Source organism: Amycolatopsis marina (genome assembly GCF_900111885.1).
GTDB classification, from domain to species: Bacteria; Actinomycetota; Actinomycetes; order Mycobacteriales; family Pseudonocardiaceae; genus Amycolatopsis; species Amycolatopsis marina.
The window spans coordinates 227,957-343,299 of the sequence record NZ_FOKG01000006.1; the positions used below are offsets into that span (position 1 = coordinate 227,957).

Annotated in this window: 106 protein-coding genes, 4 tRNA genes and 1 pseudogene (2 of these 111 running past the window's edge); 30 read left to right on the forward strand and 81 right to left on the reverse strand. The window is 69.0% G+C overall.

The genetic code is table 11. The features are described 5' to 3' along the window. Positions 1-118 carry the 3' portion of a QcrA and Rieske domain-containing protein gene (locus BM199_RS12435; RefSeq protein ID WP_091673032.1) on the forward strand. 341 nt of this gene lie to the left of the window's left edge, so only the last 118 of its 459 coding nucleotides appear in the window; the start codon falls outside the window, past its left edge; it ends in the stop codon at positions 116-118. Positions 119-125: 7 nt separating this feature from the next. Here BM199_RS12435 and BM199_RS12440 read toward each other — a convergent pair whose 3' ends face one another. Further along, positions 126-536 carry a PTS sugar transporter subunit IIA gene (locus BM199_RS12440; protein WP_091673256.1) on the reverse strand — a complete coding sequence of 137 codons (411 nt, stop codon included), beginning with the start codon at positions 534-536 and terminating at the stop codon, positions 126-128. 68 nt (positions 537-604) lie between these two features. Further along, positions 605-862 (reverse strand): annotated as a pseudogene (locus BM199_RS12445) (PTS sugar transporter subunit IIB); the annotation flags it as partial. A gap of 207 nt (positions 863-1,069) precedes the next feature. Between BM199_RS12445 and BM199_RS12450 the strand changes: the two are divergent. The 7 genes from BM199_RS12450 to BM199_RS12475 all read left to right on the forward strand — a co-directional run bounded on the left by BM199_RS12450 (position 1,070) and on the right by BM199_RS12475 (position 9,657). Further along, the gene (locus BM199_RS12450; RefSeq protein WP_091673035.1) at positions 1,070-1,849 is read left to right on the forward strand and encodes a GntR family transcriptional regulator; all 780 of its coding nucleotides are present in this window, start codon (positions 1,070-1,072) and stop codon (positions 1,847-1,849) included. Continuing rightward, on the forward strand, positions 1,846-3,144 hold the full coding sequence (locus tag BM199_RS12455) for a PTS transporter subunit EIIC (protein ID WP_177242590.1): 1,299 nt from the start codon (positions 1,846-1,848) through the stop codon (positions 3,142-3,144). The genes BM199_RS12450 and BM199_RS12455 overlap by 4 nt, the downstream gene beginning before the upstream one ends. 36 nt (positions 3,145-3,180) lie before the next feature. Further along, entirely contained in the window at positions 3,181-3,447 is a 267-nt protein-coding gene (locus BM199_RS12460) for an HPr family phosphocarrier protein (RefSeq protein WP_091673038.1), read from the forward strand. Between the two features lie 1,037 nt (positions 3,448-4,484). Continuing rightward, positions 4,485-4,898, forward strand: a complete 414-nt coding sequence (locus BM199_RS33285) for a hypothetical protein (RefSeq protein ID WP_143101823.1) — start codon at positions 4,485-4,487, stop codon at positions 4,896-4,898. A gap of 96 nt (positions 4,899-4,994) precedes the next feature. Then, positions 4,995-6,143 (forward strand): glycosyltransferase, encoded by a 1,149-nt coding sequence (locus BM199_RS12465; RefSeq protein ID WP_091673040.1) that lies wholly within the window; start codon positions 4,995-4,997, stop codon positions 6,141-6,143. Positions 6,144-6,539: 396 nt separating this feature from the next. Continuing rightward, positions 6,540-8,669, forward strand: coding sequence for an AfsR/SARP family transcriptional regulator (locus BM199_RS12470; RefSeq protein WP_281245693.1), 2,130 nt, complete (start codon positions 6,540-6,542; stop codon positions 8,667-8,669). 157 nt (positions 8,670-8,826) lie between these two features. Then, positions 8,827-9,657 carry a serine hydrolase domain-containing protein gene (locus BM199_RS12475; protein ID WP_091673043.1) on the forward strand — a complete coding sequence of 277 codons (831 nt, stop codon included), beginning with the start codon at positions 8,827-8,829 and terminating at the stop codon, positions 9,655-9,657. On the opposite strand, the gene BM199_RS12480 is transcribed toward BM199_RS12475, so the two are convergent. From BM199_RS12480 to BM199_RS12560, 17 genes are all read right to left on the reverse strand, one after another. Further along, the gene (locus tag BM199_RS12480) at positions 9,654-10,598 is read right to left on the reverse strand and encodes a D-2-hydroxyacid dehydrogenase family protein (protein WP_091673045.1); all 945 of its coding nucleotides are present in this window, start codon (positions 10,596-10,598) and stop codon (positions 9,654-9,656) included. The two genes, BM199_RS12475 and BM199_RS12480, sit on opposite strands and share 4 nt — an antisense overlap. 37 nt (positions 10,599-10,635) lie before the next feature. Continuing rightward, positions 10,636-11,226, reverse strand: coding sequence for a GrpB family protein (locus tag BM199_RS12485; RefSeq protein WP_091673046.1), 591 nt, complete (start codon positions 11,224-11,226; stop codon positions 10,636-10,638). A gap of 48 nt (positions 11,227-11,274) precedes the next feature. Further along, positions 11,275-12,150 (reverse strand): shikimate dehydrogenase, encoded by an 876-nt coding sequence (locus BM199_RS12490; RefSeq protein WP_091673048.1) that lies wholly within the window; start codon positions 12,148-12,150, stop codon positions 11,275-11,277. Then, positions 12,140-13,864 (reverse strand): endolytic transglycosylase MltG, encoded by a 1,725-nt coding sequence (mltG, locus tag BM199_RS12495; protein ID WP_091673049.1) that lies wholly within the window; start codon positions 13,862-13,864, stop codon positions 12,140-12,142. Before mltG ends, BM199_RS12490 begins: the two co-directional genes overlap by 11 nt. After that, complete coding sequence (ruvX, locus tag BM199_RS12500; RefSeq protein ID WP_091673051.1) at positions 13,861-14,358, reverse strand: Holliday junction resolvase RuvX; 498 nt, start codon at positions 14,356-14,358, stop codon at positions 13,861-13,863. The genes mltG and ruvX overlap by 4 nt, the downstream gene beginning before the upstream one ends. Next, positions 14,355-17,015, reverse strand: coding sequence for an alanine--tRNA ligase (gene alaS, locus BM199_RS12505; RefSeq protein WP_091673053.1), 2,661 nt, complete (start codon positions 17,013-17,015; stop codon positions 14,355-14,357). The genes ruvX and alaS overlap by 4 nt, the downstream gene beginning before the upstream one ends. A gap of 117 nt (positions 17,016-17,132) precedes the next feature. Beyond that, a complete protein-coding gene (locus BM199_RS12510; RefSeq protein WP_091673054.1) occupies positions 17,133-17,462 on the reverse strand; it encodes a hypothetical protein in 330 nt (109 codons plus the stop codon). Continuing rightward, positions 17,459-17,863 carry a DUF948 domain-containing protein gene (locus tag BM199_RS12515; RefSeq protein WP_091673056.1) on the reverse strand — a complete coding sequence of 135 codons (405 nt, stop codon included), beginning with the start codon at positions 17,861-17,863 and terminating at the stop codon, positions 17,459-17,461. Before BM199_RS12515 ends, BM199_RS12510 begins: the two co-directional genes overlap by 4 nt. Positions 17,864-17,987: 124 nt before the next feature. Further along, entirely contained in the window at positions 17,988-19,385 is a 1,398-nt protein-coding gene (locus BM199_RS12520; RefSeq protein WP_091673057.1) for a replication-associated recombination protein A, read from the reverse strand. A gap of 223 nt (positions 19,386-19,608) precedes the next feature. Further along, positions 19,609-20,466: an SGNH/GDSL hydrolase family protein gene (locus BM199_RS12525; protein ID WP_091673059.1), complete on the reverse strand. Its 858-nt coding sequence runs from the start codon at positions 20,464-20,466 to the stop codon at positions 19,609-19,611. Between the two features lie 93 nt (positions 20,467-20,559). Beyond that, a complete protein-coding gene (locus BM199_RS12530) occupies positions 20,560-21,747 on the reverse strand; it encodes a phosphotransferase (protein ID WP_091673061.1) in 1,188 nt (395 codons plus the stop codon). A gap of 116 nt (positions 21,748-21,863) precedes the next feature. Further along, the gene (gene aspS, locus BM199_RS12535; protein WP_091673062.1) at positions 21,864-23,630 is read right to left on the reverse strand and encodes an aspartate--tRNA ligase; all 1,767 of its coding nucleotides are present in this window, start codon (positions 23,628-23,630) and stop codon (positions 21,864-21,866) included. A gap of 155 nt (positions 23,631-23,785) precedes the next feature. Further along, a complete protein-coding gene (locus BM199_RS12540) occupies positions 23,786-24,847 on the reverse strand; it encodes an Rv2578c family radical SAM protein (protein ID WP_091673257.1) in 1,062 nt (353 codons plus the stop codon). A 49-nt stretch (positions 24,848-24,896) separates the two neighbouring features. Then, positions 24,897-25,361, reverse strand: a complete 465-nt coding sequence (soxR, locus tag BM199_RS12545) for a redox-sensitive transcriptional activator SoxR (RefSeq protein ID WP_091673064.1) — start codon at positions 25,359-25,361, stop codon at positions 24,897-24,899. A gap of 38 nt (positions 25,362-25,399) precedes the next feature. Beyond that, entirely contained in the window at positions 25,400-26,833 is a 1,434-nt protein-coding gene (locus tag BM199_RS12550; RefSeq protein ID WP_245788314.1) for an MFS transporter, read from the reverse strand. Between the two features lie 464 nt (positions 26,834-27,297). Then, positions 27,298-27,690, reverse strand: coding sequence for a VOC family protein (locus BM199_RS12555; protein WP_091673065.1), 393 nt, complete (start codon positions 27,688-27,690; stop codon positions 27,298-27,300). Between the two features lie 62 nt (positions 27,691-27,752). Further along, positions 27,753-28,475 carry an NIPSNAP family protein gene (locus BM199_RS12560; protein ID WP_091673067.1) on the reverse strand — a complete coding sequence of 241 codons (723 nt, stop codon included), beginning with the start codon at positions 28,473-28,475 and terminating at the stop codon, positions 27,753-27,755. A gap of 172 nt (positions 28,476-28,647) precedes the next feature. On the opposite strand from BM199_RS12560, the gene BM199_RS12565 reads away from it, so the two are divergent. Next, positions 28,648-29,046 (forward strand): pyridoxamine 5'-phosphate oxidase family protein, encoded by a 399-nt coding sequence (locus BM199_RS12565; RefSeq protein WP_425425518.1) that lies wholly within the window; start codon positions 28,648-28,650, stop codon positions 29,044-29,046. An 80-nt stretch (positions 29,047-29,126) separates the two neighbouring features. Continuing rightward, complete coding sequence (locus tag BM199_RS12570) at positions 29,127-30,677, forward strand: YibE/F family protein (protein ID WP_425425519.1); 1,551 nt, start codon at positions 29,127-29,129, stop codon at positions 30,675-30,677. Between the two features lie 6 nt (positions 30,678-30,683). Here BM199_RS12570 and BM199_RS12575 read toward each other — a convergent pair whose 3' ends face one another. After that, a complete protein-coding gene (locus BM199_RS12575) occupies positions 30,684-31,355 on the reverse strand; it encodes a hypothetical protein (protein WP_091673068.1) in 672 nt (223 codons plus the stop codon). Between the two features lie 87 nt (positions 31,356-31,442). Then, on the reverse strand, positions 31,443-32,111 hold the full coding sequence (locus BM199_RS12580) for an MBL fold metallo-hydrolase (protein ID WP_091673264.1): 669 nt from the start codon (positions 32,109-32,111) through the stop codon (positions 31,443-31,445). A 307-nt stretch (positions 32,112-32,418) separates the two neighbouring features. On the opposite strand from BM199_RS12580, the gene BM199_RS12585 reads away from it, so the two are divergent. Continuing rightward, a complete protein-coding gene (locus tag BM199_RS12585; protein ID WP_091673265.1) occupies positions 32,419-33,279 on the forward strand; it encodes a peptidylprolyl isomerase in 861 nt (286 codons plus the stop codon). Between the two features lie 30 nt (positions 33,280-33,309). Beyond that, the gene (locus BM199_RS12590) at positions 33,310-34,113 is read left to right on the forward strand and encodes an aminotransferase class IV family protein (RefSeq protein ID WP_091673070.1); all 804 of its coding nucleotides are present in this window, start codon (positions 33,310-33,312) and stop codon (positions 34,111-34,113) included. Positions 34,114-34,304: 191 nt separating this feature from the next. Here BM199_RS12590 and BM199_RS12595 read toward each other — a convergent pair whose 3' ends face one another. From BM199_RS12595 to BM199_RS12655, 13 genes are all read right to left on the reverse strand, one after another. Beyond that, a complete protein-coding gene (locus BM199_RS12595) occupies positions 34,305-35,084 on the reverse strand; it encodes an enoyl-CoA hydratase/isomerase family protein (RefSeq protein ID WP_091673072.1) in 780 nt (259 codons plus the stop codon). A 138-nt stretch (positions 35,085-35,222) separates the two neighbouring features. Next, positions 35,223-37,580, reverse strand: coding sequence for a RelA/SpoT family protein (locus BM199_RS12600; RefSeq protein ID WP_091673267.1), 2,358 nt, complete (start codon positions 37,578-37,580; stop codon positions 35,223-35,225). 114 nt (positions 37,581-37,694) lie between these two features. Next, positions 37,695-38,213, reverse strand: a complete 519-nt coding sequence (locus BM199_RS12605) for an adenine phosphoribosyltransferase (protein WP_091673073.1) — start codon at positions 38,211-38,213, stop codon at positions 37,695-37,697. A 5-nt stretch (positions 38,214-38,218) separates the two neighbouring features. Beyond that, a complete protein-coding gene (gene secF / locus BM199_RS12610; RefSeq protein WP_091673075.1) occupies positions 38,219-39,472 on the reverse strand; it encodes a protein translocase subunit SecF in 1,254 nt (417 codons plus the stop codon). Position 39,473: 1 nt separating this feature from the next. Next, complete coding sequence (secD, locus tag BM199_RS12615) at positions 39,474-41,189, reverse strand: protein translocase subunit SecD (protein ID WP_091673076.1); 1,716 nt, start codon at positions 41,187-41,189, stop codon at positions 39,474-39,476. A 199-nt stretch (positions 41,190-41,388) separates the two neighbouring features. After that, entirely contained in the window at positions 41,389-41,802 is a 414-nt protein-coding gene (gene yajC, locus BM199_RS12620; RefSeq protein WP_091673078.1) for a preprotein translocase subunit YajC, read from the reverse strand. 165 nt (positions 41,803-41,967) lie between these two features. Then, on the reverse strand, positions 41,968-43,062 hold the full coding sequence (ruvB, locus tag BM199_RS12625; RefSeq protein ID WP_091673268.1) for a Holliday junction branch migration DNA helicase RuvB: 1,095 nt from the start codon (positions 43,060-43,062) through the stop codon (positions 41,968-41,970). 24 nt (positions 43,063-43,086) lie between these two features. Then, entirely contained in the window at positions 43,087-43,698 is a 612-nt protein-coding gene (gene ruvA / locus BM199_RS12630; protein ID WP_091673080.1) for a Holliday junction branch migration protein RuvA, read from the reverse strand. Then, positions 43,695-44,297: a crossover junction endodeoxyribonuclease RuvC gene (gene ruvC, locus BM199_RS12635; protein ID WP_091673082.1), complete on the reverse strand. Its 603-nt coding sequence runs from the start codon at positions 44,295-44,297 to the stop codon at positions 43,695-43,697. Before ruvC ends, ruvA begins: the two co-directional genes overlap by 4 nt. A gap of 236 nt (positions 44,298-44,533) precedes the next feature. Beyond that, the gene (locus tag BM199_RS12640; RefSeq protein WP_091673083.1) at positions 44,534-45,058 is read right to left on the reverse strand and encodes a DUF4262 domain-containing protein; all 525 of its coding nucleotides are present in this window, start codon (positions 45,056-45,058) and stop codon (positions 44,534-44,536) included. Between the two features lie 120 nt (positions 45,059-45,178). Then, positions 45,179-45,928: a YebC/PmpR family DNA-binding transcriptional regulator gene (locus BM199_RS12645; protein ID WP_091673085.1), complete on the reverse strand. Its 750-nt coding sequence runs from the start codon at positions 45,926-45,928 to the stop codon at positions 45,179-45,181. A gap of 60 nt (positions 45,929-45,988) precedes the next feature. Next, positions 45,989-46,609 carry a pyridoxal 5'-phosphate synthase glutaminase subunit PdxT gene (gene pdxT, locus BM199_RS12650; RefSeq protein ID WP_091673087.1) on the reverse strand — a complete coding sequence of 207 codons (621 nt, stop codon included), beginning with the start codon at positions 46,607-46,609 and terminating at the stop codon, positions 45,989-45,991. 81 nt (positions 46,610-46,690) lie between these two features. Continuing rightward, positions 46,691-47,845, reverse strand: coding sequence for a trans-sulfuration enzyme family protein (locus BM199_RS12655; protein WP_091673270.1), 1,155 nt, complete (start codon positions 47,843-47,845; stop codon positions 46,691-46,693). A 115-nt stretch (positions 47,846-47,960) separates the two neighbouring features. Here BM199_RS12655 and BM199_RS12660 point away from each other — a divergent pair, with 115 nt between their 5' ends. Beyond that, entirely contained in the window at positions 47,961-48,437 is a 477-nt protein-coding gene (locus tag BM199_RS12660) for an Lrp/AsnC family transcriptional regulator (RefSeq protein ID WP_091673088.1), read from the forward strand. Positions 48,438-48,458: 21 nt separating this feature from the next. On the opposite strand, the gene BM199_RS12665 is transcribed toward BM199_RS12660, so the two are convergent. Further along, a complete protein-coding gene (locus BM199_RS12665; RefSeq protein WP_091673089.1) occupies positions 48,459-48,785 on the reverse strand; it encodes an AzlD domain-containing protein in 327 nt (108 codons plus the stop codon). Further along, on the reverse strand, positions 48,782-49,486 hold the full coding sequence (locus tag BM199_RS12670; RefSeq protein WP_091673091.1) for an AzlC family ABC transporter permease: 705 nt from the start codon (positions 49,484-49,486) through the stop codon (positions 48,782-48,784). The genes BM199_RS12665 and BM199_RS12670 overlap by 4 nt, the downstream gene beginning before the upstream one ends. Positions 49,487-49,553: 67 nt before the next feature. Between BM199_RS12670 and BM199_RS12675 the strand changes: the two genes are divergently transcribed. After that, positions 49,554-50,120 (forward strand): helix-turn-helix domain-containing protein, encoded by a 567-nt coding sequence (locus BM199_RS12675; RefSeq protein WP_091673092.1) that lies wholly within the window; start codon positions 49,554-49,556, stop codon positions 50,118-50,120. Positions 50,121-50,163: 43 nt separating this feature from the next. Here BM199_RS12675 and pdxS read toward each other — a convergent pair whose 3' ends face one another. Beyond that, a complete protein-coding gene (gene pdxS / locus BM199_RS12680) occupies positions 50,164-51,078 on the reverse strand; it encodes a pyridoxal 5'-phosphate synthase lyase subunit PdxS (protein WP_091673093.1) in 915 nt (304 codons plus the stop codon). 123 nt (positions 51,079-51,201) lie between these two features. Next, positions 51,202-52,194: an ArsR/SmtB family transcription factor gene (locus BM199_RS12685; protein WP_091673094.1), complete on the reverse strand. Its 993-nt coding sequence runs from the start codon at positions 52,192-52,194 to the stop codon at positions 51,202-51,204. A 153-nt stretch (positions 52,195-52,347) separates the two neighbouring features. Between BM199_RS12685 and BM199_RS12690 the strand changes: the two genes are divergently transcribed. Continuing rightward, positions 52,348-54,471: an elongation factor G-like protein EF-G2 gene (locus tag BM199_RS12690; protein WP_091673096.1), complete on the forward strand. Its 2,124-nt coding sequence runs from the start codon at positions 52,348-52,350 to the stop codon at positions 54,469-54,471. A gap of 112 nt (positions 54,472-54,583) precedes the next feature. Here BM199_RS12690 and BM199_RS12695 read toward each other — a convergent pair whose 3' ends face one another. The 5 genes from BM199_RS12695 to BM199_RS12715 form a co-directional block, all read right to left on the reverse strand. After that, the gene (locus BM199_RS12695; RefSeq protein ID WP_091673097.1) at positions 54,584-55,099 is read right to left on the reverse strand and encodes a LemA family protein; all 516 of its coding nucleotides are present in this window, start codon (positions 55,097-55,099) and stop codon (positions 54,584-54,586) included. After that, entirely contained in the window at positions 55,096-56,250 is a 1,155-nt protein-coding gene (locus tag BM199_RS12700) for a glycosyltransferase family 4 protein (protein ID WP_091673272.1), read from the reverse strand. Before BM199_RS12700 ends, BM199_RS12695 begins: the two co-directional genes overlap by 4 nt. A gap of 77 nt (positions 56,251-56,327) precedes the next feature. Next, positions 56,328-57,245, reverse strand: coding sequence for a phosphatidylinositol mannoside acyltransferase (locus BM199_RS12705; protein WP_091673099.1), 918 nt, complete (start codon positions 57,243-57,245; stop codon positions 56,328-56,330). Beyond that, a complete protein-coding gene (gene pgsA / locus BM199_RS12710; RefSeq protein WP_091673101.1) occupies positions 57,242-57,853 on the reverse strand; it encodes a phosphatidylinositol phosphate synthase in 612 nt (203 codons plus the stop codon). Before pgsA ends, BM199_RS12705 begins: the two co-directional genes overlap by 4 nt. A 116-nt stretch (positions 57,854-57,969) precedes the next feature. After that, entirely contained in the window at positions 57,970-58,470 is a 501-nt protein-coding gene (locus tag BM199_RS12715) for a MarR family winged helix-turn-helix transcriptional regulator (protein WP_091673103.1), read from the reverse strand. 113 nt (positions 58,471-58,583) lie between these two features. Here BM199_RS12715 and BM199_RS12720 point away from each other — a divergent pair, with 113 nt between their 5' ends. Beyond that, positions 58,584-59,132 carry a YceI family protein gene (locus BM199_RS12720; RefSeq protein ID WP_091673104.1) on the forward strand — a complete coding sequence of 183 codons (549 nt, stop codon included), beginning with the start codon at positions 58,584-58,586 and terminating at the stop codon, positions 59,130-59,132. Positions 59,133-59,241: 109 nt separating this feature from the next. Here BM199_RS12720 and BM199_RS12725 read toward each other — a convergent pair whose 3' ends face one another. From BM199_RS12725 to BM199_RS12740, 4 genes are all read right to left on the reverse strand, one after another. After that, entirely contained in the window at positions 59,242-59,790 is a 549-nt protein-coding gene (locus tag BM199_RS12725) for an HIT family protein (protein WP_091673106.1), read from the reverse strand. Continuing rightward, complete coding sequence (gene thrS, locus BM199_RS12730; protein WP_091673107.1) at positions 59,777-61,810, reverse strand: threonine--tRNA ligase; 2,034 nt, start codon at positions 61,808-61,810, stop codon at positions 59,777-59,779. The genes BM199_RS12725 and thrS overlap by 14 nt, the downstream gene beginning before the upstream one ends. A gap of 107 nt (positions 61,811-61,917) precedes the next feature. After that, positions 61,918-63,489 (reverse strand): sugar transferase, encoded by a 1,572-nt coding sequence (locus BM199_RS12735; protein ID WP_091673109.1) that lies wholly within the window; start codon positions 63,487-63,489, stop codon positions 61,918-61,920. A gap of 491 nt (positions 63,490-63,980) precedes the next feature. Next, positions 63,981-64,055 (reverse strand) — tRNA-Val (locus BM199_RS12740). Between the two features lie 415 nt (positions 64,056-64,470). On the opposite strand from BM199_RS12740, the gene BM199_RS12745 reads away from it, so the two are divergent. The 4 genes from BM199_RS12745 (at position 64,471) to BM199_RS12760 (ending at position 65,301) form a co-directional block, all read left to right on the forward strand. Then, complete coding sequence (locus BM199_RS12745) at positions 64,471-64,896, forward strand: SsgA family sporulation/cell division regulator (protein WP_091673111.1); 426 nt, start codon at positions 64,471-64,473, stop codon at positions 64,894-64,896. 113 nt (positions 64,897-65,009) lie between these two features. Beyond that, positions 65,010-65,082, forward strand: a tRNA-Gly gene (locus BM199_RS12750). 71 nt (positions 65,083-65,153) lie between these two features. Further along, positions 65,154-65,225: transfer RNA gene (locus tag BM199_RS12755), tRNA-Cys, on the forward strand. 1 nt (position 65,226) lies between these two features. Beyond that, positions 65,227-65,301 (forward strand) — tRNA-Val (locus tag BM199_RS12760). Positions 65,302-65,391: 90 nt separating this feature from the next. Here the strand turns inward: BM199_RS12760 and BM199_RS12765 are convergent. The 7 genes from BM199_RS12765 to BM199_RS12795 form a co-directional block, all read right to left on the reverse strand. Next, positions 65,392-66,267 carry a nucleotidyltransferase domain-containing protein gene (locus BM199_RS12765; RefSeq protein ID WP_091673112.1) on the reverse strand — a complete coding sequence of 292 codons (876 nt, stop codon included), beginning with the start codon at positions 66,265-66,267 and terminating at the stop codon, positions 65,392-65,394. Beyond that, positions 66,264-66,899: a hypothetical protein gene (locus tag BM199_RS12770; RefSeq protein WP_091673114.1), complete on the reverse strand. Its 636-nt coding sequence runs from the start codon at positions 66,897-66,899 to the stop codon at positions 66,264-66,266. Before BM199_RS12770 ends, BM199_RS12765 begins: the two co-directional genes overlap by 4 nt. A 2-nt stretch (positions 66,900-66,901) precedes the next feature. Next, complete coding sequence (locus BM199_RS12775) at positions 66,902-67,891, reverse strand: hypothetical protein (protein WP_245788329.1); 990 nt, start codon at positions 67,889-67,891, stop codon at positions 66,902-66,904. Between the two features lie 399 nt (positions 67,892-68,290). Beyond that, positions 68,291-68,845, reverse strand: coding sequence for a GTP-binding protein (locus tag BM199_RS12780; RefSeq protein ID WP_091673115.1), 555 nt, complete (start codon positions 68,843-68,845; stop codon positions 68,291-68,293). A 16-nt stretch (positions 68,846-68,861) separates the two neighbouring features. Continuing rightward, positions 68,862-69,233, reverse strand: a complete 372-nt coding sequence (locus BM199_RS12785) for a DUF742 domain-containing protein (RefSeq protein ID WP_091673117.1) — start codon at positions 69,231-69,233, stop codon at positions 68,862-68,864. Continuing rightward, positions 69,230-69,655, reverse strand: coding sequence for a roadblock/LC7 domain-containing protein (locus tag BM199_RS12790; protein WP_091673118.1), 426 nt, complete (start codon positions 69,653-69,655; stop codon positions 69,230-69,232). The genes BM199_RS12785 and BM199_RS12790 overlap by 4 nt, the downstream gene beginning before the upstream one ends. Before the next feature lie 63 nt (positions 69,656-69,718). Next, positions 69,719-72,112: a sensor histidine kinase gene (locus BM199_RS12795; protein WP_091673120.1), complete on the reverse strand. Its 2,394-nt coding sequence runs from the start codon at positions 72,110-72,112 to the stop codon at positions 69,719-69,721. Positions 72,113-72,678: 566 nt separating this feature from the next. On the opposite strand from BM199_RS12795, the gene BM199_RS12800 reads away from it, so the two are divergent. The 6 genes from BM199_RS12800 to BM199_RS12825 all read left to right on the forward strand — a co-directional run bounded on the left by BM199_RS12800 (position 72,679) and on the right by BM199_RS12825 (position 82,121). Next, complete coding sequence (locus BM199_RS12800) at positions 72,679-76,422, forward strand: S8 family serine peptidase (RefSeq protein WP_091673122.1); 3,744 nt, start codon at positions 72,679-72,681, stop codon at positions 76,420-76,422. 143 nt (positions 76,423-76,565) lie between these two features. Then, positions 76,566-78,062 carry a flavin-containing monooxygenase gene (locus tag BM199_RS12805; RefSeq protein ID WP_091673123.1) on the forward strand — a complete coding sequence of 499 codons (1,497 nt, stop codon included), beginning with the start codon at positions 76,566-76,568 and terminating at the stop codon, positions 78,060-78,062. Beyond that, positions 78,059-78,934: a metal-dependent hydrolase gene (locus BM199_RS34240; protein WP_091673125.1), complete on the forward strand. Its 876-nt coding sequence runs from the start codon at positions 78,059-78,061 to the stop codon at positions 78,932-78,934. Before BM199_RS12805 ends, BM199_RS34240 begins: the two co-directional genes overlap by 4 nt. After that, positions 78,931-80,013 (forward strand): PDR/VanB family oxidoreductase, encoded by a 1,083-nt coding sequence (locus tag BM199_RS12815; protein ID WP_245788315.1) that lies wholly within the window; start codon positions 78,931-78,933, stop codon positions 80,011-80,013. Before BM199_RS34240 ends, BM199_RS12815 begins: the two co-directional genes overlap by 4 nt. A 73-nt stretch (positions 80,014-80,086) precedes the next feature. After that, complete coding sequence (locus tag BM199_RS12820) at positions 80,087-81,424, forward strand: ROK family protein (RefSeq protein WP_091673127.1); 1,338 nt, start codon at positions 80,087-80,089, stop codon at positions 81,422-81,424. 58 nt (positions 81,425-81,482) lie between these two features. Further along, positions 81,483-82,121, forward strand: a complete 639-nt coding sequence (locus BM199_RS12825) for a TetR/AcrR family transcriptional regulator (protein WP_091673129.1) — start codon at positions 81,483-81,485, stop codon at positions 82,119-82,121. A gap of 35 nt (positions 82,122-82,156) precedes the next feature. Here the strand turns inward: BM199_RS12825 and BM199_RS12830 are convergent, their stop codons facing one another. From BM199_RS12830 to mbhE, 12 genes are all read right to left on the reverse strand, one after another. Then, positions 82,157-83,494 (reverse strand): M1 family metallopeptidase, encoded by a 1,338-nt coding sequence (locus BM199_RS12830; protein ID WP_245788316.1) that lies wholly within the window; start codon positions 83,492-83,494, stop codon positions 82,157-82,159. Next, positions 83,491-87,405: a Pls/PosA family non-ribosomal peptide synthetase gene (locus tag BM199_RS12835; protein ID WP_091673276.1), complete on the reverse strand. Its 3,915-nt coding sequence runs from the start codon at positions 87,403-87,405 to the stop codon at positions 83,491-83,493. Before BM199_RS12835 ends, BM199_RS12830 begins: the two co-directional genes overlap by 4 nt. 375 nt (positions 87,406-87,780) lie before the next feature. Further along, the gene (der, locus tag BM199_RS12840) at positions 87,781-89,196 is read right to left on the reverse strand and encodes a ribosome biogenesis GTPase Der (protein WP_091673133.1); all 1,416 of its coding nucleotides are present in this window, start codon (positions 89,194-89,196) and stop codon (positions 87,781-87,783) included. Further along, positions 89,183-89,893, reverse strand: a complete 711-nt coding sequence (locus BM199_RS12845; protein WP_177242593.1) for a lysophospholipid acyltransferase family protein — start codon at positions 89,891-89,893, stop codon at positions 89,183-89,185. The genes der and BM199_RS12845 overlap by 14 nt, the downstream gene beginning before the upstream one ends. Beyond that, positions 89,890-90,591 (reverse strand): (d)CMP kinase, encoded by a 702-nt coding sequence (cmk, locus tag BM199_RS12850; RefSeq protein ID WP_091673135.1) that lies wholly within the window; start codon positions 90,589-90,591, stop codon positions 89,890-89,892. The genes BM199_RS12845 and cmk overlap by 4 nt, the downstream gene beginning before the upstream one ends. A gap of 137 nt (positions 90,592-90,728) precedes the next feature. Then, complete coding sequence (mnhG, locus tag BM199_RS12855) at positions 90,729-91,085, reverse strand: monovalent cation/H(+) antiporter subunit G (protein ID WP_177242594.1); 357 nt, start codon at positions 91,083-91,085, stop codon at positions 90,729-90,731. Further along, positions 91,082-91,348, reverse strand: a complete 267-nt coding sequence (locus BM199_RS12860) for an MrpF/PhaF family protein (RefSeq protein WP_091673137.1) — start codon at positions 91,346-91,348, stop codon at positions 91,082-91,084. The genes mnhG and BM199_RS12860 overlap by 4 nt, the downstream gene beginning before the upstream one ends. Next, positions 91,345-91,956 (reverse strand): Na+/H+ antiporter subunit E, encoded by a 612-nt coding sequence (locus BM199_RS12865; protein WP_091673138.1) that lies wholly within the window; start codon positions 91,954-91,956, stop codon positions 91,345-91,347. Before BM199_RS12865 ends, BM199_RS12860 begins: the two co-directional genes overlap by 4 nt. Next, complete coding sequence (locus BM199_RS12870) at positions 91,953-93,485, reverse strand: Na+/H+ antiporter subunit D (RefSeq protein WP_091673140.1); 1,533 nt, start codon at positions 93,483-93,485, stop codon at positions 91,953-91,955. The genes BM199_RS12865 and BM199_RS12870 overlap by 4 nt, the downstream gene beginning before the upstream one ends. Continuing rightward, positions 93,482-93,922, reverse strand: a complete 441-nt coding sequence (locus tag BM199_RS12875) for a Na(+)/H(+) antiporter subunit C (protein ID WP_091673141.1) — start codon at positions 93,920-93,922, stop codon at positions 93,482-93,484. Before BM199_RS12875 ends, BM199_RS12870 begins: the two co-directional genes overlap by 4 nt. Beyond that, positions 93,919-94,515 (reverse strand): MnhB domain-containing protein, encoded by a 597-nt coding sequence (locus BM199_RS12880; RefSeq protein WP_091673143.1) that lies wholly within the window; start codon positions 94,513-94,515, stop codon positions 93,919-93,921. The genes BM199_RS12875 and BM199_RS12880 overlap by 4 nt, the downstream gene beginning before the upstream one ends. After that, a complete protein-coding gene (mbhE, locus tag BM199_RS12885; RefSeq protein WP_091673144.1) occupies positions 94,512-96,854 on the reverse strand; it encodes a hydrogen gas-evolving membrane-bound hydrogenase subunit E in 2,343 nt (780 codons plus the stop codon). Before mbhE ends, BM199_RS12880 begins: the two co-directional genes overlap by 4 nt. A 237-nt stretch (positions 96,855-97,091) precedes the next feature. On the opposite strand from mbhE, the gene BM199_RS12890 reads away from it, so the two are divergent. Then, positions 97,092-97,574, forward strand: a complete 483-nt coding sequence (locus BM199_RS12890; RefSeq protein WP_177242595.1) for a cation:proton antiporter regulatory subunit — start codon at positions 97,092-97,094, stop codon at positions 97,572-97,574. A gap of 7 nt (positions 97,575-97,581) precedes the next feature. Next, positions 97,582-98,766 (forward strand): cation:proton antiporter, encoded by a 1,185-nt coding sequence (locus BM199_RS12895; RefSeq protein WP_091673146.1) that lies wholly within the window; start codon positions 97,582-97,584, stop codon positions 98,764-98,766. Between the two features lie 48 nt (positions 98,767-98,814). Here the strand turns inward: BM199_RS12895 and BM199_RS12900 are convergent, their stop codons facing one another. From BM199_RS12900 to xerD, 6 genes are all read right to left on the reverse strand, one after another. Next, positions 98,815-99,567: a pseudouridine synthase gene (locus BM199_RS12900; RefSeq protein WP_091673147.1), complete on the reverse strand. Its 753-nt coding sequence runs from the start codon at positions 99,565-99,567 to the stop codon at positions 98,815-98,817. Continuing rightward, positions 99,557-100,342 carry an SMC-Scp complex subunit ScpB gene (gene scpB / locus BM199_RS12905; protein ID WP_091673283.1) on the reverse strand — a complete coding sequence of 262 codons (786 nt, stop codon included), beginning with the start codon at positions 100,340-100,342 and terminating at the stop codon, positions 99,557-99,559. Before scpB ends, BM199_RS12900 begins: the two co-directional genes overlap by 11 nt. Before the next feature lie 59 nt (positions 100,343-100,401). Beyond that, the gene (locus BM199_RS12910) at positions 100,402-101,310 is read right to left on the reverse strand and encodes a segregation and condensation protein A (protein ID WP_091673149.1); all 909 of its coding nucleotides are present in this window, start codon (positions 101,308-101,310) and stop codon (positions 100,402-100,404) included. A gap of 2 nt (positions 101,311-101,312) precedes the next feature. Then, positions 101,313-101,807 carry a hypothetical protein gene (locus tag BM199_RS12915; protein ID WP_091673151.1) on the reverse strand — a complete coding sequence of 165 codons (495 nt, stop codon included), beginning with the start codon at positions 101,805-101,807 and terminating at the stop codon, positions 101,313-101,315. Then, on the reverse strand, positions 101,804-102,778 hold the full coding sequence (locus tag BM199_RS12920) for a ParA family protein (protein WP_091673153.1): 975 nt from the start codon (positions 102,776-102,778) through the stop codon (positions 101,804-101,806). Before BM199_RS12920 ends, BM199_RS12915 begins: the two co-directional genes overlap by 4 nt. A gap of 140 nt (positions 102,779-102,918) precedes the next feature. Beyond that, the gene (gene xerD, locus BM199_RS12925; RefSeq protein WP_091673155.1) at positions 102,919-103,854 is read right to left on the reverse strand and encodes a site-specific tyrosine recombinase XerD; all 936 of its coding nucleotides are present in this window, start codon (positions 103,852-103,854) and stop codon (positions 102,919-102,921) included. A gap of 61 nt (positions 103,855-103,915) precedes the next feature. On the opposite strand from xerD, the gene BM199_RS12930 reads away from it, so the two are divergent. Next, positions 103,916-104,422, forward strand: coding sequence for a DUF1707 domain-containing protein (locus tag BM199_RS12930; RefSeq protein ID WP_091673156.1), 507 nt, complete (start codon positions 103,916-103,918; stop codon positions 104,420-104,422). Positions 104,423-104,431: 9 nt separating this feature from the next. Here BM199_RS12930 and BM199_RS12935 read toward each other — a convergent pair whose 3' ends face one another. Further along, positions 104,432-105,085 (reverse strand): NUDIX domain-containing protein, encoded by a 654-nt coding sequence (locus tag BM199_RS12935; RefSeq protein WP_245788330.1) that lies wholly within the window; start codon positions 105,083-105,085, stop codon positions 104,432-104,434. 92 nt (positions 105,086-105,177) lie between these two features. After that, positions 105,178-106,878 (reverse strand): CTP synthase, encoded by a 1,701-nt coding sequence (locus BM199_RS12940; RefSeq protein WP_091673158.1) that lies wholly within the window; start codon positions 106,876-106,878, stop codon positions 105,178-105,180. A gap of 160 nt (positions 106,879-107,038) precedes the next feature. Between BM199_RS12940 and aroA the strand changes: the two genes are divergently transcribed. Further along, a complete protein-coding gene (aroA, locus tag BM199_RS12945; protein WP_091673286.1) occupies positions 107,039-108,355 on the forward strand; it encodes a 3-phosphoshikimate 1-carboxyvinyltransferase in 1,317 nt (438 codons plus the stop codon). 46 nt (positions 108,356-108,401) lie between these two features. Here the strand turns inward: aroA and BM199_RS12950 are convergent, their stop codons facing one another. The 7 genes from BM199_RS12950 to BM199_RS12980 all read right to left on the reverse strand — a co-directional run. Continuing rightward, positions 108,402-109,349 (reverse strand): copper transporter, encoded by a 948-nt coding sequence (locus BM199_RS12950; RefSeq protein WP_091673159.1) that lies wholly within the window; start codon positions 109,347-109,349, stop codon positions 108,402-108,404. Further along, on the reverse strand, positions 109,346-110,530 hold the full coding sequence (steA, locus tag BM199_RS12955; protein ID WP_091673161.1) for a putative cytokinetic ring protein SteA: 1,185 nt from the start codon (positions 110,528-110,530) through the stop codon (positions 109,346-109,348). Before steA ends, BM199_RS12950 begins: the two co-directional genes overlap by 4 nt. Positions 110,531-110,606: 76 nt before the next feature. Next, positions 110,607-112,427, reverse strand: coding sequence for a DNA repair protein RecN (gene recN / locus BM199_RS12960; protein ID WP_218160336.1), 1,821 nt, complete (start codon positions 112,425-112,427; stop codon positions 110,607-110,609). 68 nt (positions 112,428-112,495) lie between these two features. Continuing rightward, positions 112,496-113,395, reverse strand: a complete 900-nt coding sequence (locus BM199_RS12965; protein ID WP_091673289.1) for an NAD kinase — start codon at positions 113,393-113,395, stop codon at positions 112,496-112,498. A 128-nt stretch (positions 113,396-113,523) separates the two neighbouring features. Further along, positions 113,524-114,342, reverse strand: coding sequence for a TlyA family RNA methyltransferase (locus BM199_RS12970; RefSeq protein ID WP_091673162.1), 819 nt, complete (start codon positions 114,340-114,342; stop codon positions 113,524-113,526). Positions 114,343-114,346: 4 nt separating this feature from the next. Beyond that, on the reverse strand, positions 114,347-114,559 hold the full coding sequence (locus tag BM199_RS12975; protein WP_177242602.1) for a hypothetical protein: 213 nt from the start codon (positions 114,557-114,559) through the stop codon (positions 114,347-114,349). 41 nt (positions 114,560-114,600) lie between these two features. Further along, positions 114,601-115,343, reverse strand: partial view of an HAD-IIA family hydrolase gene (locus BM199_RS12980; protein WP_091673164.1) — the 3' portion only. Its footprint extends 265 nt past the window's final position; only the last 743 of its 1,008 coding nucleotides appear in the window; its start codon lies beyond the right edge, outside the window; the stop codon is at positions 114,601-114,603.

Below are 115,343 nucleotides of genomic sequence, written 5' to 3' on the forward strand. Positions count from 1 at the left end.
CCCCTGTCACGGCTCGGTGTTCGACGCGCTGACCGGCGAGGTGCGCAACGGGCCCGCGGACCGGCCGCTGCCGTCCGTCGCGGTCACGGTCGATGGCGGCAACGTGGTCGCGGGCTGAAGGAGGGTCAGCCGGTCCAGCTGAACAGCCGTTCGCCGGAGGCGACGTCGGTCCCGATGACCGGGGTTCCGACCGCGTCCTGGCTCGCGTCGAGCGCAACCACCGGCACGATCGGCGAGTACCCGGCGGCGGCGACGTCGTCCGGGTTCCAGCCGACGATCGGCTGACCCGCCCGTACCGTCTCCCCCTTCACCACGTGCAGGGTGAAGCCCTCGCCCTTCTGCTTCACCGTGTCGATGCCCAGGTGCACGAGCACCGCCCTGCCCTCCTCGGTCGCGACGACGAACGCGTGCGGGTGCAGCGTGACCACGGTGCCGTCGACCGGCGCGACCGCGTCCGCGGCACCGCCACCGGGCTGTACCGCGACGCCCGGCCCGACCATGGCCTCGGCGAACACCGGGTCGGGAACCTCGGTCATCGCGACGACGGCACCGGAGACCGGGCTCAGCACGACGAGGCCGGAACCCGGTGCCTCCGGCGCCGCCGTCACAGCAGGTCCTGGATGTCGCTGGCGATGTTGTCGGCCTCGGGTCCGACGATCACCTGTACCACCGAACCGGCCTTCATCACGCCGTGCGCGCCGAGCTTCTTCAGCGCCGCCTCGTCCACGACCGAGCCGTCCTCCAGCTCGCACCGCAGCCGGGTGATGCAGCCCTCGATCTCGATCACGTTGTCGGCGCCACCGAGCGCAGCAAGAATCTTCTCCGGCCTTTCGTCCGCCACAGCGGCCTCCCTGGTCTGATCTTCGGCATCTCTGCCCTCGCGTGAGCATTACTACGCCGTTCGCCGCCTCGCGCGCCACCGGCGCAACACGAACCCATAACGGTGGTTGACACCTTTCGAGTGACGGAGCATTCTGCCCCATCAGCGAATGGTCTAGACCGGAACGTACCAATCAACGTTAGCGCGTGTCGAGCGCGGACAGGGTATGCCAGGAACGGAGGTGCCGGAATGGGAATCGACACCGGCGCCGATCGTGTCGCGGACGGCCCGACGCCGAAACACGCGCAGCTGCGGGAAATTCTGCGCCGCACGATCGAGGGAGAGCTTCCACCCGGCTCGCCCATTCCGTCCGAACGCGAGCTGGCCGAGCGCTACGACGTCTCCCGGCTGACCGTCCGGTCGGCGATCGGGAAACTGGTCGACGAGGGACTGCTCACCCGAGCGCGCGGCAAGGGCACGTTCACCGCCACCAAGCGGATGGACCTGCAGCTGTACCTGATGTCGTTCACCGACGACATGCGCCGCCGCGGCCTCATGCCGACCACCGAACTACTCGGCATCACGCGCGAAATCCCGCCAACGCCGACACTCAGCGCCCTCGGGCTGCCCGAGGGCGAGTGCGCGTACCGCCTGCGCAGGCTGCGCAGGGCCGACGGCGTGCCGCTGGCCGTGGAACGGGGCTGGTACCACGCGAGCAGGGTGGCCGGCATGCCGGAGCTGGACCTCACCCAGTCGCTCTACGCACAGCTCGCCGCCACATACGGCATCCGTCTCGACCACGCCAGGCAGACCGTCTGGGCGGAGTCGGCCGACGCCGAAACCGCACGACTGCTGGGTATTCGCACCGGCAGCTCGCTGCTCGTCTTCCGCAGGGTCTCCAGCATGCGCGGGGAGCCCGTGGAGGACATGACGTCCTGGTACCGGGGAGATCACTACCAGGTGACCATGCAGTTGGATCGGAATGACCCGGATTCCGGCCGCCCTGCACAACATGGAGGTACCCGATGAGCGCCACCCAAACAGCGGGGGCGAAGGGTAAGCGCAAGGGAATGGCCGGGCTGCAACGCTTCGGCCGCAGCCTGATGCTGCCCATCGCCACCCTGCCCGCCGCCGGCCTGCTGGCTCGCTTGGGCGCACCTGACATGCTCGGCGCGGAAGGGCTGGGGTGGAACAAGGTCGCCGAGGTTCTCGCCGCTGCCGGTGGCGGACTCTTCGACTTCCTGCCACTGCTGTTCGCCGTTGGTATCGCCGTCGGCTTCGCCCGCAAGGGCGACGGCTCCACCGGTGTGGCCGCCGTGGTCGGCTTCGTGGTGTTCAACAAGGTGGTGCAGGTCTTCGCGCCCATCGACTCGCTCGAGGGCTTCGGCGAGGGCTGGTACCTGCAACCGATCAAGTGGCCGTACTCCGTGCTCGGCGGCATCGTCGTCGGCCTGGTGACCGCGGTGCTGTGGCAGCGATTCCACCGGATCAAGCTCCCGTCGTACCTGGCGTTCTTCGGTGGCCGCCGGTTCGTGCCGATCATCAACTCGTTCGTGCTGATCTTCGTCGGCGTGCTCTTCGGCCTGATCTTCCCGGTGATCGATGCGGGAATGCAGAACATCGGCGAGGCAGTCACCAGCGATCCGGTCGTCGGCGGGGGAATCTACGGCATGCTAAACCGCTTGCTGATCCCAATCGGCCTACACCAACTGCTGAACGTGCCGGTTTGGCTCATCTTCGATGGCGGCGATATCACTAACTTCTTTAACGGCGACCCCGAGGCCGGCGCGTTCATGACCGGGTTCTTCCCGATCTTCATGTTCGCCCTGCCCGCCGCTGCGTTGGCGATCTGGCAAACCGCGAAGCCGAGTCAGAAGAAGGTCGTCGGTGGCCTGATGCTCTCCGCCGCGCTGACCTCGTTCCTGACCGGTGTGACCGAGCCGCTCGAGTTCGCGTTCATGTTCGTCGCGTTCCCGCTCTACATTCTGCATGCGGTGCTCACCGGTATCTCCCTGGCATTGGTGAACGCGCTCGACATCCATCTCGGGTTCTTTTTCTCAGCGGGCGCGATCGACTTTGCGCTGAACTCGGGAGCCCCCGCGGCCAGCAAGGCGTGGTTGCTCATCCCGATAGGCCTGGTCTATGCGGCGATCTACTACTTCTTGTTCAAGTTCGTGATCACCAAGTGGAACCTGCGCACGCCGGGCCGGGAAGAGGACGAGGAAGTCGTGGCCGCGGAGACCCCGCGCGATCCGGAGACGGACACGTCCTCGGCCGCCGGAACCGCCACCGACGCCGATTCCGGCAGTAGCACCAAGTCCTAGCATGCCCCAGGCGCAGTACGAGTCGAAAGGAACACCATGCCCGAGAGGCGAGTGACGGTCGCGAGCAAGGTAGGCCTGCACGCCAGGCCGGCCGCACTGGTCGCCAAGGCTGCTGCGGCGCAGTCGGTGGCCGTGAGCATCACCAAGGACGGTGGAGCGCCGGTCGCGGCGGGCAGCGTGCTCAACCTGATGACCCTCGCCGCCGGTCACGGCGACGAGGTGCTCATCAGCGCCGACGGCGAGGGCGCCGAAGACGCGATCAACGCCGTCGCCGAACTGGTGGCGACCGACCTCGACGGCTAACACGACCGGCAGCTCGCCATCACATCGAGAAATTCACTAATAGCCTGACCAGAAGCGGGTGAGGCGAGCCAACTAGTGTCTACGACGGCGCGGTTGGCCCGCTTCACCCGAACGACCTTAGCCCCTCGCGCGGCCAACCAAGAACCATCTTGCCCGTCACATCCAGATATGCAGGAGACACGGATGAAAGATGCGGCAAAGATCATCTCCTAGTTTAGACGGGTGCCGATTTTGTCCGTAGAGCAGTACGTGGACCGGCGGCCGGAGTTCTTAGGAAATGACCAGCGGCGATCGCGGACGCGGGTGCGGTGCCATTGCGGTTACTCCCGAGCAGCGCTCGGGACTGTCGACTGCCATATGACGACGGCTTCATCTGATGTGTGCGCCCTAAGGCGGCGGGCCGCCACAACCAGTTGATCGCCCCCACCAGCCAGGCCCGGTGGGATTCCTGACTCGACACCCAGCACCGCACTCAGTGCACGGTGAAATGACACCAAACAGGCCAATGCGTTGGGCCTGAACCGGCGGTTATCGCGGCACCAGGTGATCACCCTGGCCTGGGCGCAGATCGTTGCGTTGACTGACAATCTGTCTGCTTCCTAGCCAATCGTCTCGCAGGTGTAGCCAGCATGTCTGCTGCCTTCGGGTCATCTGCGCGAGACTACTGCGGATGTCGGAAGTGCAACCGGTCGGGCGCGCTCGTGGAACTGGTCTTCGGGCAGCTCCAGGTGGCTGGATCGACGATCTCCTTTGGCCTGGGAACCGGGCAACCTACCCTGTCAACGTTGCCAATACGTCAACTTCCCATTTCTGGCGCCTGCTCATTACCAGACAAGCACGCTCTGCCGCTAACCGTCGACTAAGAACACACTAACTTCCGAGAGTAACCGTACGTCATCCACGTGGACCATTGACCCTTACCGAAGCGTCGTCGAGTGGCACAAAACACGACAATAGAGGGATGTAAGCGATATGACAGCGTGGCCGGATAGCGTCGGTCACGTTAACGTCCAGCTGGGTATTCGGAGGCAACCAGTATGAACGCGGAACGTCTGGCGTTCCTCGACAGCATCGAGGCCAACCTGACCACAACGAAGCTAGACCGCACTATTTCCGACGAACACAAGGGGAAATCAAAAAAGTCGATTAAGAGAATGGCTGTGGCCGCCGCGGTAATGGCGGCAAGCGCTTCCTTTTCCACATTGTTCAATTCCACCGCTTACGCAATCACCTCTGAAACCCCAGTTTCAGTGGAATCCAGTTGCGGCATCCCTAATCCTATTCCTCGGGATCATTTCAAGTCCTGCGGCATCGGCGGATACAATCACTATTTCCGCTCTTCGTGGCCTTCGGGACCAGGAGGGATCAGGACTTGCTACTCGTTCTGGAGTGAACTCCTTGATCTTGGCTGTGGCACCGATCCTGGTAGAACCACTCAGGTTTGCGCCTGAAACCGTCACGTGAACAGTTAGATACTTAAGATTTGAGCCCGTAGGTGCTTACCTGATGAATTCGCAAGGTAAGCACCTACGTTCATTTTTCAGAGAATGGGGTTCACCATGGATGGTCTGGCCTGTCCTGTGACCGTCGTTGTTCCCACGCGGGACGAGGAGCGTTGCCTCACGCGCTGCCTGGATAGCGTGATAGGACGTGGATTTGACAATATCGTTGTCGTTGACACCGGATCAGTGGACAAAACTATCGAAATAGTAGACAAATACACCCATCATGGTGTTCAGTTGAGCCAGTTACCGTGGCCAGATTCTTTTGGCGAAATGCGAAACTCCGCCATTGAGATCGTCGGGAGCGGGTGGATAGTCTTCCTTGATGCCGATGAGTGGCTCGACGAACATTCATCCGAACAACTGAGAAGGCACCTAGCTTCACTGACCGGTACTCGGAATTCTGACCGCCTGACACTTGCGCCGATTATCAAACATGTCGGTCGGGAAGTGACTATTGAGGACGTTCCCCGCATCTTCAAGGCCGACAGCGGGATCCGCTACCGTGGTGCAGTACATGAATACCCGGTGCTCCGAGGAACGATCGATGAGCCGGTAGATTTGGCCAGCTTAGACGTCGTGTTCCACCATGACGGGTACGACCAGGCCGTGGTAAACGAAAAAAGCAAAAGAAGCCGCAATCTTCGTTTATTGAATGCCGCCCGCAAGGATGAACCAGACAACCCTAGATGGTTATATTTCACCGTTCGCGACGGGCTTTCCACCCTTGATCACGCGCAGTTGATCGACCTATGCACGGCCCTGAAAGACCTCTCTGAACAGAGCCCTACAACCGGCGACCGCCTCAGTGCTCGGCACTACTACCGCCGAGCACTCTGCATCGCTTGCCAAGGACTTGGCACCATGGGCGACTGGTCCACCGTGCACCGCTTTTGTGAAGAGTTAGACCGGATCGATCAAGGCAATAGCCCAGACGCCCATTATTTTCGTTCAGTCGCCGAGCTATTCAACGGCGTGGTGACCGATAGCGGTTTACTACGTACAATAGCACTCCGGCGCGAGGACGAACTGCTGTCGGCCAGCACAATCGATCCGGCAGGCCGCCACTTGGATGCTCTTATCGTCGCTATTCTGAGAAAAATCAAGAGTAGGTCGGATGCCGAAAGTTACCGCGCGCTTTGCGAGCCCTGGACTGACGCCTTCTTTCAATCCTCAAATTTGAGAACTTGGTAACTCATCGCCTGTTTTTCTGGCCATTGGACAGGCTCAGCAGGGTTCTACTATAGAAGTAAAGGCTAGGTGCCGGTGATATAACCATGCACACGGCATATGATGCGCATTTTGTTCCGTACTTCAATACGCCAGCGAGAGTTGGTCATCGAGTTTCTTCGTTCCACTGTTTAAGCAAAAAGTTCGCGCAAGGGGCGAGGCGGCAGGCTCAACGGCGTACGGCACCAGTGCGAGCCAGAAGTTTGATTGAAGCATAATCGCCGATTAATCTGGATCTTCGACGAGCCCAGTTGCAATACCAGCGGATACGCATTCCCTACTTTCGGCCCCTGCGTCAGCCTAACGATCATGAACAAACCGGGCTACACTAGGCGCGTACTCGAACGGGGGGGTGTTCGAATGACGCGGGCGTCTGTCGCATTGCTAGGCGACCTTGAGGTGCGGGTCGACGGCCAGATCGTGCCGATCAACAGACAAAGACTGCGGGCCTTGGTAAACGCGCTAGCGACGCGTGCAGGTCGGGTAGTTACATTCGAGCGATTGGCCGACGAGATATGGGGTGAGCAGGTGCCCGAACGGCCACGTAGCGGACTGCACACGTTGATCAACCAGCTACGCAATCTCATCGGAGCAGATCTGATTCTCACGAAGCCCGGCGGCTACCTTCTCGACCTGCCCCCGGACGCAGTCGACCTACTCCGATTCGAACGGCTTCTGGCTGCAGTGCCCTGCCCGGACCTGCTTGAGACCAGGACTGTGCTGGCAGAAGCGCTAGAGCTCTGGCGCGATGACACGCTAGCCCCACCGCATCTCGTAGAGCACTACCTTGCTGCCTTGGAGCAGCGGGTCGACATCGACTTGACACTAGGCAAACATTCTGAGCTGATCGCCGAGTTGCAGCAGCTCATCACCAGTTATCCACTGCGGGAGCCGCTCTGGGCGCGGCTGATCACGGCTTTGTACAAGTCCGAGCGGCATGCCGAGGCATTGGACACTTATCAGCGGGTCCGCTCGCTGCTGTCTGACACGCTGGGCACCGATCCGTCGCCTGCGCTGCGCGAGCTGTACCTGCGGGTGCTAGCTGCGGTCGATGTGTTGCCGCCGATGCCGACAACCGGTCCGGCAGTGCCACGGCAGTTGCCGCCGGACAACTCTCGATTCACCGGCCGTTCAGCCGACTTAGCCCTCTTGGACAAGGCCTTCCAAGAAGTTGCGACGGGCCGATCCCCGGCGCTGATCGCCGTGCACGGTCCCGGAGGTGCGGGCAAGACCACACTGGCCCTCCGGTGGGCACATCAGGTCAGTGTCAGATTCCCGGACGGTCAACTCTACCTCGACATGCGGGGCTACGGGTCCGACGAACCCCTCGACCCTGCATCTGCACTGGACATCTTGCTGAGGGCTTTCGGTGTACCCGCATCGCAGATTCCGTCTACGACAGCGGAACGTACTGCCTTGTGGCGCACGTGCCTGTATGGGCGGCAGGTCCTGCTGCTGATCGACAACGTCCGCGACGCCGGGCAGGTGCGTCCGTTATTGCCGGGAGTCGGCTCGGTTGTGCTGGTGACCAGCAGGAACGAGCTGCGTGGATTGGCCGTGAACAACTGTGCTTGGCGTTTGAACCTCGGTGAACTCAGCCCACATGAAGCAACCTCGTTAGCTTCCGAGGTGATCGGTGTCGAACGGTGCAGTGAGAATTCCGCAGCAGTGCTCGACTTGATCCGGCTTTCCGGTCGGTTACCCCTGGCGCTAGTAACCGCTGCGGAGCAAGTCACCCGCTACCCAGATACACCCATCGCCGATCTAGTCGCCGAGTTTCGCTCCGGCAGTGGACGGCTGGATCTGCTCGGTGAGACCGACGATGTGTCCCTTGACCCGCGATTGATCTTTTCCTGGTCGTACCAAGCGCTCGACCCCGTGGTGTCCCAAGCATTTCGGCTGCTAGGGCTGCACCCGGCCGCAGAATTTACAGTGCCCGCCGCGTCAGTCTTGTTACGTAGCTCAACGGCCGGTACCCGAAGGGTGCTCGACTCGCTCGTGTCGGCACACCTGCTTGAGCACAACCAACGTGGCAAGTACCGATTTTACGATCTGTTGCAAGCGTATGCGGTGGAACGGGCACTGGAGGAGGACTCCACTAGAAAGCGGGACGCGGCGATGCGGCGAATCCTAGACTGGTACCTACATACTCTCGTTCGTGCAAGGGCAACTGCGTTCGTCAGTTCGACCGTGGAAGTCGCGCCGGCGGAGGACGAAAGCGTGCAGCCGCTGGATTTCGTCAATGCGGATGTCGCCACGGAGTGGTATGTCCAGCAACGTGCCACGCTTGTTGCTGTTGTGGAGTACGCAGATGACAACGGATTCAATCGGCATGGATGGCAACTAGCGTTCCTGCTGCGGGATTTTCAAGAGGTCGAGCAGCACGTCGACGAGGGGACTCGGGCGGCAGAAGTCGCCATGCGCTGCGCGCAGCGGTCCGGCGACCAGGAAGCGCTGCGTTACGCGACACATCTCATAGGCGTCGCCTAAACGGCTCGGACGGCACAACTCGCGGAGCTGTGGCGGGTACAGACACTCCGCGCCGACTACGACGGTGTCCAAGTAAGCGCCTTAACTGCACGGGATAACCCCACCCTACGAACCCCGGCCCGGCGCCTGCCGGGCCGGGGTTCGTAGGGTGGGGTACATGGACAGTGTGCGGTTGATCGAGCAGTGGCCGGTGGACAACGCGTCGACAGCGGTCGTGGCCGCCGACGGCCGGGTGCTGGGCAGTCACGGTGACACCAGCCGGGTCTATCCCCTCGCCTCGGTCACGAAGCTGCTCACCGCCTACACCGCCCTCATCGCCATCGAGGAGGGCGTGGTCGAGCTGGACACGCCCGCGGGTCCGGAAGGCTCTACGATCCGGCATCTGCTCGCGCACACCTCGGGGCTCGGCTTCGACGCCCACAAGGTGATGGCGGAGCCCGGCACCCGGAGGCTGTACTCGAACGCCGGGTTCGAGCAGCTCACCGAGGCCCTCGAGCAGCACTCGGACATTCCGTTCCGGGACTACCAGGCGGAAGCGCTGTTCGGACCGCTCGCGATGCGCGACACCGTGCTCGAGGGTTCTCCCGCCGCGGGCGCGAAATCCACTGTGGATGATCTGACCACTTTTGCCGCCGAACTGCAGCGGCCCACACTCATCGACCCTCGCACGCTCGCCATGGCCACCAGCGTGGCCTTCCCCGGGCTGAGCGGTGTCCTGCCCGGATTCGGTCATCAGAAGCCCAACGACTGGGGCCTCGGATTCTCCATCAGGGACCACAAGAGTCCACACTGGACCGGTGAGCACAGCTCGCCCGGCACGTTCGGCCATTTCGGGCAGTCAGGCACATTCCTCTGGGTGGACCCCGAGGCCGGCGCGGCGTGCGTCGTCCTCACCGACCGCACCTTCGGCCCGTGGGCCGCCGAGACGTGGCCCCCGTTCACCGACGCCGTACTGGCCGAGTTGCGCGGGCAGGAAACCCCAAGCTAGGGAGTCATCACCCGGATCGGCTCCCCGGCAAGGTACGCGGCTATGTTCTCCACGGCGTCGGAGTAGAACACCGAGTACAGCGTGTCGTTGACGTAGCCGATGTGCGGCGTGAGCACCGTGTTCGGCGCTGTCCGCAGTGGATGGCCGACCGGCAGCGGTTCGACGTCGAACACGTCGAGGGCGGCGCACTTGATCCTGTTCTCCCGCACCGTGTCCAGCAGCGCGCTCTCATCGATGATCGGCCCGCGCGAGGTGTTCACCAGGACCGCCCCCGGCCGCATGACACCCAGTTCGGCCGAGCCGACGAGCCCGCGGGTGCGGTCGCTGAGCACGAGGTGCACCGAGAGGACGTCCGAGTTCCGGAACAACTCGTCCTTCGACACCGCGGTGACACCCTGTTCAGCCGCCCGCTCCTCGGTCAGGTTCTGGCTCCACGCGATCGTGTTCATCCCGAACGCCTGCCCGATCGCCGCCACCCGCGCGCCGAGCCTGCCCAGGCCGAGCAGCCCCAGGGTGCGCCCGTGCAGGCCGGTGCCGACCGCCTGCTGCCACCCGCCCGCGCGCACCGACCGCTCCTCGGCGGGAATGTTGCGGGCCGCGGCCAGGATCAGCGCCCAGGTGTGTTCCACCGTGGGTTCCGCCCGGTAGCCGGTGCCGCAGACCACGACGCCCTGCTCCCCTGCCGCGCTCAGATCGATGGCCGCGTTGCGCCTGCCGGTGCTGACCAGCAGGCGCAACGCGGGCAATCTGCGCAGCAGCGCCGCGTCGAACCGGGTGCGCTCGCGCATCGCCACCACGACCTCGAATCCGTCCAGCCGCCGGACCAGTTCGTCCTGGTCTCCGATGTGCTCGGTGAACACCTCGACCTCGGCGCCGAGGCTGTCCCAATCGGCGAAGTCGAGTGCGACGTTCTGGTAGTCGTCGAGAATGGCGATCTTCATCAGCCCAGCCTAGATCGCGTCTCCGGTCACCGCCGCGTCATGCTCCGTCCGCACTCTTCGCCTCCCTCGCGCGGCCCATGATCTCGTCCACGACGTCGTTCTTCGCGTCCGCGTAGTGCTGGATGTAGGTCCAGGTGCGGGCCGCCAGTTCCCGCTTCGTGTTCGCGTACAGGTCGCGGTCCGCTTCGTCGGCCCTGAGGTGGTCCCGGAAGGTCAGGTAGCGTTCGATCTCGCCGGTGTCCGGCGAGTACACGTGCAGGTTGACATCGGTGTCCGGTCCCTTGAACGCCCGGTGTCCGTCCTTGGGCTCGCGGATCACCAGCCGGTATCCCGCCGCTTCGAGCGCGGGCAGATAGGCGCCCTCGTCGTCGACGTCCGGCACGATCAGCAGGATGTCGATCCGCGGCTTCGCACACAACCCCGGCACCGCGGTGGAGCCGATGTGCTCCAGCACGAGCACCCGCTCCCCCAGTGTGCGGCGGATCCGGTCCGCCTCCCGTTCGTAAAGGGCGGGCCAGGCGGGGTCGTATTCGACCATCGTGACCGTCGAGTCGAGGACAGGCGCACCGCCCACCCAGATGGATTCGATGTCGTCGTCGGAGTACACGTTGCGGCCGGGTACCGGCATGACTGACTCGGTCCTTCCTCAAGGCAGTCGACCAACCTAGCACCGGGCTTACCCCAGCGGCAACGGAATTGTCCCTCCGGTCGCCGCCCGCAGGGCATCGCGCATCGCCGCCCGTGGGGCCTGCTGCCCGGTGAACTGCTCCACCTGCCCGAAAGCCTGGTGCAGCAACATGTCCAGACCGGTGCCGAGGCTGCCGCCCCGCTCGGCCACGGCCCTGGCCAGCGGAGTGGGCCAGGGGTCGTAGATGACGTCGAGCAGACACGCCGCGAGTGCGAGGTCGTCGAGGTGCGGCTCGACCGCGGCCGACGGCACGGTACTCACCACCACCGGTGCCTGCGCCAGTTCGGCGAACTCCACCTCGGACCACTTGAGCACCTCGACGGCGAGGCCCATCCTGGCGGCGGCGGCCGAGGTCTCCTCCGCTCGCGCGGGTTCGCGCACCACCAACCGGACACCGGACAGTCCCAGTTCCGCGAACGCGACCGCCGCGGCGGCGGCCGTGCCACCCGCGCCGAGCACCACCCCGGTCGCGCCGGGATCAGCACCGCGAAAACCACCCGCCGAGCGCAGTGCGCCGACGACGCCGTCCACATCGGTGCAGTCGGCCCGCCAACCGGAATCGCACGGCACGAGCGTGTTCGCCGCGCCAACGGCCGCCGCTCGCGCGGTCACCTCCGACGCGAGGGCGAGCGCGGCACGTTTGCCCGGCATGGTCACCGAAAGCCCGGCCCATTCGGGCCCGAGGTCTCGCACGAAACCGGGCAGGCCGGCCGCGTCCATCTCGATCCGGTCATAGGTCCAGCCGGTCAGCCCGAGTGCCCGGTAGGCCGCGCCGTGCAGTACCGGTGAGAGCGAGTGCTCGATCGGCTTGCCGACGACGCCGGCGCGGAGCCGCCCCTCGGCGGGAGCTGGCTCAGTAGGCACCGCGGGCCTGTGCTTCGCGCCGGTTCTGGTTGTGCTCCTCGTTGGTCTCGGCGAAGCAGGACAGCCCGTTCTTCTCGCACTTGACGAAGAAGAGGATGTCCCCTTCAGCGGGCTCGAGCGCGGCCTTCACGGCCTCGGGACTGGGCGCCGAGATCGGCGTCGGCGGCAGCCCCGTGTTGCGGTAGGTGTTGTACGGGCCCGCCCGATCGCGGTCCTCGGGTTTGGTCCGCACGACCGGCCGGTCCAGCGCGTAGTTGACGGTCGAGTCCAGCTGCAGCTTCATGCCCTCGTCGAGGCGGTTGTAGATCACCCGCGACACCTTCTCGAAGTCCTGCTTGACGGCCTCCCGCTCGATCAGGGAAGCGATCACCACGATCTGGTACGGCGTCTTGCCGGTGCCCTCCGCCGCGTCCGGCAGTCCCGTGGCCTCCAGCCGGGTCGCCGACGCCGTCAGGAGCGACTTCAGCAGTTCCTCCGCCGTCTGTCCCGGCCGCACGTCGTACACACCGGGCGCGACGAGGCCCTCGATCTTCCGGGCCCCTTCGGCCTTCGAGGCGTCGCGCACCGCCCACTCCGGCACGCCCAGCGCCGCCAGGTCCGCCTCCGCGGCGACCGAGCTGAGCTCCTCGACCGGAACACAGGTGCTGGTGCCGTTGAGCTCGGCGCAGGACGCGTCGGACACCAGCTTCAGCACGCCGGGAGTGGCCGAACCGTCCGGCAGTGTGACGTCGTCCAGCTGGGTGCCCGCGCGGATCTGCAACTCGCCGACCCGCGCCTCCGGCTCGACGATCCGGCTCACCGCGGCAGCACCGGACATCTTGGTCTTGAGCACGTAGTACCCGGGCTGCACGCTGCGGATGCCCTCTTCGTCCGCACCGGCCTTCACGAACGCCTTCGCGCTCGCGACCACGTCCTTCTCCTGCAGGGTGGCGGCGATGGCGTTGGTGGAGTCGCCCTTCTCGACGCGGATCAGGACGTCGGTCTCTCCCGCGCCCTCGTAGTCCTCGTACCCGAAGATCTCGGTGATGCCGTACCACGCACCGCCGGCGAGCAGCACGATGACCGCGACGGCCGCGATCCAGCCGAACGCGCGCTTCGTCCGGCCGCCGCGCCTCCTGCCCAGGTCTTCCCGCTCGTCCTCGAAGTACTCCGGCTCGGCCCGGTCCTCGTCCTCGAAGTCCTCGTCGTAGTCGTCGTGGTCGTCGTAGTCGTCGTCCATGTACTCGTCGTCGGCGTACTCGGCGTCGTCCCGGTCGTCGTGGTCCGGGTGCTCAGCCTCGTCCGCATACGCGTCGACGGGTTCCGCGGCGGCGAGTTGCCCGGGTTCGAGGCGCAGCACCTCCGTCGGCCGCTCGTCCGGCGGCGGTCCCGATGGTCGCAGCCTGCGCCGTCCGGTCACGGGCGGCGGCGGTGCGCCGAGATCACCGGCGTGCCCGCCCTCCTGGGGCCGGACCACGGGACGCCGGGGCGGCAGCGGCCTGCCCGCGGGCGGCGCGCCCGGAGGCCCAGCGAGCGGCGGTGGCGGTCCCGCCGGACCGCCGCGCCGTGGCGGACGCGGCGGCGGCGCACCAGGCGGCGGTGGCTGCGCGGCCGCCGGAGGGGGCGGGACGGCAGCCGGAGGTACCGGTGGGGGTGGCGTACCGGGAGGACCGGGAGGACACTGTGGTCGCAGCCTCCGCCTGCCTCCGGTGCCGTCGTTCGGTGGAGTGGTCATCGGCCCTCCCCCTCGGCACGACGGATGTGGGACGCGCGCGCGTCGAGCCAGCCCTGCAGGATTTCCACAGCGGCCGCCTGGTCCACCACGGCACGCTGCTTTCGGCCCTTCACGCCACGCTGCGACAACATACGCGCGGCGCTGACGGTCGTGAGGCGTTCATCCGCGAGCCGCACCGGAACCGGATCGACCAGCCCGGCCAGACGCTCGGCGTAGGACACGGCGATCTCGGCCGCCGAGCCGTGGCGGTCGGCCAGAGTTCTCGGCAATCCGACAATCACCTCGACCACCTCGTGTTCGGTGACGAGCTGGACGATCTGGTCGAGGTCGCTGTCCTTGTCCGCATCACGGGACAGGGTAACGAGCGGGCTCGCGAGAAAGGGCGTGGGATCGCTGAGCGCGACGCCGACCCGGACCGAGCCGACGTCGACGCCCAGCCGCCTGCCCGCCCCGGGGTCGTGTTCGCCAGGGCGATCGGGACGGCGCGAACTCACCCGCGAGCCACCGCGTCACCCAGCAACCGGATGGCCGTGTCGATCCCGTCGGGGTTCGTGCCGCCGCCCTGGGCCATGTCGGCCTTGCCGCCGCCCCTGCCGCCGACCGCCTCCGCGAAGGCGGGGACCAGCTTGCCCGCGGCGAACCCCTTGTCCCGCGCCGTGGACGTGGTGCCGACGACGAAGCTCACCTTGCCCTCCGACGGCGCGAACAGGGCGACCACGCCGGGCCGGGAGCCGAGTCGGTTGCGCACCTCACCCGCGAGCGCGCGCAGTCCGGCCGCGTCGATGCCCTCGGCGATCTTCTCCGCCACCAGCGCCACGCCGCCGACGTCCTTCGCCGAGTCGGCGAGCGCGCCTGCCGAGCCGAGCACCTGCTGTGTGCGCAACTGCTCGATCTCCTTCTCCGCGCTGCGCAACCGGCTGAGGACGTCGTCGATTCGCGCGGGCAGCTGCTCGGTCGGCACCTTCAACGTGCCGGCGAGCTGGGAGACCAGCAGTTGCTCCTTGCGCACGTGCCGTAGCGCATCCTGCCCGACCAGGGCCTCCACCCGGTGCACACCGGATCCGATGGAGGAGTCGCCGACCAGCTTGACGAGGCCCAGCTGACCGATGCGCTCGACGTGGGTGCCGCCGCAGAGTTCCCGCGAGTACTCACCCATGTCGACGACACGGACGTCGTTGCCGTACTTCTCGCCGAACAGCGCGACCGCGCCGAGCTCCAGCGCCTTGTCCTTGGTGGTGACGTAGGACTGCACCTCGACGTCGGTCTGCAGGTAGTCGTTGACCTCCTCCTCGACCTCGGTCAGCACGTCGGCGGACACCCCGCCGGAGGAGGTGAAGTCGAACCGCATGCGGCCCGGCGCGTTCAGCGAACCCGCCTGCGCCGCCCGCTTGCCGTACGCCCCGCGCACGGCGGCGTGAACCAGGTGGGTGGCCGAGTGCGAGCGGGCGATCGCCTCGCGCCGCTCGGCGTCGACCGACCCGGTGACCTCGGTGCCGAGGCCGAGCTCACCCTCGACGACCTCGACGCGGTGCACGAAGAGCCCGGGCACGATCTTCTGCACGTCGAGCACCTTCAGCTCGACACCGGAGCCGAGCAGCACGCCGGTGTCGGCGACCTGGCCACCGCTCTCGGCGTAGAACGGCGTGCGGTTGAGCACGACCTCGGCCTTGGTGCCCGCGCCCGCGCTGCGCACCGGAGCGCCGTCGACCAGCAGGCCGAGCACGGTGGCGGTGGCCTGGAGGTCGGTGTAGCCGAGGAACTCGGTCTCGCCGCCGTCCTCGAGCAGCTGCCGGTACACCGACAGGTCACCGTGCCCGCTCTTGCGGGAAGCGGCGTCGGCCTTCGCCCGCTGCCGCTGCTCCTCCATCAGCGCGCGGAAGCCCTGCTCGTCGACCGTGAGCCCCTGTTCGGCGGCCATCTCCAGGGTGAGGTCGATCGGGAAGCCGTAGGTGTCGTGCAGCTGGAACGCCTTGTCGCCCGCGAGGATCCCCCCGCCGGAGGACTTGGTCTGCTCGGCGGCGAGGTCGAAGATGCGCGAGCCGCTGGTGAGGGTGGCCAGGAAGGCCTCCTCCTCCGTGCGCATGATGTCGGAGATCCGGTCGAAGTCGCTGACCAGTTCCGGATAGGACGGGCCCATCGCGTCCCGGACGACGGTCGCGAACTCGGGCAGCACCGGCTCGTGCACACCGAGCAGCCGCATCGAGCGCACAATTCGGCGCAGCAGCCTGCGCAGCACGTAACCCCGGCCGTCGTTACCCGGGGTCACCCCGTCGCCGATCAGCATCATCCCGGAGCGCGCATGGTCGGCCACCACCCGGAACCGCACGTCGTCGGTGTGGTCGGCGCCGTACCGGTGCCCGGAGATCTCCTCGGCCCTGGTGATCACCGGTCGTACGAGATCGGTCTCGTAGACGTTCTCGACGCCCTGCAGCAAGGTGGCGACCCGCTCGACGCCCATGCCGGTGTCGATGTTCTTGGCGGGCAGCTCACCGAGGATCGGGAAGTCCTTCTTGCCGCTGCCCTCACCCCGGATGTTCTGCATGAACACGAGGTTCCAGATCTCGATGTAGCGGTCCTCGTCAACGACCGGCCCGCCTTCGCGGCCGTACTCCGGGCCGCGGTCGTAGTAGATCTCCGAACACGGACCACACGGACCGGGGACACCCATCGACCAGAAGTTGTCGACCATGTCGCGAGCCTGGATCCGGTCACTGGGCAGACCGGCGACCTTCTTCCACAACGCGGCCGCTTCCGCGTCGTCCTCGTACACCGTGGCCCAGATCCGCTCGGGGTCGAACCCGAAACCACCCTGGTCCTGCGGCGAGGTGATCAGCTCCCAGGCGCGTTCGATCGCGCCTTCTTTGAAGTAGTCACCAAAGGAGAAGTTGCCCGCCATCTGGAAGAAGGTGTTGTGCCGGGTGGTCTTGCCGACCTCGTCGATGTCCCCGGTACGCACACACTTCTGCACGCTGGTCGCCCTCGGGTACGGCGGTGGGACCTCACCGAGGAAGTAGGGCTTGAACTGCACCATGCCCGCGTTGACGAAGAGCAGGTTCGGGTCGTCCAGGATCAGCGAGGCACTGGGCACCTTGGTGTGCCCGTGCTGCTCGAAGTGCCGGAGGAACCGACTGGCGATCTCGTGTGTTTCCACTGGTTTTCCTTGGTCGTGCGGGCCGGGCGCGCGGCTGTCGCGCGCATCGGGCCGGGATGGCTGTGCGGGCCGGTAGAGGCGGAGGGAACCGCGTCCCGGTCGAGAAGTGCGGTGCGGTCAGCCCTCCGCCCGGCGCGCTCGCCGGGGACGCGGCGCGGGGGCGGCGTGCCTGCCGTCGGCCGCCGCGGGGCGCGGTGACCGGCGCGCGACAGGGGTGACCACCCTGGACCGCTCCTCCACGATGTCGCTCAACTCCTGCTCCCGCTCGCTCATGCCGGCGCGCACATCGGCGCCGAAGGTGCCCACGGCACCGGCGAGTTCTCGTATCGCCTCGCCCACATTCGAGGCTAACCCTGCCGGGCTGGCCTGACGAGCGGTTTCCGTCGCCTTGCGCGACAGTGCGACACCGGTCACGACCCCGACCCCGAGCCAGAAGATCCGCTTCATCGCCGGAATCCCTTCCGCCTGCGGGAGTGCTTCCCGGAATCCACGGCCTTCGCGTTGCGGCGGGCCTTCACGGCCTTGCTGATGCCGTAGGACAACGCCGCCGTCTTCACCAGCGGCCCGCCCAGGGTCGCGGTGAACACCGACGACAGCGCGGAGACGTTGCCGGAAACCGCCTGCGCGTTCGCCGTGATCCCGTCGACCCGCTCGAGCTGGGTGTTGACGTGGGTGATGGTGTCGTTGGCCCCGTGCAGCAGCGGATCCGTGTTCTCGTGCGCCTTGCGGAGCGCGATCGTCGCCTCGTCCAGCGTGCGGCCGAGCTTGATCAACGGGATCGCCAGCAACAACACCAGCAGCACGAACGCGCCTGCGGCGACCAGTGCGGCGACCTGCCCTGCCGACACGTGCCCTCCTCGAAAGTTCGATGGCTGTGTTCTCTTGAAGGTCCGCTTGAAGGTTCGCTTGAAGTTCGCGGAATTGCCGGTCAGGCTACCGCGCGCGCCCGCGCCCGGCCGGGCGGCCCGCCGATCACCCGCCCCTGGTTTCACCGCGGACGCTGCGCCGCAACTTCGGCACGCGCTCGGCGAGTGTGCGTTCCGCACCGTGCTGGGTGGGGTTGTAGTAGTCGGCGCCCACCAGTTCGTCCGGCGGGTACTGCTGTGCCAGCACTCCTTCCGGGGCGTTGTGCGGGTACCGGTAGCCCTGCGCGTTGCCGAGCTTGGCCGCACCCGCGTAGTGGCCGTCGCGCAGATGTGGCGGGACGGTGCCGATGCGTCCCGCCCGGACATCGGCGAGCGCGGCGTCGATGCCGGCGATCACCGCGTTCGACTTCGGTGCGGTGGCGAGGTGCACGGTGGCCTGCGCGAGCGCGAGCCTGCCCTCGGGCATTCCGATGAACTGCACCGCGTGCGCGGCCGCCACGGCCGCCTGCAACGCCGTCGGGTCGGCCATCCCGATGTCCTCGCTGGCGTGCACGACGAGCCTGCGGGCCAGGAAGCGCGGGTCCTCCCCTGCCTCGATCATCCGGGCCAGATAGTGCAGTGCGGCGTCCACGTCGGAGCCGCGGATCGACTTGATGAACGCGCTGATCACGTCGTAGTGCTGATCGCCGTCACGGTCGTAGCGGACCGCGGCCTTGTCGACGGCGGCCTCCACGATGGCGAGGCCGACCGTCCTGTGCTCGGTGACACTCGCGGCGTCGGCCGCTGCCTCCAGCGCGGTCAGCGCGCGTCGCGCGTCCCCGGACGCCAGGCGCACCAGGTGGTTCTCCGCGTCCTCGGTGAGTTCCAGCTCACCGCCGAGGCCGCGCTCATCGGCCATCGCGCGCCGGATCAGGCCCCGCACGTCGTCGTCGGTCAGTGGCCGCAGTTGCAACACCAGCGACCGCGACAGCAGCGGGGACACGATCGAGAACGACGGGTTCTCCGTGGTGGCGGCGACCAGCAACACCGTCCTGTCCTCGACCGCGCCGAGCAGCGCGTCCTGTTGTGTCTTGGAGAAGCGGTGTACCTCGTCGATGAACAGCACGGTGTTCTCGGCGTTGTAGTTGCGCCTGCGGCGGGCCTCCTCGATGACCCCGCGAACCTCCTTGACGCCGGCAGACAGGGCGGACAACGCCACGAACCTACGGCCGGTGGCGGTGGAGACCAGGTTGGCCAGCGTGGTCTTGCCGGTTCCCGGTGGCCCGTGGAGCAGCACCGAGGCGGGCGCGGCCCCCTCGACGAGCCTGCGCAGCGGGGCTCCCTCCCCCAGCAGGTGCTGCTGCCCGACCACCTCGTCGAGCGAGCGCGGCCGCATCCGCACGGCGAGCGGCGCCCCGGCCGCGGCGGCGGGCACGCTCCGCTCGCCCGTTGCCGTGGGGGTATCGACCGGCTCCGGTGGCGCGGCCAGGTCGGGGTTCACCGTGAACAGCTCGTCTTGTTCCACGTATCGAAGGTATCCCGCACCGCCGACACGCGTTGCGCTGGCGGTGAACAATGTGGCTGCGCACCCTGTCCGCCCGCGATGCTCGCCCCTCCCGGATCCCGTCGCCCCGTGGGACGGCCGCCCGGCCTAAGCACTTTCCCGGGAAAGTGCGAATCCGGAAACTCGCGTCCCTGGTCATGGGATTGACCTCACGCACTTTCCCGGGAAAGTGCGGTGCCACGGGTCAGGGCAGCCGGGTGGCCAGGGACTCTCTCGCCGAGCGGAGCATGATCGCGGCGGCGTAGGGCATCAGGTCCCGGCCTCTGCGCCACAGCCAGGGAATCCCCTTCACCACCAGCCAGCCGACGTGATCGGCCGTGCCCACCGGCGCGCCCCCCGACAGGCGCAGACCGACCGGGGCGGGGACGGCGAAGCCGCGCTGCCGCAGCATTTCCGTGAACCCGCGAGCGAGCAACCGGTGTCCCAGTTCGGACGGATGCAGCCGGTCCACGCTCCACGCGTCGAGGTCGTACGCCCCCGGCACACCGGCGAGGTCGAGGCAGGGCACACCGCGCCCGACGACGACGGAGTCGATGGCCGTGTTGAGCATCTCGATCCGGGCCCGTAGTGCCCGGTGCAGCGGTCCCGGCAGGCGGAAGACCCGGCCGTGGTCGTGAAACCGGACCACGACGGGAACCGCACCGACGGCCAGCAGACGGGTGACGATCTGGTCCAGGTCGGCTGCCACGTCCACCGGGCTGAAGTCCGAGCGCAGGGTGTCGTTCATCCCGGCCAGCACCAGCACGGCGTCCGGCCGGTGCGCCAGCGCGTCCGGCAGCTGACGTTCCCGCACACAGCGCATGCGCGCACCGGTGAACGAGTGGTTGACGTAGCCACCGGGCTCGACGCCGAGTGCGTCGGCGACGAGTGGGCCGACGCCGCGCCAGCCACCGTCGGGAAGTGGATCACCGAGTCCGACAGCGGTCGAGTCGCCGAGTACCGCGAGCCGGTGCGCGGTCCGGCCCGCGGTAGGCAGCGCGGTCGTCGGAGGGGTAGGGAGTGGGTCGAGGGTCGAAGTGACTTCGTTACTCACCACGGTCACGCGTCAGAGGATCCGGCACACAGGCTCACTCGGGATGATCGCCGGGTAACAGCGTGCGGACGCCCCGGCGAACCCTCGGTGCGCGCGGCCCGGTTACCGGAAAGCGGGGTACAACGCGAGTTCCAGCCCCTGGCCGTACCTGGCCTCGAGCGCGGCGGCGACGTCGCGGGCGTGAGCCGCGAGTTCATCCTGCCCACCCCTGTCGGCATGCGCGGCGAGATCGCTCCACCAGGTGATCAGCGCCGCCGACCTGCTGGTCGGCCCTGCGGTCGTACCAGCGGGCAGCTTCGGCAACAGTTCCCAGGTCACCATCCAGACCCCGAGCAGCTGACTGTCCAGCAGGTACGCGGACAGCGCCTCGTCGTCGGCGAGCGACGGCCAGATCTCGGCGATCTCCGCCCGCCAGGCCGCCACCATCGCTTCGCTCATTCCGGCGGGCAGCGCGAGGGCGTCGGGACTGGTCACGAACGGAACCCGCAGGTGCGCGGCGTCCACCAGGGCGCTGCGCACGCGGCCGCGTTCGAAGTCGAGGAAGCGGACGCCGGAACTGGTCACCAGGTTGTTGTCCGGCCACAGGTCCACCGGGCTGAACGCCCGGTAGCAGGCCGACCTCGCGTGCTCGGCGGCCCGCTCGGCCGCGGCGCGGACTCGCTCGTGGGTCCCCACGCCCAGGGTCTTCTCCAGCAGGGCGGGCAGCTGGGCACAGGCCGTGAGCGGGGAACTGTCGTCCCCGCCGACGGGTCCGCCAAGCCTGCGCAGCAGGGCGTTGAAGTCGGCTTCCCTGCTTGCCGTGCTGGCATGCAGCCTGCCGAGGGAACGAGCCCAGGACAGTAGTGCGGTCTCGGCGGCGCGGGCGTCCGGTGTGCGGAGCTTGTCGCGCAACGTCGGCGCGTGCCCGAGGTCGTCGATGACGAGCACCCGCTCGCGCCCGTCGTGCGCGACGAGTTCCGGGCACATCCGCTCCTCGGGCGGGAGCGCGGTGAACAACTGGTAGCTGACCGCCTCCTGAGCGAACGGGTCGGGCTGGCCCGGTCCGGGGGTGCCCGGATAGTGCTTGATCACCAGGGTGCGGGGCAGGTCGAACGGCGAGGTCGCGACCTTGGCGCGCACCACTGTGGCGGGACCACTGCCGTCGAGGTCCTCGGGGTCGACGAGGGTGATGGCGCTGCCGAAACGCTGGGACAGCACCGCCTCACCCGCGGCGAGAGCGGCCTCGATGGCGAGTAGTTCCGCTCCAGCGCCGAACGTCGAATCATCTGCAGCGGAGGTGTCGACTGTCATTGGTCACGACCCTACTAGTGAGCGAGCGACAAGGACCACTGTCAACGACCAGACCGTGCCCTGACCGTCATCAGGACACGGTTCGGCCGGGAACCGGTGGAACACGGAGGTTTACGTCAGGCGCGGGGCTCCGGCTTGGCGTCCACCCCTGCTTCCTTGCGCTGTTCGGGAGTGATCGGTGCCGGAGCCGCGGTGAGGGGGTCATACCCACCTCCGGTCTTCGGAAACGCGATGACCTCGCGCAGGGACTCCGCGCCGGCGAGCAGCATGACGATCCGGTCCCAGCCGAAGGCGATGCCGCCGTGCGGGGGCGCGCCGAACTGGAAGGCGTCGAGCAGGAAGCCGAACTTCTCCTGCGCCTCCTCCTCGGAGATGCCCATCAGCTCGAACACCCGCTGTTGCACGTCCCTGCGGTGAATACGGATCGAACCGCCGCCGATCTCGTTGCCGTTGCAGACGATGTCGTAGGCATAGGCCAGCGCGTTGGCGGGGTCGGTCTCGAACTTGTCGATCCACTCCGGGGTCGGCGAGGTGAACGCGTGGTGCACCGCGGTCCACGTGCCGCTGCCCACGGCGACGTCGTCGGTCTCGGACGCGGGCGCGAACAGCGGCGCGTCCACCACCCACACGAACGACCAGGCGTTCTCGTCGATCAGGCCGAGCCGGCGACCGATCTCGATCCTGGCGGCACCGAGCAGCGCGCGAGCGTCGTTCTGCTTGCCCGCGGCGAAGAAGACGCAGTCGCCGGGCTTGGCTCCCGCGGCGGCGGCGAGGTTCTCCCGCTCGGTCTCCGACAGGTTCTTGGCCACCGGCCCACCGAGCGTGCCGTCCTCGCCGACCAGCACGTAGGCCAGACCCTTGTGCCCGCGCTGCTTGGCGAACTCCTGCCAGGCATCGAGCTGACGGCGGGGCTGGTCGGCGCCACCGGCCATCACCACGGAGCCCACGTACGGCGCCTGGAAGACGCGGAACGGGGTGTCGGCGAAGAACTCGGTCAGGTCGGTCAGCTCGAGGTCGAAGCGGAGGTCCGGCTTGTCGGTGCCGTACTTGGCCATCGCCTCGGCGTAGGTGATCCGCTGGAACGGCGTGGTCAGCTCGACGCCGACGAGCTTCCACAGCGCTGCGACGATGTCCTCGCCGAGGGCGATCACGTCGTCCTGCTCGACGAAGCTCATCTCGATGTCGAGCTGGGTGAACTCCGGCTGCCGGTCGGCGCGGAAGTCCTCGTCCCGGTAGCAGCGGGCGATCTGGTAGTAACGCTCCAGTCCGCCGACCATGAGCAGCTGCTTGAACAGCTGCGGTGACTGGGGCAGGGCGTACCAGCTTCCGGGGCGCAGGCGCGCGGGCACCAGGAAGTCGCGGGCACCTTCGGGGGTGGAGCGGGTCATCGTCGGGGTCTCGACCTCGACGAAGTCGCGCTCGTGCAGCACCTCGCGCGCCGCCCGGTTCACCTCGCTGCGCAGGCGCATGGCGTGCGCCGGACCGCTGCGCCGCAGGTCGAGGTAGCGGTGCTTGAGGCGCACCTCCTCGCCGACCTCGACGCGGTCGTCGATCGGGAACGGCAGCACCGCGGCCTCGGAGAGGACCTCCAGCTCGGTGGTCAGCACCTCGATCGCGCCGGTCGGGATCTCGGGGTTCTCGTTGCCGGACGGCCGCTGAGCGACCTCGCCGGTGACCCGGATGCAGAACTCCGAGCGCAACTGGTGGGCGCGCTCGGCCATCTCGCCCTCACGGAACACGACCTGGGCAACACCGCTGGCGTCGCGCAGATCGATGAAGATGACACCGCCGTGATCGCGCCGCCGGGCCACCCAGCCGGTGAGGGTGACGGTCTGGCCAGCATGCTCGGCACGGAGTGTGCCGGCGTTGTGGGTGCGAAGCACTGGGGTTGCTCTCCTCGTTCTGTCGGAGCACGCGGTTGTCGGGCGGTGTCTGCGGCGGATTTGCCGACGGTAAAGGCTAACGAATCACCCCGGGGGGCTCGCCACCAGGTTTCGCCCTGGCACCGGCTGTGTGCGTGCCGACCACCCGGCTTGGCCTACAGCAGCGGCAGCTGCTCACCTTGCAGAGTAGGCACCGGGCCACGGGCCACCTGCACCGGGACCACCTCGGAGGACTCACGCTGCGCGTCCCCGCGGACACGGCCGGTGTCCCCGCCTCCGTGCTCCAACCCGTGCTGGCGAAGCAACCGGGAAACCCGTTCGGACAACCAGCGGCGGTAGGCCACCCCGGCGTAGCTGCCTCCCGCGTAGAGCCGGCGGTACCGCGGCACGAGCGCCGGGTACTCGGCGGCCAGCCACCTGCCGTACCACTCGCGAGCGCCGGGACGCAGGTGCAACGGCAGCACCGTCACGCCGGTCGCCCCTGCGGCGACGACCTCGGCGAACAGGGCACCCAATGCCTCGGTCGAGTCGGTGAGCCCCGGCAGCACCGGCGCGACGAAGACACCGCAGGGCAGTCCGGCGTCCCGGATACGCCGGACCAGGTCGAGTCGTGCCTGTGGGCTCGGAGTGCCCGGTTCGAGCTTGCGTTGCAGGTCGCGGTCGAGCAGCGCGATGGACACACCGAGGCCCACGGGCACATCGGCGTTCACCTCGCGGAGCAACGGCAGGTCCCGACTCAGCACGGTGCCCTTCGTCAGGATCGAGAAGGGAGTGCCGGAGCGGGCCAGCGCCCGGATGATTCCCGGCATCAGCCCGTAGCGACCCTCGGCGCGCTGGTAGGGATCGGTGTTCGTACCCATCGCCACGTGCTCGCGCGCCCAGGACGGCTTGCGCAGTTGGGACGCGAGCACCTCCGCGGCGTTCACCTTGACCACGACCTGGGTGTCGAAGTCCCGTCCGGAGTCGAAGTCGAGATAGTTGTGCGTACTTCGGGCGAAACAATACTTGCAGGCGTGTGAGCAGCCACGATATGGGTTGACGGTCCACCGGAAGGGCACACCGGAAGACGGGCCGACCTTGTTCAGCACCGAGCGGGCCCGGACCTCGTGAAAGGTCACACCGGCGAACTCCGGCGACTGGACCGTCCGGATCAGCCCCGCGAGACCAGGTAGCGCCTGCTCGTTTCCGCCCCCGACCCGCTGCCTGTCCCATCGCACCCGCAGAGTCGAACACACGTTCGAAGTCGTGTCAAATCTCCGCAGGTCGTCACTCGAGGGCGACGCTGGACTGCTGGAGCCGCACCGGTCCAGGACCTCGGCCCTGGAGGGTGTCGTCGGGATTGAGGAGCAGGCAGGCCTTCATCGACAGGCAACCGCAGCCGATGCAGCCGGTGAGTTCGTTTTCGAGGCGTTCGAGGACCCGACGACGTTCCTCCAGTTGTTTCTTCCAGCGCCGGGAGACCCGCTGCCAGTCCCTGTGCGTGGGGGCGCGATCGACGGGGAGACCGGCGAAGACCTCGGCGACGTCCGACAACGGAATGTGCAGGCGCTTGGCCACCATGATCAAGGAGATCCGGCGAAGCATGTGCCGGGAAAAGATCCGCTGGTTGCGACCCGCGCGTTCGCTGAAGATCAGGCCCTTGCGTTCGTAGAAGTGCAGGGCGGAGGCGGGCACGCCAGTCCGGCGAGTGACCTCACCGATCGTGAGCTGGTCCTCTGGACTGGCGCGCAAAACATTGCTCCTTGCCTTGTTCGGAAAATGCCTGGCGGTCAGGTGGTGCGGCGGGACGTCGCCGCGCGGCTGTGAATCAGGACGGCCACGACGACCGACAGGACGAGGCAGAGCAGGCCGACGCCGAACTGGGTCAACTGCCAGGACCAGGTGAAGGCGTCCAGTTCCACAGCCTCGGCTCCGTCGGTGAGGCGTCCGGCACCCACCTTCGCAGCCTGGGTCGCGTCGCCGAGCCTGGCCGCGAGGAGACCGGCGAGGGAGGCACTGTACGCGGCGATAACCAGCGCTTCGGCCGCTCCGCGCAGGGTGTTGAGGAAACCGGCCGCCATACCGACGGCGTCGGCATGAACCAGGGCCATAGCCTGGCCGTCGGTGATGCCGAAGGACGCTCCCATGCCGACTCCGATCATCACCAGCGGCGCTGCGACGGCCACGACCGTGTCCTCGGCGCTCAGCGTCACCAGCCACAGGTTCCCGGCCACGACCAGCACCAGGGCGATCATGATCAGTAGCCGGGCCTGGACGCCCTTGTTCACCAGGGCCACGGCAATCATGGGCATGATCAGCACAGGGGCGGTCAGCAACAGCATCGTCAACCCCGACGCCGCAGGGGAGAGCCCTGCCGCCGCCTGCAGGTAGGTGGGCAGAAAGACCAGGACGCCGAGGAACCCGACGGAGGTGGTCAGGGTCGCCAGACTCCAGCCCAGGAAACCGCGGTTGGCGACCAGGGCTGGCGCCAGCACCGGAGCGGCGCTGCGCCGCTGAACGACGCCGAAGGTGACCAGCACGACCAGGCCAGCGATCCCGGTGAACAGGATGACCGGATGCGACCAGCCGAGCGAGGACGCCTCCAGGAGCGCGAACATCAGCAGTGTCAGTGCGCCGACGAACAACGTGCTGCCCGCCCAGTCGATCCGGTCGGAACCGGTCGCGCGGGACTCGCGGGCACGGGTCCCGCCCAAGCCGACCAGCAGGCCGATGACACTGAAGACCGCGAAGCTTCCCCGCCATCCGGTGACACTGATCAGCAGGCCCGCCAGCGTGGGGCCAATGGCGATGCCGACCCCGGCCATGGTGCCCATCAGGGCGAAGGCGCGATTGCGGGCCGCACCGTCGTAGCTGGCAGCGAGAATGGCGCCACCGGCCGCCATGATCCCGGCACCGCCGACGCCGGAGAGGATGCGGGCGATGTCGGTGACGACGATCACCGGACTCAGCGCCGTGCCGAGAAACCCGCCCGCGAAGACCAGCGCCGAGACGATGAACACCCGTCGGCGACCGACCCGGTCGGCGGTCGATCCCATGATGAGCGTCATGGCCGCGAAGGCCAGGTTGTAACCGGCGACGACCCAGTTCAACGGAGACCCGGAGGTATCGAGATCACGACCGATGCTCGGCAACGCCACCGCGGTCCCCGAGATGGACATCGCCACCAGGACGACGCCGACCAGGACCACCGGAAGCGTCAACATCGACGGCCGATCCACCGGGGGCGGGTGCGGAGTGCGATCTGTGGTCGTGCTGTTCGCCATGGCTGTTCGCTTTCCCTAGTCCTGACATCGACGGCGAACAGCCCATCAGCTCAACCGAAGTTGAGGTCAAATGCGCTGGTGAAGGCATGTCCGGCTGGACGACACGGACGCCGAGAAGGGCGCCGCTGGGCGGTCACCTGAACGCTGTCCTGTCGCGGACCGTGAATGCACCACACCAGCCACACCGCCGACACCAACAGCGGCGCCAAATACGAACCCCACCGCTACCTCAAAGACCAACCCGGCTGGCCCCTGACACACAACCCACAAACCCCATCAACGAACCAACGGACCCAGTGGCCGAAAAGTCCACACTGGACAGAACTGCCCGGACCCCGCGAACGATCCTGCTCGAGGTGCGGCGATTCATGGGCCAAGGATCCGCCGTAGGCAACGAAAAGTTCTCACTCCCGTTCGGCCTGGCTGGCCTCCACGCAGAACTCGTTGCCTTCGGGGTCGGCGAGTACGGCCCAGCCTCTGCCGTTCGCTTTCCTGCGGTCGTCGACGAGCGTGGCGCCGGCGGCCACGAGCCGTTCGACTTCCTCGTCCCGAGTCGTAGCCAGGGGCATGAGATCGAAGTGCAGGCGGTTCTTCCCGATCTTGCGGTCGGCAACGGTGACGAACAGCAGTTCCGGCAGGTTCGGATCGGGCGGTTCGAGCGCGACCTCCGGCGAGTCCGGCTCGTCCTCGTGACTGATGGGCCATCCGGTGACCGTGCTCCAGAACTGCGCGAGCGCGTAAGGACGGTGACTGTCGATGGTCACGTGCTGAATCCGGAAAGGCAGAGCACTCGTCACCGCAACACCTCCGTTGCTGGAAAGTTCGAACCTACCGTCTACTGCTTGCGACCGTGTCGCCCTCAGCGCAGTACGGAGCGCGCGGTGGGTGCGAGCAGCAGCTGCTGCGGTGCCACGGCGAGCGAGCGGATCAGTTCCGGCAGCACTTCAGCGGTCCAGTCCGATGAACTCTCCAGCTTCGCGAGATGCGCTCGGTGGGCCTCCTCGCCGGGCAGTACCGCGAACCAGACCAGAACGTTCTCCCCGGTGCGCACCGGAAGCGCTGGAAAGTTGTTCTCGGCAGGTTCGGTTTCGAACGCGGCCACCGGCACCGCCCCGCTCGCGGACATCACCGGGGCCACGCGCCGCTCGAAGAAGCCGCGGAATCCGGCGTCCACCGGGCCGGGCAGTTGGTAGACGGTCGCCAGCACGACCGAATCCGGCAACTTTGCGGTTCCCACTGGTGGTCGTGCCGTGAGTTCGGCGAAACCGGAACCGTCGCCCAGCGGCCGCAACAGCAGCACGTCGTCGGAGTCGATCATCGTGTCGTTGGCGGCGGTTCTGTTGGCCTGCCACACCGGTCCGCCGTAGAAGCCGCTCAGTGCCGACTTCCGCGTGGCCATGTCGGCGAACCCGCGCAGCCAGACGAACCGGTCCGGGTCCCGGAGATCGCGGAACTGTCCGATGACCCGCATCCCGGCCGCTTCCTGGCTCTCCAGGAACTCCCGGTCGAAGAGCTCGACCAGGTCGTCCCTCCGCCCCGGCCGCAATGTGTACTGCCTGAGTTCCACCACCGCATCCGGCATCCGGACCGCCCTTCAGTTGTCGACGGGCTGACGGTAGGCCCGGGGTCCGACAGTTCCCTTTCCTCCGTTCCGTCGCGGGCGAGGTGTTGACCTCCACCGCGGCAGAGGTTGGACACTGCGTGCCGAGAGGGTGATCAGGTTGGCACGGATTGACTTTGACGTAGCTGCGTTCTTGGCACGGCCGCTCGTCAGCCGGATCGCGACGAACGGGCCCACTGTGCGGCCGACCTGGTTCCTCTGGGAGGACGACGCGTTCTGGGTCCCGACCGGCCCGTGGGCGAGACTGCCTGCGCACGTGCGTGCTGACCCCGCGATCGCGCTCGTGGTCGATGACTGCGACCTCGGCACGGGCATCGTTCGACAGGTCATCGCACGAGGTCAGGCGGAAATTCTGCCCTTCGACACGGCGCGGGGGCGGCGGAAGCTCGTCCGCTACCTCGGCAGCGACGAGACGCGGTGGGATGAGCGGTTCCGCCGCTATCTCTACGACGATCCGGAGGAAGCGGGGACCGCCTGGCTCCGGCTGTGCCCGGACTCCCTCACGGCCACGGACCTCAGCTACGCCGTTTGACCGTTCCGGATACCGCCGCTCCATCGGTGAATCCGGCACCCGCACGACGTGAACCGATATCCGGTAGACAAGATGGCCCCGTGCCCCGCGACACGACCGACCCCGCCGACGACGACACCGGCCCGATCCGCCGTGTCCCCCCGGCCCCCGATCGCGTGGGCGACGGCCGTCCCGGGCACCGCACGTCCCCCGCGAACCGCCGCGGCCCCGATCGGCGGGACCGGCCCCGGCAGGCAGATCAACCATCACCGGCCCCGCAGTCGTCGCAGCCACAGACGGCACAGCCACCACGGCCGCAGCGAACGCGACGCGCACAGCGGCCCGAACGGCAGGCGCCGGCGCGCAACGACACCCCAGCCGCGCCCGCCGCTCCCCCAGCGCCCATCGAAACCGGTCACGGCCACGGGCATGGACATGGCCACGGCCCGGCCCAGCCCGTCTCCCGCCGCGTGCGCAACCTGCTGATCGCCCTGCTCGTCCCGGTCGCCATCGCGACCGTTGCCGGCGTCGCCCTGCTCTACCCGTGGGGCGCACCCGAACCGGAAAGCGCCCTGACCTCCGGTACCCCCGTCGCGGGCGAGGTGACCGCCACGGCGGGCGGCGGGTGCCTCGCACCCGGCCAGGTGCAGGTCGGTGAACCTCCCGCAGGTCAGGCCGACCAGTGCCTCACCATCGACATCCGAATGACCGAAGGCGAAGCGGCCGGACAGGTCATCCGCAAGGTCATGCCGATCGAACCGAGCACCCCGCAGTTCGCGGTGGGTGACGAGGTGGTGCTGTCGTTCTTCGGCGACGACCCGGCCGACCCGGACTCGTACCAGATCCGCGACTTCCAGCGCGGACTTCCGCTCACCCTGCTGGCCGCGCTGTTCGCGATCGCGGTGATCGCGCTCGGCCGGTGGCGTGGTCTCGCCGCGCTCGTCGCGCTCGGCCTCAGTTTCCTGGTGATCGTCTTCTTCATCCTCCCCTCGGTGCTGGCGGGTGCGAATCCCCTGCTGGTCGCGATCGCGGGCTCCGGCCTGATCATGTTCGTCGCGCTCTACCTGACCCATGGGCTCTCCGCCCGTACGTCGGTCGCCGTGCTGGGCACGATGGTCAGCCTCGCCCTCATCGGCGTCATCTCGGCGATCTTCTCCGCCATGGCGAACCTCACCGGCCTCGACGAGGACACCTCGGTGCTGATCGCGTCCCTCGGGCACGGCATCGACGCGCGGGGCCTGCTGCTGGCCGGCGTCGTCATCGGCGCACTCGGTGTGCTCGACGACGTCACGGTCACCCAGACCAGCGCGGTGTGGGAACTGCGCAGGGCCAATCCGGCCCTGACCTCCCGCGAGCTCTACGGCGCCGGGCTGCGGATCGGCAGGGACCACGTGGGCTCCGCGGTCAACACACTGGTGATGGCTTATGCGGGGGCCGCGCTGCCGGTCCTGCTGGTGTCGTCGCTGTCCGGCGTCGGATTAGCGCCGGTGCTGGGCGCGCAGGACATCGCACAGGAGATCGTCCGCACCCTCGCGGGCAGCATCGGCATCATCGCCGCGGTGCCCATCACCACGATGCTGGCCGCACTGATCGCGACCAGGGAGAAAATGCCCGTGAGCGGCGAACAGCAGCCGGCGTCCGATCCGGCCTGAATCGAGCTACAGGCTCGCCACGAACCTGCTGACCGCCTCCATCGTGAAGCGCTGGGCGAGCTTGCCCGACGGGGCGGCCGACGCCAGCCGGTAGAGAGGCCGGTCGGGCGCGGCGTCCCCACGCGCTTCCGAACGCAGCTGCGCGATCAGCAGTTCGGCGAACACCATCCCGTTGGCCTCGACGTTGTTGGCCAGCGCGTCGGCGAGCCTGCGCAGCACCAGCACGCCGAGTTCCCTGCCGCCGGTGCCGGAGTACACGGCGAGATCTAGCTTCACGACCTTGCCCCGCTGGCCCGCGTTGACCAACAGCGCCACCGTGCGGGTGCCCCGGACGTCGGTGACCAGCAGGTCGAGACGCTGCGCCGCGACGAGATCGATCCGCCGGACCCGCCAGGTCCGGACGAGCACGGACTTGCCCTCCAGCCACACCTGCCTACGCAGGTTGAACAGCACGACGTACAGCAGCGGGAGCGCGATCACGGCGGCGGCCACGAGGCCCGCAACCTGTCCACCGATCAGTCCCACGATGCCCCCCGAGGCGGCGGCGAAGATCGCCACGCCGACCAGGCCCGAACAACCGCGACGGCGGCGCGCCTGCGCGTTGTCGCCGTGCAGCGGGAGCCGCTCGGACTCCGCCGGGGGTGTCGGCCCCGACGGCTCGCTCGTGGATTCGTTCATCTGCTCCTGGACCTGCCTCACTTCGCCCGGATTGCCGGGCCGTCGACCTGAACCTGTCGGGGGAACAACGCGTTTCCGCGCGATCGGTCACCCCGCCCGCGCCCCCATGAGGAACGGATTGCCCGCCCTTTCCCGGCCGATCGTGCTGCTCGGGCCGTGCCCCGGCAGGACGACGGTCTCATCGTCCAGCGGGAGAATGCGTGTGCGCAGGGACAACTCGAGCGCCGCCTGGTCGCCGCCGGGCAGATCCGTCCGCCCGACACCGCCGGCGAAAAGCGTGTCCCCGGTGAGCACCAGTCTGCCGCCCTCGGGCGTCACCAGCCGGAACAGGACGGATCCGGGTGTGTGGCCGGGACAGTGGTCGACCTCGACGCGCAGGCCGGCGAGTTCCACCGGCGCCTCGTCGAACTCCGCGACCCGCTCGGGCTCGGCCGACGGCACCGAGTCACCGAAGACCTGTGCCAACTCGGGGCCGATGCCGGCGAACGGGTCGGCGAGCAGTCGCCGGTCCGCGCGGTGAATCCAGACCGCGACACCGTGGGCATCCGCCACCTCCGCCGCCGACCAGATGTGGTCGAGATGCCCGTGCGTCGCGAGGACTCCCGCAGGCGTCAACCGGTGCTCGTGCAGTGCCTCCCGGATCGCCGGAACGGCTCCCTCACCCGGATCCACGATCACGCACTGCCCACCGGCGCCAAGGGCGACCAGGTAACAGTTGGCCTGAAAGGCACCGGATGGGAATCCGATGACGAGCACCAGCAAGCCTCCCTCGAGTAGTCACCCGGCGTCAGTTGCTTCACCCTAGCGGGCATCCAGGCGCGCCACTCGCACCCGTGCCGGACACATCGCGCCCGCGGTGAGGTGGCCGACACCGCCCCTGTACCGGGTCCTCACAGGGGATGCCAATAGACTGCTCGAACCCCAGCCGGGTGACACCGCGATCGGCTCGCCAGGTCCACTGGCAACGTGCGACGACATGGACCGGACGCGGTGCGGCCCGTCGGCGAGTGAAGCCATGACGTCGAGAACGTCCGAGGACATCGAGGGAATCCGGGAGGGCACGGTGGCGACCAACCAGCAGCGCCGTGAGGCCGCGAAGCGCAAGCTCGAGCGACAGCTCGCTCGGCGCGCGGAGCGAGCGAAACGGCGCAAGATCGTCGGCGTCGGCGTCACCGTCGGCGCCGTGGTGATCGTCGCCGGTCTCGTCGTCTACCTGGCGACCAGGAGCGGTGACGACGCCGCCGCGCAGCCGCCCGAGACCTCCGCCAGCGAGAAACCGCCGGTCGAGATCCCGACCGAACGGGCGCCCATGCCCGAACGGCCCAAGCCGCTTGCCGACCCCGTGAGCTGCGAGTTCCCCAAGGATTCCGAACCCGCCGCGAAGGAGGCGAAGGCGCCTTCCGGCAAGGACGTCTCGTCCACCGGCACCGTCGATGCCACGATCAAGACGACAGCGGGGGACATCCCGCTGACCCTGGACCGCGCGCTCGCGCCCTGCACGGTGCAGAGCTTCGTCAGCCTGGCCGAACAGGGCTACTACTCGGGCACCTCCTGCCACCGGCTCGGCACCCAGGGCCTGCAGATGCTGCAGTGCGGCGACCCGAACGGCGACGGCTCCGGCGGTCCCGGCTACACCATCCCCGACGAGGCCTTCCCGGAGCTGAGCTACGGCCGCGGCGTGCTCGCCATGGCCAAGAAGCAGACCCCGAACAGCGGCGGCAGCCAGTTCTTCATGGTCTACGGCGACGCGGCTGGCCTGCCGCCGGACTACACGGTGTTCGGCAGCATTTCCGACGCGGGCCTCGAGGTGCTGGACAAGGTGGCGAAGGACGGCATCGACGACTCGCAGCCCTCGTCGCTCGGCGACGGCACCGGCCCGCCGAAGACCCCGGTGGAGTTCACCGACGTCGTGATCGGCTCCTGACAGCGCGTCCGGGAACGGTGAACCGAGGGCATGTACCGCGCTGAGGTCAACGGCCGGCCTGCGACCGCGGAACAACTCGCGACGCCCGCGGTGGTCAACTACGGCCACTTCACCTCGATGCAGGTGCGCGACGGCGCGGTGCGCGGGCTGGACGAGCACCTGCGTCGGCTCGCCGACAGCACGCCGGCCCTGTTCGGCGCCGAGCTGGACACCGCGCTGGTGCGGGAGTACCTGCGCCACGCGGTGGCGGGCGAGACCGCGGTGACGGCCAGAGTGAGCATCGTCGCGCTCACCCCGTGGCCGGACCCGACCGTGCCCGTCGTGCCGGATGTCCTGGTCACGCTGCGGGCGCCGAGTGAACCCGGTGGTCGCGCCCTGCGGCTGCGCTCGGTCCCGTACGAGCGGGAGTCACCCGAGATCAAACACGTCGGCACGTTCGGGCTGATCCACCACTCCCGTGCCGCCAAGCTGGCCGGTTTCGACGACGCCCTGTTCGTCACCACGACGGCGGGCCGCGAGGGGCTGGTGTCGGAGGCCTCGGTCTGGAACGCGGGCTTCTTCGACGGCAGCGCCGTGCTCTGGCCGCAGGCGCCGATGCTGGACGGCATCACCCAGCAACTGCTGCGGCGCGGGCTGGAGCGGCTCGGCGTGCGGTCGCAGACCCGGCCGCTCCCGCTGGCCGAGGCGATCGGGCAACGGTCGGCGTTTCTCTGCAACTCGGGCACCCCTGGCAGGCCGATCGCCGGGATCGACGACGCCACCTGCACGGTCGACCCGGACCTCACCGCGCTGCTGACCGAGGCCTACGAGACCAACCCGTTCGACGTCATCTGACGGAGCGTCTGAGAACAGGACTCACAGACTCGAATCGCTCTACCCGAACCCGCCAGGCCGAAGGCACGCGATCTCGGCGGCAGGGCGCCGATCAGCACGAACATCAGCTGTACCCCAGGAACAGCGCCCTGGCGACGGGATCGCGTCACGGGTTCTCAAACAAGCACTGACACAGCGTCTGAGAACAGGACTCAGCGATAGGTGAAGGCCGCTTTGCGCCGCTCGAGGAAGGCGGCGACGCCCTCGGCGTAGTCCGCACCGTGGATGGCGTCCGCACGGATCTGCTCGATCTCCTGGTCGCTCTCGGACTGCCCCGACTGGATCTTCTCGATGATCCGGTTCATTCCCCGGATCGAGGTCTGTGAGCGAGAGTTCAGAGTCGCCGCGAAATCCAGGGTGAACGCCTCCAGCGTCCCGCCGGCGACGACATCGTTGACCAGGCCGATCTCCCTGGCCCTCGCAGAGTCGACCAACTGCCCGGACAACAGGAAGTACCGCGCATGGGCGGGACCGACGAGCGAGACCAGCTGGCGGGTCGAAATGAAGTCATAGACGATCCCCAGTTTCGCCGGGGTGATGCCGAAACGGGAACCCTCCTCGGCGAAACGGAAGTCGCAGGCCACCGCGACCTGGCAGCCACCACCGATGCAGTTGCCCTGGATCATCGCGATGCTGGGCTTGCGCATCCCGCTCAGCGCGGCGACGGCGGCGTGCACGGCCTTGTCGTAGGTCGCGGCACCCTCGGCCGACGAACGCAGATCCCGGAACTCACTGATGTCCGCGCCTGCCGAGAAGTTCGCCCCGGCGCCGGTGATGACCAGCGCCGTGAGGCCACGGTCGGCCTCGACCTCGGTGACGATCTCCGCGATCGCCGACCACATGCCGTGCGTGATCGCATTCATCTTCTCCGGGCGGGCGAAGGTCAGCCTGGCGATCTCGCCGTCCCGGACGAATTCGAGCCCTTCGGTCATGCCTGGCACAGTACGGGCACGGCTGTCTGAAACGGCGACACGATCGACTCTGTCACACCAGCGGCGCGGAGCGTCTCCGCGTTCTTCCACTCGCTGCCGCAAGTCAGCTCAATTCTCTGACGCTCTCCGGGAACACTGTCAGGACGCGGACGTGACCCGGTACACGTCGTACACGCCTTCGACGTTGCGCACGATCTTGAGCACGTGACCGAGGTGCTTGGGGTCGCCCATCTCGAACGAGAAGCGGCTCACGGCCACCCGGTCCCTGGACGTGGTGACCGAGGCGGACAGGATGTTCACCTTCTCGTCGGCGAGCACCTTGGTGACGTCGGACAGCAGCCGGTGCCGGTCGAGCGCCTCCACCTGGATGGCCACCAGGAACACCGAGGACTCCGATGGCGCCCACTCCACCTCGACCAGCCGCTCGGGCTGGGTGTGCAGGTCCTCGGCGTTGGTGCAGTCGGTCCGGTGCACACTGACTCCACCGCCCCTGGTGACGAAGCCGAGGATGTCGTCGCCCGGCACCGGGGTGCAGCAGCGTGCCAGCTTGGCCCACACGTCGCCGGCGCCCTTGACGACCACTCCGACGTCACCGGAACCGCGACGGCGGCTGACGGTGGACGGGGTGGAGCGTTCCGCCAGCTCCTCCTCGGCCTCCTCGACACCGCCGATCAGAGCCACCAGGCGCTGCACCACGTGCTTCGCGCTGGTGTGGCCCTCCCCGACCGCCGCGTAGAGCGAACTGATGTCGGGGTAGCGCAGTTCCGCGGCGAGCGCGCCCATCGAGTTCGCCGACACCAGGCGCTGCAGGGGAAGGCCGACCTTGCGGACCTCCTTGGTGATGGCCTCCTTGCCCGCCTCGATCGCCTCGTCCCTGCGCTCCTTGGCGAACCACTGGCGGATCTTCGCCCGCGCCTTCGGCGACCCGGCAAAGGACAGCCAGTCCCTGGACGGGCCCGCGCCCTCGGCCTTCGACGTGAAGACCTCGACGACCTCGCCGTTCTCCAGCTTGCGCTCCAGCGCGACCAGCCTGCCGTTGACCCGCGCGCCGATGCAGCGGTGCCCGACCTCGGTGTGCACGGCGTAGGCGAAGTCGACGGGTGTGGAATCCACCGGCAGGGTGATCACGTCGCCCTTCGGGGTGAAGACGAAGATCTCCCTGCTCGCCAGCTCGTACCGCAGCGACTCGAGGAACTCACCCGGATCGGCCGCCTCCCGCTGCCAGTCGAGCAGCTGGCGCATCCAGGCCATCTCGTCGACGTCGACGGCGTTGGCCGGATTGTGGCCGTGGGTGCCCCTGCTCTCCTTGTACCGCCAGTGCGCGGCGATCCCGTACTCCGCGGTGCGATGCATCTCGTGCGTGCGGATCTGCACCTCGAGCGGTTTGCCGTCCGGCCCGATGACGGTTGTGTGCAGCGATTGGTAGACACCGAAACGCGGTTGGGCGATGTAGTCCTTGAACCGGCCCGGCATCGGCTGCCACAAGGCGTGCACGACACCCATGGCGGCGTAGCAGTCGCGCAGGTCCTCGACGAGGATGCGGACACCGACCAGGTCGTGGATGTCGTCGAGGTCGCGTCCGCGGACGATCATCTTCTGGTGGATCGAGTAGTAGTGCTTCGGCCTGCCCTCGACCTTCGCCGTGATCCGGGAGCCGCCGAGCTGGGTGTTCAGCTCGCCGATGACCCAGCGCAGGTAAGTGTCCCGCGAGGGGGCCCTGTCCGCGACCAGCCGGACGATCTCGTCGTACTTCTTCGGCTGCAGGATCGCGAAGGCCAGGTCCTCCAACTCCCACTTGACCGTGGCCATGCCAAGCCGGTGGGCCAGCGGGGCGAGCACCTCCAGGGTTTCCTTCGCCTTGCGCGCCTGCTTCTCCGGCGGCAGGAAGCGCATGGTGCGCATGTTGTGCAACCGGTCGGCGAGCTTGATCACCAGGACCCTTGGGTCCCTGGCCATCGCGATCACCATCTTGCGGATGGTCTCCGCCTCGGCCGCGGTCCCCAGCTTGACCTTGTCCAGCTTGGTGACCCCGTCGACGAGTTCTCCGACCTTGTCCCCGAAGTCGGCCTTGAGCTTGTCCAGCGAGTAGCCGGTGTCCTCGACGGTGTCGTGCAGCAGCGCCGCCACCAGCGTGGTGGTGTCCATCCCGAGCTCGGCCAGGATCGTCGCGACCGCGAGCGGATGGGTGATGTAGGGGTCGCCGGACTTGCGTCTTTGCTCCCGGTGCAGCTCCTCGGCCACGTCGTACGCCCGTTGCAGCAGGCTCAGATCGGCGTTCGGGTGCAGCTCGCGGTGAACGGCGACCAGCGGCTCCAGCACCTGCTTCACGGAGGCAGGACGCTGTGCGGTGATCCGCCGGGCCAGCCGGGCACGCACCCGCCGGGTGGCCGACGGTGCGCGGGTGGCACTGCCCACCTGCGCGACGCGAGCGGGAGTGGCAGCGTGCCCGTCCGACTCTGGCTGGGCAGGCGCCCCGGAATCGAGCTCCTGGCTCACCCGCACCTCCAGCTGGTCCCTCGGTGTCTGAAACACCAAGCGTAACCCCCGGCAAGGTGGGACCGCGGACACGGGCGGTGACCGCAGCGCCCGGAGCCGAACTCGGACGCTCGGTCAGACCATGCGCAGGGCGTGCACCGGGACGCCGGGCTGCCGCGCGCGCCCACCGAGACCGTCGATCTCCAGGACCACCGACACCCCACTGACCACTGCGCCCACCTTGTGCAGCAGCGCACAGGCCGCCGCCGCCGTGCCACCGGTGGCCAGCACGTCGTCGATCACGGCGACCCGTTGTCCCTGGCGGACGGTGGCGGAGGGCAGTTCGAGTGTCTCGGTGCCGTACTCCAGCTCGTAGTCGATCCGGCCGTCGACCGACGGCAGCTTCCCGGGCTTGCGCACAAGCGCGACACCGAGTCCCCTGGCGTAGCCGAGCGCGGCCGCCAGCAGGAACCCGCGCGCCTCCACGGCCGCCAGCAGATCCACGTCCTGAGCGAGCGTGTCACCGAGCGCGTCGACGACCGTGGCGAACGCCGCAGCCGAGCCGAACAGTGGCGACAGGTCCCGGAACAGCACCCCCGGCTCGGGGAAGTCCGGGACCGCGGCGATCAGGTCGAGGGCGGCACCGAGTTCCACCCCTGTCAGCGCTTCCGCTTTCCGGTGGGCTTCCCGCTCGGCTTGGCACCGCTCCTGCGCTCGCTGGCCTTGGGTGTCCTGTTGGGCACACTCGCCGCCGCCGCGTAGGCCTTCTCCTTGCGCAGTTCGGCCTCGAGTTGCTCGTCGTCGCCCGCGTCGAAGTCGTCGTCACCGGAGTCGTCCGACCCGTCCCGCTCCGCGGCCTTGCGCGCCGCGTTGGCGCGCCGGGCGGCGACGCGCTCCGCCTGCTGCCGGACCGCGGGCTCCCGCGTCTTCAGCTCCACCAGCAGCGGCGTGGCCAGCAGGATCGACGACAGCACACCGGCCAGCATGCCGGTCAGCTGCACCAGCGCCAGATCCTGCAGCGTGCCGACGCCGAGCAACACGTAGCCGACGACCATCAGGCCGAGCACCGGCAACAGCGCGATGATCGAGGTGTTGATGGAGCGCATCAGTGTCTGGTTCAGCGCGAGGTTCGCGGCTTCCGCGTAGGTCCGGCGGGTCAGACCGAGCAGTCCCCTGGTGTTCTCCTTGACCTTGTCGAACACGACGACGGTGTCGTACAGGGAGAAACCGAGGATCGTCAGCAGACCGATCACGGTCGCCGGGGTCACCTCGAAGCCGATCAGCGAGTAGACGCCTGCGGTCACCACGATGTCGTGGATGAGCGCGACGAGCGCGGCCACCGCCATCCATCGCTCGAAGTACAGCGCCAGGAAGATCGAGACCAGCACGAGGAAGACCAGCAGCGCGATGAGGGCCTTCTCGGAGATCTCCTCGCCCCACGACGAACTCACCGCGCTGTCGGAGATCGCTTCCACACTGGGTTGGCCACTGGACCCGATCGGCTGGAACTGTTCGAACAGCGCCTGCTTGACCTGCGCGACCTCGGCGGCGTCCAGAGTGTTCGACCGGATCTGCACCGCCGCGTTGTCACCGACGCCGACGGTCTGCGCCTCGGAGGCCGCCTGGCCGAGCGCCTCGCTGAAGGTCTCCTTCGCGTCGTCCTCGGAGATGGGGCCCTGCGCACCCTGCGCGGGCATCTGGATCTGGGTGCCGCCCTCGAACTCGATGCCGAGGTTGAAGCCCTTGATCCCGATCGACCCGATGCACACCGCGATCAGCAGGCCGAAAACGATGTACCACCGCTTGCGCACGCCGACGATGTCGAACGCGCCCGTGCCGGTGTACAGGCGATGGCGAATGCTGGTCTTCTGCCCGGTCTTCACGTCACTCCCGGTGCCGTTCTCCTCAGCCACGTCACGCCTCCTTCACGGCCGCGCCGACACGGCGGGTCGACCGCTTGCCCGCGCCGATCTGCTGCACGGCGCCGAGGCCGGACAGCTTCGGACTGGACAGCCGCTTGGACTTCGACACCAGCACCACCAATGGGTGAGTCACCAGGAAGACCACGATCAGGTCCAGCACGGTGGACATGCCCAGGGTGAACGCGAATCCCTGGACCTCGCCGACCGCGAGTGCGTAGAGCACGGCCGCGGCGAGGAACAGCACCGCGTCGGAGGCGAGGATCGTGCGCCTGGCCCGGATCCAGCCCCGGGAGACCGCGGACCGGAAGGTTCTGCCCTCCCGCATCTCGTCCTTCAGTCGTTCGAAGTAGACGACGAACGAGTCGGCGGTGATACCGATCGCGATGATGAATCCGGCGACGCCCGCGAGGTCGAGGGTGAACCCGATCCAGCGTCCCAGCAGCACCAGTACCGAGTAGACGATGAGAGCCGACAGCGCGAGCGAGAGCACGGTCAGCACGCCGAGAATCCGGTAGTAGAAGAGGCAGTAGATGAACACCAGCAGGATACCGATGGCGCCTGCGATGAGACCGGCCTCGAGCGAGGCGAGGCCCAGCGTCGCGGATACCGTTGTGGCGTCGGAGGAGACGAACGACAGCGGCAGCGAGCCGTACTTCAGCACATCCGCCAGCTGCTTCGCCTCGGACTGGGTGAACTGCCCGCTGATCTGGGTGTTGCCGTCGAGAATCGCCACCTGGATGTTCGGCGCGGACACGACCCGGGTGTCCAGGACGAAGGCGGCCCTTTCCCCGACGTTCTGCGAGGTGAAGTCGGCCCAGAGTTTGGTGCCCTCGTCCTTGAAGGACAGGTTGACGACGTTGCCACCGCGCTGCGTGTCGTAGCCCGATGAGGCGTCCTCGACCTGCTCGCCGGGCAGGAAGCTGGGACCCAGCACGTACTTCTCGGTGCCGTCCTCGTTGCAGGCCACCAGTGGCAGCTTCGGATCATCGTTTCCGCGCAGCGGGTCCTGGCTGGTGCACTGCAGCGCGGCGAGCGCCTCCTGCTGCGCCTGCTGCGCGGCGGCCGCCGCGGCGGGGTCGTCGGCGTTCTCGGGAACCAGCGCGGAGTTCTGCCGGACCTCCTTGGCCGCCTTGATCTCGTCGGCGGTGGTCTGATCGATGGCCGGACCGTCGTCCTCGCCCGGCTGCTCCTGCTGTGGCGCCGCGCCAGGCGCACCACCTCCGCCGGTCTGCTCCGGCTGCTGCTCACCACTCGGCGGCGCGCCGGACTCCTGACCCGCTCCTTCGCCCGCGTTCTCACCCGCGGGCGGCACCGCCTGCGGCGGGGTGGCCGGAACCGCCTGAATCACCTTCCGGAAGTGCAGCTTCGCCGTCCGGCCCAGGTTCTTCGCCTGGTCACCTTCCTCGCCGGGAACGGTGATGACGACGTTGGTCCCGTCGAGGACCACCTCGGCACCACTGACACCGATCCCGTTGACTCGGGTCTCGATGATCTGCCTGGCCTGGTTCAGCGACTCCCTGGACGGCTCCGCGCCGTCCGGTGTCCGTGCGGTCAGGATGACCCTGGTGCCGCCCTGCAGGTCGATACCCAGCTTGGGTGTCGGCTTGCCACCGCCGGTGAAGAACACCAGTGCGTAGAGCACGATGACGATGAGGACGAAGAAGGCGAGATAGCGTCCCGGGCGGATCTGCCCGGCCGGAGGTGCCACGGTCGGTCGTTCTCCTCGAACTGGATCTTCAGCTGATGGGGCGGTGCGCCGGTGCCCGTCGCGCCCTCATGAGACCGCCGACACACACGCAGCACCGAGACAGTACTCGGTGCTGCGTGAACGCGGCGTTGGGCCCGGTAGGCGCCCAGGGCGGGCGGCCACGACCACGGAGCACGCTGTGTGCACCCGTGAGCGGTGCCTACTTCTTGCCGTGCTCCAACGGGGGCGCGACCTGCGCACCCTCCTTGGACCGCTCGCTGTCGGTCTCGGAGTCCGACTCGGTCGCGTCGGCGGCGGTCAGCTCGGCAGCGTCGCCGTCCTCGCTCTCGTCGTCCACGTCACTCTCGACGACCGGCTCGATCTTCTCGCGCACCGCCTGGCGCAGCCACGTGGTGACGACGCCCTCGGCGATCTCAAGATCGATCGTCGTCTCGTCACTGGCATCGGCGACCGTGGCGTACATGCCCGAGGTGGTCATCACGCGGTCACCGTCGTTCAAGCTGCTCTGCAGCTCCTGCTGCTGCTGCATCGCCCTCTTCTGCTTGCGAGTGCCCATGATCAGCGGCACCGCGACGACCAGCATCAGCAGCAGCGGCAGGAAAAGGCCTTCCATAATTCTCCATTCGACGGACGCCGCGTTGCCTCGCCTCACGCCCGGTTTGTGTGGATGTGCTCTATCGAGTGTGCCAGGTGCCACTGAGAAAGCCAGCACCGGTGCTGCAGTGTGGCGCACGACGTGGTAATCCCGCCGTCCGATCACACCACGGGACCGGAACCCTCAGTCGAAAAGGCTCGGTCCGAGTTGTTCGGCCCGCCCCAGGTCAGCCACACCGCCAGCGGGCGGCGTGAGCCCGAGATGCTCCCACGCGGACACGGTGGCTACCCGACCGCGGGGCGTGCGGGCGAGCATACCGGCGCGGACCAGGTACGGCTCGCACACCTCCTCGACGGTCGTGGTCTCCTCCCCCACCGCGACGGCGAGGGTGGACACGCCGACGGGGCCGCCTCCGAAGGAACGCACCAGTGCTGTGAGGACCGCCCGGTCCAGCCGGTCGAGGCCGAGCTCGTCGACGTCGTACACCTCGAGCGCGGCCCGGACCACGGTCCTGGTCGCGACGCCGTCCGCACGCACCTGCGCGTAGTCCCGCACCCGCCGCAGCAGGCGGTTGGCGATCCGCGGGGTCCCCCGCGACCTGCGCGCGATCTCCACCGCGCCCTCGTCCTCGATCCGGATGCCGAGCAGGCTCGCGGCGCGACGCACCACGAGTTCCAGTTCCTCGGCCGTGTAGAACTCCATCTGACCGGTGAAGCCGAACCGGTCCCGCAGCGGCCCGGTCAGCGCGCCGGACCTGGTGGTGGCGCCGACCAGGGTGAACGGCGCGATCTCCAGCGGGATGCTCGTCGCGCCTGGCCCCTTGCCCACCACGACGTCGACGCGGAAGTCCTCCATCGCCAGGTACAGCATCTCCTCGGCGGGCCGGGCGATGCGATGGATCTCGTCGATGAAGAGCACGTCACCCTCGACGAGGTTGGACAGCATCGCCGCGAGGTCCCCGGCGCGTTCCAGCGCGGGCCCCGAGGTGATCCGGATGGCGGCGTCCAGTTCCGCGGCGATGATCATCGCGAGGCTGGTCTTGCCGAGCCCCGGCGGCCCGGACAGCAGCACGTGGTCCGGCGGCACCCCGCGCATCCTGGCGCTCTCCAGTACCAGTTCGAGCTGCTCGCGGACCCTGGGCTGGCCGACGAACTCACCCAGCTTGCGGGGGCGCAGGGTGGTCTCGACCTCACGGTCGCCGGTCTGCGGCAGCGCCGAGAGGGCCTCCTCGGCCCGCGCGTCCTCGGACGCGAACTCGGCCGGTTCGAACTCGGTCATCGGCTCATCGTGCACGCCGCGACCTCATCGCTTGCGCCCGAGGGTGGTGAGCGCGGCGCGCAGCACGGTGGACGTCGTGCCGTCCGCGTGCTCGGCGAGCACCCCCTCCACGGCCTGTTCGGCCTGTTTCGCCGGGAATCCGAGCCCGAGCAGGGCCTCCACCACCTCGGTACGCACGGCGGTGGCGCCGGTGCCGGAGCCGGTGGCACCCGCATCCGGGGTGTCCGCCCCACCCACCGCGTTGACCTTGTCCCGCAGTTCCAGGGTCAGCCGCTCGGCGCCCTTGCGCCCGATTCCCGGAACCTGGGTGAGCACGGTGATGTTGCCCTCGGCGAGGGCGCTGCGGAGTTTGTCCGGATCGAGCACCGCCAGCGCGGCGAGCGCGATGCGGGGGCCGATCCCGGACACGGTCTGCAGGAGACCGAACAGCTCTCTGGCCTCGGCGTCGGCGAAGCCGAACAGCGTCAGTGAGTCCTCCCGGACCACGAGCGCGGTGTGCAGCCGGGTCTGCTCGCCGCGGCGCAGGGTCGCCAGCGTGGCGGGAGTGGCCTGAACCGCCATTCCCACGCCGCCGACCTCGACCACCACGTGGTCCAGCCCCACGGAGAGCACCTCGCCCCGTACCGAGGAGATCATCGTGTCGTTCCCGTCCTCTTGGTTGTCGTGTTCGCCCTGCCTGCCCGCGCCGCCGCGGCCAGTCTGGCCTTGTGCTTGCGCGCGATCTCGGCGGACCGTGCCTCGGCCTCGGCGATGCGCGCGCGCATCGGCTCCCGCCACAGGTGGCAGATGGCCAGCGCGAGCGCGTCGGCCGCGTCGGCGGGGGTGGGCGCCTGCGCGAGCTTGAGCAGCCGGGTCACCATGATCGTGACCTGAGCCTTGTCCGCACGCCCCGATCCGGTCACCGCGGCCTTGACCTCACTGGGGGTGTGGAAGACGACCGGAAGACCGCGGCGCGCGGCGGCGAGCGCCACGATGCCGCCGGTCTGCGCGGTGCCCATCACGGTGCGCACGTTGTGCTGGCTGAACACCCGCTCGACGGCGACGGCCTGCGGCCGGTACGTGTCGAGCCAGTGCTCCACGGCCTCGGAAATGCGCAGGAGCCGTATCGCCAGATCCGCATCGGCAGGGGTGCGGACGACGTCGACGGCGACACAGGCGACCGAGCGCCCGGTGCCGCCGTCGACCACGCCGAGTCCGCACCGCGTGAGCCCCGGATCGACGCCGAGCACGCGCACCTGACCACCTCTATCGCCGCAACAGTCGGACCGACCCCGAACACCAGTTCGAGGTCGGAGCCTACCGGCGTCGGATCACCACGGCGTTCAGGACTCGCCGGGAGGCCACTTTTCCGGGAAAGTGCGATTCCAAGGATGGAACCTCTGCAGTACCCCGACCCCGTCGCCAATCACCCCCATTCGCACCTTCCCGCGAAACTGCGGGACACAGCCGAAGCAAGGTCCGATATGGAGGGTCAGGGGCCGTCGACTCCCGGGGTCCAGCTCTCCGGCCGGCCACTGACGGTGAGAACCGGCTGCCATTCGGCGAAACCATCCGGGGCGTCGGCGGCCCACGGCCAGTGCCCGTCCGGGGTGGCGACGATGATCTGCAGCGCGGGAAAGTCGCCATCCGGGTACACGAGGAAGGCGCTGCCGAAGAACTCCGGGTAGTGCCCCTTGGCGACCCATTCGAAGGTCAGCGGAACACCTTCGAAGAAGTCCTCGTAGAGCTTGCCGCACTCGAACCGTTCACCGGCCGCCGCACGGTCGACATAGGCGTCGAGCAACACCGGCGCGATATGGTCGGGCAGCCCGACCACGACCGCCTCGGGCACCTCGTGCAACGCCCACGCGCACACGGTGAAGCTGTACCCGGACCCGTTCTCGTCCCGGGGAACCGAGATGACGGCGTTTCCCCGCTGTTCGCCCTGGGCGACGATCCACTCGCGGAGTTCTTCTTCACTGAGGGCAGGAGCGGCTTCCGTCGTCACGGCGGACATTGTGCCGTATCGAACCGGATACGCCCAGTGCCCACGCCGGTTTTCGCTCGAAACTCGGCTGGTAGGCACCGGAAAGTCGTCCCTGGCAAGCAAAACTCCCGGCGCGCGCACCGCCCGAACTCAGCCGACCTCGGCCAGCACCTCGTCGGACACGTCGAAGTTCGCGTAGACGTTCTGCACGTCGTCGCAGTCCTCGAGCGCGTCGATCAGCTTGAAGACCTTCTTGGCGCCCTCGGCGTCCAACGGCACGTTGACCGAGGGAAGGAAGCTGGCATCGGCGGACTCGTAGTCGTAGCCCGCCTCCTGCAGCGCGGTCCGCACGTCCACCAGGTCGGTCGCCTCGGAGACGATCTCGAAGCTCTCCCCGAGGTCGTTCACCTCCTCGGCGCCCGCGTCGAGCACGGCCAGCAGCACGTCGTCCTCGGCGAGGTCGTTCTTCGGCATGATGACCACGCCCTTGCGGTTGAACAGGTACGCCACCGAGCCGGGGTCGGCCAGTGAGCCGTTGTTCCGGGTCAGCGCGGTCCTGACCTCGCTGGCCGCACGGTTCTTGTTGTCGGTCAGACACTCGATCAGCACGGCGACGCCGTTCGGGCCGTAGCCCTCGTACGTGATGTTCTGCCAGTCGGCGCCGCCGGCTTCCTCACCGGCGCCGCGCTTGCGCGCCCGCTCGATGTTGTCCTGCGGCACCGAGTTCCGCTTCGCCTTCTGGATCGCGTCGAAGAGCGTGGGGTTGCCCTCCGGATCCCCACCACCGGTTCGCGCGGCAACCTCGATGTTCTTGATCAGCCTCGCGAACAGCTTGCCCCGCTTGGCATCGATGGCGGCCTTCTTGTGCTTCGTGGTCGCCCACTTGGAGTGGCCGCTCATCTCTCCTCCATCTCGTCGATGCGTCCGGCCGGGACATGCTCGCCCCCTGGCCCGACAGTCTTACGCGTCCCGCACCATGCGCACGAACAACCGGTGCACCCGCTCGTCGCCGGTGATCTCCGGATGGAAGGCGGTGGCGAGCACCGCCTCCTGTCGTACCGCGACGATCCTAGCGGCCGCGTCCCCCGCGCCCGCCGTGTCCGGCACCCGGGCAAGCACCTCGACCCCGTCGCCGGTCTTCTCCACCCAGGGGGCGCGGATGAAAACCGCGTGCAACGGGCCGCCGTCGATGCCGTCGAACTCGAGGTCACCCTCGAAGGAATCCACCTGCCTGCCGAACGCGTTACGCCGGACGACTACGTCCAACCCGTCGAGCTGGCGCTGATCCGGCCGGCCGTCCAGCGCCTGTTTGGCGAGCAGGATCATCCCCGCGCACGAGCCGAAGGTCGGCATGCCCTGCCCGATCCGCTCGCGCAGGGGCTCGAGCAACTCGAACGACTCGAGCAGCCGGGACATCGTGGTCGACTCGCCGCCCGGCAGCACCAAACCATCCACTTCGGACAGTTCGGTCGAGCGGCGGACCGGGAGCACCCTGGCTCCGGCCTGCTCCAGCATGGCGGCGTGCTCCCGCACGTCGCCCTGCAGGGCGAGCACGCCGATCAACGGCTGCGCCTGGGACACCTTGCCACCTGCCTTCTCAAAGATCGCGCAGGTCAAGCATACCGAGCAGGTGCCCGGCACCACGGACGCGGGGCGCTCGCGTCACGCGGCTCGCAGTGCCTGGTCGAGGTCACTCCACAGGTCGTCGACGTCCTCGAGGCCCGCGGAGAGCCGCAGGAGCGACTCGGGCACCCCGCTCGCCTCCCTGGCCTCCGCGCCGACCAGCCGGTGGGTCAGCGCGGCGGGATGCTCGATCAGCGTGTCCACCGAGCCGAGGCTCACCGCGGGCGTGATCAGCCCGAGCTTGCCCACCACGGCGTGCGGATCCCCGGCGGGCTCGAAGGCCAGCATCGCCCCGGTGCCGCGCATCTGCGGGCCGAGCACACCGGCGCCCTCGGCGCCACCGAGCCCGGGGTAGCGGACCCGCAGAACGGCGGGGTGACCTTCGAGGCGGGCGGCCAGTTCCGCCGCGGTGCGCTGCGCGGCCTCGACCCGCAGTGGCAGGGTCGCGAGCCCACGGTGCAGCAGGTATCCGCCGAGCGGGTGCAGGACGGCTCCGGTGAGAATGCGTACCTGACGCAACGGCGCGGCGAGCCGCGCGGCGCAGGCCACCACGCCGCCGAGCACGTCGCCGTGCCCGCCCAGGTACTTGGTGCCCGAGTGCAACACGTACGCGGCGCCCTGCGCGGCGGGATTCTGCAGCACAGGGGTGGCGAAGGTGTTGTCCACCAGCACCGGCACGTCGCCGGCCTGCCGGACGACCTCGGCGATGTCGACGAGTTCCAGGTTCGGGTTGGCCGGGGTCTCCAGCACGACCAGTCCGGTGTCGGGGCGGACGGCGGAGGCGACCTCGTCCGCGTTCACGTAACTGGTCTCGGTGCCGAGCAGCCCGGTGACCAGCAGGTGGTCCGTGCCACCGTAGAGCGGCCGCACGGCGACGACGTGCCGCTTGCCCGCCATCAGGCAGGCGGCCTGCACGACCGCGGTGACGGCGGCCATGCCACTGGCGAACGCGACGGACTCGTCAGTGCCTTCGAGCTCGGCCAGCGCTCGTTCGAAGCGGGCCACGGTCGGGTTGTGCAGGCGGGCGTACACCGGGGACGCGGCGTCTGCCGCGCCCTCCGCCCACGCCCCGAGAGCCTCACCGCCGAGTGCGTGGTCCGGGATCGGGTACGTGGTGGACAGGTCGATCGGCGGTGCGTGCACGCCGAGGTCGCCCAGGTCCTGCCTGCCGCCGTGCACCGCGCGCGTCCGCATGCCGTCCAGACTGCTCACCGCTAACCTCCTTGTTCGACGGAACAAGGAAATCCTGCACTGAACACGGCGAATTCTCACCGGCGCCGCACTATGTTCGGAGATTGGGGAAAGAACGATGTTCGATGCGGTGGATGTCGAGATTGTGACCGCCTTGCAGAACGATGCTCGGCTGCCGAACAAGGAACTGGCAGCCCACGTCAACGTGGCCCCGTCGACCTGCCTGGTGCGGCACCGGGCGCTGCGCGATCGCGGGGTGATCACCGGTTACCGCGCCGAGGTGGACCTGAGTGCGCTGGGCAGGCCCCTTCAGGCGGTGATCGCGGTCCGGGTCCGGCCGCACACCAGGGCGATGGTGCTTCCGTTCATGGATTACGTGCTCGAGTTGCCGGAGACCATCTCGGTGTCGCACGTCGCCGGACCGGACGACTTCCTCGTGCACGTCGCGGTGAGCGACGCCGCACACCTGCAACGCCTCGTGCTGGACGCGTTCACCAGCAGACCGGAGGTGGCCCAGCTGCACACGAACCTGATCTTCGAACACCGCAGGAAGGCGCAGGTCCCACCGACACCGGAGTTCACGGCGGGACGCTGAGCGCATACCTCGCCCCGCTGCTCAGGGGACGCCGAGCAGGCGCAGTCCGGCGGCCGTTCCCGCCGCGGCGATCACGACCAGGACGAAGGGTGCCTTGCGCCAGGCCAGCACGCCGCCGACGGCAACGCCGGCCGGGCGGGCGACACCGGCGAACTCCTGGCCCTCCAGCAGCGCCGAGGTGGCCACCAGTGCGGCCAGCAGGACCACGGCGGAGACGGCCACCAGCCGCTGGGTCCGGTCCGAGATCTCGACCTTGGCGCGCAGCAACGGCCCGGCGACCCGGAACGCGAACGTGCCGACCGCGAGTACCAGGGTCGAGGCCACCAGGACTACCGGATCGGTGATCATGCCGAGGCCTCCTGCTTGGGTTCGGGGGAAACGCCGTCCCGGCCGAGCCCGGCCAGCACCCCGGCGAGGGCGAGCAGCACCGGCAGGCCCGCGGGCAGGAACGGCGCCGTCGCCAGGGCGACAGCCACCCCGGCCAGCGCCGCCCGCCGGGAGGCCGGATCGCGCAACGAGGGCAGGAGCAGCGCCAGCAGCACCGCGGGGAAGGCCGCGTCCAGACCGAACACCCCGGGATCGGCCACCGCGGCACCGCCGATGCCGCCGATCACGACCCCGACGTTCCAGCAGACGAACAACGCGGCGCCACAGACCCAGTAGGCCGCCCTGCGCCGGTCGGCCTCCTGCTGGGCGAGCGCGAACGCGACGGTCTCGTCGATCATCAGGTGGCTGCCGAGCATCCGCCGTGCCCAGCCGCGACCGAGGACGTCACCGATCGCGAACCCGAAGGGCACATGGCGGGCGTTGACCAGCAGGCCGGCCAGCACCGCCGCGACGGGATTGCCACCGGAGGCCACGATGCCGACGAACATGAACTGGGCGGCTCCCGCGAAGACCAGCAACGACAGCAGCATCGGCAGCCACAGCGGGAATCCGGAGCTCACGGCGATGGCGCCGAACGAGATCCCGACGACTCCGTCGGCGAGACACACCAGGCCGATGTCGCGGGCCAGCTCGCGGTCTAAGGTTCTCCATAACGAACGCATCGACTTCTATACTGAACAATTCAAGCCGTGTTCGTCAAGGCGAACAAAACGACTTCTGGAGCGAACGATGACGGATTCGCCGCGAGGCGGCGCTCCGCTGGCGGTGATCGCGGAATCACTCCGCCGTGAGCGCAACCGGGCCCACCTCTCGCTGACCGAAGTGGCGCGCAGAGCTGGGATCGCGAAGTCCACGCTGTCCCAGCTGGAGTCCGCGACGGGCAACCCCAGCGTGGAAACCCTCTGGGCGCTCAGCGTGGCCCTGGACGTCCCGTTCGCCCGCCTGGTCGATCCGCCGCGCCCGCGGGTACAGGTGATCCGCAGGGGCGAGGGGCCGACCTTCGCGGCGGAGCGGTCGGACTACATCGCGACACTGCTCGCGTCCTGCCCGCCGAACGCGCGACGAGACCTGTACCTGATCTCCGCCGAGCCCGGATCGCCCCGGGAGTCGGACCCGCACATGCCGGGGGTCGTCGAGCACGTCGTGCTCAGCGCGGGCAGGGCCAGGGTGGGCGTCACCGAGGAGCCGGTGGAACTCGCCCCCGGTGACTACATCGCCTACCCCGGAGACCTGCCGCACGTCTTCGACGCGCTCGAAGCCGGAACCGTGGCGGTCCTCGTGTCCGAACACGTCTGACCGGAATTCGTCGACGAATTCCGGTCAGGCAGTGCGCGCGGGACTACCAGCCGCGCTCGGCGAGCCGGTGCGGCTCGGGAACGTCGTCGACGTTGATGCCGACCATGGCCTCGCCGAGGCCGCGGGAGACCTTGGCCAGCACGTCCGGGTCGTCGTGGAAGGTCGTGGCCTTCACGATCGCCTCGGCGCGCTGGGCCGGGTTGCCGGACTTGAAGATGCCGGAGCCGACGAACACACCCTCGGCGCCGAGCTGCATCATCATCGCCGCGTCGGCCGGGGTGGCGATGCCACCCGCCGTGAACAGCACGACCGGGAGCTTGCCCTTCGCGGCCACCTCCTTGACCAGCTCGTAGGGCGCCTGCAGCTCCTTGGCGGCCACGTAGAGCTCGTCCTCCGGCAGCGAGGACAGCCTGCGCAGCTCCGCGCGGATCTTGCGCATGTGCGTGGTGGCGTTGGAGACGTCGCCGGTGCCGGCCTCGCCCTTCGAGCGGATCATCGCCGCACCCTCGTTGATGCGCCGCAGCGCCTCGCCGAGGTTGGTCGCACCGCACACGAACGGCACGGTGAAAGCCCACTTGTCGATGTGGTTGGCGAAGTCGGCCGGGGTCAGCACCTCGGACTCGTCGACGTAGTCGACCCCGAGGGACTGCAGCACCTGGGCCTCGACGAAGTGCCCGATCCGCGCCTTGGCCATCACCGGGATGGAGACCGCGGAGATGATCCCGTCGATCAGATCGGGGTCGCTCATCCGGGCCACACCGCCCTGGGCGCGGATGTCGGCGGGCACCCGCTCGAGCGCCATCACGGCGACCGCGCCCGCGTCCTCGGCGATCTTCGCCTGCTCGGCGTCGACCACGTCCATGATCACGCCACCCTTGAGCATCTCGGCCATACCGCGCTTGACGCGTGCGGTGCCGGTCTCGGCCGGGGCGGAACTGGTGAACTGGGCGTCAGACACTGCGGGACCTTTCAACGTGGGAAGCCGTTCGACGTGAACGGGTGCACCCACCAGCGTAGGCTCACGTGGACCGCTCATCCAGGCCAGTAAGCGGCAATCTCAGCAGTCCACTCAGGGTGCCACTCACTCCTCCAACGCATCCGGCCCCACCAGCGCGTCGGCCACAGCGGTGCGCACGTAGAGCACGCTACGACCGGCTCGATGGCTGCTGACCAGGCCGGATGCGCGAAGTACGGCAAGGTGCTGGGACACCCCTCCCGGGGTGAGACCGGTACGTGCGGCGAGTTCGGTAGTGGACGCCGGCGCGTCCAGTCGAGTGAGCAGGATCGCTCTCCCCCGGCCGACGAGTGCGGCCAGCGCCCCCGGCACGCGAACCCCGCCCGTCTCCCACAGCGTCGCGATGCCCCTCGGGGGATACCGCAGCACGGGCTGCCAGTGCGGGTCGATCTTGGTGTAGACCTCGGGCCAGGCGAACACCGAGGGCACCAGCACCAGCCCCCGCCCGGCCAGGTCCCACGCCGCATCCACCCTGCGGTGTGCCACCCGGAGCACGCCGTCCCGCCAGTGCAGCACCGGAGTGAGGTCGCCCCACAGCCGGTCAGCGCCGGACTCAGCCAGCAGGCGCGCCCGGTGCAGCACGTCACCTTCACACAGGGCACGGATGCGCGGCCAGTGCGGCTCGATGGCCAATTCCCAGTAGTCCCGCGCCATTCGCGCGAGCCGGTCCAGGCCGCCCCGCGGATCGCGATACAACGACTCCACCGCCGCCGAACGGCGGGACGCGGGGACGAGCAGGTCCACCTCCGCACGGACATACTCCGGTTCGGCCCCGCGCAGGAGTTCGAGTTCCTCGGCCAGTTCGGCGACCGGGGAGTGCGGGGTCGCCGCGAGAAACCCGGGGAGTCCACGGCCCGGTCCGCCGACGAGGTCGGCGAGCATCCCGATGTCGAGCCCGGTCTCCGCGAGCGCGGATCGGGTGTGCTTGACCCAGGGCAGGTGCAGGGCATGGTCGCCGGGTGCGGCGAGGACCCGGACGCTGGCCACCACCTCCCAGACCGGGGAGAGCGCGAAGCGGGTCAGCGCGACGTCCTGCGCGGAGAACCGCAGTTCGATCATCACACCTCCCCGCCACCTCGCCGTACCGGTCACCGCGAACCTAGACGCCGGCCGGATCCGTTGTCGCGCCGCCGGGTGGACGGCCTTGCCCGAGACCCGCATGAGGTGTGTGATCGAGGGCACAACACTCGACACGGTTCGAGGAGGCCCGCCATGGCGGACAGACAACCGAGGAATGGCGACACCCCCGACGCGATCGCCGTCACCGAGCCGGCCAAGGTGCGCAACGTCGTGCTGGTCGGCCCTTCCGGGGCGGGGAAGACCACGCTGACCGAGGCTCTGCTCGCGGCTTCGGGAGCGGTGAGCAGGGTGGGCTCGGTGGTGGACGGGACGACCGTGTGCGACCACGATCCCGCCGCTGTGCGCCAACAGCGTTCGGTGGGGCTCTCGGTAGCCCCGCTCGTACACGGCGACATCAAGATCAACCTCATCGACACCCCGGGGTACGCCGACTTCGTCGGGGAACTCCGCGCCGGTCTGCGGGCCGCCGACGCCGCACTGTTCGTGGTGAGCGCGGGTGAGGGCGTGGACGCCGCAACGGTCGCGCTGTGGCAGGAGTGCGCCTCGGTCGGGATGCCGCGCGCCGTCGTCGTGTCCCGGCTCGACCATCCGAGGGCGGACCCGGACGCGGAGGTCGCCGCCTGCCGGGCGGCGTTCGGCGCGGGCGTGCTCCCGCTGTACCTGCCCGCGGGCGGGGGCCGCACGGGGCTGATCGGGCTGATCACCCAGCGGTTCTTCGACTACTCCGCAGGGCACCCGCCGACGGTGCGCGAACCCGCACCGGAGGATCTGGACCGGCTCGGCACGGCCCGCGACGAGCTGATCGAGGGGATCATCGCCGAGAGCGAGGACGAGACGCTGATGGAGCGCTACCTCGCGGGCGAGGACGTCGCGGAGAGCACGCTCATCGCCGATCTGGAGACGGCGGTGGCGCGCGGCTCGTTCCATCCGGTGATCCCGGTCTGCGCGGCGACCGGCATCGGGCTCGCCGAGGTGCTCGACGGGATCGCCAGGGCGTTTCCTTCGCCGCTGGAGCACACGCTGCCCGAGGTCACGTCCCCCGGCGGCGAGCCGCAGGGCACGCTGCGCGCCGACCCGGAAGGACCGCTCGCGGCCGAGGTGGTGCGCACGGCGGTCGACTCCTACGTCGGTCGCGTCTCGCTCGTCAGGGTGTTCTCCGGAACCCTGCGCCCGGAACGACCGGTACACGTGTCGGGGCACGGGCTGGCCGAACGCGGTCACGAGGACCATGACGCGGACGAACGTGTGGCGCATCTGTACTCCCCGCTGGGCGCGACGCTGCGCGAGGTACCGCACTGCGTGGCGGGCGATCTGTGCGCACTGACCAAGATCGGTTCGGCGGAGACGGGGGACACGGTGTCCACTCCGGACCGCCCGCTGCTGATGCGCCCGTGGCCGATGCCGGAGCCGCTGCTGCCCGTCGCCGTCGCGGCGAAAACCCGGAGCGACGAAGACGCCCTCGCCCGCAACCTGGCCCGGCTCGTCGCCGGGGACCCCACGCTGCGCCTGGAACGCAACGCCGAGACGAACCAGCTCGTGCTGTGGTGCATGGGTGAGGCCCACGCCGACGTGGTGCTGTCCCGGTTGCGATCGGGCGGGGCCGACGTGGCGACCGAACCCGTCCGGACGAGCCTGCGCACGACGTTCGCCCGCAGCGCCCGCGGCCACGGCAGGCACGTCAAGCAGTCCGGCGGGCACGGCCAGTACGCGGTGTGCGACATCGAGGTCGAGCCGCTGCCGCGCGGAACGGGGATCGAGTTCGCCGACCGTGTGGTCGGCGGCGCGGTGCCGCACCAGTTCATCCCGAGCGTCGAGAAGGGGGTTCGGGCCCAGCTCGCGAAGGGGCTGGACGAGGACGGCCATCCGGTGATCGACGTCCGGGTGACCCTCCTGGACGGCAAGGCGCACAGCGTCGACTCCTCCGATGCCGCCTTCCAGACCGCGGCGGCACTCGCGCTCAAGGACGCGGCCTCGAACGGGGCGGTGCAGGTGCTGGAACCCGTGGACGAAGTGTCGGTGTGCCTTCCGGACGAGTACCTCGGCACCGTGCTCGGTGACCTCTCCGCCCGCAGGGGCAGGGTGCTCGGCACCGAGGCCGACGACGGCGGCAAGTCCGTCGTGCGCGCCGAGGTGCCCAGTACGGAACTGCTGCGCTATGCCATCGACCTGCGGTCGCTGACGTCGGGGACGGCGACGTTCACCCGACGCCACGCGCGCTACGACCCCGCCCCCCACGGGGCACACACCACGACGTGAGCCCGCACTTTCCCGGGAATGTGCGGTAGTTGCGCACGCACATATCGCACTTTCCCGGGAAAGTGCGATATCCGGGCTCGCACTTTCCCGGGAAAGTGCGGTTCCGGCGGGTTCAGCCGGGGGGTTCGGGACCGTCGAACTCGGGTTCGGCGATCTCGAAGTACTCCGGCTGCGGGGCGGTGCCCGCCAGTTTGAAATAGCGCACCTTACGCCTGCGGCGCAGCGCGAGGGTGTCGCGGATGGCATCGTTGTGCACCCGCCGCGCGATGACCACGCGCTGCTCGGCGTCGACCAACTCGTCCGCCAGCGGCGCGGGCAGCGGTCGTCGATCCACAGTGGACAACAGCGCCGTCAGCCGGTTCTCCGCCACCTCGCGTTCCGGGCGAGGTGCTGACTCGGCGCTGCCCGCCGCGGCGCGCAACTGGTCCGCCTCCGGTCCGGTCAGCGCCGCGGCGGCGACCGCGCGGGCCACGACCGCCCTGCGCGCCAGCGCGGCGTCCAGTGCGGCCCAGGCCGCGTCCGTGCGCACGTGCAACCGGTCGAGACGATTGGCGGTGGCGACCAGCCACAACCCGCCGAGCACCACCAGCGCCCCCGCCAGGGCGACGATCAGCAGGACAGTGCTCATCGCCTGGTCACCGGGTGTTCGGCGGGCAACGCGACGACCCGCCGGGGATCGGCCGCGATCGCCGTCTCGTAGACGCGCAGCACCTGCACCACCACGCCACCCCAGTCGAACATCGCCACGCGCTCCCGGCCAGCAGCCGACAGTTCCGCACGCCGGTCGGCATCGTCGAGCACCATGCCGAGCCGGTCCGCCAGGCCGCCGGCGTCCCCGGCCGGGAACAACACTCCCACCCTGCCGTCGTCCAGGACCCTGCGGAAGGAGTCGAGATCGCTGGCCACCACCGGCGCCCCCGCCGCCATGGCCTCGGTCAGAATCATGCCGAAACTCTCACCGCCGGTGTTGGGCGCGCAGTACACGTCCACACTGCGCAACGCCCGGGCCTTGGTCTCGTCGTCAACCTGCCCGAGGAGGTCGATGCGGTCTGCCAGTTCCGGCCCTGCCTGCCGCAGCAGGGAATCGGTCACTCCCCCGCCGACCACCAGCAGCCGCAGATCCGGGCGCGTGGCCGTCAGCTCGCGCATCGCCTCGAGCAGGACCGGCATTCCCTTGCGCGGCTCGGTGAACCGGCCGATGAACCCGACAGTCCCACCGGCGCGGGGATATCCGTCGAGCGGCTCGGCCCGGGCGAAGAACTCCGAGTTCACGCCGTTCGGGATCTCCACCGCGTCACCGCCGAGATGCTCCACCTGGACCCGTCGCGCGAGGACGGACACCGCGATCCTGGCCGTCACCTTCTCCAGCAACGGCCGCAGCACCGGCTGGAACGCCGACAGCGTGCGCGACCGCGGCGTCGAGGTGTGGAAGGTCGCCACGATCGGGCCGTCGGCGATCTTCAGCGCGAGCAGCGACAGGCTCGGCGCCGCGGGCTCGTGCAGGTGCAGAACGTCGAAGGCGTTGTCCCTGAGCCAGCGCCGGACCCGCGCGTACGAGACGGGACCGAACTGCAGCCGAGCGACCGAGCCGTTGTAGGGGATGCCGAGCGCGCGGCCCGCCGGATGCACGAACTCGGGCAACCCCGACTCGTCATCGGCGGGAGCCAGCACGGAGACCACGTGTCCCCTGGCCAACAGCGCCTTGGCCAGGTCGACCACGTGCCCCTGCACACCGCCGGGGACGTCGAAGGAGTACGGGCAGACGATACCGATGCGCAGGGATCGTTCCGTCCGTTCCGCACGCGCTGGCGCATCCGAGACAGACGCGGAAACCGGCAGTTCCTCGTTCGGCACCGTCACCTCGATTCGCCGAGGGCCACGCGCTGCTCGGCAGGCAGGTCGGCCAGCCAGAGCCGTTGCACCATGTGCCAGTCGGCAGGATGGGCGGCGATGTCGCCCGCGAGAACGTCGGCCAGCGCCTGCGTGGCCGCGGGCACCTCCTCCCGGGCGTTCACCCGGATACGCGGATGGATACGGATACCCCAACCGTCGTCGGTGAACCAGCTGCCCACCGGCAACAGTGCCGCTCCTGTGCTCGCCGCCAGCCGCGCGGGCCCGGCAGGCATCCTCGTCTGCTCGCCGAAGAAAGTGACCGGCAGGCCCGCTCCGGACAGATCGCGGTCGCTGACCAGACAGACGACCCGATTCTCCCGCAACCGCCGCAGCAGCGTGCGAAACGACGCCGCTCCCCCGCTGGCCGGCAGGATCTCGAACCCCAGCGACTCGCGGAAATCGACGAAACGCCGGTACAGCGACTCCGGTTCGAGGCGTTCGACGACCGTGGTGAAGGTGCCGGAGTGGTCGACCAGCCACACTCCCGCGGCGTCCCAGTTGCCGGAGTGGGGCAGCGCGACCACGGCGCCGTTGCCCTCCGCCAGCGCCGCGTCCAGGTTCTCCACACCGCTGATGCCCTGCTGTACGCCGGTCACGATCTCGGCGGGGTCCATCGCTGGCAGGCGGAAGGCCTCCTGCCAGTACCTCGCGTAGGAGCGCAGTGCCCTGCGCGTCAGTTCCTCCAGTTCGGCCTGGCCAGCCTGCGGCACCACCCGTGTCAGATTGCGCCGCAGCTGGCGAACGCCCGCCCCGTCCCGGCGTGCGGCGAGGTCCGCGCCGAGGGAGAAGGCCGCCGTCGCCACCGGCGCGGGCAGCATCCTGACCAGGCGCCAGCCCGCCGCGTACCCCGCGTCGCCGATCCGGTGACCGAGTCCGCTCACGTGCCCACCTTCCTGGCCGCCCTGGTCACCGTGACGGCGCGCTGCAGCAGTGTGACGGCGGACAGCACGGCGAGCAGCCAGAGCGTCGCCTCCACCGCGAAGGGCACCCCGAATCCCTGCAGGCCGGTGCCGGTGAGCGCGATGATCAACCGCTCGGGCCGTTCGATCAGCCCGCCGTCCGCCTCGAGTCCGGAAGCCTCCGCACGCGCCTTGACATAGGAGATGACCTGGGCCAGCACCAGGCAGATCAGCGCGGCCGCCGCCGCCCGCTCATTGCCTTCGACGACGAAGCACCACCAGGCGATACTCGCGAACACGGCACCGTCCGTGAGGCGGTCGCAGGTGGCGTCAAGGACGGCCCCCAGCGGGGTGCCGTGCCCCCTGGCTCTGGCCATCGCACCGTCCAGCATGTCCAGCATCGTGAAGCCCCAGACGACGAACGTGCCGGCCAGCAGCATTCCGGTGGGAAAGAACACGAGGGCGCCGATCATCGCCCCTGCCGTGCCGATCACCGTCATCACGTTCGGCGTCAGCCCGGCACGCAGCAGAGCGCGGCCGACCGGATCGGTGACACGGGAGACGGAGGTGCGCGCGAAGATGTTGAGCATCAGTTCTGTCCGGCGCTCCAGGCTACGGCGGATGGATGGGCGAACCGAAGCCTATCTACCCACCTCCGCGAGGCTGTCACGCGCCGTCGTTGCAGGTTCGCGCACGATCGGGCGGATCAGCCCTCCTCGACCTCGCACTCGACCTGCCTGGCGAGCTCGCACTCCGAGGCGAGCCCGTTGCGGATCGCGGTGCTGATCTCGCCGAGGACGGTGACCTGCTCCGGTGTCAGCACGTCGAAGAGGCTCGACCGCACGGCCTCCACGTGCCCCGGCGCCGCCTCCTGCAGTGCGGCGAGTCCGCGCGGCGTGAGCGACGCGAGCGCTCCGCGCTTGTCCGTGGGGCAGGACCTGCGGTGCACCCAGCCGTTGGCCTCCAGGCGGGACACCGCGTGCGAGAGCCTGCTGCGGGAGGACTGACACGCCTCGGCGAGTCCGCTCATCCGCAGGGTCTGCTCCGGCGCCTCCGAGAGCGCGACCAGCACTTCGTAGTAGGTGTGCGGCATGCCCGAGTCGTGTTGCAACTGACTCTCGAGGTGTGCCCTGAGCATGCTGACGGCGGCGTTGAACGAACGCCACACACGCTGCTCCTCATCGGAGAGCCATCGAGTCTCGGACATGCCCTCATCATACCCCTGGTTGAGCTCTCAACCAACTTGCGGTACGGTCTGATTGAGGGCTCAACCAACAGGGTCCCCCAGAACATGTCACACGACAGTCAAGGAGAACTCCCATGAGCGCACCCACCACCGAGATCCCCGGTTACATCGCGGGCACCTGGGCGATCGACCCGGCGCACTCCGACGTCACGTTCACCGTTCGCCACCTGGGCGTCTCCAAGGTGCGCGGCCAGTTCAGCACCTTCGAGGGCGAGATCGTCACCGCGGACACGCTGAACGGCTCCTCGGTGACCGCGACCATCCAGGCCGCCACCATCGACACGAACAGCGCGCAGCGCGACGAGCACGTCCGGGGCGGCGACTTCCTCGATGTCGAGCAGTTCCCGACGCTGACGTTCCGCTCGACCGGGATCCGGGTCGAGGACGGCGACTACCTGATCGACGGCGAGCTGACCCTGCACGGCGTCACCAAGCCGGTCACCCTCCAGGCCGAACTGGGCGGCTTCGGCGACGGCATGACCCCGGACAGCAAGGTCGTCGGCGTCGAGGCGAGCACCGAGATCAGCCGCTCCGACTTCGCCGTCGGCGCAAACATCCCGACCGCCGTGGTCAGCGACAAGATCAAGATCGAGCTGAACATCGAGGCCGGGCTCCAGCAGTGATCTCCCCGGCGGGAATCCGTTGACGAGTCCCCCAACCGACCGGTTGGTACCGGAACTCGTCGACGAATTCCCGCCAGGTGCGGGACCGGACGGGAGCGAACCGTCCCGGTCAGTCCTCCGGCCAGGCCTCCGCGAGCAGTGTTCGGGTCTGCCCGAGCAACTGCGGCAGCACCTTCGTGTGGCCCACCACCGGCATGAAGTTGGCGTCGCCGCCCCATCGAGGCACCACGTGCTGGTGCAGGTGGGCGGCGATGCCCGCACCCGCGATGACGCCCTGGTTCATACCGATGTTGAAGCCGTGCGCGCCGGAGACCGACCGCACCACGGTCATCGCCCGCTGGGTGAACCGGGCCAGTTCGCTGGTCTCCTCCGGTGTCAGCTCGGTGTAGTCCGCGACGTGCCGGTACGGCACCACCATCAGATGCCCCGGGTTGTACGGGTACAGATTCAGGACGGCGTACACGAGGCGACCTCTGGCGAGGATCAGCGCGTCGGCGTCGGACAGCTCGACGAGCCTGCAGAACGGGCAGCCCTGCGGGTGGTCGCCCTGCGGCTTGTTCTCCCCCTGCACATAGGCGAGCCGGTGCGGCGTCCACAACCGCTGCAGCGCGTCCGGCACGCCGACACCGTCCTGATGCTCGACCTCAGGCCCGCCCAACGAGAGCCTCCAGCGTCTCCGTCGTGGGCGACGCGTTCTCCCTCCGCTGCACCCAGTCGGCGATGACGTCGACCGCGGTCCCGACCGGCACCCCGTTGATCTGCCCACCGTCCCGGAAACGGAACGAGACGGCGCCTGCCTCCACGTCCTTGCCGCCTGCCAGCAACAGGAACGGCACCTTCTGCGTCGTGTGGGTCCGGATCTTCTTCTGCATCCGGTCGTCACTCTCGTCGACCTCGACCCGAATCCCCTTGGCCCGCAACGCCTTCTCCACGCCGCGCAGATGCTCGACGTGCTCGTCCGCGATCGGGATGCCCACCACCTGCACGGGCGCGAGCCACGCCGGGAACGCACCCGCGTAGTGCTCGGTGAGCACGCCGAAGAACCGCTCGATCGACCCGAACAGCGCGCGGTGGATCATCACCGGCTGCTGCCGCGAGCCGTCGGCGGCCTGGTACTCCAGGCCGAATCGCTTCGGCTGCTGGAAGTCCACCTGAATGGTGGACATCTGCCAGGTGCGCCCGATCGCGTCCTTCGCCTGCACGGAGATCTTCGGCCCGTAGTAGGCCGCGCCGCCGGGGTCGGGCACCAGGTCCAGCCCCGAGGCGGCGGCAGCCTCCCGCAGCGCCTCGGTGGCTTCCTCCCACTCAGCGGGCTCGCCGATGAACTTGGGCGAGTCGTCCCGAGTGGACAGTTCAAGATAGAAGTCGTTGAGCCCGTAGTCGCGCAACAGGTCCAGCACGAAGTCGAGCAGCGAGCGCAACTCGCCCTGCATCTGCTCCTTCGTGCAGTAGATGTGCGAATCGTCCTGGGTCATGCCGCGAACGCGGGTCAGCCCGTGCACCACACCCGACTTCTCGTACCGGTAGACCGAGCCGAACTCGAACAGCCGCAACGGCAGATCGCGATAGGACCGGCCGCGGGAGCGGAAGATCAGGTTGTGCATCGGGCAGTTCATCGCCTTGATGTAGTAGTCCGTCCCCTCCAGACTCATCGGCGGGAACATGCCCTCGGCGTAGTGCGGCAGGTGCCCGGAGGTCTCGAACAGCGCGCCCTTGCTGATGTGCGGGGTGTTGACGAACTCGTATCCGGCTTGTTCGTGCTTGTGCCGGGAGTAGGTCTCGAGTTCCCGCCGGATGATGCCACCCCTTGGGTGGAACACCGGCAGCCCGGACCCGAGTTCCTCGGGGAAGGAGAATAGGTCCAGCTCGGCTCCGAGCCTGCGGTGGTCGCGACGCTCGGCCTCGGCCAGCATCTCCAGGTGTGCGTCCTGCGCCTCCGCCGACTCCCACGCGGTGCCGTAGATGCGCTGCAGCTGCGGATTCTTCTCGTCGCCACGCCAGTACGCCGCGGCCACCCGCATGAGTTTGAACGCGGGGATGTGCTTGGTGGTGGGCACGTGCGGCCCCCGGCAGAGATCGCCCCACACCCGGTCGCCACTGCGCGGGTCCACGTTGTCGTAAACGGTCAGCTCGCCGCCGCCGACCTCCATCACCTCGGTGGTGTCCACCTCCGACTTGAGATCGACGAGCTCGAGCTTGAACGGCTCGCCCGCGAGCTCCTCCCTGGCGGCGGCCACGGAGTCCAGCACCCTGCGGGAGAACCGCTGCGACCCCTTGATGATCTGCTTCATGCGCTTCTCCAGCGCCTGCAGGTCCTCTGGGGTGAACGGGGTGTCGACGGCGAAGTCGTAGTAGAAGCCGTCCCGCACCGGCGGACCGATCCCGAGCTTCGCGTCGGGGAACTGCTGCTGCACGGCCTGGGCCAGCACGTGCGCGGCGGAGTGCCGGATGACGCTGCGGCCGTCCTCGGTGTTCGCCGCGACGGGCTCGACCTCGGTGTCCACCTCGGGAGTCCAGGCCAGGTCGCGCAGTTGCCCACCGGCATCGCGGACGACGACCACCGCGTCGGGTCCCTTGCCAGGCAGGCCGGACTCGCGCACAGCGGTGCCCGCCGTGGTCCCGGCCGGCACCACCACGCGTGGGGCGGGTTCGGACACGACTGCGGACGGCTGGGACACGGTGGCTCCTTAGGAAGTGCGGTGCACGGACGACGTGTCCGATGCTAGCCGTCACCCTCGGACCCGTTTGGTCAGCGGGTCTGCCCACCCGAGCGGCACCCGCACGGTCAGTACGCGCCGTATCCGCCCACGACCGCCCGCAGCGTCTTCCAGAGGATCACCATGTCCAGCGCGAGGGACCAGTCCTCGACGTAACGCAGGTCCAGCCGCACGCTTTCCGCCCACGTCAGATCGCTGCGCCCGCTGACCTGCCAGAGCCCGGTCAGCCCCGGCTTGACCAGCAAGCGCCTGCGCGCGTCCGGCGCGTACTCGGCGGTCTCCTCCGGTAACGGCGGGCGTGGCCCCACGAGCGACATCCGCCCGGACAGGACGTTGAACAACTGCGGCAACTCGTCGAGGGAGTAGCGGCGCAGGAACACGCCGACCCTGGTCACACGGGGGTCCTTGCGCAGCTTGAACAACGGCCCCGCCGCCTCGTTGTTCTCCATCAGACTGTGCCGGACACGGTCGGCATCGACGATCATGGTGCGGAACTTGTACATCGTGAATTCCCGGCCGCCCCTGCCGACCCGCCGCTGCCGATAGATCACCGGCCCCCGGTCCGAGACGGTGATCCACGCCGCGATCAGCAGCAGCAGCGGCGCGCACAGGGTGAGCAGGGTCAGCGCTCCGACGCGGTCCACCACGTCCTTGATCAGCCGTTTTCCACCGGTGAACTGCGGCGCCGAGACCCGCAGCAGTGGCATGCCGAGAACACCGGAGACATTCAGCCGTGGCCCCGCGACCTCCATCAGGACGGGCGCCACCACCATCTCCGCCGAGGTGCCCTCCAGGTCCCAGGCCAGCTGTTGCAGCCTGCGCGGAGTCCAGTACGGGTCGGCCGTCACCGCCACCACGCGGTACCCGCCCCGGCGGACATGCGCCGAGAGATCGCCCAGCCCGCCGACGACCGGAACACCGGCGATCGCTCCCGTTCCTCCGGTCTCACCGACGGAGTCGCTCTGGGGCACCACTTCGGTGGTACACACCGCCTCCACCCGCCAGCCCACATGTGACTCGGTCCTGGTGCGCTCGATCAGCTCACGGACGGTTCCCGGGGCACCCGCCGCCATCACCGGCAGCAGGCACTCACCCCGCCTGCGTGCCCCGTGCAGCAGCCGCCGCAGGAGATAGCGCAGCGGAAAGGCAACGAGCGCGATCACGGGCACGACGACGAACACCCATGCCTGCACCGCGAGCGATCCGGAGATGAGCCCCGCCAGTGCGATCAGGACGGCCGCGATGAACAGTCCCCTGCCGAGCCTGCTGAACTCCTCCGATCCCGCACCGAGCACCCGCAGGCTCCAGGCCCTGGTGGCGGGCAACGCCGCGAGTACGGCCAGTACCGTGCCGAACGCGATCAGCTGATGCACGCCCACCGGCCCGCCCAGCCCTTCGATGAAGACGACCGCCAGAGCGACGACCAGAAGTGTCACCAGTACGTCGGCGGTGATCACCGAGGCCAGGTAACGGCGCTCCCACGCCAGGGCTGGCGCGATGTCCTCCACGGGTTCCGGGACGGATCGGAGCCGCACCCGAGACGAGGACTCGTCCCACCGCCCGGCCCGCGACGATGGGCGCGGGCCGCTCCCCGGCGCCTCGCCGTCCGCGGCGAAGAGCGACCGTGCCGACTCGTCCATGGAGGACCCTTCCGCTCATCGGTCGTGATCCCACGGCCCGCGCGCGACTACGCATGGTGGTGCCACGAGATTACGGTGTGTAACGAATGCGTGGATGTCATTCGAGCGACACACGCCGTGGTATCGGTCACTCGCAACGGGGTGTTACAGCGCCATCAGCGAACTTTGCCTCACTGAATCGGAGGATCTGACCAACGGAAGATAACAAAAAGGTGACAACGGGTAGTGATGTCACTCGCCAACTCACTACGGACTGTAGTTAGTTGACAGATTACGTTCAGGGGCATTCGTGGACCCGGAGACGAGATGTCGCGACGGAAGGCATGGAGACGCCATCCCCCGGTCGCGCTGGGTCCACAACAGACACACGTGCGCCGCCGTGATCAGTGGCACATCGGGTAATGATTCCGCACCCGAGACGGTTGACGCTGATGGCGGACACAGAAAAGGCCCGGCTGCACCGGGCCCTCTGGCTGACAACAAAACACTGGTGGTGGGCGATACTGGGATCGAACCAGTGACCCCTTCGGTGTGAACGAAGTGCTCTCCCGCTGAGCTAATCGCCCCGGCCTTGCTGTGAGAAGGACTCTACCGGACGACCTTCGGCGGCCTGCAAACGGGTGGTTCATCGACGGACACGTTCCGCACATCAATGAGCACTCAGCGAACAACCGCGTGCTCGCCGGGGCCCTTGGGGTCGCCCGGCGCGGCATCCGGCGCACGGGGGGACCTAGGTCACGTCGGCCATTTGCGGGGCGGCGCTATCGCCCCGGCGTCAAACCGAGCAGTATGTACGCGTGGACGATCACCACGATCGCGCGCGAGGCCAGTACGGCCGAGGGCTGTGGTGACGTGAAAGGGAGCCCGGGATGACCCCATACGGGTGATCTCGGGCAAAACGGCGAGCGAGTCGGCCCCCTTTTACGTCTCACCACCGGAACTCGGTCAGACTGACCGGGAAGGGAGCAGAAGGGTAGGACGATGCGAAACGATCACGTGACGCTCCGCTCGACAGCGGTGTTCGACCTGCTGGCGCCGCGGACGCCCGCGGTTCCGGTGAAGGTGGAGTTGCGCTATGACACCCGCGATCCCTACGCGGTGGTCGCCGCGTTCCGTACGGGCCGCGCCGGCTGGGTGGAGTGGGTGTACGCACGTGACCTACTCGCCGACGGCCTGCTCGCCGACGCGGGCGACGGCGACGTGCGGATCCGCCCCTCCGTCGAGGATCCGGAATCCGTGCTCATCGAACTCAACTCCCCGTCGGGGCACGCGATGTTCGAGGCATCGGCGCAGGAGCTGGCCGACTTCCTCGACCGCACCTACGACGTGGTGCTGCCGGGCAACGAACACCTCTGGGTCGACGTCGACGACGCGCTGACCCATCTCATCCCGAACGATCGGACCTGATCACGGGCGGTAAACGCCATTGGCGGGACCCCCCATGTCAGGGCCGATTTCGGGTCCGATACAGTTCTTTTCAACACCAAGACGACGGGTCAGGCGACACGGAGTCATGGAATGCGGACGTAGCGCAGCTGGTAGCGCATCACCTTGCCAAGGTGAGGGTCGCGGGTTCGAGTCCCGTCGTCCGCTCGACTGCGGCGGCACCCCGCAGTGGGATCGTGATCGGAGGGAGTTCCCGAAGATCGGATTCCCTGGAACACGGCGGAGTGGCCGAGTGGTTCAGGCAAGGGCCTGCAAAGCCCTGTACGCGGGTTCGATTCCCGCCTCCGCCTCGCGCGATTAGCTCAGCGGGAGAGCACTACCTTGACACGGTAGGGGTCACTGGTTCAATCCCAGTATCGCGCACCATCTCTTCAAGTCGAACCCTCATCGGTGACAGCCATCGGTGAGGGTTTCGGCGTCAGTGAAGACTTCCAACTGCCAGCAGCACGCTTCTGATCACGGGCGCTCGCTCGCGGTATCCACACTGGGCGCCGCTGCCGTCGGAGCAAGTCCCGCAAGACGTTGACCCCACCGCGTGAAGGCGGTGACGAGGTCGACCGGGGCACTGGCGCGATGCAAGCGGCGGGTCTGCTCGTCAACGTAATGCCGATAGAGCGGAATCAAGCCGGCGGCCAGCTGGGGTGCGGCCTGTGCGGGATCCAGTGGATGTCCCGCTCTGACCCACGCGGCCAGGCGGACCAGGGATTGCGCGGCTGCCCGCGGCTGAGCCAGGTACCAGTCGACGGCCTCGTCGTTGGTGGCGGCGCGCCCAGTGGTCTTGGTGTTGGTACAGAGGAAGCGGACCGGGAACAGCACGGCCTTGGTGAACCACACCGGGTCGGTCAGGAGACGACAGGGGCGGTCGAACTCGGCGGTCACCTCGTCGGTAGCCAGGACATCGACCGCGAACCGTGCGCTGGCCAACTGCAACTCGTCGGTGGCCGGGCGGGCAACCTGCCCGGCGACGTCGACACCGAGCAGAAGTACACTGTGGTCAGTCAGCTCCAGGCGGTCGAGTGCGGGGAAACGCCCGTCGTCGTGTCCGTCGCGCAGCGCTGGCAGAGAGCCCCAGAAGACGGACAACTTGCGATGCAGACTGCCTTGTCCGCGCAGGGTTTCACTCGTGGTTCTGACGGTGCCGGGATCGCTGTCCCGAGCGCCGGTGAGGATAACGGCCAGATCGATGTCGCTGACAGCCGGGGCGTAGCCGCCGTACGCGAGGCTGCCCAGCAGGTAGGCGGCGATCAGACGCTCGGCGAAGACATCCTGGTAGGCGCGGGCGCATTCGGCGGCGACGGCGCGCGCAGCAGCGACCGGGTCGATCGCGGTCATACGGTGGCGGCCCCGGTGTCACGCCTGGCGCACTCGGAGATACGGTCGGAGACCACGGTGATCACCTGCCACGCACGGTCCAGCACGATGATGGTGCCGTCCACGGTCCAGTCGCTGCGTTCCCGTAGAACCCGGTACCCCATTTCGAGGTGCTCGGCATCGGCTTCGTCGTGCAACTCGAAGTACGAGTCGTCGGGAAAGGCTCGGGCGCCCGCCCTGCTGAAGACGAGGCTCCCCGCTTCGAGGGCGAGATGAGCAAGGACAGCGCGCTGGACACTCGGCAGGACAGCGAACTGGTCGACGAACCACGACGCGCCCGCTTCTATGACAGGGTCCCAGACCACCCGATGGTCGTCCGCGCGGCTGCGGGCCAGGATGGTGTCGTGCCCGATCTCCTCTTGCTGATGTGTCAGGGCGAGCACCCGCAGGTCCGGGTCGGTCTCGAAAGTGACTCGGGCACTGATCATCCGCTGGAAGGCGTTCGACCAGGGCTGCAGGTAGGTGAGCACGGCCTTCTTCGTTTCCTCAGCGGTGTTCTCGTCGGTCAGCAACCGGATCAACTCCGACGACTCGTACTCCTGCTGCCGCTGCGCGTTGTAGCGGACGATGCGCTCCACATCCGGCCGGTTCACGGTCAGCTCCTTCCGATCGTGCTGATGGGGTCATCGTCTCGGTCGTGCCATGCGAGATCAACTGGCGAGGGCGCGGGGACGGACCGACCGTAGACCGGGGGCCGAAAGTAGGTCGTGATGTCGCCCGGCCGGCCCGCGGCGCGATAGCTGACCAGGGCGAGGAGACCCTGGCTGTCCTTCAGCGACCGGGGCGCCAACGCGTTGGCGAGAACGCGGAACCGCTCGGGGTCCACTCCCTCGCTACGCATCAGCGCGGCGGTGCGGTCCACGGCCTCCCCGTCGCAGCTCGCCAGGTTGGCCAGCCGGAGGTAGGTCGCGCACTCGGCGGCTCCGTCCACGCCGGAACGGAACGCCAAGCAACTCAGGGCCGCTTCACCGGCGGCAGTACGATCACCGGTCAAGCTGCGATAGGCGGCCAGCGCACGTTCGGCATCATGGTGCCGTGCCACCGAAGCGATGCGGTTCAACTCACCGATGTCCGCACCGTGGTTACGGTAGTAGATCTTCACCCTGGCCGCGGCCTCGTCAGCCAGGTCCACGGCGAAGAACTCGATCTCCCGCGGGCCAACGGCGCTCTCCACCCGTCGGCGCGCATCGTCCCATGCGGCGGTCATGCCCAGCCGCCGCATGGCCTCACTCACCGCGGCGTAACGCTGCGAGAGCGGCCACGCATACAACCCGAAGTACGTCTTGTGAACCACTCTCGCAGGCGGACGCCAAGCGACCGAGTGCCACAGGGGCGGCGACGGCAGACCCGGCCGCGCAGTGAAGATCTCGTGGATCTGTCCGAGGCGAGGATTCGCTGCCACCGCACCGGAACGGGCGTAGCCAGGGCTGACCGGCGACACCAGACCGCAGTCGAACAGTAGGCGCAACTCCGGCCGAGTTCCGGACCAGTTCACCGACAGTTCGGCCGGGAACCCGTCGTCCGCGACATACGAAGGCTCGGCAGGAGCTGCCTCGATTCGATCGCCCGCCCACGCGGGGAGCACGGATCGCAAGGCCCAGACGGACCGAAAAGTCTGGTCGGCCGGAATCGTGAGCGCCTCGCACGCCGCAGTCCACACTCGGCAAAGAAACTCTCCGGATAATTGACCCAGTGCGGGATAAGTCACGGATCCGACGTTGGCCCCGCGATCAGCGGAGCCCCCGTTTCCGCTTATCTGATCGGACAACTCCGTCGAGCATTTGATCACCGGGCGATGCTAACAGTCAACTGAGCGTTCAACTGTCAACTTTCACCTTCCGGCCTAGCGGATTGCGATATATGGGTTACTCAGCCGAGCATCATGCCGGATCCGCCACGCGGCGTCACCGAGGACACTCCACGACGAGACGAATCACGAGATCCTTGCTGGACAAGGAAACGCCGGGTGGCCTCTGCCCAAGGGTCACACCGGCACGGGCAGCACGGTCATCGCGTGCCGCACCAACCGGATCAAGGCCATCTTGCTCGAGTCCCGATCCCGCGCGTCGCACATGACGATCGGCATCCGATCCGGGACGGCCAGTGCCTCACGGATCTCGTTCGCGTCATAGCGGGGCGCGTTATCGAAGCAGTTCACCGCGACGACGAAGGGGATCTGCCGACGCTCGAAGAAGTCGATCGCAGCGAAGCTCGCCTCCACCCGCCGGGCATCGACGAGCACGATCGTCCCGATCGCACCGCGTGCGAGGTCGTCCCACATGAACCAGAAGCGCGCCTGGCCCGGCATGCCGAACAGGTACAGCACATGCCGTGTCGAGATGGTGATCCGGCCGAAGTCGAGCGCGACCGTCGTCGTCGACTTCCGCTCCACACCGGAGAGGTCGTCCACGTCGGTACTGGCCTCAGTCAGCAACTCTTCCGTGGTCAGCGGCGGTATTTCGCTGACCGAGCCGACCATGGTTGTCTTCCCGGCGCCGAAGCCGCCCGCGATGATGATCTTGACTGGTGCCGGGACCATGGCCTTCCCTCTGTCGTCAGTACTTGATAAGTCCATCGAGAACCGCCTGGAGTGTTTCGAGGTCCGGCGCCTGCGCCGGTTGATGACTTGGGGACCGAGTGATGACGAGCCCGTGCTGGATCAGGTCGCCACACAGCACTCGTACGACTCCGAGCGGGACCTTCACATAGACCGCGATCTCCGCGATCGAAATGGCCTCCCGGCACAGCTGCAGAACCGCACGGTGCTCCGGGGTCAGTCCGGCCGGTTCCTGCTCCGTCCGCAGGGTCCGTACCTGGGTGGACAGGTCTAGCCGCTCGCCCTCGGACGGTGTGCGCCCCCTGGTGATCGTGTAGGGCCGGACCAGCGGTCCCGCGGCCTCGTCATACCAGCCATCATCCCCACTCACGTGGCCTCCGGCACCGCGTGCGCGGCTTCGCGCGGAGCGGACGACAGATAGTCGCCGACGCGCTTGACCAGCCGGTTCATCTCGTAGGCGATCATCTCGACGTCCACGTCCTCTTCCGCCAGTACCGCGAGGCATGCTCCCTGGCCCGCAGCCGAAACGAAGAGGTATCCATACTCCATCTCGATCATGTTCTGCAGCACCCGGCCGCGGGAGAACTGCTTGCTCACCCCCTTGGCCAGGCTCTGCAGGCTGGATGCGATGGCCGACAGCTGATCCGAGTCGTCCTTGCTCATGCCGGACGACTTGCCGATCAGCATCCCGTCGGCGGACAGCACGACGGCGTTCTGTGCACCGACCACACGGTTCACAACGTCATCGAGCAGCCAATTGAGATCGGGTTTGGAGTTCCCGTGCTCGTTCATACTGAGAGACCTTGACTTCCTGTGCGCACGTTTCTATTTGGACTTTCCTGTAGCCGTCGCGGTTTACGAGTCTTCGAACCCGTCGCGTCCTCGGCGAGTGCCCTTGTGGAAGGCCGCGAGCGTGCGCACGGTGACCTCTCCTGGAGGCAGGTCGTTCTGGTCGTCGTCGGGCTCGTCCCGTAGCTGGGTGACGAGATTCTGTTGCGGCTCGCGCCGGGGCAACCGAGGCCGATCGCCACCCCCTTGAAGGGGGCCCGCGCCGTGCGCCCCCTCCGGGACCGCGGGGGGCCTGTCCGGCAAGGAGCCGGCTGGAGACGGCCGGGGCGCTGGGTACGGACGCGTCTTGCCATCCCGCGTCGCGGGGACCTGACCAGCGGGTGATCCGGGCGTGTGCACGGCGTCTGGCGAGCGTTTCCCCGGCTGTGGGGCGGGTCCGCCGATCGGTGCGAGTACCGGGGCGGCCTCCGTCGAGGTGAACTCGGCATCGCCGACCAGGTCCACCTGCTGTTCGCCCGCCAGGTGCCGGGAAGGAATGAGCACGGTGGCCCGCAGGCCGCCGTACCGGGACGGATCGAAGGTGACCGTGATCCCGAGCTTGGCGGCCAGGCGCGCGACCACGAACAGGCCGAGGCTGGAATCGGCCCGCAAGGCCATCGCGTCGAACTCGGGCGTCTTGACCATCATCTCGTTGGCCCATCCGAGAACTCCCGCCTTCATCCCGAGTCCCTGGTCCGACACGTCCACCACGACCCCGCGGGCAACCAGGCGGCTGGTCACCTCGACCGCGGAATCGGGCGGCGAGAACGTCGTCGCGTTGTCGACCAACTCGGCGATCAGGTGAATCGTGTCGGCGACCGCGACCCCGACGATCGCGACGTCGGCGACCTGTTCGATCTGGACCCGCGAGTAGTGCTGAGTCTCCGAAACAGCCGCGCGCAGTACCTCCATCAGCGTGACCGGCTTGCGCCAGCGGCGGCCAGGTTGTTTGCCGCCGAGGATGATCAGGTTCTCGGTGGTGCGGCGGGCACGGGTGGCGAGGTGGTCGAGCCGGAACAACGACGCCAGCTGGGTCGAATTTTCCTCCCGGCTCTCCATCTCGTCGAGGATCTGCAACTGCTGGTGGACCAGGATCTGGTTGCGGTGTGCGATGCCGAGAAACACGTTGTGCACGCCACTGCGTGCCTTGGCCTCACTCGCCGCGGCGCTGACGGCGGTGAACTGGGCAACGTTGAACGCTTCGGCCACCTGTCCGATCTCGTCCCGGCCGTGGTCGAGCTGAGGAAGCTCTTTCTTCACGTCGACCGGTTCCCCGTTCTTCAGCCGGTCCACGATCTTCGGCAGCCGGTCGCGGGCGAGGTCGAGCGAATCGTTGCGCAACCGCGCCAGACGCGTCATCAGCGCGCGATCCACGAGCGACCGAGACACTCGTACCGCGACGATGATCGCGGCCAGCGAGGCGAGCAGCGCGACGATACTGCCGATGATCGCGTTGCGCAGTTGGGCGTTGCCAGCCTCGATCGCAGCCGCCGAGACCTTGTCGGCCTGGTCGATGGCGATACCGTTGAGTTGCTGGGCGACCTGGTTCGCCGCGTTCTGCCAGTCGGCGGTGGTGACCGGCACGCTGCCCTGCTCACCGCGCGCCCACGGGCCGTGCTTGACAAGCGCGTCCTCCGCACTGGCCAGTTGCGTCCACGCCGCGCTGTCGATCAGGGCCTGGTACTTGTCCCGGACCCCGGCATCGAGGAACGGCGCGATCTGGGCCAACTCCGTGCGATAGAACCCGGCCAGCTGGGTGAACCGGACAAAATCGTCCGGTGCGAACTGTCCGCCCGCGAGTGCCGTCGAGACGAGCGAGCCCTCTCGGGACATCATGTCACCAGCACGGAAGACAGCGGTCGCGGTGATACCGCCGTGCGCCGCCTCGGCCTCCGGCACGATCCGGGCCTGGGTGTCGAACAGGTTCGACGCCGTGTCCAGTACCCCGTTGTAGTAGCTGTTGACCTGCGTGCGGTCGATGGTCCGGAAGTTGACCTGCGAGCGCACCACCGGTAGCTGGTCGAGCCGGTTCCGCAACTGGTCGATCTGGGTCGCGATCTGGTCTGGCGCGTCGGAGATCGTCGCGTCGAACGCGGACCGCAGCGCCGCAAGTTTCCCGTCCGTCGCCTCTTGCTGTTCCCGCAACCCCGCTTGCCCCGGCCCGGCATTGTCGAGGTATCGCAGGGCGATCTGCCGTTCCTCCTGGAAGGCGGCCAGCGCGGTGGCGGCGGGAATCGACACCTGACGCACCGAGTCCGCGACCAGACGGACGTAAAGACCATTGATGAAGAAGTACGACGACACCGCGGTCCAGAGCACCAGCAGCGTCACGCTGGGGATGAGGACGGTCCTGGTCAGCCTCTTACGGATCGACTTGTTGTACGGCTTTTCAGACTCGTCGTTGTTGGCTTTGTTCGGCACGAGGGTTCTCAGACTCCTGAGTGACAGTCGACGAAAAGTGAGGCCCGGCCGGAAAGGCAGATACGACGATGGGACACAGCAGCAGCCGCCGTCACCAACCCTCGCCTCACCCTCCAGTCGCTGCGGAACAGACCGGGAATCGATTTCTACCACGGACCGCTTGGTCGCGGTGGCCCCCGTCCAGCAAGCCAGGTTCCACCGGCAGCAAGCGAGGCGCCGCAGCTTCCAAATCGAGGTGATTACCCATTTTCGCGAGTGTTTTGACGCCGGAGCAGAATCCGTCGTCCTGCAACCTAGGCCAAACGGATGAAAAAAGCCTCGCCGCGACCCCACGCTCCGTCACCAACGGCCTCCGGCCGAGGGCTTCGCATCCTGCGACGACGGTCATGAATTCGGGCTCGCCGGGCAGCAGCGCCGAACAAGCGATCTGCGCGTGGATCAATCAGTTACCGAATCGGAATATGACCTGCCACCGACCCAGTGTGCCCGGCGCCGCGCTCGACCCTTGGCAGCCCGCTTAGCCACACGGGATGAACTCGATTCGCCGATGGTGCGGATAGCGCCGTATGAGGAAGTTTCCGACAGTCCCCGGCGCCGTGTTGGCCGTTGTGCTCATGACCACCGCCGCCACCGCGGCCGGCCCGGCACCCCGCGAAGCGGAGGCCGATAACCTCGGTCTGTCTCCCGGGGTCGCGAGCCATACGGTCACATTGATCACCGGTGACACGGTCGCCGCAACACGGGAAGCCGGCGGCGGATTGGCGCTCACGCTCGTCGATCCCGACCCGCTGTCGGCGCCGGGTCATACCGAATTCACTCGAAGCCGCGGCGGCCTCGTCGACAGCTACCTCGTGCCGCACGCCGCCACCCCCCTCGTGCAGTCGGGCGCGCTGGACCTTGAACTGTTCAACATCTCCGGCCTGATCCGACAGGGTTACGACGACGCCAGCATGGACACGCTCCCGCTGATCGTGGAGCACGAGGCAGGCGAGCGCCTGTCGACACGAAACGCTCGTACCGACCGGGTACTGCCGAGCCTGGGCCTCACCGCGCTGTCCGAGGTGAAGGGGGATGCCGAACGGTTCTGGCAGCGGCTGACCGGGGGCGCTGACCACCCGGCTGCTCGCACTCTCGTCGGCGGGCCGAAGAAGGTCTGGCTCAACGCGAGGATGCGGCAGTCGCTGGACGCGAGTCTGCCCCAGATCGGCGTTCCCGTCGCCTGGGAGGCAGGACATACCGGGAAGGACGTGACCGTGGCGGTGCTGGACAGCGGTATCGACGCAGCCCATCCCGATCTGGCCGGCACGGTGACGCAGACCAAGGACTTCACCGGCACGGGTTCCACCGACGACCGGGTGGGCCACGGCACGCACGTCGCCGCGACGATCGCCGGCTCGGGCGCGGCATCGGAGGGTCGCTACACCGGCGTCGCCCCCGACGCCCGGCTGCTGGTGGGCAAGGTGCTCGACGACCACGGCCAGGGACAGATGGACGACGTCATCGCCGGCATGGAGTGGGCCGCGGGAGAGGCAGGGGCCGCGATCGTCAACCTGAGCCTCGGCGGTGAGCCGACGGACGGGACGGATCCTGTGTCCCAGACACTGAACAAGCTCAGCAAGCAGCACGACACCTTGTTCGTCGTCGCCGCGGGCAACGCCGGCGAATTCGGCGCCGAGACCGTCGGCGCTCCCGCTTCCGCCGATGCCGCTCTCGCCGTCGCCAACGTCACCAAATCGGATGTACCGGCCGAGCGCTCGAGCCGCGGCCCGCGAATACGGGACGGCGCGGTGAAACCCGAGATCGCGGCTCCGGGGACCGGCATCGTCGCCGCACGCGCCGGGGGAACGCAACCCGGCGAGACGGTCGCCGAGCACTACACGAAACTGTCCGGCACCTCCATGGCCGCCCCACATGTCGCGGGAGGTGCCGCGATTCTCGCGCAACAACACCCGGACTGGGGTGCCGAACGACTCAAGGCTGCCCTGATCGGCACCGCGGCACCGGTCGGGGACGCGGGGGTGTACACCGTGGGGTCGGGACGACTCGATCTGGCCCGTGCTACGGCCGAGCAGGTCCACCCGGTCACCCCGACCGTGCAGGGTTTCCTGCCGTGGCGGGGCGAGAAGCGGTTGCGCCGCACGGTCACCTACGCCAATTCCGGACCGGAGGCCGTGACCCTCGACCTGAACCTGACGACAACCGACGCCGCGGGAGACGCGGCGCCGGCACGCCTGGCAGTGCCTTCGGCCTCGACCGTGACGGTTCCGGCCGACGGCACCGCCGACGTCGGCATCACCATCGACCGAGGCAGGGCCGAACCGGGGCAGTACTCGGGAGTCCTGCTCGCGACAACAGCAGCGGGCACTCGGCTGCGCACTCCGGTCGCGGTACACGTGGAGCAGGAGATGTACGACCTGACCGTCGCCGCGCTCGACCGCACCGGCAGTGCCCGGAGCGGACATGACGGGCAGGTTTTTCTCTTCGACATCGACCGCGGCGCTGTTCGGTTCGTCGGCGGTGGTCAGCGAGTTCGCGTCCCACGCGGAAACTACACCGTCGTCGCCCTCGTGCTGACGCCGGAGAACGGCAGGGAGGACTCACTGTCGGTCCTGGCGCACCCAGCGCTGGCACTGCGGCGAAACACGACCGTCACCCTCGACGCGCGCCAAGCCGCCAAGGTCCGAATCGAGGTCGACCAGCCCGCCGCCCGCGCCGGTATGTGGGTGACCAGAACCGGAACCAAGGCCACGCACCCTGAAGGTTGGGCACCATCGGTCGTGAGCATCGTGGACCCGCGGTTCGGCGATTTGTACGCGGGTTCCACTCCAGGTGTTTCCTCCCCCGAGTTCTATTCCGGACACAGCGCACGCCTGATCGAACCCGCGCTGGAACTGTTCGGGGAAAGCGATCCACGCCACGAGGTGCAGGCGGGTTGGCTGAGCGCTCCACCGGAAGCAGGCAGTCGCAGGCACCGGCTTGCGCACGGCGGTCAGGGACGGCCCGAGGACCTCGACGGCATCGAGGTTCAGGACCGGATGGTCGTTCTCGACCTGCCGGAGGACACCGATTGGCCGGATCTGCACCAGCGCGTCACCGCCGTCCGAGATCGTGGTGGCGCACTGGTGGCCGTTCGGCACCTGCCCGGGCCCGCGGCGCTGGCCGGCGCCGGAGGCGGGGACCGGGAACCCCTCCCCCTGCCGACGCTGTCACTCGGGGTCGGCGCCGAGCCGTTCGCCGAACTCGCCGAGTCCGCGGGCACGGCGGAACTGACGGTGCGGGACTCCACCGAGCACTTCTACGAGCTGACCTTCCCGGAGACCGGCCAGATGACGACCTCGCCGGTCTACTCCGTCCGTACCGCGGAACTGGCCGCGGTGACGGTGGCGTATCACGGAGCGGCCCCGCAGCAGTACGGCACCGGGATGTGGTCGACCCTGCAGGCGCACGGGCTGTCGTGGGGACCGTCGCTGTCCGGCATCGGCACCGACGTGCCCGCGAACTCCGAGCGCGTTGAGCACTACACACCCGGGGACTGGCGTCTTCAGCGGCTGTTCAACTTTCCCGACGGGGACGGGCTGCGCGCTGCGATGCGGCTCGAGGGCGGCAAGTCGTACCGCCTCGAACTCGACGCCGCCGTGATGGGGCCGGGCTTCGAGGGGCACGCGCTGGACGAGCGGGGCGAGCCTCGGCCGTGGGCGCGCAGGGTCGGTGACCGGATGGACATCACGATCCCGTTGTTCTCCGACGCGGACGGGCACTGGCGCACCGCCGACCCCCGAGCCGAGGTCGACACCGGTTCGACCACTCTGTTCCATGAGGGTGCGGTCCTCGGTGAGTCCACTGTGGCCGGTCACGGGGAGTTCACGCTGCCGCGGCAACACTCCGGGGAGTATCGTCTGGTGGCCCACGTCGACCGGGAGCAGCCGTGGTGGCCGCTGTCGACCTCGGTGCGGTCGGACTGGACGTTCCACAGCGGACCGGACCAAGACCAGGTGTTGCCGCTGCTGGCCGTGCGGTACGCCCCCGAAGTCGATCTCACCAACGGTGCGCAGGGTGGCAGCGAGTTCTCGATTCCGGTGACCGTGACCCGTCAGGACGGCGTTCCCGATGGCGTCGGACTCGAGATCGAGGTGTCCTACGACGACGGCAGGACCTGGAGCGCGACCCGTGTCGACCGCGACGGTGATGCGTGGAGCGCGACGGTGCGGCATCCGGCCGACGGCTTCGCGTCCCTGCGCGCCACGGCCACGGACTCGGCAGGCAACCGCGTCGAGCAGACGATCATCCGCGCCTATCGAATCGGAGGATGACCCTCCGCTGAGCGCACCCGGCCCTGGCGCCGCCCGCGGTGCTTGACAGCACGGGAACGCCCCCGCATTCTTACTCTCAAGTAGCTGTTACCAGTGGTAACAGACATCAGGGTGGCCGGGTGCGCTCGGCGTGGAGGAGCAGGATGACCACAGCGTTCAAGGTCGTGATCGTCGGTACCGGGTTCTCCGGTCTGGGGCAGGCGATCCAGCTCGAGAAGGCCGGGATCCGGGACTACGTCATCCTGGAGAAGGCACTCGAGGTGGGCGGGACCTGGCGGGACAACTCCTACCCCGGTTGCGCCTGTGACGTGCAGTCGCACATGTACTCCTTCTCCTACGAGCAGAACCCGCACTGGTCCCGGTCCTTCTCCCCGCAGCCGGAGATCTTCGACTACCTCAAGGGCGTGGCCGACAAGTACCGGCTGCGGGACAAGATCCGTTTCGGCGTCGAGATCACTGGCGCCCGGTGGGACGAGGACCTGTCACGGTGGACGATCAGCACCACCGGCGGCGAGCAGTACAGCGGCCAGTTCCTCGTCTCCGGGGTCGGCGGGCTGCACATCCCGCAGATCCCCGAACTGCCGGGCATCGAGAACTTCCGTGGCCAGAGCTGGCACTCGGCACAGTGGAACCACGAGTACGACCTGACCGGTAAACGGGTGGCCGTGGTGGGGACCGGGGCCAGCGCGATCCAGTTCGTCCCCCGGATCGCCCCTCAGGTCGACCAGCTGCACCTGTTCCAGCGCACCCCGCCGTGGATCATGCCGAAGCCCGACCACGCCATGCCCGGCTGGGCGAAGGCGCTGTTCGCCAGGGTCCCCGCCGTCCAGCGTGGGTACCGCAACCTCCTGTACTGGTTCCTCGAATCGCGGGCGATCGGCTTCAACGGCCACCCTGGGCTGATGAAGGCGGGTGAGTTCGTCGCCCGGCGGCACATCGCCAAACACGTGCAGGATCCGGCACTGCGCAGCGCCGTGACCCCGGACTACACGATGGGGTGCAAGCGGGTGCTGATCTCCAACGACTACTACCCCGCGCTCAACCGGGACAACGTCGACGTCCGCACGGAAGGGATCGCCGAGATCCGCGAGAACTCTATTGTGGACAACTCTGGTGCCGAGCACGAGGTGGACGCGATCATCTACGGCACCGGCTTCCGGGTCACCGACGCGCTGGAGTACCTGGACATCGTCGGGACCGGCGGCCGGAACCTGGCCAAGGAATGGGCCACCGAAGGAATGCAGACCCATCTCGGCATCACCGTGTCGGGCTATCCGAACCTCTTCTTCCTACTCGGCCCGAACACGGCACTCGGGCACAACTCGGTGGTGTTCATGATCGAGGCCCAGTCCCGCTACGTCGTGGACGCGATCAAGCTGGCCGACCGGCACAGGGCGGCTGCGGTGGACGTGCGGCCGCAGGTGCAGCACAGTTTCCAGCGCCGGATCCAGGACCGGTTGGTGAAGGGCGTGTGGACGCAGGGCGGGTGCAAGAGCTGGTATCTCGACGCCAAGGGCGTGAACCGCACCATCTGGCCGGGTTTCACCTGGCGCTACTGGATGCGGACCCGCACCGTGAACCCGGGCGACTACGAGCTCACCGGGCACGCTGAGCGGAGGACGAAGGAGCGGGCGGCATGAGCGAGGCGGAGGTCAGGGACGAGCAACTCGTGCTGCGGGCACGGGACGTGCGGTTCGACTTCTCGGCGCTGCCGATGCACTGGATCCCCGGCGAACCACAGGCCACGCACACGGTCAACGCGCTGCAGTTGCTGCTTCCCGAGGGCGAGCGCTGGTTCGTCCAGGTTTTCAAGCAGGCCCTGCCGCTGATCAGGGACGACCGGCTGCGCGAGGACGTGCTGGGGTTCATCGGGCAGGAAGCCATGCACGCGGAGGCCCATGCGGGCGTGCTCGAGCACTACAAGGCGCACGGCCTCGACGCGGAGCCGTACACCCGGCAGACCGAGTGGATCTTCCGCGGCCTGCTCGGCGACCGGGACCTCACCGGACGGGCCAAAGAGGAATGGCTGGTCGAGCGGCTGTCACTGATCGCCGCGATCGAGCACTACACAGCCTTCCTGGGGCAGTGGGTCCTGGACGCGGACGCCCTGGACCGCGTTGGTGCCGATCCGGTCATGCTCGACCTGCTGCGCTGGCACGGTGCGGAGGAGGTCGAGCACCGCGCGGTCGCGTTCGACCTGTTCCAGCATCTCGACGGCCGCTACCTGCGCCGCGTCCGCGCGATGGCGGTGGTCACGCCGGTCATGCTCTGGCTGCTCGTTCGCGGCACGCGGTTCCTGATGACGGCCGACCCCGTCCTGGCAGGCCGGACCCCCGCGACCTGGCGCGCCGCGCTCGCGGCGGGCAGGCGCGGTGTGCTGCCCACGCTGCGCGGGGCACTCCGCGAGATCCGGCCGTACTTCTCCCGCGGCTATCACCCCAGCCAGACCGGTTCGACCGAACAGGCCGTGGCGTACCTGGCGTCCTCACCGGCCGCGCAGTCCGCGCCGTGAGCGGACGCAGGGGCCGGAGTCCACTGCCGCCGGACCTCCGCGGCCGTGACCGCGGTGACCGTGCGCTCGCGCCCCTGCCCGCGGTCGTGCGCGTCTACGAGCAGTTGTCCAGGATCAGCGGACGGCGCAGGCCGCCGGTCACCGCCGTGGACAGGGACCTGCGGCTGGTGATCACCCGGATCGCCGTGGAGGCCGAGGACGTGGTGAGTCTCCAGCTGGCGCGGCCGGACGGGAGCGCGCTGCCGTTCTGGCGGCCCGGCGCCCACATCGATGTCGTGCTGCCTTCGGGCAGAGTCCGCCAGTACTCGTTGTGCGGCGACACGCACGACCGCACCCGGTACCGCATCGCGGTGCGGCGGATCGACGAAGGTGGTGGCGGGTCCACAGAGGTGCACGAGGCACTGAAACCGGGCGCCGAGCTGACGGTGCGCGGGCCGCGCAACGCCTTCCCGTTCGTCCCCGCGCGGTCCTACCTGTTCATCGCGGGCGGAATCGGCATCACCCCCATCCTGCCCATGGTGCGCTCGGCGCGGGCCGAGGGCGCGGACTGGCGGCTGGTGTACACCGGCCGCTCCCCCGGCACCATGCCGTTCACCGGGGAACTCGCCAGTTACGGCGAGCGCGTGTGGCTGCGCCCGGACACCGAGTACGGAGTCCCTGCCTCCGGGGCCGAACTACTGGAACACGCGCCGGCCGGGGCGGCCGTGTACTGCTGTGGACCGCCACCGATGATCGCCGGTGTCCGGGTGGACCTGGCGCGCGGCCCAGCCCGGCCCGTGCACTACGAACGGTTCGCCGCGGCCCCTGTCGTCGACGGGAGACCGTTCCGGCTGCGACTGGCCCGCTCCGGCCGCGAACTGACCGTGCCTGCCGACCGCACCGCGTTGGAGGTGGTGCGGGAGGTGTTGCCCGATGTCGCGTACTCGTGCAGGCAGGGTTTCTGCCGGACCTGTGTGGTCCGGGTACTCCACGGGGAGGTGGACCACCGCGACGCGGCGCTGACCGACACCGAACGCTCGGACAGCATGCTGGTCTGCGTGTCCAGGGCACGCCACGACGAGCTGATCCTGGATCTCTGAGCGCCCACATCGGGTCAACTCGTGCACAACCCCCTCCAGCCGGGCGTGTCACGCTGGTATCTATCGGCCGCTCATGGTGGAAGATGTCCCGGTGCATCCGCCCCAGACAGCACCAACTCCAGCAGCTCCGACCCCCGACCACGTCGACAGCCTCGCCGCGGTGCTCGACCTCGTCCGCTCCGGGACCGCGACGACACGACCGGAGATCGGCCGGAAGTCCGGTCTCGGCCGGACCGTTGTGACGCAGCGGGTCAACCAGCTCACCGACTGCGGCCTGCTAGAGGAAGGACCGCTGGGTCCCTCAAGTGGCGGCAGGGCTCCCCGGGAACTGCGCTTCCGCGCGCACGCCGGAGTGGTGCTCGCTGCCGAACTGGGCGCGACCAGCGTGACGGTCGGAGTGGCTGACCTCGCCGGGCAGATCCTCACCCAGCTCGAGGAACCGACGGATATCGCGCTCGGCCCCGATCAGGTTCTCGGGCACGTGGAGGAACTGTTCGACCGGCTGCTCGCCCAGGTCACCGCGAGCACAGGCGGCAGTTCGACGGCGACCTGGGGAATCGGCATCGGCCTACCCGGTCCGGTCGAGTTCGCCACCGGACGGCCCAGCGCACCGCCGATCATGCCGGGCTGGGACGGGTATCCGGTCCGTGACCGGCTCGCCCGCCGGTTCAACGCGCCGGTGTGGGTGGACAACGAGGTGAACACGATGGCCCTCGGCGAACTGAGGGCGGGATCGGCCAAGGGTGAGCGGGACATCCTCTACGTCAAGATCGGTACCGGGATCGGGGCCGGTCTCATCTCCGGTGGCCAGTTGCACCGGGGCAGTCAGGGCTGCGCGGGAGACATCGGCCATGCCGCGGTCACCGAGGACACCAGCGTGGTGTGCCGCTGCGGCAACACCGGCTGCCTCGAGGCCTTCGCCGGTGGCGCCGCGCTCGCGCGTGAGGGGCTCGCGGCCGCGGAGGAGGGCCGCAGTGAGTTCCTCGCCAGGGTGCTCGCCGAGAGCGGCACCGTACGGGCCGTGGACATCTCCCGTGCGGCACAGAGCGGCGACCGGACGTCCGTCGCGCTGCTAACCCAGGCGGGCAGGCTGGTCGGCAGCCTGCTGGCGACGCTGGTCAGCTTCTACAACCCGGCGCTGGTGATCATCGGCGGCGGGGTGGCCGGAGCGGGCGACCTGCTGCTGGCCGCGGTGCGCGAGTCGGTCTACCGCCGGTCGCTGCCACTGGCCACCCGCGAACTCCGCATCTCCCGTTCCACCCTGAGCGACCAGGCGGGCCTGGTGGGTGCGGCCTTCATGGTGATCGACGAACTGTTCACCCCGGAACGGCTTGGGCGCTGGGTGGAGATCGGCTCGCCTGCCGGGTTTCCGGAGCTCGTCGACGTTCCACTGCGAACGCCGGTCCTTTAAGGTTCCGCACAAATCTCATTTCAACAACCTACTGGCGGGTTTCGCCAAATCTGGAGCGATGCCAGCACGCGAACAATCCGCGACCCGTGTCTACGGCGGCCGCACAGCCGCCGACCGCAGGGCCGAACGCAGGCAACGCCTGCTCGACGCGGGACTCGAGCTTTTCGGCACGGAAGGTTACGCGGCCACCTCGATCGAGAAGCTGTGCGCCGCGGCCGGGGTGTCGACCCGCAACTTCTACGAGGAGTTCAGCGGCCGTGAAGCGCTGCTGATGGCCCTGCACGACGACGTGATCGCGCGGGCGGTCTCGGCGGTGGCCGTCGCGTTCGCCGACGCGGGCGACGGTGGCGTCCCCGTGCGGGTGAAGCTGGCAGTACGCGCGTATCTCACCACCACCGCGGCCGATCCACGCTGGGCTCGCCTGTCCTATGTAGAGGTCATCGGGGTCAGTGCCGCCGTGGAACAACACCGGCTCGCGTGGCGCGAACGGTGGGTGGAGCTGCTCGTCGCAGAGGCGGAAGGTGCGGTCGTGCGTGGTGAGGCGGCGCCGCGTGACTTCCGGCTGGGGGCGGTCGCCCTGATCGGCGCCGTCAACGAACTGGTCTATCACTGGTCGCGCGGCGGGCACCGGATTCCCATCGAGGACGTGATCGACGAGGTGGTGCGGCTGGCGACCGCGGTGATCACCGCAACCTGAGCTGGCGTCGCGTCAGCGGTGTCGTCGGCGTGTCGTCAGTGGCGCGGCGGTTCCGGCAACCGGGCCTCGTCCAGCCAGCCGGCGAAAAAGCCGGTCAGGGACTCCCCCGCCGACTGCTCGGCGAGCGTGACGAACTGCCGTGTGGTGACTGTGCCGTGCCGGTGCCGGGAGGTCCATTCCCGCAGCAGCGCGAAGAACACCTCGTCACCCAGCCTCCCCCGCAGTGCGTGCAGGGTCAGCGCTCCGCGCTTGTACACCCGTTCGTCGAACATCGCGGCGACGCCGGGGTCGGCGATCCGCAGGTCCGCGGGGGCGCCGGCGAGAAGGGAATGCCAGCGGCGCGCGTGTGCCCCTGCCCGCTCACCGCCTGACTCCTCCGACCACAACCACTCGGCGTAGGTCGCGAAGCCCTCGTTGAGCCAGATGTGCCGCCAGTCCGCGACGCTCAGGCTGTTGCCGAACCACTGGTGGGCGAGCTCGTGCACGGCAAGCCGCTCGTGCGTGCGCCGCCCGTCCACATGGTTCGCGCCGAAGACGGACATCCCCTGCGCCTCGATCGGGTCGTCCAGCTCGTCGTCGGCCACCACCACCACGTACTCATCGAACGGGTAAGGACCGAAGTAGCGCTGCAACGCGGCCATGATCGCGCCGTGCCTGCCGAAGTCCGCCGTGAACAGGCGCCGCAGACGCCCGGGCACCGCGGCCCGCTGGAGCACCCCGCCCCCGTCCAGTTCCACCTCGTCGTACTGTCCTATCTGCACACCCATGAGGTAGGTGGAGGTCGGTTCGGTGCGCTCGTAGACCCACGTCGTCGTACTGGCCGCACGTCTGCGCGACACCAGTTTTCCGGTCACGAGGACGGTGTACGGCGAGGAGGTCGTGACCGCGACCCGGTAAGCCGCCTTGTCCGCAGGATGGTCGTTGCACGGAAACCAGGACGGGGCGCCGACCGGCTGGCTGGCGACCAGCGCGCCGTCGGTCAGCTCGTCCCAGCCGATGTCGCCCCACCGGCCGCCGACCGGCCGCGGGTTGCCGACGTAGCGAACCTCCACGATGAACTCGGCATCGGCCGCGACGGGCCGTGCCGGCGTGATCCGCAGCTTCAGCCCGCTCCTGCCGAACTTCGCGGGCCTGCCGTCCACCAGCACCCTGCGCACGGTGAAGCCGGACAGGTCGAGACTGAACCGGGACAGCGCCTGTGTCGCGAGCGCGGTGATCCTGGCCCTGCCGGAGAGCCGGTTCGGCCCGATCCGGTAGTCCAGTTCGAGATCGTAGTGGCGAACCCGATAGCCGCCGTTACCGTGCCCAGGCAGATAGGAGTCGCCCGAGGTTTCCGCACCCGGCTCCGGCCGGACGTTCTTCGCCGTGCTCACGCGCGGCGGCCTCCTGCCTCCGGCCATGCCGAGATCGCGTTCCCGAGCCAGCGGGAGTCGGCGGGCACCGCATCGCCCCTGGTAACCAGCGAGCCTGGGCCGACCGTCGTCCGCGCGCCGATGCTCGCGCCCGGCAGCACGATGCCGTGCGGACCGAGGGTCGCACCGTCGTCCAGGGTCACCCGGTCCATGCTCATGATCCGGTCGTGGAACAGGTGCGTCTGCACCACACACCCGCGGTTGACCGTCGCACCCGCGCCGAGCCGCACCAGGTCCGCCTCGGGCAGCCAGTAGGTTTCCAGCCAGACCCCGCGGCCGATTTGCGCGCCCATGGTGCGCAGCCAGGCCGGCAGCAGTGGTGTGCCGCCGACCGAACCCACCAGCCAGGGCACAGCGAGGACCTCGACGAACGTGTCGGCCAGTTCGCCGCGCCAGACGAACGAGCTCCACAGTGGATGCTCGACCGTTCGGAACCTGCCGACCAGCAGCCATTTCGCCGCCGTGGTGACGGCGCAGGCCAGCACCCCGGCGGCGAGCAACACGGCTCCGGAGAGCAGAGCGGCCACCCAGATCCCGAAAGCCAGGTGCAGCGCCTGCAACGCGGCTGCGGTCAGCACGACCAGCGCGACCGCGCAGCAGACGGGAACGATCCGGCACAGCTCGACGGCGGCCCTGGCGAGCCGGAGCCGCTGCGCGGGCCGGAACGTGCGACCCGCGTCGGCGGCCTCGACGGCCCTGCGCAGGGGCATCGGCGGCATACCCAGATAGGAGGAGCCCTTCTTCGCCTTCGCCGGAGTGGAGGAAAGCACCCCGACCAGTCCACGTTTGGGGACGGAACGCCCGGGGGCGGTCATTCCGGAGTTGCCGAGGAACGCACGCTTACCGATCCTCGCCGGGGCGACGTGCAACCAGCCGCTGCCGAGTTCGTAGGTGGCGACCATGGTGTCGTCGGCGAGGAAAGCTCCGTTGTCCACAGTGGTCATGCTGGGCAGCGCCAGCAACGTGGAGATCTCGACGTCGCGCCCGACCCGCGCGCCGAGCAGGCGCAGCCACACCGGGGTGAAGAGGCTGGCGTACAGCGGGAACAGCCCGACCCTGGCCATGGCCATGAGTCGTTCGGTGGCCCACACCTGCCACGCCGTCCTGCCGTGCACCGGGTGGTAGCCCTCGGCAAGGCCGAGGCTGAGCGCGCGTACACCGGTCAGCACCAGCAGCGCGTAGCCGACGAGGTAACACAGGGCCGCCACGGGCGCGAAGGCGAGCGCCGAGCCGAGCGCGGAACCCAGGTCCGGCGTGCCCGTGACAGCGGCCGCGAGCACGACAACGGCCGGTACGGCGGCCAGCACCGGCACCAGGCCGAGCAGGACCGACGTGCCGCCATAGGTCCAGGCCCAGCGCCGGGACCTGGGTGGACGGCCGGGCGGCCACGCCAGTGCGTTCTTGTGTTCCTGCCGGGCGGGCGAGCCCGCCCAGCGCTGCCCGGCCGGTACGGCACCGAGCACCGTGGAGCCGGCCGCGATTTCCGCGCCCTTGCCGATCCTGACTCCGGGAAACAGCGTGCTGCGGGCGCCGACCCTGGCACCCGCACCGATTCTGATCTTGCCGATGTGCACGACGTCGCCGTCCACCCAGTAACCGGAGAGGTCGGACTCCGGCTCGATCGCCACGCCACGACCGAGTTTCAGCATTCCGGTGACCGGCGGCGGTGAGTGCAGGTCGACGTCACTGCCCACCTTCGCACCGAGCGCGCGGGCGTAGTGCGTCATCCAGGACGCCCCGGACACCCCGCTGGCCCCACTGACGTCCGCCAGCTTCTGCGCGGCCCAGAGACGCAGGTGCACCCGGCCTCCACGCGGGTAGCTGCCGGGGCGAACCCCGCGCAGCAGCAGGCGAGCGCCGCCAGCGGAGATCGCGATCCGGCCCGCGGGGCTGAACAGCAGCACCCACGCGACGACGAGCGACCACCACGGCACGGCCGGTGCCCACGCCGCACCGGCGGCCCCGGCAATCAGGGTGGAGACGCCCGCGACGGCGGTGGTCCAGCGCAGGCCGACCAGGGTCAGCATGGGGAGCAGGAGCAGGCACTGCAGCGCGCCGGCGCGGCGCGGTACCGGGGAGATCCGGCGCTGCTCGGTGGTCGCCGCGTCCAGAGCGTCGAGCGTTTTCGCCAGCGCGGCCAGCCGTGGGTTCTGGTAGATGTCGGTGACCGACACCTGGGGGTACCGAGTCCGGATCCGGGCGACGAGCTGCGCCGCGGTGAGACTGCCGCCACCGCTGGTGAAGAAGTCGGCCTTGCGGTCGGTCACCGTGACGCCGAGAATCTCGGCCCAGCCCTCGGCCAGCCAGGCCTCGGTCCCGGTGAGGCCCGCGGTGGTGCCCCGCATCGCGTCCGGCAGCGGCCACGGCAGTGCGGCCCGGTCCACCTTGCCGGAGGTGCGGGTCGGCAACTCCTCGACGACCGCGATCAGCGGCACCAGTGCGGCAGGCAGTCGTTCCCGTAGCAGCGCGGTGGCCGCGCGCTGGTCGAAACCGGTTCCACGGCCCTCGATGGTGGCGACGTAGCCGACCAGGATCTGGTTGCCCGCCGCCGTGGTGCGCACCGCGGCGGCCGCACCGGCCACTCCCGGCAGTGCCTGCAGCGCCGCGTCCACCTCGCCGAGTTCGATGCGCCTGCCGCCGAGTTTGACCTGCTCGTCGGCCCTGCCGATGAAGACGAGGCCCTCCGGCTCGGCCCGCACGACATCACCGCTGCGGTAGGCACGCCGCCACCCGAGGGCGGGCAGGCAGCCGAACTTCTCGGCGTCCTTGGCCGGATCCAGGTAGCGGGCCAGTCCGGCACCGCCGATGACGAGCTCCCCGGTGTGCCCCATGGGCACCGGTTCACCGAGCTCGTCGACGACGGCCAGCTGCCAGCCGAGCAACGGCAGGCCGATCCGGACGGGGCCCTCGCCGGTCAGCTGTGCGGCGCAGGCCACCACGGTGGTCTCGGTGGGCCCGTAGGTGTTCCACACCTCGCGCCCCTCGACGGCCATGCGCTCTGCGAGTTCGGGCGGGCAGGCCTCCCCGCCGAAGATCAGCAGCCGTACGTCGTCGAGCGCTTCGACGGGCCAGAGCGCGGCCAGCGTCGGCACGGTGGAGACCACGGAGATCCGCTGCGCGACCAGCCAGGGGCCGAGATCGACCCCGGTCCGCACCAGCGAGCGCGGCGCGGGCACGAGGCAGGCGCCGTGCCGCCACGCGAGCCACATCTCCTCGCAGGAGGCGTCGAACGCGACGGAAAGCCCGGCGAGCACGCGGTCGCCGGGACCGATCGGCTCGTCGGCCAGAAAGAGTTCGGCCTCCGCGTCGACGAAGGCCGCGGCCGAGCCGTGGCTGACGGCGACGCCCTTGGGCTTTCCGGTGGATCCCGAGGTGAAGATGATCCAGGCGTCGTCACCAGGGCCTGCCCTGCCCTGGCGGCCGCCAGGGGCGGTCGAGCGCGCCGTCAGTGTGCCGCCGTCACCGACGACGGCGCAGACGCCCGCCTCACCGAATACGAGGTCGGCCCGTTCCTGCGGGTCGTCGGCGTCCACCGGCACATACGCCGCGCCTGCGGCGAGCACCGCGAGGATCGCGACGTAGAGCTCGGCGGTCCCGGACGAGACGCGCACGCCCACCCGGTCCCCGATACCGACTCCGGCCGCCGCCAAGCGTGCCCGGACGCTGTCGATCTCGTCGGCCAGCGCCCGGTAGGTGAGCACCGTGGTGCCGTCGTCGATCGCCGCCGCCCCCGGCCACCGCGCCGCGGTGGCCCCGAGGATGTCGAGCAGGGTGCGCTGGGCCGGCGCGATTCCGGACCAGTAGAGCGCACGGTCGGTGGACGGGACGAGCGTGGTGGCCGGAGCGAACTCCGGTTCGGCGACCAGGGTCATCGGACCGCCGCGCACACCGTGTACCGCACAACCCGGACAGTCCTGTAGCCCATAACTCACCCTCACTGCGGAGTAGCTCGGAGTCGATCGGGCCGGTCCTCAGCGGTGGGGCGCCCGTAACAGTGATCCAGAATACGCCAGGTGAACAAAAGATTGCGCCAGGGTCTCAAACGAGTGCCCAACCTCACCCGCGCAGATGGTCTGAGCGTCTGCAAGTACCACCAAGCAGGGTCAAACTCGTCGCCAACCGCTACCAAGCCGGCGCGGCGCCGACCAGGCTTGGTAGCGGTTGAGGGAGAAGTCGATCTTGCTTGGTGGTACTTGCAGACGCACCAGACGAGTGCGGGAGGGCTGGGGTGCCGATGGCGGTGGCCGTCAGCGCGCCTTGCGGGGCTTCTTCTCGCGGACGCGGACGTTGATCCGGACCGGGCTGCCCTCGAAGCCGAACCGCTCACGGAACTTGCGCTCGATGAACCGGCGGTAGCCCGACTCGAGGAAACCGGTCGCGAACAGGACCAGCGTCGGCGGCCGGATGCCTGCCTGCGTCGCGAAGAGCACCTTCGGCTGCTTGCCACCACGCACCGGTGGCGGGGTCGCGGCGATCAGGTCGGCCAGCCAGCCGTTCAGCTGCCCGGTCGGCACCCGCTGGTCCCATGAGGCCAGCGCGGTCCGCAGCGCGGGGGCGAGCTTGCGCACCGAACGCCCGGTGAGCGCGGAGATGTTCACCCGCTCCGCCCACGGCACGCGGACCAGACCGCGTTCGAGCTCGCGCACCATCTGGTACCTGCGTTCCTCGTCAACGAGGTCCCACTTGTTGAAGGCCAGCACGCACGCGCGCCCCGCCTCCACCACCATGGTCAGCACCCGCAGGTCCTGTTCGGACAGCGGCTCGCTCGCATCGAGCAGGACGATCACCACCTCCGCCGCGTCGATGGCGGTCTTGGTGCGCAGCGAGGCGTAGTACTCCGCGCCACTGGCGGTCTGCACCCGCTTGCGCAGGCCCGCGGTGTCGACGAAGCGCCAGGCCTCCCCGTCCAGTTCGACCAGCGAGTCCACCGGGTCGACCGTGGTGCCCGCGACCGCGTCGACCACGGAGCGCTGCTCCCCCGCCAGCTTGTTCAGCAGGCTGGACTTGCCGACGTTGGGCTTGCCGACCAGCGCGACCCGGCGTGGCCCCGCGACCCGGTCGCCGTCGCGCGGCGCCTCCGGCAGCGCGGCGACGATCGCGTCGAGCAGGTCCCCGGAGCTGCGGCCGTGCAGCGCGCTGACCGCGTGCGGCTCCCCGAGCCCGAGCGACCACAGCGATGCCGTGTCGGCGAGCAGCCGGTCGTCGTCGACCTTGTTCGCCGCCAGCAGCACCGGGCGCTTCGAGCGCCGCAGCACCCGGGCGACGGCCTCGTCCGTCGTCGTCGCGCCGACCGTGGCGTCGACGACGACCAACACCGCGTCAGCCGTGTTCATGGCCATCTCGGCCTGGGCGGCCACCGCACCCTGCAACCCTGTCGCGCCGGGTTCCCAGCCGCCCGTGTCCACCACGGTGAAGCGCCTGCCGCTCCACAGCGCGTCGTAGGCCACCCGGTCCCTGGTCACGCCGGGCACGTCCTGAACGACCGCCTCCCTGCGGCCGAGGATCCGGTTGACCAGTGTGGACTTACCGACGTTCGGCCTGCCGACGACGGCGAGCACCGGCTGCGCCAGCTGGGTCTCCTCGGCGTCGGTGTCCGCGTCGATCTGCTTGTCGAGTTCGGTGAACTCGGACTCGTCGGACCACGAGCCATCAACCTCGGTCATGCCTTCTCTTTCCCATCGCGCGCGATTCACGCTCGCGCTCGTCGTCAAGCGTGTGCACAAGGCGGGCCAGTTCCGTGCGCAGCCGCTCGGTGGCCTCCTCGAGGCCTGCCCTTCCACGGCCCACCCGCACGGTGAACGGCTCTCCCACCAGCAGATCCACCGCAGGCCGGAACCGACGGCGGGTGCCCTCCGGCCGCAGTGTGCCCCGTGTCGCCACAGGCAGCACGGCCGCCCCCGACGTGCGGACCAGCCACGCGGCCCCGCGTTCGGCGCTGGCGACGTCGCCCGCACCGCGGGTGCCCTCGGGGAAGACCCCGACGACACCGCCCCCGCGCAGCACCTCGACGGCCGTCAGCAGCGGTGCGCGGTCCGGGACTCCCCTGCGCACCGGCACCTGGCCGATCCGGCGCAGGAACCAGCCGAGTACACCGCGGAAGAGTTCCTCCTTGACGAGGAACACCGAACGGCGCGGTAACATTCCGAAGATCAGCTGGGGTTCGATCATCGTGCTGTGGTTGGCGACCAGCACCAGTGGTCCGCTGCGCGGCACCCGCTCGAGGCCCCGCGCCCGCAGCCGGAAGGCGGGCCGGACGACGTGGCGCGCGATTCGTCTGCCCAAATCGTGCAGCCGGAGCGAGGATCCCTCCGGCAACTCGGCCGCCCCGTGCGCGGCCGCCGGCGCCGGGTCAGCTGTCACGACGCGCTCTCCGCCGCTCCACGTAGCAGTCCACGCCTGCTGGCCAACTCGCTCAGCGCGACGATCACCTGATCGATACTGAGGTCGGAGGTGTCCACCTCCACCGCGTCCCCCGCGGCCCGCAGCGGTGACGTCGAACGGGTGGAGTCGAGGCGGTCCCTGCGGTCCACGGAGGCGCGCGCGGCGGCCACCGTGACCTCACGGCCCGCGGCGGAGTCCTGCGCGCTGCGCCGGGCGGCGCGGATCTCCGCCGAGGCGGTCAGATAGACCTTGAGCTCGGCGTCCGGGGCGACGACCGTGCCGATGTCCCGGCCCTCGACCACGATGCCACCGACGTCGGCGATGACGTCCGCGATGACCCTGCGCTGCTCGGCGACGAGCACTTCACGCACGCGAGGGACCGAGGACACCGCCGACACCGCGGCGGTGACGTCGGCGAGGCGGATCTCCCTGCCGACGTCCTCCCCTTCGAGCAGCGCGGACGGCCGGTCGGGGGTGGTTCCCACGCCGATCCGGACCCGGTCAACCAGCGCCGCGACCGCGACCGCGTCGGCCGGATCCACCCCGGCGCGCAGCACCGCGAGGGTGATGATCCGGTACATGGACCCGGTGTCGAGGTAGCCGGAGTTCAGCCGGGTGGCGAGGGTTCGTGCCACCGTGGTCTTACCGGTTCCCGAAGGCCCGTCCAGTGCGACCACTCCGCGTAGGGCTCCCGCCACCGACCGCTCTCCTTGCCGTATCACCTGTGTTTGTCAGCCCGCGGACGGCCTGGCGCCTTCCGGCGCGCCCAATCCGTCCGCGGTCGTCCATTCTGCCTGGCGATGCTGGCCGAGCGTCAGTCGGTGCCCGAACCGCGCTGTTCGGCGCGCAACCGTTCGTCGAGTTCGTCGACGGTCAACGTGGAGCGGTCGATCGCACTGGTGCGGTACGCGGCCCGGCCGAACAACTGTGCCAGGACGGGCGCGGTCATCACCTGGAAGATCGCCACGAGTGTGATTCCGGCGGCGTACTCCGGTTTCACCCGGACGGCCGCGCCGGCCAGGATCAGCAGCAGACCGACGGTCTGCGGTTTCGTCGCGGCCTGCAGGCGGGTGGGAACATCGGGAAAACGCAGCACCCCGAGCGCGCCGATGAGGCAGAACAGCGCTCCGGCCAGCAGGAAGACAGCGGCGAGTACGTCCCTGACGATCATCGGTACTCCTCCCAGCGCTCGACCAGCCGGATCGCGGCGATCGAGCCGACGAAGGCCAGTAGTGCCACCGTGATCAACAACGCGATGTTGAAACCCTTGAGTGAGCTGGCGATGCCGACCGCCACTCCGGCCACGATGAGCACGAGGAGTACGTCCAGCGCGAGAATCCGGTCCAGCGTGCGCGGCCCCTTCGCCAGTCGCAGTATGGCGAGCACACCGGCCGCCGAGAGCAACCCGAACGTGATCGTGAAGACAACGGTCACGGCTCCTCCTCGAAAGACTCCGAAGACGACGGCGGCGACGACGACGCCGTGGTCGCCGGGTTCTCCTTCCGGGCGCGGTGCGCCCGGTCGGCGCGCTCGCGCAGGTCGCGTATCTCGTCCGCGCCGCCGAGCGCCCTGAGCACCCGCACCTGCAGTTCGACCACCTGGTGGTAGGCACTGGCCACGTCCCCGTCCGACCGCGCTCCCAACAAGTACACGTAGAAGATCCCGCTCCGCCGGTCGATCTGCAGCACGAAAGTGTCCGGGGTGAGCGACACGAGGTTCGCCGACGCGACGACCACGTGGTCGGCTTCGGCGAGAATCGGCACCGCGAACACGGCGGATGCCGTCTTCCGTCCGTAGCGCAGGACCTCCCAGCTCGCGCCCACCGCCGAGGTCAGCAGGTCCCACACCGTGTAGCCCACCAGCATGAGCAACCGCAGCGGGCGCGCGAAGACCCCGGAGCGGGTGGGCAGCGGGAACAGCAACAGGGTGGCGACCGCGACGATCACGCCGAAGAGCACGACGACGGGGCTCAGCTTGCCCCAGAGCAGCACCCAGACGACGAACAGCCAGATCAGCAGTGCCAGGGAGAACCGTTGCCTCATCGGACACCTCCGACGCCGAGTACCGCCGTGCGATACGGGTCGCCGTCGAGCAGGTCCACCGCCGCCCGCTCGCCCACCCCGGACAACGGTCCGGCCAGTACGGCGATCGCCACCCCGGCCACCACGAGGCCCGCCGCGGACAACAGCATCGGCTTCGAGGTCCTCGCGGTGCCCACCGCCAGCTCGTCCTCAGGGTCCGGGTCGGGGACCGGCGCACGCCTGGAGCCCCAGAACGCGCCCACCCAGACCTTGCCCATGGCGTACAGCGTCAGCAGGCTGGTCAGCACCGCACAGGCCGTGACGACGTAGGCCATCGGTGTCGCGAGCTGCGCCCCCGCCTGCAGCAACGTCACCTTGGCCACGAAGCCGGAGAACGGCGGGATGCCGGCCAGGCTCAGCGCGGGCACCGCGAACAACGCCGCGACCAGCGGGTAGGCCACGGCCACCCCGGACATGTCGCGGATGGAAACCGTGCCCGTCCGTCTCGTCACCACGCCGCTGACCAGGAACAACGTGGTCTGCACGATGATGTGGTGCACCACGTACAGAATCAGCCCGGTCAGGCCGGCGACCGTGAACAGCGCCAGCCCGAAGAGCATGTAGCCGATGTGACTGACCAGCAGGAACGACAGCAGCCGGTTGATGTCGTTCTGCGCTATCGCGCCGAGAGCGCCCACCAGCATCGTCAACAGCGCCAGGGCGAGCAGCGGGGTCCAGCTCGAGCCGCTGTCGAACACGAGTGTCTGCGTGCGAACGAGCGCGTAGACACCGACCTTGGTCAGCAGACCCGCGAATACGGCGGTGATCGGCGCGGGCGCGGTCGGATAGCTGTCCGGGAGCCAGAAGTGCAGCGGCACGAGCGCGGACTTGATCCCGAAAACCACCACCGCGAGCAGCGCGAGACCAGTGCGCACGCCCGGTGGGAGTTCCTGCATCTTGACGGAGAGATCCGCGAGGTTCACCGTCCCGGTCGCGGCGTAGACCAGTGCGATCAACGTGATGAACAGCATGGACGACGTGAGGCTGACGATCACGTACGTCATTCCCGCCTGCACCCGTTTGGCGTTGGTTCGCTGGGTGATCAGCACGTAGGAGGCGGCCAGCATCATCTCGAAGGCGACGAACAGGTTGAACAGGTCACCGGTGAGGTAGGCGAGCGCGACACCCGAACAGAGCACCAGGTACATCGGGTGGAACGGCAACGATCGGACCTCACCGCCCTCGGTGATCCCCTGCCCGATGGCGAAGACGAGCACCGCCAGCATGACCACCGTCGACACCAGCAGGAGCAGTGCGGCGAGCCGGTCCGCGACGAGCACGATGCCGAACGGCGGCGCGTGCCCGCCGACCTGCAACACGAGTGGACCGTCCCCGTCGGCGAGTACCAGCAGCACCGTGGCGATGCCCGCCACCGCGGCGAGCACCGACACACCGAGCAGCCGTTGCACCACCTGTGACCGGCCCGCGGCGAGGGACAGGCCCGCGGCCAGCAACGGCAGCAGGACCGGCAGGGCGACGAGCGTCGTCATGACGTCTCCCGTGGCGGTGCCGTCCCCCGGCCCGCGGCCGTTCCCGTCTCCTCGGGCTCCTCCTGCTCGTTGCCCCAGTCCTCCGCCATGCTCCGGATCCGGTGATCCTCAAGATCGTCCTGGACCTGGTCGTGCCCGCGCAGCACCCACGACCGGTAGGCGAGCGCGAGCAGAAACGTCGTCGTACCGAAGGTGATGACGATCGCCGTCAGCGCGAGCGCCTGGGGCAGTGGATCCGCCATGGCTCCCGGCGCCACGGAACCGACGAACGCGGGCGCACCGGACGGACCCCCGGCGACCTGGAGGAACAGGTTCGTGCCGTGCCCGAGGATCACCAGACCCAGCACCACGCGCATCAGCGAGCGCTGCATGATCAGGTAGAAGCCGACCGAGTACAGCACCGCGAGCACGGCCGCCATGATGATGTTGATCGTCACCGTGGCCCCTCCTCCTCGGCCCGCTGATCGCCGTCCCGCCTGGTTTCGCGCACCTGTTCCTCGAGTTCCCTGGTCTCGATGCCCGCGCCGAGTGTGCGCAGTAGTTCCAGGACCGCGCCGGTTACCAGCAGGTAGATCCCGGCGTCGAAGACGACGCTGCTGGGGAGCTCGAGTTCACCGAGCAACGGTGGGTGAGCGGTCCAGATCTCGCTGGACAGGACCGGCCCGCCGAACGCGACGGGGGTCAGCGCGGTGAGGACCGCGAGGCTCAGGCCTGCGCCCATCACGACGGGCGGGCTGATCCGGACCGCTGCCGCCAGTTCCTCACTGCCTCCCGCGACATAGCGGAGCACGAAGGCCAGGCCGGCGACCAGGCCACCGGAGAAGCCGCCTCCGGCGTCGTGGTGCCCAGCGAACAACAGGTAGATCGAGACGACGAGCACCGTGGGGAACAGGATCCGGATGCTCACCTCGAGCAGCAGCGACCGCCGCCAGCCGTGGCGGGTCTGCCCGGCCAGCAGCCAACGCTGTGCCGGCTGGTCCCACTGACCCCACAGCCCCTGTTCCGCGGGGGTGTCCGCATCCTGGTTCATGACCTCGCGTCCTCCTCCTGCCGGGCCTCGCTCCCGGCCTCGGGAACCCGCCTTCGGCGACGCGACCGCGCGGCGAGACCCAGGCTCGCCACACCGGTCGCGGTGACCAGCAGGACGGTGATCTCGCCGACCGTGTCCAGCGCCCGGAAGTCGACGAGGATCGCGTTGACGACGTTGTGCGCGCCCGCCTCGGGTTCGGCTCTCGCGATGTACTCACGGCTTGCTTCCAGCGGCTGCTCGCGAACCGTGGAGAACAACACCGCGGCGGTTGCGACGAACAGCCCGCCGGTCACGGCCACGGTTCCCTTCAGCCAGCGCCTGCTCGGGACGGGTCTCCTGCCCTGGGTGAACGACGGCGGAAGTCGGCGCAACACCAGCACGAAGATCACCAGCGTGAGTGACTCCACCAGGAACTGCGCGAGGGCGAGGTCGACCCCGCCGTACACCACGAACAGCCCACCGATGCCGTAGCCGACCATGCCGGTGAGCAGCACCGCGGTCAGCCTCCGCCGGGCCATCGGCACGGTCACCGCGGCGATGAGCACCGCGGCGGCGAGCGGCAGTTGCAGCCAGGAGTCGAACCAGCCCATGTCCGAGGGCCAGACGACGCCGGCGAACAGGCCCGCACTCGGCAGGACGATCACCGTGATGAGGATGATTCCGAGGTAGGCGGGCAGGGAGCCGGTCTGCACCCTGCCGGTGACGCCGTGCGCGGTCCGGTCGAGTGCGGAGACCGTGCTCCGGTAGCCGTGCTGTGCGTCCAGGGCCTTCGGCAGCAGATCTGCGTCCCACCAGGGGAAGCGGCCGTGGGCATGGATCAGGTAGCCGCCACCGAGGATGATCGCCGAAAGCAGCAGCGGCAGGGAGAAGCCGTGCCACAGCGCGAGGTGGTACGGCTCGGTACCGGCCGGATACGCCTCGGCGTATCCGGCGGCCAGTGGCTCGACCCAGCCCACGACCAGGCCGAACACCAGGGAGGCCGCGACCGGGACCAGTACCGGTGCCGTGAAACCCCAGCCGGGCGCCGATACCCGCACGGCGTCGACCCCGCGCTTCGTGCCGAAGGCGCCCACGACGAACCGCAGGCTGTAGGCGACGGTGAACAGCGAGCCGAGCACCAAGCCCGCGAGGATCAGTAGCTCCCGGACGCCGCCGTGGGCGAACGCCTCCAGTGCCGCCTCCTTGCCGACGTAGCCCAGTAGCGGCGGGATGCCCGCCATCGAGGCCGCGGCGAGCGCCACCAGCAGGGCAAAGCCGGGCCATCGCCGGCCGAGGCCCGACAGCTCCCTGATGTCCCTCGTTCCCGCCCGTTTGTCGATCGCTCCCGCGCTGAGGAACAGCGCCGACTTGAAAAGGCCGTGTGCCAGCACCATCGCGGCCCCGGCGACCGCGGCGGTGTGGGTGCCCACGCCGACGAGCACGATCAGGAAGCCGAGCTGGCTGATCGTGCCGAAGGCCAGCAGCTCCTTGAGGTCGTGCTGGCGCATCGCCCGGACGCCGCCGAGCACCATGCTGCACAGTCCGACCACCACCACCGGCAGCCACCAGGCGGGCAGTGTGGCGAAAGCGGGGGCGAACCGGGCGACCAGGTACACACCTGCCTTGACCATCGCCGCCGCGTGTAGATAGGCGCTCACCGGCGTGGGGGCGACCATCGCGGCGGGCAGCCAGGGATGGAACGGGACCTGGGCGGATTTGGTGAACGCCCCGAGCAGGACCAGCACCACGGCGACGTTCACCACGGCACCGCTCGGCGGATCGGCCAGTATCTCCGAGATACGGAACGTCCCGGCGGCGTCACCCAGCAGGATCAGCCCCAGCAGCATCGCCAGTCCGCCGAACGTCGTGACGAGCAGTGCCTGCGTCGCCGAGCGCCGAACGGCTCTCGTGGCCCCCGCACCGCCGACGAGCAGGAACGAGCAGACCGTGGTCAGCTCCCAGAACACGTAGAAGGACAGCACGTCGTCGGCGACGACCAGCCCGAGCATCGCTCCGGCGAAAACCAGCAGCACGGTGGCGTCACGGCCGATCCCGTGCTCCCCCTTTGCATAGGACACGTAGTAGGCCAGGACCAGCGCGCCGATGCCGGACACCAGAACGATCATCAGCAGGGACAGGGCGTCAAGCCGCACGGTGAACTCGAGTCCGATGACCGGCGCCCACGCCAGCGACTCGGTGACGGGCTCCCCGTGGAGCACTTCGCCGGAGCGGGCGAGGGTGAGGACCAGCGTCGCGGCGGGAACCAGCGCCGCGACGGCGAAGGCAGCCCTGCCCCAGAAGCGAGCCACGACCGGCAGCACCGCGGCCACGAGCAGGTGCGCCGCGATGGCGATCAGCATGCACCTCACCCGCCGTTTCCGTTCCGTCGCCGCCGTTGCGTCGCGGTTGCCGTGGGCGACCGGGCCTGCCGAAGCAAGCGGAGCAGCAGCGGCAAGGCCCGGTACGAGTTCGGGGAGTACCCCGCCTGTCGGAAAGTGACACAAGTGGAGCAGAAGGGAGCGCAGAGGGCATCTCGAACGACAGGGATGTGCAGCCCGCCGGCGAATGAGGCGATGAACTTGAGCTACCGTGGAGCTGTGAACGTCGAAGTGACGCCGTTGCCGGGGATCGGTGTCCGCAAGGATTTCGCGATCCGCAACGGTCGCAGAGTCGGAGTCGTCACCCACCGGGACGGGCAGATCGAGCTGATCGTGTCCAAGTCGGACGATCCGGACGCCTGCCTCGCCTCGCTCCCGCTCGACGCCGACGAGGCCGGTGCACTGGCGAACCTGCTCGGAGCCCCGCAGTTGGTCGCCCAGCTCACGGAGGAGCACCGGGAGTTCGCGGGAATCCACACCAAACAACTGTCGATCCGCTCCGGGTCGCCGTTCGACGGCAGGACCCTCGGCGACACGACTCTGCGGACCCGCACGGGCGTGTCGGTCGTCGCGGTCATGCGGGCAGGGCAGGTCAGCCCGTCGCCGACTCCGGAGTTCACCTTCACTGCGGGCGATGTGCTGGTGGCGGTCGGCACCTCGGAGGGGCTGGCAGCGGCCCTCAAGATCCTGACCCAGGGCTGAGGTCCGGGTGCCGCACACAGCACTGGAACTGATCGAGCTCGGCGCGGTCTTCTTCGTACTCGGTGTACTCGGGCGTCTCGCGGGCAAGATCGGTATGTCGCCGATCCCGCTGTATCTGCTCGGCGGCCTCTGCTTCGGGCAGGGCGGGTTGATCCCGCTCACCGGCATCGACGGTTTCACGTCCATCGCCAGCGAGATCGGTGTCGTACTGCTGCTGTTGCTACTCGGTCTGGAGTACTCCGCGGCCGAACTCGTCACCGGCCTGAAACGATCCTGGACCGCGGGCGTGGTCGACATCGTCCTGAATGCCGCACCCGGCGCCGCCGTGGCGCTGCTGCTCGGCTGGGGCCCGGTCGGTGCGCTGGTGATGGGCGGGATCACCTACATCTCGTCCTCGGGAATCATCGCGAAGGTCCTCGGCGACCTCGGCAGGCTCGGCAACCGGGAGACGCCGGTCGTGCTGTCCGTCCTGGTCTTCGAGGACCTGGTGATGGCGCTCTACCTGCCGATTCTGACCGCGGTCCTGGGCGGCGTCAGTTTCCTCGGCGGACTGCAGGCGGTGGGCATCTCCCTCGGGGTGATCACAGTGGTGCTGGTGATCGCGCTCAGGTACGGGCGCTACGTCTCGGCCATCGTGGACAGCGAGGACCGTGAGGTGTTCCTGCTCAAGCTGCTGGGAACGGCGTTGCTGGTCGCCGGGGTCGCCTCGGCCATGCAGGTGTCGGCCGCGGTCGGCGCGTTCCTGCTCGGTATCGCGATCTCCGGCTCCACCGCGCACAACGCGACCCGGGTGCTCGAACCGCTACGGGACCTGTTCGCCGCGATCTTCTTCGTCGTGTTCGGCCTGAACACCGATCCCGCTGCCATCCCGCCGGTCCTCGGCGCGGCTGTCGCGCTCGCGGTGGTCACGACGTTCACCAAGATCGGCACCGGCTGGTGGGCCGCCCGCAGGCAGGGCATCGGCAAGCTCGGCAGGGCAAGAGCCGGCGCCGCCCTCGTGGCCAGAGGTGAGTTCTCGATCATCATCGCCGGGCTGGCGGTATCCGCGGGTGCCGTGGAGGGCAGACTCGCCGCGCTCGCGACGGCATACGTCCTGCTGATGGCGGTACTCGGCCCGATCGCGGCCCGCGTGGTCGAGCCGGTCGCCCGCAGCGTCCAGAACCGCCTACTGGTGAACGCGGCCCCCGGCTGACCCCACACCCGACTTGGCAGTTCCGATGGCCGAGTCGGCAGTTCCGGTTCAGAGACCCACCGCGCGGTACAGCGAGCCGACCTCGGCCTTGGTGAGCGGGCGGAGGTTGCCCGGCTTGGGGCTGCCCAGTTGGACGTCGCCCACGGCGGTGCGCACGAGCTTCTGCACGGGATGGCCCACCTCGGCGAGCAGCCTGCGCACGACGTGCTTGCGCCCCTCGTGCAGCACGATCTCCACCAGTGTGCGGCCAGGGCGCATGTCCTTGACCCGGAACTCGTCGGCCTTCACCGGGCCGTCCTCCAGTTCCACCCCCGCGCGCAGCCGCTTGCCGAGTCCCCGTGGCACCGTGCCGTCGACCTCGGCGAGGTAGGTCTTGCGGACCTCGAAGGACGGGTGCATCAGCCGGTGCGCCAGGTCGCCGTCGTTGGTCAACAGCAGCAGGCCCTCGGTGTCCGCGTCCAGCCTGCCGACGTGGAAAATGCCCGAGGCCCGGTCCTGGAGCTTGCTGCGAACGTAGTCGCCGACGCAGGGCCTGCCCTGGTCGTCGACCATCGTGCTGTGCACGCCACGGGGCTTGTTCATCGCCAGGTGCACGAGGTCGTCGCGCAGGATCACCCTGGTGCCGTCGACGTGAATCACCGCGTTGTCGGGATCGACCCGGCGCCCGAACTCGCGGACGGTCTTCCCGTCCACCGTGACCCGGCCCTGCGCGATCAGGTCCTCGGCCGCCCGCCGCGAGGCGACCCCCGCCTTGGACAGGACTTTCTGCAGGCGTACGCCCTCGGGTTCACTAGATGTCATCGATCGAATCCACTTCCGGCAGCAGGGGGGCGATGGCAGGCAGGTCCGTCAGGGACGACAGACCCAGCCGCTCGAGGAACAGTTCGGTGGTGACGTAGAGCGTGCCCCCGGTCTCGGAGTCGGTGCCGGTCTCCTCGATCAGGCCACGCGCGAGCAACGTCCGGATGACACCGTCGACGTTGACCCCGCGCACGGCCGCCACCCGCGCGCGGGTCACCGGCTGGCGGTATGCGATCACCGCGAGCGTCTCCAGAGCGGCCCTGGTCAGCTTGGACCGCTGACCGTCCAGCAGCAGCTTCTCCACGAACGGGGCATACGTGTCCCGGGTGTAGAACCGCCAGCCCTCACCGACCCGGCGCAGATCGATCCCACTGCCCCGCTCGGTGAACCGGGTCGCCATCGAGCGCAGGGTCTCGGTGACCCTGCGCACGGGCTGCTCGACGGCATCAGCCAGGGATTCCTCGCTTGCGGGCGAGTCCACCACGAGTAGCAGGGCTTCCAGTGCCGACTCCAGGACCGCGTCGTCGAGCACATCGGGCCGCGAGTCGGGCTGGGCGACCGCGACCAGCTCGTCGTCGGTCTCCGCGCCAGCGCCGGCCGGGTAGTCGTCAACTTCGTCGTCGGCCGGGTAGCCCCCGGCTTCGGTCAGGTCCTCGGCCTGGTCGCTGTCAGCCCGCTCGTCCGCCGCGACCGGGTCGACGACATCGGCCTGGACCTCCCCGTCGCGAACGGGTTCCTCCTGAGCCCGCTCGCGGGGTTCGGCGTCAGCCTCCACCGTGGGCGCGCCGTGCGTCCCATCGGTCTCGCTCGTACCTCGCTCCGGGTACAGCTCGCTCACCCATACTCCTCGTCGTCAGCACGCGTTCGGTCTTCCTCGGCGGCGGCCGAGGCCTCCTCGATCGATCCGCCGAGCCACCGCACGTGCAGCTCGTCCAGCGCCTCCAGCTGCTCGAACGCCACACTCGCCTCACGGTAGAGGTCGAGCAGTGCGAGGAAACGGGCCACCACCTCGATCGTGTGCTCGCAGTCCGACACCAGGTCGGTGAAGGTCGCGTGCCCGGTCTCGGCAAGCCGGAGGCGCAGCACGGCGGCATGCTCGCGCACCGAGACCTTGCCCGCGTGCAGGTGGTCCAATGACACCGTGGGCGGCGGCTTCGGCCGGAACACCGCGAGCGCGATCTCGGCGAACTTCGCCGGATCGACGCCGAGCATCACCTCCGGGAGCAGCCCCACGAATCGCTCTTCCAGCGCCACCGACCGGGGGTAACGGCGCAGTGCGCCTGCCTCCAGTTCGGCGAACAGTGCGGCCACCTGCTTGTACGCCCGGTACTGCAGCACCCTGGCGAACAGCAGGTCGCGCGCTTCCAGCAGCGCGAGATCGTCCTCGTCCTCCACCTCGGCGGACGGCAGGAGCCGTGCGGCCTTGAGGTCCAGCAGGGTCGCCGCGATGACCAGGAACTCGGTCGTCTCATCCAGGTCCCATTCCGCCCCCAACGCCCGCGTGTAGGCGATGAAGTCGTCGGTGACCGTGTGCAGTGCGACCTCGGTGACGTCCAACTGGTGCTGCGAGATCAGCTGCAGCAGCAAATCGAACGGGCCCTCGAAGTTGGCCAGCTTGACCTTGAACCGTGCGGTGGACTTGTTGTCCTCGGCCGCCGCGATCTCCGGTGGCAGATCCACCGGCTGGTCGGTGTGCTCCGCCTCGGGGGCGGCTTGCGTCCCTTCGGCAGGTTCACTCGCCATGCTCAGTGCCTGGTGGCTTCCTCGTCCTGGGACTCGACACCGCCGTCTCGCAGCCGCCGCACCAGCACCGAGTCCTCGCCGTGCTCGTCGAAATCGGCGAGCAGCACCGCGACCGCCTCCCGCACCAGCCTGCCACGGTCCACGGCCAGATCATGACTGGCGCGCAGCGTCAGCCTGGCCTGCTCCATCGCGACCAGCTCGTCACCGGAGACGTAAACGGTGATCTTGGAGTCGTGTTTCTGCCTGCCGGTTCCCCGGCGCGACGCGGAGGACTTCGCCAGCTGGTCACGGGCACTGCTGCTGCCGCTGCCGTTGCCACCGCTGTTCCCGCTGCCGTTGCCACCGCCGTGATCACCGCTGTCGCCGTTGCCCGTGTCCCGGCGGCCTCGCGAATCGTCCTGTGTGGACCGAGGATCCAGGGCCGACTGGTCGAGCGCGGGGCTGCTCGTCCGGCGGAAGAGCTCGGACGCGCCGGGCAGTGAAGCACGTCTGCTCACCGGCGAATCACCTCACGGGCCAGCGCACGGTATGCCACCGCACCTGCCGACTTGGGTGCCCACCGAGTGATCGGCTCGCCGGCCACTGTGGTTTCCGGGAACCGGACGGTGCGGTTGATGACCGTGTCGAACACGATCTCACCGAATGCCTCCACCACGCGCGCCATGACCTCCTTCGAATGCAGGGTTCTCGGATCGAACATGGTGGCGAGAATCCCGGTGATATCAAGTTTGGGGTTGAGCCGTTCGCGCACTTTCTCGATGGTGTCGATCAGCAGCGCGACACCACGCAGACTGAAGAACTCACACTCCAGCGGGATGATCACCCCGTCGGCGGCGGTCAGCGCGTTGACGGTGAGCAACCCGAGTGATGGCTGACAGTCGACCAGAACATAGTCGTAGTGATCCATCACGGGTCGCAGCACCCTCAACAACGTGTGCTCGCGGCCCACCTCGGCCACCAGTTGAACCTCGGCTGCGGACAGGTCGATGTTACTGGGCAGCAGATCGACGTTGGTCACCGAGGTCGAGCGAATGACATCGACGATGTCGACCGACCGTTCCATGATCACGTTGTAGACCGTCTGGTCCAGTTCGTGCGGCTGGATCCCGAGCCCGACGGACAGCGCACCCTGCGGGTCGAAGTCCACCAGCAGCACGCGCCTGCCGTACTCGGCGAGCGCGGCACCGAGGTTGATCGTGGAGGTCGTCTTGCCGACCCCGCCCTTCTGGTTGCACATCGCCATGACACGTGCCGGCCCGTGGCTGTCCAGCGCGGGCGGTTCCGGAATCTCGCGGATCGGGCGTCCGGTGGGGCCCACCTTCGGCCTGCCGTCGTCCTTGTCGCCTCGGCGCTTGCCCTTGCGCGTGCGCGCGGCCGACTCTCCCGGATCGCCGCCGGTGTCGGTCGCGATGTTCAACGGGCGGGGACCCGCGTGCGCGGACGCCGCCGGTTGCTGGGAAGTCGACATCGGGGAAAAGCTCCTCGTTCGGCCGTGGTCTTGCCGAATACGTGCACGGACCAGCGCAGCCTATTCGGGCACGTCGCGGCGCGGCAAAGCGGCTCGCCGGGCGCTGGGCCAGTACTTTTCCCGCGCTAGCACGCCGTCCCTCAGCCGAGTGCCCGCGGATGCGCGACGGCGTAAATCTCACGCAGAGTGTTCACCGTGACGAGCGTGTACACCTGAGTGGTTGTGACAGAGGCGTGCCCGAGCAACTCCTGAACCACCCGTACGTCGGCGCCGCCCTCAAGCAGATGCGTCGCGAACGAGTGCCGCAGGGTGTGCGGGGAGACGGAGGCGGCGATTCCCGCGCGTTCGGCTGTGGTCTTGAGGACCTGCCAGGCGCTCTGCCGGGACAACCGGCCGCCGCGCGAGTTCAGGAACACCGCCGCCGCGCCCCTTCCGCGACCCACGAGCGCGGGCCGCGCCCGGACCAGATACGCGTGCAGTGCGTCCACGGCGGGTCTGCCGATCGGCACGAGACGCTGCTTGCCGCCCTTCCCGTCCAGCAGGACCGTGCGCTCCCCATCGTCGATGTCGTCGAGGTCGAGCCCGACGGCCTCGGAGATCCGCGCACCGGTGGAGTACAGCAACTCCAGCAGCGCCCTGTCCCGCAGCGCCCGATCCCCCTCGGCGGGCGGCATGTCCAGCAGCCGGAGCACGTCGTGCACCGGAAGCGCCTTCGGCAGGCGTTTCGCCGACGCCGGGGGCCGCACCTCACGTGCCGGATCCAGTTCGGTGATGCCGTCCGCCTGGGCGAACCGGTGCAGTCCCCGGACCGCGACCAGCGCCCGTGCCGCGGACGACGCCGCCAGCGGCTGGTGCTCCTCGTCGCCCTCCCTGAGCGCGGCGCCGAACGCGGTCACGTCGGCCGCGGTGATGGCGGTGAAGTCCGTGACACCGGACTGCTCCAGGTGGAAGGAGTATCTGCGCAGGTCCCGCGCGTAGCTGTCGAGTGTGTTGCGCGACGTGCCGCGCTCGACCACGAGGTGATCGAGGTACGCGGCGATCACCCGGTCTACCGCGGTAGCACCAGCGCGACTCATGTGGACACTCTAGGCACACCGACGACCGGTTGGGGGACGGTGACTTCGGTAACGTTATGGGATGTCGAGTCCGCTGGATCCCGAATCCCTCCGTGTGGGCACCTCGGAACGGGAGGAGGCCGGCCGCGTCCTCGGTGACCACTTCGCCGAAGGACGGCTGTCCACCGACGAGTACGAGAGCCGGGTCGCCGCGGCCTTCGAGGCGAAGAACCGCGCCGACCTCAGGGCCCTGTTCCTCGATCTGCCCGCGCCGTTGCCGTCGTTCCTGCGGCCACCGGCAGCGCCCACCCCGCCACAGCCCCGGTACGCGGCGCCACCCGCGTACCGGCCCGCGGCCCAGGTTCCGGTGACGACCTCGGACAAGTCCAAAATCGTGGCCGGCGTCCTGCAGATCGTCCTGCCGTTCGGAGTTGGCCGTTTCTACACGGGCCACGCGAAAATGGCCGTCGCGCAGCTGCTGGTCACCCTCGTCACCTTCGGACTCGGCGCGCTCTGGCCGCTGATCGACGGAATCCTGCTGCTGGTGAACGGCGGCCAGGACGGGCACGGCAGGCAGCTGAGCGACTGAGACGGGCAGTCAGCGGCGGCTCGCGAAGGCCGTCGGACGGTCCTGCCACGCAGCGTCGGCGGGCCGGGCGACGGCCGCGCCGGTGAGCACCGCGTGCGCCGCCAGTACCCCGCCGACCGTCGCCCCGTTGACGAGCTCGCCGGCCAGTGCCATCCGTACCGCCTCGGTCAGCGGCACCTTCCGGATGACCAGGTCGGCCTCCTCCTCGCCGAGCACGTCCCGGTGCACCTCGCGCAGGTCGCGGGCGAGAAACACCCGGATGACCTCATCGGTGAAGCCGGGCGAGGCCGCGACGTCCACCAGGGTTTCCCAGCGCCCTGCGGCCAGGCCGGCCTCCTCGGCCAACTCCCTGGCCGCGGCCGCCACCGGGCTCTCGCCGGCACCGTCGAGGAGTCCGGCGGGCAGCTCCCACAGCCTGCGCCCGATCGGGTGCCGGTACTGGTGGATCAGGGTGATGTCGCCCGCGTCGTCCACGGCCGCGACACCGACCGCACCGAGATGCTCCACGACCTCCCGCCGTGCCGTGCCGTCACCCGGCATCGCCACCTCGTCCACCCTGAGCCCGATCACTCGTCCGATGTGGATGTCCTCAGTGGAGAGGACGCGGAAATCGTGAGAGCCCGGCTCACCGCCGGACTCACCACCCGCGCCCGGCTCACTCAGCGCCCGATCAGGCGTGCTCGCTCCGCTCCGCGCGCCGTGCAGTTCGCTCGCCGGACCCTCACCGCCGGACTCACCACCCGCGCCCGGCTCACTCACTTCGCCGCCACTGGCGACTCCGGCAGCTCAACGGGCAGCCGGTCGGCGGTCCGGTATCCGACCACCGCCTTGATGAACGCGCTGAACAGCGGATGCGGCTTGGTCGGCCTGCTCTTCAGCTCAGGGTGCGCCTGCGTGCCGACGTAGAACGGGTGCTTGTCCTTGGGCAGCTCGACGAACTCGACCAGGCGGTCGTCCGGCGACGTGCCGGAGAAGACCATGCCCGCGGCCGCGAGCTGCTTGCGGTAGGCGTTGTTCACCTCGTACCGATGCCGGTGCCGCTCGGACACCTCCCGCGCGCCGTAGGCCAGCGCGACCTGCGAGTTGGGTGTCAACTTGGCCGGGTAGGCCCCGAGCCGCATCGTGCCGCCCATGTCCCGCTCCCCGGCCACGACGTCACGCTGGTCGGCCATCGTGGAGATCACCGGAGTGGAGGTCTCCTCACCGAACTCGGCGGAGTTGGCGTCCGCCAGCCCGGCGAGATTGCGGGCGACATCGATCACCATGCACTGCAGGCCGAGGCACAATCCCAGCACGGGAATGCCGCGGGTCCTGGCGAAGGTGATCGCGCCGACCTTCCCCTCGATCCCCCGGACGCCGAATCCGCCCGGCACGAGAATCCCATCCACATCGGACAGTGCCGCAGAGGCGCCGGCCGGGGTGGTTGCCTCGTCGGAGGGCACCCAGACGATCTCGACCTTCGCTCGGTGGGCGAAGCCGCCCGCACGCAGGGCCTCCGTCACCGAAAGGTAGGCGTCCGGCAGGTCGATGTACTTGCCGACGACGGCCACCCGAACGGTCTCGGCCGGATTGTGCACCCGGTCGAGCAGGTCGCCCCACACCGTCCAGTCGACGTCCCGGAACGGCAGGCCGAGGCGGCGGACCACGTAGGCGTCCAGCGCCTCGCGGTGCAGCACCTTGGGAATGTCGTAGATGGACGGTGCGTCCGGGCAGGCGACGACGGCCTCGGTGTCCACATCGCACATCAGACCGATCTTGCGCTTCAGATCCTCGGGAAGGTCCCGATCGGCGCGACAGACCAGGGCATCCGGCTGGATGCCGATGTTGCGAAGTGCGGCGACCGAGTGCTGGGTCGGCTTTGTCTTCAACTCGCCCGACGGTGCCAGGTACGGCACCAGCGAGACGTGCAGGAAGAAGCAGTTGTCCCGGCCCACGTCGTGCCGAACCTGCCTGCAGGCCTCGAGGAACGGCAGCGACTCGATGTCGCCGACGGTCCCGCCGACCTCCGTGATCACGACGTCGGGTTGCAGTCCGGTCCCGTCGGACTCTGCGACGGCCATGATCCGCGACTTGATCTCGTCGGTGATGTGCGGGATCACCTGGACCGTGTCGCCGAGGTACTCGCCGCGACGTTCCTTGGCGATGACTTCGGAGTACACCTGCCCGGTGGTCACGTTGGCCGAACCCGACAGGTTGCGGTCGAGGAATCGCTCATAGTGACCGATGTCCAGATCGGTCTCAGCGCCGTCTTCGGTCACGAAGACCTCGCCGTGCTGGAACGGGTTCATGGTTCCCGGATCCACATTGAGATATGGATCGAGTTTTTGCATCGTGACCCGAAGCCCACGTGCGGTGAGGAGCTGTCCAAGGCTGGACGCCGTCAGCCCCTTACCCAGAGAGGAGGCGACGCCTCCGGTGACGAAAACGTACTTGGTTGTCCGCGGCTGAAGTCCCACGGGCTTCCACCTTATCTCACCGTGCCCCGGCCGCTCACCAGGCTCGCCTTCGTAGTTCGATGGTGTCGTGTCCGGCGTCGTATGCGAGGGTCCTGGCAGCCCCTCGCGCGCCGACCACGCAGCACCCGGCACGACCGATCAGTCGACGAAAGTGAGCACCGTGTCCCAGCCGAGCACGCAGCAGAACACCTGGACAGCGCCGGTGGCGGCCACACCGGTCGACGCGAGCATCCGGGTACCCGGGTCGAAGTCCATCACCAACCGTGCCTTCGTTCTCGCGGCCCTCTCCGCGGGGCCGACACTGATCCGGGAGCCGCTGGACTCCCGTGACGCGCGCCTGATGCTCGACGCCCTCACGGCGATGGGGGCCCGCTGCGAGCGGGTCGCTGAAGGCGTGCGCGTCCATCCGGTCACGACCGGTGCGGAGACGGCCGCGACACCAGGCGAGACGGTCGAGGTGGCGATGGGCAACGCGGGCACCGTCGCGCGGTTCACGCCCGCGCTGGCCGCGCTCGGCACACACGACGTCCGGTTCGACGGTGACGCGGCGATCCGGCGCAGGCCCGTCGGTCCGCTCCTGCGCGCGCTGGCCGAACTGGGGGCCGATATCGACGACGACGGCCGCGGAGCGCCACCGTTCATCGTGCACGGCCGCGGCGGGCTGCCCGGCGGCAGCGTGGAGCTGGACTCGTCGGCCTCCAGCCAGTTCCTCTCGGCCCTGCTGCTCGTCGCGCCCGCGACGGAACGGGGCGTCACGGTCCGTCTGGTCGGCTCCGCGCCGCCGAGCGAGCCGCACATCGCGATGACCCTGGACATGCTCCGCCGGTTCGGGGCGAGGCCCGAGCGCTCCGGCACGGAGTTCCACGTGCCGCCCGCGCCGCTGTCCTGCCCGGACTACACGGTGGAGCCCGACCTCTCCACCGCGGCGCCGTTCGTCCTCGCCCCCCTGCTCGCCGGGGGCGCGGTGCGTGTCGCAGGATGGCCCGACGAGACCACCCAGCCGGGTGACTGGTTGCGCAGCCTCGTCGGTGAGCTCGGCGGCAGCGCCGTGCTCGACGACGCGGGGCTCACCGTCACCGGAAGCGGCGCGGTTCGCGGCGCCGACCTGGATCTGCACGAGGTCGGCGAGCTGACTCCGGCCGTCGCCGCGGTGCTGTGCTTCGCCGACCGGCCGTCGGTCATCTCCGGTGTCGCGCACCTGCGTGGGCACGAGACCGACCGGCTCGCCGCGCTGGCCACCGAGTTGGGAGCACTGGGCGGAAACGTCACCGAGACCGAGGACGGGCTGCGCATCTCACCTGTGCCACTGCACTCCGGCACGTTCCGCACCTACGAGGACCACCGGCTGGTGATGACGGGCGCGCTGCTGGGCCTGCGCGTGCCCGGGGTCGAGGTGGAGAACCCCGGCACGGTTGCCAAGACGTTCCCCGGCTTCGTCCCCGCATGGGAGCGGCTGGTCAACCGCCCGAGGGACTAGTGCCTCGCACTTTCCCGGGAAAGTGCGAGACCAGGGTGGGTGAGTTCTAGCTGCCTTCCTGGCGCACTCCGGGTGCGGGCCCCTGCGCGTTGCCCGCGACGCCGTAGCGTCCCGAGTTGCCCTCCAGCTGCTCGCGTAGCGCGAGCACGGTGGCCACCCGGCCCGCCGAGGAGTTCACATTGTCCACGGTGGACAGGATGGACGTGGCCGCGGTGTCGGCACGCACCACACCGATGGGCCCGGCCCCGTTCGCCGCGCCGGGCACACCGGCGAGCACCGTCCCCGCACCGGAGCGGTCCAACTGGGTAGCGAAGCGGCCCAGTGTCGACGCACGGTCACCCGCGCCGTTCCCGGTCTCCTCACCGCCGGTGAGGACCACTGCAAGCTGAGCGGGCCGCACATCCTGCGCCGGCTTGATGAAGCCGCCATCGGCCAGTCCGCTCAACGCGGCCGCCAGTTCGTCCGGGGTGGACTGCGGTTTCGCGGAGTCCTTGTCCAGCAGGAGGACGGAACCCGCCAGCGCACCCGCGAGCGTGCCCGGGTCGCCTGCCGTCGGGAACTGCGCACCGGCAGGCTGCAACCGGGTCGCGACCTCGCGCAGCTGATCCGCCCGATCGGGATCGTTGAACGCCGCCGTCAGCTGGACCTCGCCCGAGACCGACCCTCCGGCCGCACCGATCAGTTGCTTGACCGCGTCCCGGTCGGCGGGCGCGGCGTCCTCCGTGGTCACCAACATCACCGAGCGCTTGTCGAGGGTGCCCGCGACCACCTTCGGCCCGACCGAACCGGCGAAGGCGTCGGCGTCACCGAGACGCGCGGTCAACTCGTTGCGTTCGGCCTCCAGATCGGACACCTGGCTCGCGAGCTGGCTCTTCTCGCTGGACAGTCCCGAAAGCAGGGAACCGTTGAGAGCCGTGGAGCCGAGGACGACCCCGATCGCGAGGGCGAGGAACGCGGCCGCGATGGAAACGATGTGGTAGCGCAGTGAAATCACGTGAAGAGCCCCTTGACCCAACTGGTGAAAGAGTTCCAGGTGTCCTCGGCCCAGCCGACGTACACGCTGCCGACGTCGGAGACGAGCAGCGCGGCCGCGACCACGACGAGGGTGGCCAGGACCAGCAGCATGATCGCGCCGATGGATACCCGGCTGCGGTGCAGTGTCGCCACCGCCCTGCCGTCGACGAGCTTGGTTCCCAGTTTCAGACGGGTGAGGAAGGTCGAGGGATTCGACCCGGACCTGCCGTGATCCAGGAACTCCTGCAGTGTCGCCTGGAAGCCGACCGTCACCACGAGCGCGGCGTCATGCGCGTCGGCGATCAGCAGTGCCAGGTCCTCGGAGTTGCCGGACGCGGGGAACGTGACCGCGCCGATTCCGAGGTCCTGAATCCGCGCCACCCCAGGCGCGTAGCCGTCCGGCTGGGCGGGAACCACGACCTCTCCCCCGGATTTCAGGGTCTCTGCCTGAATGCCGAGCGGGTCGCCCACGATGATGTCGGGCACGTAGCCCGCCGCGAGCAGGGCGTCGGCCCCGGCGTCCACGCCGACCAGGACCGGCCGGTGCTCGCCGACGTACTTCTTCAGTTCGCGCAGGTCCTCGAGGTGGCCTTTGCCCGACGCGACGACCAGCACATGGCGGTCCCGGATCGGGACCCTGACCTCGGGCACGCCGACTCCGTCGAGAATGAGCGTGCGTTCCCTGCGAAGGAACTCGATGGTGTTCGCGGAGAAGGCCTCGAGCTGGGTCGACATCCCGGCCTTGGCTTCGACCATCTGGTCCGCGACGCTCTCCGGCGTCTGCACGGTGCCCGAGGCGACCTGACGGTCCCCGACGTAGACGGCGCCTTCGTGCACTCGCAGCCTGTTGCCGTCCTTGACGCTGCGCATGACGTCGCCACCGACGCAGTCGATGAGCGGAACACCCGCGCTGACGAGGATCTCCGGCCCCAGATTCGGATATCTGCCGGAGATCGAAGGGGAGGCGTTGACCACGGCGGCGACCTCGGCGCCGACCAGTGCGTCAGCGGTCGAGCGGTCCAGGTCGACCTGGTCGAGCACGACGATGTCGCCGGGTCCGACCCTGCGCAGCAGTTCGCGGGTACGCCGATCGACACGAGCGACACCGGTGATCCCGGGCAGCGTCTCGTTGTTCCGCGTGAGCAGGCCGGTGAGCTTCATGAGATCGATGGTGACAAATGGACACCCGCTGACGCGTCCGCCACGCCGAAGCGAACCGGGTTCTATTCCGGGTGAGTCAGGTGGCGTCGCGGCCGCGAACTCGCTTCTTACCGCCCTTGCCGGACCGGCCACCCGCGCCGGACCGGCCGTTTGCGGACTTGTCCGCCTCGGCCGAGGCCAGCAGTTCCTCGGCGTGGGCCCTGCCGGTCTCCGTGCCGTCCATCCCCGCCAGCATCCTGGCGAGTTCGAGGACGCGTTCCGACTGGGCCAGCACGGTGACCCCGCTCCGGGTGATGCCCTCCGCCGTGCCCTTGTCCACGACCAGGTGGCGGTCGGCGAACGCCGCGACCTGCGGCAGGTGGGTGACGACGAGGACCTGGTGACTGCGGGCGAGCCGGGCGAGCCGCCTGCCGATCTCCACCGCGGCCCTGCCCCCGACCCCCGCGTCGACCTCGTCGAACACCAGGGTCTGCACGGTGTCGGCATGCGCGAGGACGACCTCGATCGCCAGCATCACCCTGGAGAGTTCACCGCCGGACGCGGCCTTGTGCACGGGCAGGGCGGGCGCCCCCGAGTGCGCGCGGAGCAGCAGCTCCACCTCGTCCACGCCGTCCGGGCCCGCGTGCACCAGCTCGCCTTCGACGGGGAGGGCATAATGGTCGCCTTCGTCCGCGGGCCGGGACCGGACGGTCACGTCGATCTCGGCCTGTCCCATCGCGAGGCCTGCCAGCTCCGCGGTGATCGCTCCGGCGAGCTCGGCCGCCGCCCGCACGCGCGCCTCGGACACCCGCGTGGCGTGCGTGGCCAGAGTGGTCGCGAGCTGGTCTCTGCGGGCGGCGAGTTCGGCGAGAGCCTCCTCGGACGTGTCCATGGTGGACAGCCGCTGACGCGCGTCCTCGGCCCACGCGAGGACACCGTCCACATCGGCCGCGTACTTGCGGGTGAGCTTCTTCAGCTCCGCCTGCCGGGCCAGCACCTGCTGCAGTCGTTCCGGATCGGCGTCGAGTCCCTCGAGGTAGTTCCCCAGCTCCACGCCCACCTCGGAGATCAGCACCGCGGCCTCGGCGAGACGGGGTTCGAGATCCCGCAGCACCTGGTCCTCGGCGACGCCGAGCCTGCGCCTGGCTTCGCCGATCAGACCGAGTGCTCCGGGGGCGTCCGGGTCGCCCTCGGCCGCTCCCGAGACGGCGAGTTGCGCGGCACCTGCCGACGCCCGCAGCTCGTCCACCGCGGCGAGGCGTTTGATCTGCTCGGTGAGTTCGGCGTCCTCCCCCGCGACCGGCTCCACCGCCTCGATCTCGCCGAGACCGTGGCGCAGCAGGTCCGCCTGCTGCGCCAGCTCCCTGGAACGGTTGGCGCGCTCGGCGAGTTCGGCGACGACCGTCTGCCACTCGGCGCGGACCTCCCGGTACTCGGACAGCGGGGTGGCCACCGCGTCTCCGGCGAACCGGTCGATGACCGCCCGCTGCTCGGCGGGGCGCATCAGCCGGAGCTGGTCGTTCTGGCCGTGCACCGCCAGCAGTTGCTCAGCGAGGTCGGCGAGGACACCGACGGGTACCGACCTGCCGCCGAGGTGCGCCCTTGAGCGTCCGTCGGAGCCGACGGAGCGCAGGGCGATCACGCCACCGTCCTCGTCGATGTCCGCACCGGCTCCGGAGATGATGTCGGTGGCCTGTTCACCGGTGACTCGCTCGAAGCGGCCCTCGACGACGGCCTTGGGCGACCCCACCCGGACCTTCGAGGCCTCGGACCGGCCACCGGAGAGCAGGTGCAGCCCGCTCACCACCATGGTTTTGCCCGCACCGGTCTCCCCGGTGACCACGGTGAATCCCGGGTGCAGTTCGAGCAGGGCGTCCTCGATGACTCCGAGGCCCTGGATGCGCATCTCGGCCAGCACGGCCCCAACCGTAGTGCCTGTCACCGACAGCGTGCGCCTCCACCGGAAGTTTCTCGCCGATCGCGTCGCTACCGCATCCGCGCGTGGCGCTCCCGCCAGCCCTTCACCGGCAGGGCGAACTTGTGCACCAGGCGATCGGTGAAGGGACCGTCCCGCAGCCGAGCCAGGCGGACCGGCACCTGCCCGCTCACCACCTGCACCACCGCGCCGCGGGGCAGTTCGAGGTGCCGGAGGCCGTCGCAGGTCAGGACCGCGGGCAGGCCGTCGGGGTCCACCTCGACGGTGATCACCGAGTCCCTGGACACCACCAGCGGCCGGGAGAACATGGCGTGCGCGTTGCTCGGCACGACGAGCAACGCCTCCACCTCGGGCCAGATCACCGGCCCTCCCGCGGAGAACGCGTAGGCCGTGGAGCCGGTGGGCGTCGCGCACAGCACGCCGTCACAGCCGAAGGAGGAGACGGGCCGCCCGTCGACCGCGATCAGCGCGTCCAGGATTCGCTCGCGGGAGCACTTCTCCACGCTGGCCTCGTTGAGCGCCCAGGTACGGGCGATCTCACGGCCCTCGGCATGGACTGTGACGTCGACCGTCATCCGCTCCTCGACGCGGTACCTGCGTTCCACCACCCGCTGCACGGTCTCGGTGAGCGCGTCGGAGTCGGCTTCGGTGAGGAACCCGACCCGCCCGAGGTTGACCCCCAGCAGCGCGACACCGGCAGGCCGCGCCAGCTCCGCCGCCCGCAGCAACGTGCCGTCCCCGCCGAGAACGAGCACGAGCTCGGTGCCCGCGGCGGGATCCTGTCCCGGTGCGACCACGGTGCAGGCGGCACCGCCACCGTCCGGGCCGAGCAGGTCCCGCACGTCGGAGTCCACGACGCGCAGCCGGATGCCCGCCGCCGCGAGGCGCGCCGCGACCTCCCGCGCCGCGGGCCTGGTCGCGTCCCGGTCCGGGTGCACGACGAGCAGGATCTCCCTGGCCGGGACGACGCCGTTGCCACCGCCCGGGCTGCTTTCGCCGACACTGTGCGATTGAGTGTCTGCCTGAGAACTCGAATCACCACGACCACGCGAACCAAAGTTCTCCTGCGCCCGCTGACTCACGAAGGACCCTCCCGGACCGCGGTACGAACAAGGCGTTCGACCTCATCGGCGCCTGCCTGCCGCTCCGATGAGCGGGACAGCCAGGCGAAGTACTCCACATTGCCGGAGGGGCCCGGCAGCGGACTGGCGACGACGCCCCTGGGGCGCAGACCGAGGCCGGTCGCGGACGTGAGCACGTCACGCACGGCGGCCACGCGCAGTTCCGGATCCCGGACGACCCCACCGCTGCCCAGCCGGTCCTTGCCGACCTCGAACTGTGGCTTCACCATGGGGACCAGGTCGGCGCCAGCATCCGCGCAGGCCGCCAGCGCGGGCAGCACCAGCCGCAGGGAGATGAACGAGAGGTCCGCGACGACGAGGTCGACGGGGCCACCGATCTGCTCGACGGTCAGGGCGCGGACGTTGGTCTTGTCCAGCACCACGACACGGTCGTCGGTGCGCAGCCGCCAGTCCAGCAGCCCTCGGCCAACGTCGGCCGCGACGACGGTGGCCGCACCCGCGCGCAGCAACACGTCGGTGAAGCCCCCGGTCGACGCGCCCGCGTCCAGGCAACGCCGTCCCGTCACGGTGAGCCCTTCCGGCTCGAACGCGGCAAGGGCACCGAGAAGTTTGTGCGCTCCGCGGGACGCCCAGCCCGGGTCGTCGGTGTCCTTCACGACGATCGCTTCGCCGGGGTCGACGCCGGTCGCGGGCTTGCTCGCGGCCATGCCGCGCACGGTCACCTTGCCCTCGCCGATCAGCTCGCTGGCGTGGTCCCTGGAACGCGCGAGGCCCCGGCGCACCAGTTCCGCGTCGAGGCGCGCCTTGCGCGGCACGAGATCAGACCTTGTCGATACTGGACAGTGCCACGGTGAGTTCCGTGTGCACCGCGTCGAACCGCTCCACATGCTCGGCGAGTGGAACGTCGCGCAGGTCGTCGAGTGCCGCCACCGCGTCGTCGATCCCGGCTCGGGGATCGATGTCCTGCGGCTCATCCTGCCGGGCCTGCGCGGGGGGCGGTCCTGGAACCGGCCGCGGCGCCGAGCCCGGCACGTCGCTGTCGCTGTGTTCGTGCACCCCTCAACGCTAACGGATCAGGTCAGTCCCAGGTCGTCCAGTGCACCGCGCGCGTCGTCGCCCTCCGGAACCAGCCTGTGCGTCCCGTGCCGCCAGGCCGCGTCGCACACCGCCCGCAAGAGGTCGAGACGGTCGCCCACACCGTCGCTTTCGGTGACAGCGGTGACACGGAGGGTGTCACCTTCTGCGCGGATCCGCCAGCCCGGCCTGGGGCCGATCTCCAGTTCGCCCGCCCGGCCGGTCACTGCGGAGAGGTGCTCGGCGAGGTACCGCGGTCGCAGGCCCTCGGCCGCGGTCAGCAGGGTGCGGGGCGTGGCGACGCCGGAGAGCACGGCCAGCGCGTCGAGCCCCGCGGCGGACGCGCCGGCGATATCGGTGTCCAGCCGGTCACCGACGACGAGCGCGGAGGTGGCCCGGACCGCGGTGGCCGCCGCGGTGAACAGCGGCGCCTCCGGCTTGCCCGCCACCACCGGTTCGGCGTCGGTCGCGGTGCGCAGCGCGGCGACCATGGAGCCGTTGCCGGGCAGCTGCCCTCGTTCGGTGGGCAGCGTGGCGTCCACGTTGCAGGCCACCCACAGCACCCCGGCGCGGATGGCGAGGCACGCCTCGGCCAGGTCCGCCCAGGTGGTGTCCGGCGAGTGTCCCTGCACGACGGCCGCGACATCATCGGCCATCTTCCGGACGGGTGCCAGCCCGAGAGCCTCGACCTCGGCGGCCAGTGCGCCGGTCCCGACGACCAGCACTCTCGAGCCCGCCCGCA

Bases quoted from the DNA above. Each gene is read 5' to 3' on its own strand.
- BM199_RS12910 (WP_091673149.1), bottom strand. From the start codon at position 101,310: ATGGCGAGTGAACCTGCCGAAGGGACGCAAGCCGCCCCCGAGGCGGAG.
- BM199_RS34240 (WP_091673125.1), top strand. From the start codon at position 78,059: ATGAGCGAGGCGGAGGTCAGGGACGAGCAACTCGTGCTGCGGGCACGG.
- BM199_RS33285 (WP_143101823.1), top strand. From the start codon at position 4,485: ATGAACGCGGAACGTCTGGCGTTCCTCGACAGCATCGAGGCCAACCTG.
- BM199_RS12880 (WP_091673143.1), bottom strand. From the start codon at position 94,515: ATGAACCAGGATGCGGACACCCCCGCGGAACAGGGGCTGTGGGGTCAG.
- BM199_RS12465 (WP_091673040.1), top strand. From the start codon at position 4,995: ATGGGGTTCACCATGGATGGTCTGGCCTGTCCTGTGACCGTCGTTGTT.
- ruvB (WP_091673268.1), bottom strand. From the start codon at position 43,062: ATGACCGAGTTCGAACCGGCCGAGTTCGCGTCCGAGGACGCGCGGGCC.
- pgsA (WP_091673101.1), bottom strand. From the start codon at position 57,853: ATGCTCAACATCTTCGCGCGCACCTCCGTCTCCCGTGTCACCGATCCG.
- BM199_RS12825 (WP_091673129.1), top strand. From the start codon at position 81,483: ATGCCAGCACGCGAACAATCCGCGACCCGTGTCTACGGCGGCCGCACA.
- BM199_RS12920 (WP_091673153.1), bottom strand. From the start codon at position 102,778: ATGTCGACTTCCCAGCAACCGGCGGCGTCCGCGCACGCGGGTCCCCGC.
- BM199_RS12470 (WP_281245693.1), top strand. From the start codon at position 6,540: ATGACGCGGGCGTCTGTCGCATTGCTAGGCGACCTTGAGGTGCGGGTC.
- BM199_RS12595 (WP_091673072.1), bottom strand. From the start codon at position 35,084: ATGACCGAAGGGCTCGAATTCGTCCGGGACGGCGAGATCGCCAGGCTG.
- BM199_RS12670 (WP_091673091.1), bottom strand. From the start codon at position 49,486: ATGCGTTCGTTATGGAGAACCTTAGACCGCGAGCTGGCCCGCGACATC.
- BM199_RS12800 (WP_091673122.1), top strand. From the start codon at position 72,679: ATGAGGAAGTTTCCGACAGTCCCCGGCGCCGTGTTGGCCGTTGTGCTC.
- steA (WP_091673161.1), bottom strand. From the start codon at position 110,530: ATGAAGCTCACCGGCCTGCTCACGCGGAACAACGAGACGCTGCCCGGG.
- BM199_RS12745 (WP_091673111.1), top strand. From the start codon at position 64,471: ATGCGAAACGATCACGTGACGCTCCGCTCGACAGCGGTGTTCGACCTG.
- BM199_RS12685 (WP_091673094.1), bottom strand. From the start codon at position 52,194: ATGATCGAACTGCGGTTCTCCGCGCAGGACGTCGCGCTGACCCGCTTC.
- mbhE (WP_091673144.1), bottom strand. From the start codon at position 96,854: ATGCTGATCGCCATCGCGGCGCACCTGCTCGTGGCCGCGGTGCTGCCG.
- BM199_RS12805 (WP_091673123.1), top strand. From the start codon at position 76,566: ATGACCACAGCGTTCAAGGTCGTGATCGTCGGTACCGGGTTCTCCGGT.
- BM199_RS12930 (WP_091673156.1), top strand. From the start codon at position 103,916: ATGTCGAGTCCGCTGGATCCCGAATCCCTCCGTGTGGGCACCTCGGAA.
- BM199_RS12900 (WP_091673147.1), bottom strand. From the start codon at position 99,567: ATGACATCTAGTGAACCCGAGGGCGTACGCCTGCAGAAAGTCCTGTCC.
- BM199_RS12550 (WP_245788314.1), bottom strand. From the start codon at position 26,833: ATGTTGACGCTTCCGGTGGTCCTGGTCGGCGTCGTCCTGGTGGCGATG.
- BM199_RS12765 (WP_091673112.1), bottom strand. From the start codon at position 66,267: ATGACCGCGATCGACCCGGTCGCTGCTGCGCGCGCCGTCGCCGCCGAA.
- ruvA (WP_091673080.1), bottom strand. From the start codon at position 43,698: ATGATCTCCTCGGTACGGGGCGAGGTGCTCTCCGTGGGGCTGGACCAC.
- BM199_RS12835 (WP_091673276.1), bottom strand. From the start codon at position 87,405: ATGACCCTGGTCGCCGAACCGGAGTTCGCTCCGGCCACCACGCTCGTC.
- BM199_RS12475 (WP_091673043.1), top strand. From the start codon at position 8,827: ATGGACAGTGTGCGGTTGATCGAGCAGTGGCCGGTGGACAACGCGTCG.
- BM199_RS12485 (WP_091673046.1), bottom strand. From the start codon at position 11,226: ATGCCGGTACCCGGCCGCAACGTGTACTCCGACGACGACATCGAATCC.
- BM199_RS12530 (WP_091673061.1), bottom strand. From the start codon at position 21,747: ATGACAGTCGACACCTCCGCTGCAGATGATTCGACGTTCGGCGCTGGA.
- mltG (WP_091673049.1), bottom strand. From the start codon at position 13,864: ATGACCACTCCACCGAACGACGGCACCGGAGGCAGGCGGAGGCTGCGA.
- BM199_RS12665 (WP_091673089.1), bottom strand. From the start codon at position 48,785: ATGATCACCGATCCGGTAGTCCTGGTGGCCTCGACCCTGGTACTCGCG.
- BM199_RS12440 (WP_091673256.1), bottom strand. From the start codon at position 536: ATGACCGAGGTTCCCGACCCGGTGTTCGCCGAGGCCATGGTCGGGCCG.
- BM199_RS12695 (WP_091673097.1), bottom strand. From the start codon at position 55,099: ATGAGCACTGTCCTGCTGATCGTCGCCCTGGCGGGGGCGCTGGTGGTG.
- BM199_RS12655 (WP_091673270.1), bottom strand. From the start codon at position 47,845: ATGCGGACGCGCGCGGTGCACGGCGGCAGGCAGGACCTGGGCGACCTC.
- BM199_RS12575 (WP_091673068.1), bottom strand. From the start codon at position 31,355: ATGAACGAATCCACGAGCGAGCCGTCGGGGCCGACACCCCCGGCGGAG.
- BM199_RS12510 (WP_091673054.1), bottom strand. From the start codon at position 17,462: ATGAAGCGGATCTTCTGGCTCGGGGTCGGGGTCGTGACCGGTGTCGCA.
- BM199_RS12715 (WP_091673103.1), bottom strand. From the start codon at position 58,470: ATGTCCGAGACTCGATGGCTCTCCGATGAGGAGCAGCGTGTGTGGCGT.
- der (WP_091673133.1), bottom strand. From the start codon at position 89,196: ATGACCGAGGTTGATGGCTCGTGGTCCGACGAGTCCGAGTTCACCGAA.
- BM199_RS12590 (WP_091673070.1), top strand. From the start codon at position 33,310: ATGTACCGCGCTGAGGTCAACGGCCGGCCTGCGACCGCGGAACAACTC.
- BM199_RS12560 (WP_091673067.1), bottom strand. From the start codon at position 28,475: ATGCCGGATGCGGTGGTGGAACTCAGGCAGTACACATTGCGGCCGGGG.
- BM199_RS12735 (WP_091673109.1), bottom strand. From the start codon at position 63,489: ATGGACGAGTCGGCACGGTCGCTCTTCGCCGCGGACGGCGAGGCGCCG.
- BM199_RS12480 (WP_091673045.1), bottom strand. From the start codon at position 10,598: ATGAAGATCGCCATTCTCGACGACTACCAGAACGTCGCACTCGACTTC.
- BM199_RS12780 (WP_091673115.1), bottom strand. From the start codon at position 68,845: ATGGTCCCGGCACCAGTCAAGATCATCATCGCGGGCGGCTTCGGCGCC.
- BM199_RS12640 (WP_091673083.1), bottom strand. From the start codon at position 45,058: ATGTCCGCCGTGACGACGGAAGCCGCTCCTGCCCTCAGTGAAGAAGAA.
- BM199_RS12660 (WP_091673088.1), top strand. From the start codon at position 47,961: ATGTTCGATGCGGTGGATGTCGAGATTGTGACCGCCTTGCAGAACGAT.
- BM199_RS12450 (WP_091673035.1), top strand. From the start codon at position 1,070: ATGGGAATCGACACCGGCGCCGATCGTGTCGCGGACGGCCCGACGCCG.
- BM199_RS12675 (WP_091673092.1), top strand. From the start codon at position 49,554: ATGACGGATTCGCCGCGAGGCGGCGCTCCGCTGGCGGTGATCGCGGAA.
- BM199_RS12455 (WP_177242590.1), top strand. From the start codon at position 1,846: ATGAGCGCCACCCAAACAGCGGGGGCGAAGGGTAAGCGCAAGGGAATG.
- BM199_RS12820 (WP_091673127.1), top strand. From the start codon at position 80,087: ATGGTGGAAGATGTCCCGGTGCATCCGCCCCAGACAGCACCAACTCCA.
- BM199_RS12690 (WP_091673096.1), top strand. From the start codon at position 52,348: ATGGCGGACAGACAACCGAGGAATGGCGACACCCCCGACGCGATCGCC.
- BM199_RS12790 (WP_091673118.1), bottom strand. From the start codon at position 69,655: ATGAACGAGCACGGGAACTCCAAACCCGATCTCAATTGGCTGCTCGAT.
- BM199_RS12870 (WP_091673140.1), bottom strand. From the start codon at position 93,485: ATGACGACGCTCGTCGCCCTGCCGGTCCTGCTGCCGTTGCTGGCCGCG.
- xerD (WP_091673155.1), bottom strand. From the start codon at position 103,854: ATGAGTCGCGCTGGTGCTACCGCGGTAGACCGGGTGATCGCCGCGTAC.
- BM199_RS12720 (WP_091673104.1), top strand. From the start codon at position 58,584: ATGAGCGCACCCACCACCGAGATCCCCGGTTACATCGCGGGCACCTGG.
- yajC (WP_091673078.1), bottom strand. From the start codon at position 41,802: ATGGAAGGCCTTTTCCTGCCGCTGCTGCTGATGCTGGTCGTCGCGGTG.
- BM199_RS12865 (WP_091673138.1), bottom strand. From the start codon at position 91,956: ATGAGGCAACGGTTCTCCCTGGCACTGCTGATCTGGCTGTTCGTCGTC.
- mnhG (WP_177242594.1), bottom strand. From the start codon at position 91,085: ATGATCGTCAGGGACGTACTCGCCGCTGTCTTCCTGCTGGCCGGAGCG.
- BM199_RS12460 (WP_091673038.1), top strand. From the start codon at position 3,181: ATGCCCGAGAGGCGAGTGACGGTCGCGAGCAAGGTAGGCCTGCACGCC.
- BM199_RS12645 (WP_091673085.1), bottom strand. From the start codon at position 45,928: ATGAGCGGCCACTCCAAGTGGGCGACCACGAAGCACAAGAAGGCCGCC.